The organism is Schinkia azotoformans, from assembly GCF_035811335.1.
In the GTDB taxonomy this organism is placed as follows: domain Bacteria; phylum Bacillota; class Bacilli; order Bacillales; family Bacillaceae_J; genus Schinkia; species Schinkia azotoformans.
On sequence record NZ_JARSMD010000001.1, the window covers coordinates 1 to 115,343 of the forward strand.

Consider the following 115,343-nt stretch of genomic DNA (forward strand, 5'->3'; position numbering starts at 1 on the left):
TCATTCTATCCGCAATACTCATGATTATGGGGGAAGAAAGAGAATTTTCCTTTTTGGGTTTTCATGGTACTGCTGAAAGTTGTGCAATCAGTATTTCCGGAACTCAGGAGTTTACTTATGGTACCCCAAGAAAAGATCATTGGTTGGGAAAAGGGGCTTATTTTTTTAAAGATGATGAACTCCAAGCTGAGTATTGGGCAACTAACAAAGTAAATAATCATGAAAATTTTAAAGGACAAAAGCCATATGTTATAGAAGTATATATAAATGTTAAAGATAAAAACTTTTTAAATCTTGATACTAGAGGTGGACTCGAGCAACTTGATGATTATCTGGATGTTCTTAAAAAAGAGGGTATGTTAATTTCACAAAGTGAAAAAAATACTCCAGATAATATTAGGTGTTACTTGTTATCATTATTGCCTGATTCAATTTGGGTAATACAAAGAACTTTTTATGTTCAATCTAGATATGATAATAAGAGAATGTTCAAGGAAATGGAATTACACCTTCATGGCACTCAAGTTTGCGTTAGGAATAATGAAGCGATATGTCCGGGGAGTATAAAGGTTAAGGAGGTTGATCTAAGGGTTCGAAAACCTGTACGAAAATCTCCAAGACTGTTCTAAAGGAGGGACAAATAATGAATTTTAAAGTTGATAAGCAAAAGGCATTAGAGTTAGCAAAAGAATTAGGATTAGATGTTTCATTTGGTTCAAAAAATCCTGGCGTGATAATGGGTTCAGGGGAACATAAAGATTTTAATGATTTCTTCCCAGAAATAAACTATGAATTCAATCAAGCAAAGTTTATTACAAAGGACTCAGGGGAGTTATCTAACTTGTCGAAGAACATCACTATTAAATCAAGTGATAAAAAGACCCAAATGATTTCAGTAATAAGCATCGATAAGGATTTTGTTACTGACAGTCATGGAAAATGGTCTTGGGCTTCTTAAGGAGTATAGAATATGAAGGCAGTATTACAATTTAGAGATTATCATGTATTAGAAACAACTTATAAAAATAACCCGTACAAAACCGTGGAAGAAGAAAAACCTTTACACCCCAACATCTTTTTTAAACTCGATGTAAATCCCGAAAATATTAGTCAGGCAATTGTGGGACTCGGTATTGAGTTGGGGGATAGTAACCTAAAAGAAACTAGTTTTTATGTAAAGGTACGAATATCTGGCTTGTTTGAGATATTATCTGAAATTGACGTGGTTAATGAAAATCAAATTATTAATTTTTATAAGGTGAATGCAGTAGCAATACTATTCCCTTATTTACGTAGTCTTGTGTCAGACATTACTAGCAAAGGTAGTGAGGCACCTGTAATTTTACCAACATTGAACATAGCCGCTATGATAAATGAAAATGAACTTGAGGAAAATGAAGATGAATTTGCAGAATTAGAATAGGGACCTTAGGCATGCATTGAGATGGTCTATATTCTTATTCTGCTTATTTTTTTGTAATTAACTGAATATTTTGACATTAAATACGACATTTATGGAACATGGGGGCGGTTCGCGTGTTCTAATTTGAGCCGTTTTTTGCTTGTGGCTCTGTTATCAATCTTAAATTATAGAGATATGTGATTACGGTCATAAGAATGTACCACTTCTGCCATGTTTTTTACCAGCGATTGTCATAGGTTTTACCACTTGTTGCTAACATATTTACCAATGGGGTAAGATCAGGAAAACATGGATTATAACTTTAAGGGACCTGAAAGATAAAAAAGTCTAATACCTCCATATTTTTACCGAGGAATTAGACTAATGATCTACAACAATCGCGTCCGATTGTGGAATAGCAAGGAGTTTCTATTAGCTGGTTTAGTGAAATCTAGATTAGATGTGTTCAACATATTCTGCAACTAACCCATCTGGATGCTTAACGATCATATTCTTTCCTGTAGGAACTCGAGAGGGTTCTCTAATTATTGTTGAACCATTGTTTTCTAAGAAATTTTTAAATTCATATACTGAGTCCACTAAAAAAGTAACTTTTGTCTGTTTAAAAGGTTTTAAATCTTCTTCTTTACCGGAAATAAGTAATAAGTCATCAATCGATGCTAATTCTAAATTTTTTAGTGGCATTTCAAATCTCATATCAACGTTATGGTTTGTTAATTTTTCATAAAAAGCAATTGCAGAGTCAAGTTCGTTTACATAAATGCGGACCAGCTTTTTTAAAATCTTCACCACAAATCCTCCTCGTATCTCATTTAATTTGTTTACCACTATTTAACATTATAAAGATCCCTTATTCAACTGAAGGATGGCATATATACAGTATCGGTAAAAAAACATTGAAATGATGCACCTTTTATCATTGTTTATATGTAACCGTAGAATGGCGTTTAAGGACTTGACTTGGAGCCTCTGTGGGTACGATTTGTCTTGAAAGGCTGAAGCAGTTGTTTCATCAGGCAAACGAGCCTATCATACCCACCTCTCCAAGTAAAGTCCTATCGTTGTTTACGTTGTAAACTATAATTATTTACTGAATAAGTAAACAAAGATAGAAAAGGGCTGATTTTGTTTCGTTATTTACGATGATTACGGTCAAAAATCATACTGTATATATATTTGTCTTTAGATTAATAACTACAATGACAATTGGAACATCCCATCGGTTCTTCAATTATGACACCTAAATCAAAAAGAACGCACCCTCGGAATAAAGAAATGCGCCCAATTGTTGAAGAAGATACTGGTATTTATCATATTTATTCAGATAACGTTCAAACTATTAGTTTTAGGTGCCTTATTATTGTAATTGTAAAATGAAAAACGCAAAGAGGAAAGTTTTGTTTTTGTTCTTAAAAGGAAGCCGATTGGAAGCGCCTTTTCCCCCAAGCCTACATCTTCTGAGAGGATTTATTGGCTAGATGATGTATTTCTACTTTGAACTCTCCCTTGTTTCCTATTTTGTTCAAACAATTGGAACAATAGAAGAAAGGGCATTTTTCAGCCATAGAATCATATAGGCATTTTGTTAAGTGAAATAGTTTTTTCTTCTCTTCTAAGTTCTATTCACCCTGAAAAAGCCCCTTCTCAATTATTTAAGTTGGGGCTCGATACTTCTTAATTAATCTTTTCAGGCATACCTAGATAGTATCCTTGAGCCATACGTACACCTATATCTCGTGCAGTATTTAGACTTTCTTCATTCTCTATTCCTTCCAGTACTAAATTTACATTTGTATTGTCACAGTACGAAAGTACAGATTTAATCATGTCTTGCTTATTTACAGATTTCTCAAGGTTTTTAGAAAAATATCGATCTAGTTTTATATAATTTGGTTCAAATTCAATTATTGATTGCATGGAAGGCCAGCCTTTACCAACATCGTCAAGGGCAATTGAAAATCCATACTCTTTTAATAATTTTACCCTTTCAAACAATAAATTTAAGTCGAAAGTATCAGTTTCATTAATCTCAAAGATTATGTGTTGACAGGACTCCTTGAATTTTGTAAAAATATCATTTAGAAATGCAGGAAAAGTTTTATTTATAAGAGTCGATGGGAAGACGTTTATAAATAACTTTAATTCTTTTTTCATAAACCTTCTATTTATGAAATGGGAACTCGTTAGGGCTTTATGGATAGACTTGGTGTCTAGATCATAGAGCCTATTTGTTTTTTTTGCCTCACTAAATATAAAATCAGGAGAGCCCATATTTGTTCTTAACAGGAATTCACCACCAATTGATGAATTATCATTCAGGTTATATATGGGTTGAAAGTAATGTTCAAATTGATTTTGATCAATTAAATTATTTAATAAACTTTTAGTCTTCAAAAATCTCTATCCTCCTTTCAATGGCAAAATAAAAATCCACCAAAAAGGTGGATTAGAAAAGTTTTTACATAACCATCTCTTTGGTAACCCGGCTACCATAGTTGTAATAACGTTAGGCCCGTGGCTTTGCGTCCCTATTTTTCAATAGGTTTGCCATTTAACTTTCGGTATGATATTTAATTTAGAATAAATTATATATCATATTGGTTGGAATTACCACTTGTTTTTTGGATAAAAGCACAGTATTGACAGATCCAAGAGAAACTTCGCTTCCCTCCAATATAGGTCCGCAGCCTCTTATCAAGGGTGCTATAAATATTGTATTGTTTCTGTATAACACGTAGATTATACGAAATGGCAAAGCCATTGAAAAATGGTGGCGCAAAGCTATAGGGACTAATGTTGTTTTACAACTATGTCAGCCAGTTTCCGAATACAACAAGTTTTATTCCGTCGATTTGTGTGGATTAAGGGGAGGAATCCATGTGTTGAAAATTTTTATGAAGGTCGGTTATTATTTACACCGTTATTTACAAGGATACAATGAAGTACTGTCAAATGACGCCTTATGTGAAGAACTTAAATCTAAGTTCAGATCTAAAGCAATATACCATGGGCATAAAGCTAAGAGTTTATTATCAAGATTTTAATGGAATGCCGGGACAGTTCTTGTGTTCCAATTTAATAATGGAATACAAGAACCGTCCCTATGTTCCTGGGATAATTAAAACCCGATAATGCACATGGCTGTTCGCTGCATTTGTTTTTCTAATATATATTGGGATTCTTGTAAAGAGATGCGTTGTCCATTTTTAAATGTGACCACTGATTGAACGCTTAGTTGGTCGGGAGATTTATATGTTGATATGTATTTGACATGATGATAGAAAATCCAGTTACATTCAAACGATTTTGGTGAGTGGGTTGGAAATGCAAAAATTTCGTCTTTTGGATTAATTGGAATGGGAACCTTTTGCTGTGAACCGGTCCTATAACTTACAGCTCTACGTCTTCCATCATAGGTAGAACCGCCTTCTAGACAGGCATCCTTGACAATTTGAATAGGTGTTTTTCGAACATAGAATTGTTGGTTTTCTTCAAGTACAAGTGTGGAGTATTCCGTATGAGCAACCGATAATAAAGCCATCGTATTTTGATTTACCTCATAATGATTGATGATTTGTTTCATAATGACACTCTCCTATTTTAGAATATTTTGATGATAGTTTAACAACTTAAACAATCGACATTTTCTTTTCTAATAGAAATAATATCCACTTATGAAAACGTTTGCAAATCATTGAAAAATAAGTACATGCAATATTTATTTAGGGAATTTTACCTTTTTTCTAGCTTTACTAGCATTTCGAATTGCGGTTTCATATCGTTAAAAAGCTGATCAATGCTAATGCCACGACCGACAAATATTTTATACAGAGTTAGAGCATCCGGTAATTTTTCACCTCGTTCAATCTTTCCTATATAGCTGTCGTCAAGATCTGTTTTTGAAACAAATTCTGATAATGTTAACTTTTTCTTACTGCCTTCATAACGTTTTTGTCTTAAAGTTTTACCAAATAAATTTCGAAACAGTTTTCTTCTTAGCATTCAATCAGCTCCTTAATAGGTTTGATTCTATTATCATTTAAAAAATTACATTTTTCCACACCCTATCGGTCACATTTTGTTCAAATTCTAAGATTTTTTTAGTTCATTTTTGAACCATGGGGTCGGGAACTCTGGCCCAAACTCAATCTAGTACTTTTTTAATATAGACTTATCCGCGTATTATCCTGCTTTTTCATCATATTCCAGCAAAAAAGTTTAGATTTTTTACAAATATTCGCATTTTTACTGTACAATAGTCCTATTTGGTGTAAAATTAAAAATAGATTAAGTGATAAAAAATTGAAAAAGGCAAAACTACAGAAATGTAGTGACGCAAAGCTATAGGGACTAATCCGTTATGTATGGAATGTCAGCCAGTTACCGTAATTTTGAAGTAAAAGACTTGTTCCTTTTATTACGGAAGCAAGTCTTTTTTATTTTTTTTAAATGAAAAAGGAGATAGGTATTACAATTTGGAGGTAGGGCAAAATGTTGTGGGATTCTAAAGAAACAGTTCAGAATTTACTTACTGCATTTCAAATGTCGCCATTAGCACTGATTGCACTTGATTCAAACATGACCGTTAAATACTGGAACAAAACGTCTGAAAAAATGTTTGGTTGGAAAGAAGAAGAAGTTTTAGGTCAGGCTTTTCCCATTATTCCTGACTTTGAAGCAGAGAAATTCAAAAAAATGTTTGCTGGTATCATGGCAGGGCATTCAATGCCTAGTACAGAAGCAAAAAGGCTAAGGAAAGACGGCACACTAATCGATGCTATGATTAGCCCGTTGCCATGGTATGATGGCAATCGAAATGTAAAAGGTTATCTTGTCGTTATTAATGACATAACCAATTACAAAAACATAGAAGATGAGCTTAGGAACCAAGAAGAAAAAGCGGAGCATATGGCTTATTTCGATTACTTAACCGGGCTTCCAAATAGAAGGCTTTTTGAAGAAGAACTGAAGCGCAAATTTGAAGAGGCAAAACATAGCCAATCCGTGTTGGCCTTAATGTTTCTAGATCTGGATGGGTTTAAATTTTTGAATGATACGTTGGGGCACAATATTGGTGACAAGCTTTTGAAAGAAGTCGCGTTTCGCTTGAGTAATATTAGAAGAGTAACAGATTTTGTTTCACGGTTAGGGGGAGACGAATTTACTGTTATTTTATCAAACCTTAAAGAATTGGATGAGATTCATGACGTTGCTCAACAAATTTTAAAGCTTTTTGAGTTGCCATTCAGGGTAGAAAATTATGAACTGTTTATTACAACCAGCATTGGTATCAGTTTATATCCTTATGGGAGCAACAACATCCAAGACTTAGTAAAAAATGCGGATCTCGCGATGTACCGGGCGAAGGATGAAGGGAAAAATAAATATCAAATTTTTTCGCCTACTATGAATATCAGCACGTATAAAAAATTCATTCTGCAAAATGATCTTAGAAAAGCTGTACAAGAAAAAGATATTTTTTTACTATACCAACCTAGGGTCGACAGCAAGTCTAATAAAATCGTTGGGGCAGAAGCCTTGGCTCGCTGGAAACATCCTGAATGGGGAATGGTATCCCCTGAGGAATTTATCACATTAGCAGAGGAATCAGGATTAATCAATACGATTGGTGAGCAGTTGTTATACATGGCCTGCGCTCAAAATAAAAAATGGCAGGATCAAGGGTATGACTCGATTAAAATTTCCGTGAACTTTTCAGCGCTGCAATTTTTACAGGTCAACATCGTCGATACAGTTGAAAACATTCTAGCAGCAACTGGACTTGAGCCGAAATGGCTTGAAATTGAGATTACCGAGACCGTTGTTATGGAAAATGAAGCAAATATTGCACTCAAATTGGAACAATTACGTGAAATGGGCATCAGTATTGCCATTGACGATTTTGGAACCGGCTATTCCTCCTTAAGTTATTTGAAAACGCTTAAACCGAGCACAGTCAAAATTGATAGATCATTTATTCAACAAATTCCAATTGATATCGAGAATACCGAAATTGCTACAGCAATCATTAAGCTGTCTGAAAAATTAAAGATAGATGTTGTCGCAGAAGGAGTAGAGACTAGCGAACAATATGCCTATTTACGCAAAATCCATTGCAATGAAATGCAAGGATATTTATTCAGCAAACCCATCGCAAGTGAAGAATTTGAAAGAATACTTAAAATAGGCAAGTGTTTGCCACACACTGGAGTTTTAACGGAAGATTCTTCTTTTGAAAATCGCCGTGAATATTTCAGAATTGAATTGCCAAGACCGTTAGTAGCAGAAATGACGATCACTTCATTAGGTGGAAAGGCAGTACAGTTGGGTATGACGAAGGTGTTAATTGAAGATATAGGTCCTGGAGGTGTCCGGTTCACATCCAATATTAAATTACCACCACGGCCCGATTTAATTTTAAAATTAAAAACATACATCTTGGAACAAACTCTTGAGGTTAGCGGATCGATAGTTTGGACGAATGAAGTAGATAACCTTCAACAGTATGGATTAAAATTTACCATAAAAGACAAACTACGGGATTCATTAACCAGTCTACTTAATCAATTTCAAGTCTTGATTCGGAACAAGACCGTCTCCTCAACTAGCAGCTTCTTAGTGACAAGCAAACAGCAGTTTTTTAGCCCGAAATTGCAGAAGTGAATGCAAGAACCATGGGGTCGGGAACTCTGGCCCAGAAAGTGGACCAGTGGGTCGGAAACCCTGCCCCACCATTCTTGACAATATGTTTATATGTTACATATGGCTTTTGTTGTAGTAGTGATATTTAAAGTTTCATAGTTTCTTACTTAAAGTTTGGTCACCCTAGTTTGCTTCGAATTTTAAATAGGGTGATATGACAGGCTTTTATTGTCCGATTACAGTAATGGTACCGCGGAATACTTAGAAGGTGCGCATTTTCAGAAGGACAATGTCTTGATTTATCAAAACAAATCAATAGAGGAAGTCTTGCTTCAATTTGAACCGATGGTAAAAAAACAGATTCTTTCATTACAAGTTTTCAAGGGTCAAGAGGAATTTTATCAGATTGGGCTAATAGGGCTTTGGGAAGCTTATCAACGCTTTGACCCCGAAAAAGGACCCTTCCCAGCCTTTGCGCAGAAAACGGTAAGGGGGAGAATGTTGCAACACATGAAGGAACTGGCTCGATTTGAGCAGAGGTATACTGCTGTAAGTGATGAAGTGCTAGAGTTTATCGAGGATACGGGTAGTGGAGTGCCATTGGAACGAGAGATCATTTTGTCATATTGCGATGGACTATCAGAAAGACAATTGGCGTGGGTGAATCATGCGATAATCGAAAATAAAAAGCTTCGTGAAATTTCGAAAATAGAGGGGGTACCAGCCAACCACATCAAAAGTTGGAGAAGGGAAGCATTAAGGAAAATGCTGAAGAATTATCAGGAGATTCATAGGAGTTAAATTGGGACACGGGGTCGGGAACTCTGGCCTGGGGAACTCTGGCTTGGTATAAAAAAATTACTTAGATTCCTAAATTCACCTGTTTTGTAAGACTTTTGTAAGAATTTTGTAAGACGCCTTCTATATAATCTATTTTGTAGTTCAAATAGAATAGGAGGAGAGTAGCAGTGGGAAATCGGAGAAGGTTTCAAAGATTTTTACCAGTTGTAATGGTTCTAGCTATGATTTTATCATTTTTTGGAACCAACGTTTTTTCTTCAGGGTCAGACATAAAGGGGCACTGGGCTGAAGAGGAGATTAGTGAGTGGGTAGAGAAGGGTTTGATTGGTGGTTATAAGGATGGTAGTTTTAAACCTGATGCCTCGATTTCTAGGGCTGAATTTATTGCGTTAGTGAATCGTGCATTCGAATTCACTGAGTCTAGTGAAACTGGTTTTAATGATGTTTCGACGAAAGATTGGTATTACAGTGAAGTGCTGAAAGCAAAGGCCGCGGGTTATATTGGCGGATACCAGGACGGAACAATTAAGCCGAAGAACAATATCAATCGCCAAGAAGTAGCGGCTATTCTGTCACGTCTATTGAAAGTAGAAAACGCTGCAGATAGTGTCGAGCAATTTAAGGACAAGGGGAGTATTCCACAGTGGAGCAAAGGCGTTGTCGGTGGTATTGTGGCACAAGGACTTATGAAAGGCTTTAACGATGGTACTTTTAAGCCGTTAAACAATACAACAAGAGCCGAGGCGGTTGTTATTTTAAGCCGTGCCCTGAATGGCGTCGGCCAGACTGTGTCAGAAAAAGTGTATGACACTGCTGGTACTTACGGCCCGGCAGCTGGATTAGAAACAGTGAAGGGTAATGTTGTAGTAACTGCTCCCGATATAACTTTAAAAAATATGATAATCGAAGGTAATTTAACCATTGCTAAGGAAGTTGGCAACGGGGAAGTTTATCTAAAAGGCGTAACCGTTAAAGGGAAAACGTATGTTAACGGCGGCGGAGAGAATAGTATTTATTTTGAAGATACTGTTCTTTTAACAGTTATCGTTAATAAAGCAGATGGTACGGTGCGGATCGTTGCAACTGGAAGTACGACAGTTCAAGAGGTAACACTACAATCAAATGCGAAGGTGGAGCAGGTTGGCACAGAAGGAGTGGCATTCCAGGCGATTACTCTTGCTGAAACATTACCTGCAAATTCCAAAGTAACTCTCATCGGTAATTTTGAAACGGTTGATATTCAGGCAACCACAGTTGCAGTTGAGATTCCTCGAGGATCTATTCAAAATCTGAATGTAGATAAAAAAGCAAAGGATACAACTATCAATTTAGCTAAAGATGCGAAGATCATTTCTTTGGTGCTTGAAGCTGCTGTAAAGGTGTTGGGCGATGGAACGATTGACAAAGCTTCCGGTTCAAAAGCAAATGAATCTTCATATAAAAATAAACCAATTAACATGACTAGAAATACCGGTGGCGGTGGGGGAGGCGGTAGTTCCTCTGGAAATGGTGGCTCAACCGGGAGTGGGGATACGACACCACCAACCATTATATCCCTATCCCCGGAAAACGGTGCTAAAAATGTATCGTTATTACGTGATTGGGTAATTACTTTTGATGAAGATGTAACAGCCGTTGAAGAAAAGTTTATTACTATTAAACCTGTTGATGAAGATATTGTAGTTACTGCGGCTTCCGAAGACACTGAAAACTCAGAGGGAAAGATTGATATACCAGTCTTAAGTGATTATGTAATTGTATCAGGAAAGGTTGTTACAATTAAACTTTGGAATTACCTAATGGAACATGTATATGTTGATGAGGATGAATATGAAACATTTTCAAGTGAAACAGAATTTGAAATGATGACAGAGTCTGACGATCCTTATAGTTCGAAAGTATATGTTACAATTCAAAAAGGCGCCTTTAAAGATAAGGCCGGAAATGAATTTGCTGGAATAAATGACAAATCCACTTGGAGTTTCTCAGTTTCATATGATCCGCTCACACCGATTGAAATAACAACAGCGTTTGAGAATGAAGGAAATATTGATGAAAAATATAGCATGGATGGAGGAAATGTTAGTTTACCAGTTGAATGGACAAAAGTTGAAGATGCCCAGTCCTATATAATTCTTTTAACAGACTTGGATACGGATCATTTCGTTCACTGGATTGTTAAGGATATTCCAAAGAATATTAACAGTATAGGTGAAGGAGTTTCACGAACAGATGAAATGGTAGGTGTTGAGTTAAAAAACAGTTACCCACCATTCTATGCACCTAACGACAAAGGTTATGGTGGACCACAACCAAATATTAAACATGAATATTTATTAGAGGTTTTTGCTTTAAATGTTGAAAAATTTGACCTAGCTGAAGATGCAAGCCCAGAGGATAGTCTTGATGCTATAGGGGCTGCAATGCATGAGGGGAAAGTAATTGGTTATGGAGAAATTTCGGGTACTTTTGGTCCGGAGGTTGATGGAACTAAGAGTATTATAAGTTCTACAATGTCAGATACTATATCAATTGATACCGAGTTTACATTTGATGTGAAGGTAGTGGATACTAAAGGGAAACCAATTAGGGGATTAGTATATAGCGACGAAATAGGACAATACGATTTTGACTTTAAGTTAGAGGAGTATGTTTATCTAGATGTAATTAGTGTCGTAGAAAGTGATGAGACACCTGGCCTGTATACTGTGATCGCAACACATGGGGCAGAAGAAGAAATTGAGATTACGGGCTATGTACTTGGTATTCCTATCACATCAGGAAACTTATCATTTAAAGTAATTGGCAATCCCCCTTCAGTTAATAAGATTGTCCTAACATCGAAAGATAATATAATTGATATTGATGGAACTGATGATCTTGTTATTGAATTTAGCAAGGAGCTTTCCGATGAATCTAAGCATGCTATCCTACAGTATTTAACTGAACAAGGGATTGGAATAGAAGCAGAAAATAAGTGGGATACATGGTATTCAAAACAATTATGGATAAAAAACACAGTAGAATCAGATGCTCAATTTACAATACCAAAAAATCTGGTTTATGATGGTTCAGGAAATAGTCCGGCGGAAGATATAGTTATTAAAATCCCAAATAAAACTTTATCATTAAACGGGATTAGCATTTCTTCCTTTACTGATACAAATCCAACAGCTGGTTTGATATCTGGTATAATTGAGTTTACTAAAGCTGAAGATGAATCAATAGTTACTGATTACACTATCTATATTTCTGACAGAGATACAGAAGGAAAGTGGATTAAAGATTTAGCAAAATACAATGTTAAAGCAAATAATAATCCGAATTATAGTGTAACTATTGATAATTTAGATGTTTCTGATGCTACAACTATTAGGATAGAGGTACAACCAAATAGTGGAGAAATTTATAATTGGCATAAATTTTCAGAAATAACAGACAACTCGATCGGTGGGGATGAGGGTGAACCTGATATAACCGCACCAAAAGCTACATCAATAACCGTAGATGAAACAGGTTTGAAAATTCTAATTGTTTTTGATGAACCAATTGTTTTGCACGATTCATTAAGTAAAGACATGTTTACTGTAAAAGTGGACAAGGACGAAGAGTTTTATATAATTCCGGTAATAGATTATAAGGAAACTGAGAATCAAAACGAACTGGAGTTAACTCTTGAAGAGCCAATAAAAGTAGGATTTGATGTGAATATTGGATTCAATGGCGAAGGTAGTTTAAGCGACACTACGACACCACCCAATTTTGTTGAAACAACTTTAGGTTTAGGATATGTTACTAATAACTCGAATGTTGGAGTACTAACGGATCAAAATTAAACTATTTGAGGTAGCGTTAACGGCGACGTTTTTCCTGTTTTCTAACGTAAATAACAATATTTCCATAAGCAACAAACAGCCAGCGCCTTTCGGACGCTGGCTGTTGATTTTTTCTATAAAATTAATCTATCTCTACATCGCCGCCATCGCTACCATCCGCATAGAATGTATCTAATTTTTTACCATTATCTGCATTCTTAACAGTTCCATCTATTTCAGCCTTTTTAAATTCATATAGGATGTCGTCAACGATATCTTGTAGGAATCTAAGTTTATTTTTTTTACTAAGATCGTTCCAATCATCGGCGTTAACTTCAATTGTTAGATCAATTTCATCCTCATCACCATCTAATGAAATGTCAATATCATCGATTCCATTATAATCATAGTAATCATCATTTAATTCGTCCTCTAAATCATCAAGGTCTGTATTTGTAGCGGTAAGTCTTACTTTATCTGATGAATCGATGTTAAAACTAGCTAATTGCTTACTGCTATTATCAGCATCTTTTATTGTTCCTTTAATATCGGCATCCTTAAATTCTTTCAAAATGTCATTAATGATAGCTTGAAGGAATTTTGTTTTCTCGCTGCTAGTGAGAGAATTCCAGTCCTTTCCGTCTACATCAATACGGACATCAATTTTATTTTTGTCTCCACTTAACATAATATCAACATCATCGAGGTCATTGTAATAATCATAATAGTCATCATTTAGTTGTTTTTCTAAAGCATTAAGGTTCCCTGTTTTTTGGGATTCTTTTAATTTATTAATCTCAGCTTGTAGCTGGGCAATTTGTAAATCTTTTGCTTTAATTTGTGCAGTAAGCGAATCGACTGTTGCTTGGCTGATAGGTGTTGTAATATCCTTGATCGTAATCGTATTTGATTCACCATTCCACTGCACGTTTTTGTTATATAATTCTCCCATCATTCTAAGAGGTATGTACGTTACCCCATTCAAGAGAAATGGTTCAGTCTTTGGATCAATTGTAACTTCCTGGCTGTTATTGATGATTTTAATATTTTTATAATGGGCATCAACTTTTTTAAGAGCTGAAGAAGCGTCCACGCTAGTTGTGAACAATACCCCACTCAGAAGCGCTGTTGCGGATAAAACGCTAAACGGTTTTTTCCAATTTTTCATAATAATAAATCCTCCTCTAGTAGATTAATAGTCTTCCCCTCTTATTTTAGACGAAATTCTACATAAAATGGTTTCAAATTCCAAAGAATTTTTATTTTTTTTCCATGTTGAGCTGTGGGGTCGGGTGCTATGCCATGCCATGGGGTCCCATGGGGTCGGGAACTGTGTCCCGTATTATTAAGCAATAGAAGAGAAATAGGGACAAAGGCTGTCCCTATTTCAGCCCTTTATGTATTTAAAATAAAATGCTTATTTACAATAGCTACCAAATTATGAAAATGAGGTTTTACAACGAAATCTATTGCTCCGATTTTAATTGCCTCTTTAATAATGATTTGTTGTCCTCCTAATGACGAACAAATAATTACCTTGGCTTGGGGATCAATATTAATTATTTCTTTTAAAGCATCCATACCATTAAGCACAGGCATCGTAATATCCATTAATACAATCTCAGGTGAGTAAATCTTGTATTTATGGATTGCATCCATTCCATTTTCCGCTTCTATAATCTCCCGATAGTTTGATTCAATTAAAATATTTCTTAAATGACGTCTCATAAAAAGAGAATCGTCAACAATTAGTATTCCCTTCAATAGAAACATCCTTTCGCAAAATAGGACTATTTTACAATCATTTAATCCCAATATTATCATGTACAATTGCTATAATTAACCGGGAAAAAACGGTAAAAACTTTGGGCCAGAGGGTCGGGAACTTCGGCTCACTTTTAGATACCTCGTTGTAAGATCTTTGTAAGATTTTTGTAAGATTCCATCTGTATAATATTTTGTAGTTCAAATGGATTAGGAGGGAGGCTTATTCTTATTCACAAAGATTCTTACTTGTTGGCTGTAACATAAAGGTAGGTTCAAAAGTATTTATAAAAATATCGTTTAGAAAGGGGAATGTAATGTCATGAAAAAGAAATTAGGAATCATCGGTTTGTCAGCTTTACTTTCCATTAGTACAGTGCAAGCGACATCTGCTGCAGGGCTTTGGTCAGAGGATCTTTGGGGGGATGAAAATCCAACAACACCAACAACTCCTGGATCCACCACTACAGATTGGTCAACAAATCTAGACTGGGGTCAGTCAAACGTGCAGAATAATGACCAGGGATCTCCCTATACGGATTTATGGTCAGAAGGTCTTTGGAAGGAGCCTGAGAAAAAAGAGACGGAGTCAAAGCCTAATCAATCTAATCCATCGACAAAACAAGATATATGGACCAATCCAAGTTACGTTGAGCAATGGTCAGAACCAGAATATGTTGAAGTATGGACGAATGTCGTTACAACGGATCAATGGGCTAATTTGGTGAAAACATCTGAGTGGTCAAAAGCTGTGGAAACTGGACAATGGGCAGATGTCGTTAAAACAAAGGAAATGCAAGCCTTGCAACAAACTAAGTCATGGGACAGTCTGCTAGACGTGCAACCAATAGCTTGGATGGATTTAGAATCTATTTTGGAAATGCCGCCAGGAGAGGTTTCATTTGACACGCCACCGATAGTGGAAGATGGTCGAACTTTCGTACCTCTTCGAACAATTCTGGATTTAACAGGAGCCGAAATGGATTGGAACAATAGTACTCAAACAGTAACTGCGAAGAAAGGGGATATTACTATTGCCTTAACGATCGGCTCGAAAACGGCCTACGTTAACAATAAACCCGTTACCTTAGATGCGCCTGCAAAAAATAAAGATGGCCGTACCCTAGTGCCATTGAGATTTGTTTCTGAACAATTAGGGTACAAAGTGAATTATGATGCTGCTGCAAGTAAGGTTACAATCAATGATAAGTGGCATTTTAGTACAGATCCAAAGACATATGCGAATAAAAAAACAACACCTAAAACAAATGGATCAAACTCAAATTCAAACTCAAACGATTTGATCTATGGAGGATTAAACGATGCCCAATGGAATGCCATGAAAATTTTTGAAAAGTATGGTGCTAGTGGCGGTTTTGGATTAAATTATTGGGGACAAAGTGGATTTTAGATGCAACAAAGGGTAGGAAGATAACTTCTCTATCCTTTTTTTGTGGGATGGGACGCGGGGCTGGGCGAGCCACAGGACCGGGAACTGTGTCCCATAAAAATAAAATTCGACAAAAAATGACAAAATGTGATTTATCTCACTTTTTTTTATTTTTATAAGTGATATAACAAAAATTGTTGTAGGATGAAAATAATGGTATATATAGTATAAGTATAATACAAATTCTTTCCTTATTTTAAATACAATTTGATACAATCTATTGGAAGAGAATGGGAAGTGAAGTGTTACTACGTTCCAATCTAGGAACTCCAGATATATGATCCTCAAGTATTGCGTCCCTACAATTTTCAAAAAAGTGCTTCCATATCAAACCTATTGCTTATTAACATATTCCCATCTACGATTTTACACCCAGAATTCCCTAACCTTATTAAAACAGCATCACTTCAATTTTCAATATAAGTAAAAGTTTTTGTAGCAAGTAAATAGGTAATTTTAAAACCATCAATAATTAAGAACAGAGGGATAGCGTGAAAGTAGGAGTTACAGGGAAAATCGTTGGTATTGTTATTATCCTTTTTACAATTTGTTTTGTCATGATTTCATTTGTTTTTTATTTTACTGTCTCAAAACAGGTAAAGGAGTCTGCTGGACTAGAATTGATAGGCTGTGCCAATATTACGACTGGTGTTATTGACCCTCATTTACTTGAAAGTGTTGCTAGTGGAAGTCAAAATGACTTACTAAAACTTGAAGATCAAATTGGTTGGATAATTGAAAAGAAGCCTATATTTTTAGATGCTTACATTTTAGACTTTGAAGGTAAAATTATTGCAGCAGATAAATCCTTAAAATCACAGGGAATTATCGCGGGAGATTCGGTTGATCTAGAACCGGAAGTCATTGAGAAAATTAGAGAAATGAAGCATTCAACCTACTCTGATATATATTCATATGGAGGAATCAAACGCGTTACTGGATACGCTCCAATTTTTAAAGATAATGATTCTTCTAAAGAGGTAGTAGCAATTAATGCAATCGACTTTGATGCGGGGATCATTAATAAGAGGGTATGGGAGACTCTAGCATTTCCAATAGCTTTGGGAGTCGTGCTATCGGGTATTTTGGCTATTATTACAATTCTGTTTGTTAGAAAAATTATAGCTCCGATTAAGGTTATTACAGCCCATGTAAATGAGCTTTCAGAAGGAAATCTACAAGTAAAACCGCTTGAAATACATACAAACGATGAACTGGGTATGTTGACAGAAGATTTTAATGAAATGGCCTATAATTTTAGGCAAGTTATTAGGCAGATTGAAAGTAGTGCTGAACAGGTAACAGCATCGTCTCAAGAATTACAAGCTACTAGTGAACAGGCCACTAATGCAACAAAACAAATTTCTGCTGCTATTCAAGAGGTTGCTAGTGGGGCTGAAATCCAAGTTACCAGATCGGAGCAAAGCGCAATGGCAATGGAGGAAGTATCGAATGGCATTCACCGGATTGCCAAGTTTTCAATGACTGTGAAGGATTCCGCAGAGGATGCAGAAACCTTGTCAGAACAAGGATATCTCTCTATTCAAGAAGCCATCCATCAGATGGAAACCATTGAGGCTGGCACACAAAACACTACGGCAGCCATGAGAAAGTTGAGTGAACAATCGCAGGAAATCGGAAAAATTATTGATGTCATATCCAATATAGCAGAACAAACGAATTTACTCGCACTAAATGCAGCGATTGAAGCAGCACGGGCAGGGGAACATGGTAGAGGTTTTACAGTTGTTGCTGATGAGGTAAGAAAGTTAGCAGATCAATCACGTGCATCTGCCACCCAAATTGTGCAGTTAATTCAAGGGATTCAAAAAAATACGGAAGTTGCTACTAGTGAAATAGAGCATAATATTCATGAAGTTGATGCAGGAAAGGCAGTCATCGGCAAAACAGGTGAGGTATTCCAACAAGTATTGATAGCAGTTGAACATGTTTATGGTCAAATTCAGGAAGTATCAGTTACTTCGGAACAAATTTCTTCCAATACGGAGGAAGCCACAGCGTCAGTTGAGCATTTAGCCGAAATCGCCAGAGAAGCTTCTGGACAATCGCAAAGTGTAGCAGCAGCCTCCGAAGAACAATTAGTTTCTATGGAGGAAATCAATGCCTCAAGTGAAGCCTTGAGTAAATTAGCACTGCAATTACAAGAATTAGTGACTAAATTTAAAGTATGATGAATGGGACAAATAGTCGGGGTGGGACGCAGGGTCGGGAACTGTGTCCCGTATTAGCTAAACTGGGCTAGAAAATCAGACACTAGGCCAGAAAATCCGCCCCCACGTCCCAAACTTTTTCTTTGTAATTTTAGCTAAACTTGGTATAATACTTAATTATTCGAATACGAAATATTTCACATTATTACATGATTAAAAGGAGGATGAGGGACTGAGAACGGGGAGTTGGAACAGGAGAGTCATCCTCGAATTCCAGGGTTATGAAAATACATACGAACAGCATTAGAAAACAAATTGGAAATATTAATAAATCTTACTATGATCTTATTACACACGAAATTGGGGATACGAATTTAACAGTGCCGCAAGTGTTGGTTTGTCGCTGTATTAAGGATGAGCCACAGATGGTATCTTCGATTAGTGAAACGGTTAAGCTTGCCAATAGTACGGTTTCAAGTATTATTGACCGTTTGGAGAAAAATGGCTATGTTACTAGAATTCGAGATTCAAAAGATCGTAGAATTGTTTGGGTAGCGGGGACAGAAAAGCTGACGCAATTACGGAAAAAAATGCCGGTACTTGAAGAGAGCTTTTTTGAAATTTTATTTGAAGATTTAGATGAAGAAAGTGTGGAGCAGATTTATCGTTCGTTGGAACTATTGGCCAATCATATGATGAAAAAGGTTGCAGAGTATAAAAAGGAATAATATTTCGTGTTCGAAATAAAATGTTGGTTTTGGAACAGGCGAACCGTCCCCGTGTTCCATAAAAATAAAATAGACAGGGTGGGAGTATGGAACGTAAGAAATCTTTAATCTTGATACTTATTATAATAATTGGTGCCGGTATTGGAATTGGTTATTATTATTGGTATCAAAGTGCGCATTATGTGAAAACAGAGGATGCTAGGTTTGCAGGGGAATTGTATAAGGCTACACCGCAAATTACTGGTGAAATCTCTAATGTTTTTGTAGAAGAGGGTGAGATTGTCCAAGAAAATCAAACCTTGGCCGAGCTCGATACCGCCAATCTTGATGCAAGTTCGATAAATAAAGCAATTGTAAAAGCACCAGTGAGCGGGACCGTTGTCAAGGTATATTCAAAGACAGATGAATTAGCATCACCTTCTCAGCCGATTGCTTTAGTAATGGATTTAAATGATTTATACGTGTCTGCCAATATTGAAGAAACCGATATAGGAAAAATAAAAGCAGGTCAAGAGGTCACCGTTTCCATTGATGCATTAGGTGGGCAAAAGCTGAAAGGGAAAGTAAGTAAAATTGGAAAAGCAACGAATTCAACTTTTTCCTTATTACCAGCAACAAATACGAGCGGTAACTTCAATAAGGTCACGCAAAGAATACCGATTGAGATTACTGTTTTTAAACCAAAGGATTTAGAATTAATTCCAGGGTCGAATGTGGTTATCAAAATTAAGATCAAATAGGGGAGGGCCTAACATTGGGAAATGAGTTAACAGCACAATTACCTCCTCAAGAGCAACAGCAATCCTATTGGTTGCCGTTATTTGCGATTATTATTGGCGCTTTTGTTGCTATTTTAAATAATAGCCTTCTCAATATTGCCATTCCACAGCTCATGAATGTATTCGGGTCAACACAGGATCGAATTCAATGGGTGTTAACTGGCTATATGCTTGCTTCTGGGATCATTATCCCGATATCAGGATATGCCGGAGACCGCTTAGGATATAAAAAATTTTTCCTACTTTCATTGGCGGTGTTTACAGGGGGCGCTTTTCTCTGCGCGATTGCGTGGAGCGATATGACTTTGATTATTGCAAGGGTCATTCAAGGATTGGGCGGCGGTGTCATTATGCCGATCAGTATGGCCTTGATCTATAAGATTGTACCTCGGAACCAAATTGGAATGGCCTTAGGTTTATGGGGGATATCGGCGATGGTGGCGCCGGCCATCGGCCCGACCCTAAGCGGTTATTTAATTGAATGGTTTAATTGGCGTTTTCTATTTATCATCAATATCCCGATCGCACTTTTTGCCCTTTTTATGGTTAGTATTTTATTAAAAGAGACTGAAATTGATAAAACGAAGACATTCGATTTTATGGGCTTTTTCCTAATCGCGACGTCATGTGCAACGATGTTATATGCATTGAGTAACGGAAATAAAGTGGGATGGACGTCCTTTGAGATTGTATTTTTACTATACATAGCCATATCCGCTTTGATTTTATTAATTTGGGTGGAAAAAGGGAAAGAAAACCCGATTATTGAATTAAGTTTATTTAAAAATTTTCCATTTACGCTTAGTCTGGCTATCTCCAGCTTTTTAACTGTGGGGCTTATGGGCGGTATGTTTTTGATACCGATCTATTTTCAAAATATCCAGCATATTTCTGCTGTTGATACAGGGATTTTGTTGATGCCGCAGGCGATTGCGATGGCGTTAATGATGCCAATTGCCGGTAAGCTATTTGATAAATTCGGTGCTATTCCTGTTGGTGTGGTAGGTTTGATACTGTCTGCTGTGCCGAGCTATGAATTATACCGATTAACGGCAGATACATCACATAGTTGGATCAATTTTGTTTTGATCGTACGTGGTCTTGGGCTCGGCTTATGTATGATGCCGATCAATACAGCGGGCATGAATGCTGTTCTTCCAAAACAAGTGGGGAATGCTTCTTCCTTATCGAATTTGATTAGGCAAGTCGCGGGCTCCATATCGATTGCGATCCTCACGATGATCATGCAAAAACGTGCCGCCTTACATGGCAGCTATATGGCGGAATCGATCACACTTGATAATCCAGCCATTTTTCAAGTAAACGGCTCATCACCAATAAGTTTAAGTACACTAGGAAGTCTAATCCAACTTGAATCGACAACAAGAGGGATAGCAGACACATTTTGGATAGCGGCCTTACCATTATTTTTATGCATCCCTTTGGTTTTTTTCTTTAAGAAACCAAAGCAAACCGAGTGATGGGACACAGGACCGGGAACTGTGGTTCATTTTTGTGTAGTTGGGACATGGGGTCGGGAACTCTGGCCCATTTTTAAATGAAGTTAACGAAAGGAGCAGTCATTTGCGAATGAAAAATAAAACACTATTTGCCGCTATAAGTCTTTTATTAGTGGCCACACCAGGTCTAACTGGCTGCAGTTCTAATGTGATTGAAGTTTCAAGCCAAGAGCTTTCTGTAAATGTAAAAACAGCGACGGCTTATGAAGGATTTTTAAACAACGGACCGATTTTTACTGGGACTGTTCAAGCGAATGAAGAAGTGACGGTTGTTCCAAAGCTTTCAGGCCGAATTGCAAGTATACCTGTAGAGGTAGGAATGACGGTTAAAAAAGGAGATCTTTTGTTTTCTTTAGAAGATCAGGATTTAAAAAATCAATCACTCCAATCTGAGGCAGCATTGGGAGTTGCAAAGTCTGGGATTGAAGCGGCAAAATCAAGCTATAAAAATGGGGTGATTGCAGCGGAGAACGGGCTGAATCAGGCGGCCTCAACGGTGAGCCAATTAAAAAATAGCTTGGAAGAAATTAATGCTTCAGAGAAAAAGATTACTAAAAATCTTGCTGACGCCCAGGCTAATTTGAATCGTACAAAAGAACTGTTTGCGGCAGGCGCGGTGTCGAAGTCACAGTTGGAGCAGGCTGAGACTGCATTTGTGACAGCAGAATCTGCTATGAAGTCCGTAGAGGTTAGTAGAAAAACTACTCAGGATAAACTTGCGACAGCCCAGGTTGCTTACAATAACGCAAAAACACAGCTGCAACTTGCAAAAGAAAATCCACAGGTAACGGTCAGTGAAGAACAGTTGAAACAAGCCGAAGCAGCTGCCCAAATTGTAAATCATAATCTTGGAGAAGCATCAATCGTTTCGCCTATTGCAGGGACAATAAGTTCTGTTAATAGTGCAGTAGGGGAAATAGTAGGGCCGCAAACCGCGACTGTAGTAGTTTCGGATATTAGTAATGTGCGGGCTCTAGTATATGTACCAGCTGAAAAAATCAATACGATCAGCGTAGGTGACGCTGTTCAAGTAAAAATAGCCGCTGCTGACACTAGTTCTATTGGTAAAGTCAGCAATGTTAGTCCAGTGAGCGTAAATGGTAAGGGTTATCCGGTCGAAATTACAGTGGGGAATTCCGAACTAAAATTGAAGCCAGGAATGGTAAGTGAAGTGATGTTCATTGATGATGAACAATCAAAAGGCACAATTATTCCAGCTAAAGCATTAGTGGAAAAAGACGGAAAGATATTTGTATACGTGGTTGAAGACGGTCATGCCAAACTAACAGAAGTAGAAGTGGGCCAAATAACTGATTCCCAAGTCTCAGTGAAGAGTGGCTTGAACGCAAATGACAAAGTGGTAACAACAAAAGTAGAAGTATTAGAGGATGGAATGAATATAATAGAAGACTAACCGGGCGGAACACAAGCCCAGTTGTTGGGACACAGGGTCGGGAACTGTGTCCCATTTTTGTGTGAGGAGTGGGACGCGGGGCCGGGAACTATGTCCCAGTTACAGATGTGGGTCAGAGAACTCGACCCTGTGTCCCACACCGATTCCCAGTTTTATGGTATTATAAAAGTGATACAATGGTTCCACAAAAGGAAGGGGAGGTTTACATGGTATTTCAAATAAAACTGAAAAGACCAATGCGAATCTTAACATCAGCAATGGTCGCAGCAGGTGCTTTAACTCCATTCGTATTCCCTTTAGATGTAAGTGCAAACAGCAAGAACATAGTAGATAGAATCTTAGCTGTTCCGGATAATTATGAGAGTGACCTAAATGGGAATGCATTATCCAATCTTATTATTAAGGAAGAGGATGTTGGATTTACATCGGGTGATACATTTCGCTTAACTTTATCCCCTGGTGTCAAATGGCTTACAAGTCAGTATCCATCAGGAAAAATGTTTAAGGGTACAAATGGAGCCAGTTTTACAGTCGCGCAAGCAACCGCTCAAAATATTGAATTGGAAATTTCGGGTTCATGGGAAGGTGGCGATAAATCCGTTAACATTCCGCTTTACTTTAAAGTAGAGGATGCGTTAGGAGATTTAAAAGTAACAGTTGATCCTAGAGGTTCAACCTTATCATATGGTCAATATACATTTGCAACTGTTCCAGCTGTAATTACAAAAATAAATACTGAAGAAGCCCCCATATTAATCCCGGGACAAAACAATGAAGATTTGCAAAAGCTCGAAACGGCAGCCCTTACTATTAAAGAAGGATCAGCTAATTCATGGTTATCTAGAAATAATGTCGTTATTGAATTTCCCGAATGGACCAAAGTTGTTGGCTACAAATTAATAGAAGCAAATGGAATTTCGGATCGTTCTCGTCAGGAGCTTGAAAATACGTTAAATACCAAAATTACTGGTGAAAAAAATACAATTGAATTTATAATGCCAACATCAACATCTTCCCAAACAGAACGTAGCTTTAAGATGAAATTTTATATTTCTTCTCAAGTAGATTCCGAAGGAGCTGTAACTGTAAAAATCTCTGGAAGTGCCCTAGTTAGAGGAGAGGCAATCGTAGCAAAAGTAGTTCCACCTCAAACGATTGAAGAGGACTCATCTCCCTATGATGTTGTCTTTAAAATTGGTAATACAACGTATAGTAAGGCTGGGGTTGATAATTTAATGGACGTTGCCCCCTTCATTGAAGCAGGGCGTACCTACCTGCCCATACGTTATGTGGCAGAGGCGTTGGGGGTAAACCGTGATAATATCCTTTGGGACGAAGCAAGAGGCCAAGTTACCATCAACAAAGATGATCTCTCAATCCAATTAACAGTAGGCAGTAATGTACTAAAGGTTAATGGTAAGGAGACCATTATGGATGTACCGGTCAAAAATGTAAAAAGTCGAACAGTACTACCTCTAAACTTTGTATCTCAAGCACTGGGAGCACAAGTCAACTGGAATGAAACCAATCAAACAATTACATTAAAAGTAAAAGAGTAGCCCACGGGCTACTCTTTTATTGTGAGCCACAGGTTCGCTGGACCACGGGGTCGGGAACTGCGGCTCATGTAATGTACTCTGACACAATGTCAAAGTTGCTATTAAGCTGAACTACAACTAATTCGTGCTTATCTTTTTTATAAAAAAATTTAAAATTTGATTTAGGTCAATTACGAATGAGAATCATTATCATAAAATCAACCTATAAGTATAGACATCAACTCAAAAGAGGTGTTTGTAATGGTTGATGATATGGAAAGTTTAGAAAAACAAATACAAATGCTGAAAAAGGAATTAATTTTTACGGCAAAAGCCTTTGGTATAAATAGCAACGAGACTATATGTTGTAGCCAGAAACTAGATCAGCTTATAATAATCCACCAAAAACATGGGGTGAGGGCGAAATGAATCATATAACGTTGTATGTATTGGGAATATCTTGTTTTAAATGTGTCACTAAGATTGAAAAGGAAGTTGAAGCTTTATGTGGTATTTTTTCTTTCAAAGGTAAATTACCGAAAGGAAAGATTACCATTGAGTTTAATCCAAGCCTAGTTAGCACCAATAAAATAATAGAAAAAATTGAAAAGCAGGGGTTTTCGGTGGCTAAGATTATACAAAAAGAAGAAAGAATTGTGATGTTTGATTGAAAACTTGACCGTGGGGTCGGTCAGGGGACATGGGGCTGAGTCGGGGTTGGGGCGAACCGACACGAGGGCGGGTTTGAACCATGGAGCGAGCCATGGAGGTCGGGTTCAGTGTCCCATATTAGAAGTGTCTGCCCCCACGGCTCCCCCCATGACCTGAACCACTGTCTACATGGTTTATTTCCCCAGGATCTATAATAATGTGGCGTTCGTTTATTTCCGCCAAACCTAGGAATAAGGGAAAAAGAATAATAAAAAAGATGACGAAGTACCTTGCCACCGGTAGTGCTTCTTTTTTTATGGAAAAGAGAAGGGGTAGTAGCATACCGGTGCTTACTCCTAGTATGTTGGCTACAGCATCCCAAAGCTCTGCAGTCCTGTCTGGCAAAAGAAATTGACGATATTCTTCTACTACTCCGATTAAAACAAGTATAAACCAAATAAATGAAAGTCCTCTTAAACGATGTGTTCTGGATGTTACGGATATAAGGACTATTCCAATGCAAAGTGCAATTACAGCATATGTACTGAAATGAGCAATTTTATCGGCTCCAAACAACACCCTAGTATTAAATTCAAGCAAACTATTTCAACCTCACCAATTTTTTTCTCTTATATCTGTATTGACAAAAAACGAATAAATATTCAACCATCTCAACTAGCAATGTATCTTTTTTGAAAGATATTATGGTAAAATCTACTTCATACTACTAATAAGGGGACAATAAGTGATGAACATATTAGTAACTGGTGGCGCTGGGTATATTGGCTCACATACTTGTGTTGCTTTACTAGAAGCTGGACATTCAGTCATTATTGCAGATAATCTTTGTAATAGTAGGCGTGAGACTGTTGAGAAAATAATGGACATTACAGGTAAAGAAATTGCCTTTTATAAGATTGATGTAACGGATGTAGAAGCTGTTGAAATTATTTTTAGGAATTATAAGATTGATGGTGTTATTCACATTGCTGGTCTTAAAGCGGTTGCTGAGTCTGTAGAAAAGCCCCAAGATTATTATTATAACAATATTGTTAGTACACTTGTCCTTGCAAAGACTTGTCATAAATATGGTGTAAATCGGTTTGTCTTTAGCTCATCGGCTACAGTGTACGGTGAAAACAGAGTACCTTTTGTAGAAAGTATGGAACTTTTACCTACGACGAATCCCTATGGTGAAACAAAAGCAATGAGTGAGAGGATTTTAATTGATATAGCAAAAGCAAATCCTACTTTCTACTTGTCAATCCTTCGATATTTTAATCCGGTAGGTGCCCATGAAAGTGGATTGATCGGCGAAGCCCCAAATGGAATCCCAAATAATCTCATGCCGTTTGTAACACAAGTAGCTAAGGGGAAATTAGAGAAGTTGAAAATCTTCGGAAAAGACTATCCAACTGTGGACGGGACAGGAGTTCGTGATTATATTCATGTTGTGGACCTTGCTGAAGGCCATGTCGCCGCATTAGAAAATTTAACGGAAGGGGTCCATATCTATAATTTAGGAACCGGAAAAGGTACTAGTGTACTGGAGTTGGTTAAAGCTTTTGAAGAAGCTAACGATATTGAAATACCTTATGAAATCGTAAATCGCCGACCCGGAGATATTGCTGAGTGTTACGCTGATACTTCAAAAGCAAATCGAAAACTTGGTTGGACAGCCAAACGCAATATTGTTGCTATGTGCCGAGATGCCTGGCGATTTGAAAAAAATTATATAGAATAGTTAAGATTGTGGTACAAAAGGTGAGAGCTTAGTCCCGTATATAACGTAAAAAGAGCAACCAGTATGGTTGCTCTTTTTAATAGCCTTTCTTCCATTAATCGGAAATTACCATTTTAATAGTGTAAGGTGTTTCGCCATTATCGTTATATAGTCTAGCTCCAACTGTTAACGTATTGTCGTCTTCACCATCAAATTTCTCCAAGATATCGAATAGATCTTTTGTGAAGCCTTGAGATTTTCCAGTTGCTGCAAAGATTGCTGGTAGATTAATAACATCTCCATTAAAGATCTCGCTACGTACAGAAGAATTACCTAAGATCTCAAACACTTTATTTAAATCAACTGTAGCGAAGACATCATGGACTGCATCTTCATCAAGTGCAGCAAGAAGTTGTTCGACATGCAATGCTCTAAATACATCTCTTACTGATTCCTTACCGTACTTCGAATCGTTTAGCATTGTATTAAATATTTGATTAAAATCAATTAATGCATATAAATCACTATAGATTTCTGCCTTTTTATCACTGGCATTAATTGTTTCAATGATTTTCTTTGGATTGCTTAAGTCGCTAAATTTAAGTTCACCAAATTCTTCGTACTTAGTTAAAATATTGAATACAGCCACTTTATCAACAAAGTCAGTGAATTCAACTACATCATTAATTGCTGCAAAATCAACGATGTTGTAGATATCGCTAGCAGTACCAGTACCTTTAACAGCATCAAAAATCTTATTAATATCAACATTAGCTAATAATGCTTGCAATGTGTCTGAATCTTTATCGCTCACGATTGTGAAGATTTCCCCAAATTTAATTGCATCATACAAGGCAGCTTTATTCACATCTGGATTTGCTAGTAAAACGTTAAGAAGTTCAGTAAAGTTTACTTCTTCAAAGTTAATATTATTAGCATTCACCTTTGAGAAGTCTACATTATCAATAGTATTATCAACTCCTTCAGTTAATCCAAAGTCGCCAATCGTACCAAGGTTTTCTATAGAAAGCTGTAGGTTACTAGTTTGTGTTACTTTCACCGTTGCTGAAAATACGGTGTTGCTTGTTACTTTTCTTAAGTCAGCCTCAAATGTGTTGTCTCCGTCAATTTTCGTAATCACATCGCCGAAGGAAATGCTTGAGATTTTTGGACCTTGACCAACAGCATAAGTTTTAAACGACAATGCCTTTGGTGTAGCTCCAATATTTCCTAGTTCATCTTCAGCAGCGACATAGATTGTATAGGCTGTTCCAGGTTCTAAATTGGTAACTTCAAACGTTGTATCTTCATTCGCAGTAACAGCAACCGATTTTCCGTCTTCTCCTGTTATCTCGTCAATAGTTGGTGCAACGGTGCCCTCTTTAACAAGGTAATAAAGCTTACCAGTTTCGTTTGAAGATGCTTTGAATTTCGCGCTTGTTTCATGTTTTTCGATATGCTGAATTTCGCCAACAACTGGTGCTACTGTATCAAGATTAATGATATATTGTTTTGTTAATTTATAATCCCCTTTTGATAATGTAGCTGTTAATGTAATCGGGCCTTCATAGCCATCTTTTGTAATTTTACCAGTAGTTGTATCGATAGCATCAGATTCCCACTTGACGTTAACACCGTCAAAGCCATCAATTGTTGGGATTAAGTTTAATGATTTTTTGTTACCGATTTTTTCAGTTAATGCACCATTATCTCCTTTGATATCATTCCAAGTAAGAGCGTTTAGGGCATTAAACACAAGGAGTAGATCTTTTTTCTCCTCTGGTATTTGGCTTTCGTCGACAGCCACTTGATAGTCGCCAATGACTTCAATTTTATCAAGGATATCGGCAACACCTGAACCGCCAAGTTTTAAATCAGCTGCTTCAACTTTAAGATGGCCAATAGAAGCGCCAGTTGGAATTGTAAGTTCGACGCCTGCTGCTTGAATAGCAATATTTGAAAGGGTAGCCCCTTCAGCAAGGCTTAGATTCACAGCTTTATTAACTGTTATATTCCCTTTGAACGTTCCTTTAAGCTGGATTGTTCCACCACCGGAAATATCAACGTTTGCATTACTAGCTGCACCATTAAGTTCAATTACGGCATCATCGTCTTGTACATCAATAGCCCCAGTATGGGTTGCTTCACTTGAGAAAGTACCAAATTTAACATCTTTTAAATCCGTTTTGCTTACTGTTACACTATCCGCTAATTTAACAGTTCCTTTTGGTATATTTACTGTTAAAGTGCCTTTAACAATGATGTTGCGAAGAGTAATAATCTCCTCTGCATCACCTTTGATTGTTAAATCCCCTGTAATCGTTGTTGTGCCGGATGCAGGCCCAAAAGTCAAAGCAGATTCTTTATCAATATCAATTGTGTAGTTACCATTAATCGTTTTACCACTATTAATATCATCCGGTGTAGTGACTGAACCGCCGCCACCACCGCCGCCACCGCCACCTGTTGTAGCATCAGGGTTATTCTTGCCATTAATTTTTGCGATGTCTTTTTTTACATCGTTATAGTTTTTAATAATGTCTTTTGCTGCTACATCAGCAGGGAGAATAAGATTTTCAACTTTTGTCCCTTTTACAAGTGTTATTTTCGTGGATTTCACTAATTCTAGTGTTCCAATTTTCTTACCGTATAGTGACATTTCTTTTGTTGTGTCAACGACTGCGTTATCGACCTTCACTTTAAGGTCAAGTTTTTCAACACCATCATTTACTGTTACTTTCGAAATGACAGCACTATCATCTCCAGTGATCGTTGCATTCTTAGTTACAACAACTTCTTTAATCGTTGTTTTGCCTTTTGCTGCAACATTGACATCTTGTTTATTCACTTCAACAGCATTTAATGCAGCGTCAGTAAATACAACAGTGTTGTTGTCGCCACCATTGATAGTAGTTTTTCCTGAAACGCTAATATTTTCTGAGTAAAAATCGTTTTGCAGCTCTTTCCCAATCTCGAAATCTCCGGCAATTTTTACATTTTTAACAGAAACATAGTTTCCTGCAACTTTTACATTGCCATCAATCGTATTATTGCCTCCGTCTAAAACAACGTTCTTGCTGAATTCTACTTCATCAGCACCTACAGCTTGTCCGCTAGCTGTTAGTTCTAAAGAAGTAATCTTTGTAATCGTTTGGTTTGAAGATACAAAGCTGATTTTGCCATCTTTTAAGATGCTACTATTTGCTGTATTAAAAATCCCTTTAAGATTATCTGCAATTTTGTATGATACACCGCCAATTGTCACAGCTTCATTTGTTACGGCATTGATACTAGCTGAAGCCAACGCAGGGAGGAGCCCTTGACTATCTGCACGGTGTAAGAATACTGTTGCTTCGGCACGAGTTGCATGATCATTTGGTGCAAATGTTGTGTTAGTTTTTCCACTCACTAATTTAGATTGATAAAGGGCAGTAACTACTTCCTTGTACCATGAATTAGCAGGGACATCAGCGAATGGTAATGTAGCTTGACCATCTGCTGAAAGATTGCACACCCTTGTAAGTAGTGCTGCAATTTCAGCACGGGTAATCTGTTTATTTGGCTGGAAAGTGCCATCTTCATAACCGCCAACTAACCCTTGGTTTGCTAGGGCAGCAACAGCGTTGTAGTACCAAGCATTTGTATGTACGTCTTTGAAGTTTGGATTATTAACAGAATCTGTATTCAAATCTAGAATTTTTGTTAAAAGTGCTGAAAATTCAGCGCGTGTAACAGCATTATTCGGCTTGAATGTACCATCCGGATAACCGTCAATAACGCCTTTTTCTACTAAGTCTTGGACTGCTTTATAGTAATAAGCATCCTTGGATACATCTTTGAAAGACTTTACAGCTGCATCTGCAGTAAAGCTTCCACTAAGTGGAGAAATTACAACTGCTGCAGAAACGGTTGAAGCAATGAGTTTCTGAGAATTTAACCTTCTAGTAGCTTTCTTTTTCATATCAAATAACCACTCCTTCTATATTTTTGTTTGTTACACTGGTTACTAAACTATTGTACTAGTATAAATTTACTTCTTTTGGAATTATAACATAGTTTTCTTTTAAAATAATAGAGCATTCAACATGTTTTCCCATTTTAGTAGTTATTTAGTAAAGGTCATGACAGTTTTGATGATTGTCATGACCTCTTCTTGTTGTTAAATCTAGAATTTTAGTTTAGAAATTTGGTGTATTCAGAGTACTTTCCTAGCAAATTATTAAATTCCTCTTGGAAGTAATCTGCTTTACTTTCGGAATAACCATTTTGTGCTAATTCGTTTTTCGCATTTTCATATTTGGCATTGAACTCACCCTCATAGTACTTATATAAAGATTCTCCTTGGTTGAGTGCTTCTGAAAAGCTAAGTTGATCATTTAAAAAATCCGATTTCAGTTTGCTAAACTCAGCTTCTGCTTGTGTTTTTAAACTGCTCAATTGATTCTCATATTTAGATAGAATGCTTTCGGCAGTTGGAGTTGGTGTTGGTGTTGGATTCGTAACGGGACCGCCACCTCCACCGCCGCTAGCTGGTGTACCTGGTGTTTCTATTGTCGTAGAACTGCCTTCACTCGGTTTTTCAGTATTGTTAACGTTTGTCGTTTCAGTGTTTCCAGTTGTTTGATCTTTAGCTTGGCTGCTTTTTCCATCATTTACTTTTTGGATAAAAGCAGCAATTTCACCGCGGGTGACTGGATCATTTGGTGCAAATTGACTTGCTGATCTTCCTGAAGTGATGTTGTTACCATATAATGTTTGTACAGCTTTTGCATACCAACTAGCTGGATTTACATCGGTAAATTGGGCTTTTTGCGCATCGGGCTTTTCTTCTATTGAAAAGGCCTTAACGAGCATGCTAGCCATTTCGGCTCTCGTAATCGTTTTGTTTGGCTTGAATGTTCCGTCTTCGTAACCACTAATCCCACCTGCTTGCGTAAGTGCAGTTACTGGCTCATAGAACCAGTCCTCTTTTTTGACATCAGAAAAATTTGCTGATGTTCCAACCGGTTTTCCAAGACCTAAATCAAACGCTATCATTTTCGCTGCTTCTGCTCTCGTAACTGCTTTGTCCGGCTTGAATGTACCATCGCTATAACCACCAATGACACCTTTATCAGAAAGAGAATATACCGCTTTTTCATAGAAAACGCCAGTCGAGATGTCTTTAAATGCAGTAGCGGCATGGGAGTGTTCTGCGGTGATTGGTGTTACTGCGGCTGTTATTAAGAATGCAGAGGAAATGGCTGTGAGCAATTCCTTTTTAAAATTCTTTTTATACAATTGAATACCTCCTAGAATGATAGTTTATTAATTTGATAGGTGCAATCCGAAATGACTAATTCTTTTTACATCTTTTTCAATTTTAGCAGAATGTTTGCTATATGCAAATATAATTTGTGTTGGTGTGTTGCTTCTATTAATAATTATCATAAACTAGAAGTAGTGAAAATCCTCCTGGTTATATTGTAGATCATGGATATCCAATATATTGGTTCTCGTAAAGAACGCTTATGAAGAAAGGAAGAAAATTTATGTCTATAGTAACAAACAGTAAAATCATAATGATAATTATTTCATGGGCAGCAGTTTTGTTTTGGATGCTGCTCATTTTTTATTTATCTTCTCAAGAAGCGGAGCAATCAAACAATCTAAGCAAAGGGGTAACAAAGGTTATCGTTGAGACCGTCGAAAAAGTTACTCCAGAAAAAGACTTTAATATGGATACCATAAACCATTTTGTCCGTAAAAACGCTCATTTTTTTGCATATTTAACGCTTGGCATATTAGTGCTGAATGCAATAAGAAGAAGTAGGGTGAACGGAAGTACAATAAGTGGGGTTGCTACATTGGCCATGGCATTTGGGATTTGTGTTCTTTACGCTATTGGTGATGAAGTTCATCAGTTGTTTGTACCTGGCAGAGGGGGACAGGTGAAGGATATTCTAATAGATAGTTCAGGAGCAATTGTTGGTATAGGGTTATATATGATTATTGCTAAAATGAGGGAGGGGAAAACTTGGACATGGGGACAGGTTTAGCCCGCTGTCCTATCCAAGAAACGAGCCAACGAACCCGCCCCTATGTCATGGTCCAAGGGGTCGGCCTGGACCGCGGGGTCGGGAACTGTGTCCCAGTACCTGCATCCCAATTTTTAATTAAACGTTCATTTAATTTGTAAATTTGGTCCACGATTTTTTGTGATTGTTTTATAATGAGAATGATTGAGTACTAGTGGAAGTGAGTGTTATTAGATGGCAATTTTAAAAAATGATTGGGCTCCATTGCTTGAAGGGGAATTCGCAAAGCCTTATTATCAACGACTGCGAACAATTTTGCGGGAAGAATACCAGACGCAGGTGATTTACCCTGATCAATATGATATTTACAATGCTTTGCACTTTACCTCTTTTGAAGATACAAAAGTCGTGATCATAGGCCAGGATCCGTATCACGGACCTGGGCAGGCTCATGGATTAAGCTTTTCGGTGAAACCGGGAGTGAAAATTCCACCGTCGTTGCAAAACATCTATAAAGAGCTGCAGAGTGATGTAGGGTGTTATATTCCTAACCATGGCTATTTAGTGGATTGGACGAAGCAGGGGGTGTTGTTGCTAAACGCCGTTTTAACCGTACGGGCAGGTATTCCAAATTCGCATAAGGCTCTAGGCTGGGAAATGTTCACTGACAAAGTTATAGAAACCTTAAATCAACGTGGGAAACCAGTTGTATTTATTTTGTGGGGTGCCTATGCACAACAAAAGCAGCAGCTGATTACTTCATCAAGGCATTTTATAATAAAATCGCCGCATCCAAGTCCATTTTCGGCAAATCGCGGATTCTTCGGTAGCCGCCCGTTTTCACGTGCCAATGCTTTTCTGCGAGAGATCGGAAGCGGAGAAATAGATTGGCAGATTAGAAACCTGTCTTAATTAAACGTTTATTTAAATCCTATGATGAGCCACAGGGTCGGGTTCTCTGTCCCAGTTAAGCCGGAGTTCCCGCCCCCATGTCCCAAACCGCTCTATATCCCCAAAAATTATATAAAATTGAAGATTTCCTCAAAACTCCTACCCAAATTTCAATTTTCTCTAGTGAATTTTAAAAATTTCAGCCCAAACTACCTTGAAAATTGAAAATCTCGAGTTTGCTCCGAATTTAATTTTGTGCCAAACTGGGTTTATTAAATGTAGAAGGGGGTTAGTGTTAGTAAAGTGGAAAAAATATAGGAATGGCTTCATACACAAGTTCGCGGATGCAAAATTTTTTTATTTGATTCCTTAAACGTTACTTCTAGTGGATGCTTCTAGTAAATAACTTCAAAAGATACAGCCTCGTTTATTTTATTTTTCTACGACTTTTAAATTTTTTCATAACAAAGACAAAAACAGTATATAGGCTTTTGGGGGGTAAAGGACAGGTTACTAATTCCAAGAGGTGATTTTAACATGGCAAAAAAACCAAGGACAAAAAGCAATACTGGAACTTATCATGTGATGTTGCGCGGAATTAATAAACAAATTATTTTTGAGGGAGATGCTGATAAGCGTAAGTTTATAGAGGTGCTAAAAAAAATTAAAGAAATTAGTAACTTTCAACTTTTCAGTTATTGTTTGATGGATAATCATGTGCATTTACTTTTGAAGGAAACTGAAGAGGGGATTTCAGATATTGTAAAAAGAATCAGTGCTAGTTATGCCCTATGGTTTAATTTCAAATATCAGCGTTGTGGTTCTCTTTTCCAGGGACGGTTTAGGAGCGAAAATGTAGAAACGAATGACTATTTCATGAGGGTCATTAGGTATATACATCAAAACCCGCTAAAGGCAGGAATAGCAAGCAATGTTTTTGAAAATAAGTGGACAAGCATCCATGAGTTTTTCAGCACCGGGGACATGATAGATACCGAAACTGTGCTGAAACAATTTTCTAAAGAAAAAACCGATACAGTCCAAAAGTTCAAAGATTTTATGGAAGAAACAAATGAGGATGAATTTCTGGATGATTTTGACATAGTTAAAAAAACGGATAGTGAAGTAATCAATATCCTAAATCAAATGGGAATTGAAAATATAGCTATGATCCAGCAAATGGACAAAAAGGAGCGAAACGATGTTTTGTTGGTATTGAAAAAAATGGAGGGAATTACAGTAAGGCAGCTATCAAGAATTACAGGTATTTCAAGAAGTGTGATAGCCCGCATTCAGTAATAAGGCTTTGGTGCGCTTGAACTGGGACACGGGGGCGGGAACTGTGGCTCAACTGGGACAGAGAACCCGCCTCCGTGTCCCCAACCGTGGTCAGATCCCATGCCCCAGCCAAACTCAATCCTTCAAAATACCCTCAAACACCTGCATCGCACTGATCACTTTCGGAAAACCAACGTACGGGATACAATGCAGGATCACATTTTTTATTTCTTCATTTGTTAATCCGATGTTTCGGGCAGAGTGGAGGTGTACCTTTAGCGCTCCCACGTCACCCTGCGTTATGATGGAGGAGAGTGTAATGAGCACTTTGTCCCTTTTTGTTAGTGCCGGCAATGAATAGATATCGCCAAAGGCGAATTCGGTGATAAAGTCAGACAACTCCGGAGAGGTCCCTCTTAATTTTTCGACTGCTTCAACTCCGACCTTCCCTGAAATCCCTTGCAAGTTTTCCAATCCAATTTCTTTACGTTTGGACATTTTTTTCTCCTCCTAGCAACCTAATAATTTTTACTATGTAGTTATTATTTTTGTAAAAAATTCGATAGTGGCTGCTCACTGATTTGTCTTTTTTTTCAATAATATAGTGCAGCCATTTATTCATCTCGTTTTAAAGTAGGCGGGATTTCATCAGGGTCAACCATAATCTCAATGATAGTTGGTACCTTACTTTGTAATCCCCTTTGAATTGCATTTGCAATATCCTCTTCGTTCAAACATCTGAAGCCTTCGCAACCTAATGCTTTTGCAAAATAAACAAAATCTATTGGGTTGTTGTAGACAACATGGCCGGGGCAGTTTTGCCAATGCTTCATGCCAGTTTCCACCATGTCCAATCCACTATTATTAAAAACAAAGAAAAGAATCGGAGCGCGATGTTCGACTGCAGTTGCTATTTCTGTACCGTGCATGAGCATGCAGCCGTCCCCTGTAATACAAGCGATAGGCTGATTATGATTGTGAGAGCCTTCCGCGATTTTTGCCCCAATCGCATAGCCAATCCCGTTTCCCATCGCTATAAAGCGGTCATCAAAGAAAAAAGTATTTGGCTGGTACACATCAAAGTGTTTAACAGCGTAATAAGCATGACTACCAACATCTGCAAAAACTTTTGAAAATTCAGGTAAATTCCGACGGATTTCATGGACCGCTGACACCGACGAGATATAAGGCTGGGACATGGAGGCTTCAGCCCTTTGTTGAGCCATGGGGTTGGGTTTTCCGTCCTGTTGCTGTGCCATGGGGTCGGGAACTCCGGCCCAGTCTTCGCGTGTTGCTGCTACATGTTTTGAGACGGTCTCCAGTTCTTCAAATATCTTTTGGAAGGAAGACATGTCTTCATTAGTAGCCCCAATTTGCTCGGCTGCAATAAATAAATCTCCGTAGGTTTCTTTTAACCGTTTTAGGATAGTAGGTATATTTTCTGGTGAAACATTTTCTAGTTCTGGGTTGATTGGGTTTGAGTCATGTTGACCAGGAAAATGTGAGCCAGAGAACCCGCCCCTATAATCCAGATCCCTATGTCCCGGATTATCCGCATGGTCTGGGTTTCCCCAGCCCCAGCTTTGTCCCCACGAATGGCCCAGGCTACTGTCATCGCTTTCATTCCAAAGATCAGTGACTTCAAATTCCAATGTCAGGTATAGGATCTTTTTCAAATTTTCCTTCAAATCTCCCGGAACAAATAGGGTCGGTCTTGGGATTGTTTTGCCGACAAATGTTGGATCAAGGTCAAACTGAATGATTTTTTCCGGATAAAAGTCCGGGCGGAATCCTGCCAAAGCCATATCATTAAGTGATGAACCGGCGACAATCATGACATCAATGCCAGATTGTAAAAATTGATCGGCTTCTTCGGTTCCTCCTAAGCCATACACTCCTAATGAAAGCGGGTGGTTGGTTGGAAATGTTCCTTTTCCTCCGCCTGTCGTTATGACCGGAATACTTAACCTCGATGCGATTTCAAAAATTTCTTCGTAACTATCGGATGAGCGGATTCCTTTTCCTAAAAAGAAAACCGGATTTTTGGCTTCTTTTATCAAATTGAATGCTTCTTCAATATTTGCTGCGATTGTCTGGGGTGCTTGAGGTAGGTCTATGTCAAAAGATGTGATTTTTTCCTGTAAAACATCAAGTGGCATCGAAAGGTGGACAGGCCCTTTCACGCCCGTAAAGGCACGTTCAATCGCATGTCTAAAATGGTTTTCGAACGAATCTCCTCGATCTACTCTAGCACTGTATTTTGTAACAGGCTCGAGCATTTTAACTAAATCTGTTCCAAATGAAGAGGAGTCCTGACTATACGATTTACCGATTTTGCCCGCAGAAATTTGCCCTGTTAAAAATAGTACGGGTACATTGTGCGCCATTGCTTGTCCGGCAGACGTAATCATGTTTGTTCCACCAGGCCCCGCTGTGGCGAATGCAACTCCTAACGTTTTCTTTTGTAAGGCAAAGCCTCCAGCAGCATAACCCGCACCAGTTTCATGGCGTGCCAAAACAAAGGTGATGTCGTGCTTAACCATTTCTGTAATGAGCGGCACTACAGGGCGGCCAGGTATTCCAAAAATATGTGTTACATTCCATTTTTTCAAATGCTTCATTAGTACGTTTAAAACAGTTGTCATTTTAATCGCCTCATTTAATTTTTTGGGACGAAGAGTCGGGTTCTGTGTCCCTGTTGAGCCGGAGTTCCCGACCCCATGGCCCAAAAACTTGGCCAGAGAACCCGCCCCTGTGTCCCACGCTATGCCTGGGCCCGTGTCCCATTAATAGGTAATTTGATTTTGAATGTTGTCCCTTTGTTTTTTATTGTTTCAACATCAATTTCACCATTGTGGTTTTTGATAATCCGATGGCAAACCGATAATCCTAGGCCTGTCCCACTTGGTTTTGTTGTTAAAAATGGTGTGAATAGATTGTTCAGTACTTCTTGGTCAATACCGGAGCCTTGGTCGATCACAGAAATTTCCACCCGATTTGTAGAAGTATCCTTATTTAAAACGATATTAATTTCCCCACCTGCATGCATCTCCTCAATAGCATTTTGGATCAGATTAATCAAGACTTGCTTAATTTGATTTTTATCGATATAAATACTTAAGTCGTCTTCATTTACTTTATCTGTAAATTTAATAGAGACATTATGCAGATTGGCCTGAGTTTCCATAAATTGAATAGTATTTTGAAGTAATTTTGGGATGTTTACTTCTTTTTTAAATGGTGCTTCAGGTTTTGAAACGATAACGAAATTATTGATTAGTTCTTTCATTCGTTCCAGTTCATCATTGATGATTTTAAAATATTCTGGTGACTTTGAGCTATCAAAGTTGTTTTCTAATAAATGAAGAAATCCGCTAATTGGCGTTAAAGGATTCCTAATTTCATGTGCTAAACTGGCACTCATTTTACCGATAATGGAAAGCTTTTCGTTGGCAATGACCTGCTGCTCTAATTCAAAGCGGTCTGTGATATCTCTGAATTGGCAGAAGGCACCGATAAATTGGTCGCCATCGTAAATCGGTAAAGCATCGAACAAACAAACTTTCGTAAATTTATTATTGTAAAAATGTATCTCAATATTTTCGAACTTCTCATGGTCTTTTAAAACTTTTTCAATATAATGAGAAAAACCCTTAAATTCATCTTCATAGGTTTCAATGCTGTAGCCGATGACGTCCTGCCTCTTAAATCCTGTGTAGCTTTCAGCTGCTTCATTAAAGTCCGTTATAATCCCATTTTGGTCCGTGATAATAATTCCATTTTTTGTTGAATTAATAATAATTTGGTTGAACAGGTTTAATTGTTTATTTTTTTTATTCAATTCTATTTCTCTTTCAATTGAATCAACAGCGGATGAAACGAGCCCCAAATGAAAAGAGGAGGACTTGTCCACTGTTGTCATCAGAGTAATCGTACCTGTTAGCCCGTTATTCAATGAAAATTTACAGCTAGAACAAGAAATATTATGAAGTGCATCATGAAAATGCTCGCTGCCCTTAACCTGAATTGGTTGGTTATGGTTCAAACAAAGGAAAATAGAATTTGTTCCAGCATATTTTTCTACAAAACTAATCCCCTCATTAATCCCAATTTTCTTCTTAAGGTCTTCATTCCCCATTACCTTAAGGACATTACAGCTATCATCTGTAATAATGATCATCGCTGGGACCTCGCTTAAAAAGAAAAACAATTTTTTTACAAAAAACTTAGTAAGGTGGATCAACTCAGCGTATATTTGTTTTTTTTCTTCAAGTTCCTCTGGAGTTATTATTTGAAACAGCTTTGGTATGGCATGGGGATCCATCCCATAGATATGTTCGCAATTATATTTAGAATTCAAAGTATACCAAGATTCTGTTCGCATCATTATCTTCATATACCTCCTTTATGTCACTGTGGATAGGAAACGTGTTCCAATTCGATACTATCATTAAGTATATTCTCTTTTAGAATAATTGTTAAATAAAAAAGATTGTGTCGAATTATGGATTATACAAAAAAATAGTAAAAAAGTTGTGGTTTTTAGGGCGTAGTGGGCGAGGAGCATGTGCTGGGTTGATGGGTCGGATCGCAGGGTCAGCAGCAGTGGACTGGGACGTGGGGTCGGGACCTATGTCCCACCCAGAGCCCATGGTGTCGAAATTGGGCCGGAGAACCCGCCCCCGTGACCTATCCAGAGAACCTCCCAATGTGTTCCACCATTTCCTTTCATATTCCCAGCTTTGTCCTAATATACTGTGATAGTGAAGCAAGGGGGATAAGGGGGTATCGAAAATGGTTGAAAGTATAGTAACAATATTAACAATAATCGGGATTGATATTATTTTGGGTGGGGATAATGCAGTGGTTATTGCCATGGCAAGTAAAAACCTCCCGAAAGCCCAGCGGAATAAGGCGATGATATGGGGAGCCACGCTTGCCGTTATTTTAAGAACAATTTTAACGATTTTTGCGATGCTTTTATTGGAAATTCCATATCTAACATTGGTTGGAGGAATATTGTTAATAGGGGTTGCCGTTGGCTTAGTGTTAGGGGACAAAAGTGAAAAGGTATCTGTAAGAGCAGGTGCCAGTTTATCCAGTGCGATCTCCACGATTGTTTTTGCAGATATTATTATGGGATTGGATAATGTCTTAGCTGTAGCGGGAGCAGCAGGTGGGCACTTCCTTTACGTGTTATTTGGACTTATTTTTTCAATCCCAATCATTATAAGTGGAAGTAAGTTAATGCTTTTCTTAATAGATAGGGTGCCTTTTTTTATGTATTTTGGCGCAGGGATTTTAGCTCTAACAGCTGGGAAAATGATCGCTCATGATGAGGCTATTGCAAATTTTACCCACGGAATGACTAATTTTATACCAATCCTAACCGTGATTCTAGTATTGTGTTGGTGCATTTTGGCTAAAACATTCAATAATTCATTTGCAAGAAAGTAAAGTTCAAAAGGGTGAATGCCTTTCTGGGAGGCGCAGTTCCGGGAACTGTGGCCCATTGAGCCACGGGGTCGGGAACTGCGTCCCATTTTAATGGCTTTTTTTAAAAAGTTAGCAATCAATGAGCTCCTCTTTCATACAATATGGCAGTATCGTCGATAGAAAGGGGTAAAAAATGAGTGATCTATTTGCTTTATTGTTATTAGCGTTAGCTGTAAGTCTGGACAGCTTCACTGTTGGATTGACATACGGTCTTCGGAAGGTATCAATCCCGTTGAAATCAATCCTTGTTATTTCATCATGTACCTTTTTCGTTTTGCTGTTGGCAATGGGAATAGGTTCCGTTATCGAAATGTATATTTCATACCATGCAGCTGAAAGAATCGGGGGCATCATCTTAATTGGCATCGGGATTTGGGTTTTGATTCAATTTTTTACTTCAAATTCCGATGAAGCAAACCCGGGCAAGCCCAAAATGGTTGAGTTTGAAATCAAATCTCTAGGATTAATCGTAAAAATATTAAAAAAGCCGATGGAAGCAGATTTGGACAAATCTGGAACGATCAGCGTTGTAGAAGCCTTTATCCTTGGTATAGCGTTATCATTGGATTCCTTTGGTGCAGGAATCGGAGCAGCCCTGATTGACTTGCCACCGATTTTGTTTGCTTTAATAGTCACGTTTTCAAGTGCTTTTTTTGTAATAGCAGGAATCAACATCGGTCGGATATTCGGAGATTTAAGGTGGTTTAATAAGTTCTCCTTATTGTCGGGGGTTGCTCTGATTTTAATTGGGATTTTTAGAATGTGAGTGGATCACAGGGCGGTGGGGACGGGTCCGGTGAACCAGATGGACCGGAGAACCCGACCCCGCATCCCACCAACAGACCCTCTATCCCACTTATGCCTCCAGCCAATTTTGTGACCAATTTTCTACCTCTCTCATTAACTGCTCCAGTCCTAGACCTTTATTGGTTAGTGAATACTCGATTCGAACTGGAGTTTCCGGAAAACCCTCCCGCCTTATAATTCCTTCGTTTTCCAAATCCTTTAACCTTTCTGACAGGACCCTGCCACTTATACCTACTTTAGCTTCTATAGTACAAAAACGCTGTGGGCCAGATAAAAGCTGATAAACAATCAATCCGGTCCACCTTTGGCTTAATAATCATTATGAAAAATAAGTAAAATAATATTGGTGGTGTAAAGGATGGGACTTTTAGACAAAATATTTGGGAAACCAACCAAGGAGGAAGAAGCTATGACTACAGAAAAATTAAATATTGGAATCATTTTAGGAAGTACACGTCAAGGGCGTGTAAGTCCGCAAGTTGGGGAATGGGTGATGGGAATTGCTGACAAACGTGGAGATGCCAATTTTGAAATCGTAGATATTGCTGACTATAATCTTCCATTTCTAGGAACAACTGATGGAACGGAGCCAGGAATTGCGGCTTGGAATGAGCAATTGGCAAGCTTAGATGGATTTGTATTTATCGTTCAAGAATACAATCACAGTATTACTGGTGCGTTAAAAAATGCCATCGACTTTGCCCGTGAAGCTTGGTATAACAAAGCAGCTGGTATCGTAAGTTATGGTTCAACTGGCGGTGCTCGTGCAGCTGAACATTTACGTGGTATTCTTGCAGAACAAAAAGTTGCGGATGTTCGCACGCATCCAACTTTAAGCTTATTTACAGACTTTGTTAACGGCACAGAGTTTAAACCACAAGAATTACATCAAAATAATGTAAATACAATGCTTGATGAAGTGATTGCTTGGAGCGGAGCATTGAAAACATTCCGATAAAAACAAAAGGCAGAGGATCAGATTCCTCTGCTTTTTCGTTGTTTAGGGATAAAAGAACAATGGGGTCGGGAACTGTGTCCCAGTTTGAGTGTGGTTGTAGCTCAGAGACGTCGCCCCCGCATCCCAAATGGGCAAGAGCAACAGGGCAAAATGCCCCGACCCTATGTCCTCAAAATTAAAACAAAAGTCACCAAATAATAAATTAGAATAAACCACAATCTAGGACGCTAAGTGTCCGTATCCCAATACCATTCATTAATTTGCATTGATTGGTCTACGACGCTAAACAAAACCTCTTTTAAAAATGAATTTTTGTTCATTTAATATAGTTGAAATAACCTTGGGCAATTTGAAGTTCCTCTTGATAAAATATATACCTTGTTTGATACAAGAAAACTCAAAGACGTTATTTTTAATTTCCTTGAATCCAAATCTTATCAATGTTTTTCTTCCAGCAATTGAAACAGCAAAAGCCAGGATCTTGTTTACAAAAAATCCTTGCTTTCTTAACTTGTGTAAATGTTTTTCTAAAAAATCAAATAAATACTTACCAGAATAATAAGGATATTTTTCTTTGTCTATGACAATGGAAGACAAATATAAATTGTAGAATCCCATTTTGTCATAAGGCAGAGTGTGTTGTTCAATCTCTTCCTCTGTAACGGAATGCTCGATAATTCCTTTGTAAGTATCATCGTCAACCGGGCAAACCGTTAAATATCCAACCAAATCGTCATTGTTGACAACTGTTAAATCCGTTAATGGATTTATGTCCAATCGATGTAAGGTTGTTTCCTTATTAACCTGGTACTCAGAGTTATACACCTTCTTATCTAAATCTAACAACTCATCAACGTAGTCCTTCTCTAGATAAGTAAATATGAAGGTAAACACGACCTTTCTAAAACTTCAATTGTAAATACTTTCTAAAAATAATACTGCACCTGCATTTTCAATTGATGTTATGTATTAATTATACCACAGTTTCCAAGAAATTTACAGCGTTTTGAGTCAAGGGATCGGTTTGGACCGCAGGATCGTGAACTGTGTACCAGGGTTAGATCCAGAGTTCCCGACCCTATGGCTCAGAGAACCCAACCCCGCGATCCGCCTTGGGACAATGAACCCGCCTCAGTGTCCCGCCACGTCTCCACATCCTAAAATATTTTAATAAGTTAAAGGGTAAAATAGGAAAACCGTAATTTGTAAAGGGGATTATTTATGAAAGCGACCGATTTACTTGTGCAGTGCCTAGAAAATGAGGGTGTTGAGTATGTGTTTGGCATCATGGGGAAGGAAACCCTTGACCTGATTGATTCATTGTCTAAGTCCAAACAAATTCAGTTCGTAAATGTTCGACATGAACAAGGGGCCGCTTTTATGGCTGATGTTTATGGCAGATTAACGAAAAAAGTTGGCGTTTGCTTAGCGACTTTGGGACCCGGTGCCACCAATCTATTAACCGGAATAGCAAGTGCAAATCTGGACCACTCTCCGGTTGTAGCCATTACCGGACAAGCGGGACTTGAAAGGCAGCATCAAGAATCCCATCAATATTTAGATATAGTAAAAATATTTGAACCTGCAACAAAATGGAGCGTTCAAATTAAAGATTCACAGACCATCGCAAAAATCATTCGGGAGGCTTTTAGAGTAGCACAAATGGAAAAGCCGGGTGTAGTTTTAATTGAATTACCGGAGAACTTAGCTTCGCAAATGATTCCAACCAAGCCATTAGTAGTAACACCTATTCCGAAAAGCACACCTATTTCACAAGCTATAGAGGATGCTCGTACTTTGATAGGTCACAGCCAAAGACCGCTAATCATAGTAGGGAACGGGGTGATAAGGCAGGAAGCTGAGGCGGAGCTCTGCACATTTGTTGAAAACCTAAAATCACCCGTTATCCATAGCTTTATGGCGAAAGGGATTTTGCCTAAAAACGATCCGCTTAATTATTTTACATTTGGTTTTAAAAAGAATGACGAAGTATTACCAATGATAGGGCAATCTGATTTATTAATTGTCGTTGGTTTTGATTTTGTAGAAAGTGCCCCTAAGGATTGGAATAAAAAGATGCTCCCTGTTTTGCATATTGATCCTCTGCCAGCTGAAATTGATGAGCACTATCCTGTGAAGGGGGAGTTAGTTGGTGATTTAAAAGAGACATTACAGGCGCTTAATAAGCTGGATATGCACTCTAAACCATGGGCTCCAATGGGAAATCTAAAGGAACAAATTAGGACAGCTTATCAAATTGATCAAGATAATTTGGATCTAAAAGGAAATCAATTACGAACGACCGAGAATATTTTGACCGTTGTTGAAAAAAATTCAACGGAAAAAACCACCATAATTTCTGATGTAGGAGCCCACAAGATGTCCATTGCTCGTACATATCAACCCGTAAAGGCTGGTCGGCTTATCATCTCAAATGGATTAGCCTCAATGGGAATTGCCATACCTGGTTCCATTGGTGCCAAATTAGCTTGTCCGGACGAACCTGTTATTTGTATAACCGGTGATGGTGGAGCATTAATGAATATTTCCGAATTAGAGACCGCCCAACGATTAGGTCTATCGTTTATTGTCATTGTTTTAAATAATGGTTCGTTAAAATTAGAGGAACAAATGATGGTGGAGAAATTCGGTCATAGCTACGGTGCTTCCTTTGGTAACCCTGACTTTGTTCAGCTTGCTGAAAGCTTTGGCGTAAAAGGGGTAAGACCTACCCAGTTGGATGAGTTTGAACAAGTATTGAAGGATGCTCTATCTCGAGACGGTGAAATTACGCTGATCGATGTTCAAATGTGAAAAGGGATCGGAATGACGGGGCTGGGTTCGTCTCGGGGTCTGATTGAGCCACAGGGTCGGGAACTTTGGTCCAGATCTGAGCCAGAGTTCCCGACCCCGCGTCCCATATTCTATTTATTCTTCGATTAACTCTTTAATTTGAGTTTTAGCTTCGTCTAGGATGTCCTGGGCTTTAGCTTTAGTAGCATCGTCTAGATTCGTAAACAGATCTATAGGTTTACCAGCGCGAGCAGGGGGTTCTACACCAAGTTCAGATAACTGCTTTTGAGCGTCTTTGTGTGAAAGGGTTCCATTTTTCACCTTGTCCATGATCGCCTGTACTTTTTCTTTAGTAGCATCATCTAGGTTAGCGAAAGGAGAGCCATGCATGCCGCCACGACCAAATGGAAGGTCCACTCCAAGTTCAGATAACTGCTTTTGGGCGTCTTCGTGTGAAAGGGTTCCGTCTTTCACTTTGTCCATAATTGCCTGTGCTTTTTCTTTAGTAGCATCATCTAAATTCGCAAATCGGTCGACTTTTTCAAATTTTTCTGGAAGTGTGACACCGAGTTCAGCCAATTTTGCTTTTGCATCCTCCATGATGCTTTGAACTTTTTCCTTCGTTGCATCGTCAAGGTTTTGGTGCATTTTTACCTTCAACCCTTGAAATCCATCAGATGGTGCGGTTGTTGAATTTGTGGCTGCAAACGCAGGACTGTGAGCGGCTCCGATAACACCCAACGATATCGCACCAGTTAATAAATAAGTTTTGAATAATTTATTATTTCTTCTCATTAAAATACCTCCAGTTTTCTTATGTATCAAGGCTGCGCATCCCTCTCTACACATATAACTATAGGCCGTTTTTATGTCCACAGTATGTCCGGGCGGAAAAAGATTCATCGAAAATAGAAAGAAATGTGGATATATAGTTGACACAAAATAGTGGACCACAGGGGATTATGGGCCAGTGGGGCGGGAACTTTGTCCCAAAATTGATATAAATTTGGCCAACAAAGATTTTTGTTTAATTTTGTCGTACTATTATTTGGCTACATTTGATAAAATAGGAAAGATAGCAATTTTGTGGCGCCACTTACATTTTGGTGGATAATGCAATAAACTCATTGATAGAAATCCGTAAATCTTATAAAATTAAAGACGTTAGAAAAAAAATAGTAGTTTTGCCGTCTTGTTTTGTTTTGAAAGGGGACTATTTTTCTATGCATAATATTAAAAGAAATGACCCGTGTTATTGTGGTAGCGGGAAAAAATATAAGAAATGCTGCGAAGCAAAGAGTAACAATGACTCGATGCAGGCAATTCTTGAACGGGAAGTAGTTGGGGTGCAGTCTGAAATTCTTCGTGACGCCTTTACTCATTCGGAGTTCTCGACTACTGTGCAAAAAAGCATGAGTGAATTTAATCCTCCGGAAAAAATGAGAGATTCTTTTTATTTCTTTGTAGGTGTTTGGGCTTTATTTGCCAGCAAGGTTTTAAGTGGAAAAACAGCACTTGAGCAATTTTGCGATTCCAATATAGTAAATTTACGTCCAAAGGTTCAAGAAATTGTAGGCGCGTGGGTTGGGAAAACTCCGTCTGTAGTGAGAGTTGAAAATATTGATGGACGTAATGTTGTTGTAAAAGATATTTTTTCAAAAGAATTAAAAAATGTAAAAATAATAGATGAATTGACAGAGGTTCCAAATCAAGGCGCACTGTTACTTGGATATATTGTTCCGTTTACTAATGAGGCTTTGATCTTTTTCACATCAGCTTTATCGTTTGAAGAAGAGATGGCTGAAAATGTTGAGCAGTTCTTATGTCAAAAGTTTGTATCTGTTTCTGAAGGTGCGGGTTTTGATACGATGGCATTTTTACAAGACCACTTCTTAGAGCTTGTAGATTTATTCATGTCTGACCGCGATCTTGATGCGTTTGAATTAGAGGTTGCCGCAGCGGTTGAGGAACATGTAGAGGAAGAGCCTGACATGAAAAATGTACGCTCAGCCTTAACAGCTGTTGAAAAAGTGGGCGAGCAGGACCAGGCTGCTGCGGTCGTTAACCTTTTAGAAGAAAAGGTTCAAAGTGAGGACATGCCTGAATCCGTAATTGAAGCGGGCAGCACTTTATGGCAGACGTATTATCATAAAAAGCAGCCACAAATCAAAAATGAAAAAATTTATGCTGCGGCACTTCACTATTTACTAGTGGATAAAGTGTTCCCAGTATATCGTCGCACACAAAAAGCAACAGCTGAACTTTACCAAGCATCTATCGGAAGTGTCAGCACGCGCTCACGTGAAATGGCCTGTGTACTTGAAGAAGAGCTTAAGGAAATGTGCGTGAAATAATTGTAAAAAATGAAGAGTGGTAGAAATGCTTTAGTTGAGCATCTCTATCACTCTTTTTGGGTTGTGCGGCGGGGGACTAACCACAGTAGGGGGACAGTCACCGGTTCTCCAAAAAATCCTTTATTACCATATAAGCTAGAGCTCGGTCAACAGCTGGTTGATTTTGGAGATGATCAACAGTTGCTGCTGTTAAGGAATTAGGTGCCGCACTATTGGCATTCAAAAATTCCGTTAAATCGTCCTTACCTAAAACTTCGTCATCCTTTGAAAAAGGAAAGGCAGTCGTGAATGGTGCCTCGGAATACTGGTTAACTCGGCGAACAAGATCAATAAATTCAGTTTTGGTAATTGTTTCGTCCATTCTATATTCGTTATCGTAACCAGCTGCGATGAGTCCGAAGCTACGTAAAAATTTTACGCCATCATATGCCCAATGATTCATGATCGAATTGTCATAAGTAGGGATTGGGTATAGATTCGCACCGTTTTGATTTAATATGGATTGAATGCTCTTCATATGACGAAGTCCTGATTCACCGATGAAAGACTGGAAACTAATATTTTTTTTATTAGCATAGGCGGATGCAATTCCAGCGGCCTGGCCTACGGTCATACCAACTGGAACGGTTCGTGCGCTGCCATGGGCTAGAGCATCGTATCCGGTACTGCGGCCAGCGACGAGAAGGTTGTCAAATCCTTTGGGTACAATGCTTCTAAAAGGAACGGCATACATATCTGGTTTTCCGATAATGAGGTCACCTTCATCGATGACCGTGGCTTGCATGTCGATCGGGTAGCTGCCAAACGCAATCCGGTCATCAAAGTCTCGATTTTCAAGGACATCATCCACTGTCAATTTATACTCGGCATCTAAGTGGCGTGTTTCTCTAACGTAAAATTCATCGGCAGTTCCAACGAGTTCTACGTTTTTAAATCCAACTAAATTTTCCCGAAGAAATTCAGTGATTTTCGGTAACTCCTCATTTGCAATCCCCCAGGCAGTCTGTAGTTCACCAGGATTCAAACCGTTGACTCCAAGGATTTGGAAGGCGTTGATCAGCACATGTCCGCTATCCTGTCTACCAATATTCAAAGCACGAATTCGGACATTTTCCTGACTAGGCTTATATCGTGCCATTTCCTTCCCATAACCCCAGGCTGAAAATTGGTCAGCTCCTGTGTAAACTTCATCATCATTATTAAGGTAATTTTGAACCTTTGCCCAATCAACCCCGGACAGCTCGAACACGAGTGTAACGGCCATCATTCTTGCTTCGTTCCGAAAGTCTTCTTGACCGATTGTAAAATTAGCACCAGCAAGCTGGGCAAAATCAGCGTCAGGAGTGGAATCGATGTATTGCTTCCCAATGATTTTTTTTACAATCCCATTCGCATCCTTATATAGCAGTGCTTCAACATGATTTTGATTCATGATAGGGAGGAAGCTTTGAGCCCCAAGCTGCACCGTTATTTTTTTTTCATCGGCAAGCATGTTTTCAAAAACTCGTTTTGCTTGCTTCACATCAAAGGATGTGCGGTTATTTATTTTTTCGTAGAATTCAAGAAAAAGCCCTTTATTGACGCTCTCATGGGTGGGTGACCAGTTTATATCGATCATGTTCAGCATCCCAAGCGTATAAAGACCGCCAATGATCAGCTTTTTATCTAGTAAAAGCGTTTTTTGACCCTCACGCGCAGCAGCAATTGCGGCTGAAATTCCTTCAGGCTCGCTTCCAACAACAACAACATCGTAGGACTCGCCGTCGAGATTCCCGTAATTCAGCATCGCCCAGTTTGCCAATGTGCCAAGGAGGATTTCTTCTTTCACTTTGACAGGTTCAAGTGAGCGAAGCCTGGGAACATCGTTCGTTTCGAGGGCTACTGATGTTTGATTAGCTGTAGGACCGCAGGAGGTAAGCAGCAAAACTATAATTATGGTGAAAATAAAATGGAACTTCATAACACGCATCCTAACTAGTGAGTATGTATATAAGAATCTTAACATGAACTTATAATTATTAGTATTGCCACGGTTTTGGTTTGTAGACGTTTTCTGTTCTGGGACATGGGACCGGGAACTCTGGCGCAGGTGGGTGTGAGATGGGAGGGACACAGGGTCGGGAACTCCGGCTCGTGTTGGAAAATGTGGGTCCATATGGTCGGGAACTTTGGCTTTAGTGTACCTTTAACAATGTGTCCAATTCTTCATCGGTTACGATTTTCAATTTTATATCTTTAGACCAATCTTCATCAAATACTTCGAGAAGCTTATCGATTTCGTCATAAGTCAGCTTTATAGGTCGTTGATTCATGAAAAATTCACCTCATCTTTTTACTAAAATGATTCGGAGGTGTTCATCCGTTAATGGGGGTCAAGCGGGTTCCTTTAACAAAAAAGCACTTGGATTCCCAAGTGCTGTCAATAGGTAATGGCCCATATTATTTTTTTATGAAGATTGTAAACACAGTTCAAGTTCCTGTTGGTCAAACAAACTAAGAAATGCATCTACAACCTCAGGGTCGAACTGGCCCCCTTTATTTTTCCAAATTTCATGTAAGGTGTAGTCTAAATTAAGTTCATCTCTGTATACACGCTTCGTGGTCATGGCGTCAAATGTATCTGCAACAGCCACTATTCGAGCGTATAAAGGAATTTGATTTCCTTTTAACCCAGTTGGGTAACCTTTGCCATCAAATCTTTCATGATGATATAAAACAATATCTAAAATTCCGTTATTGTGGAAATTGCCAACATGTTTAATCATTTCGTATCCAATCATCGGATGGGATTGAATGATTTTATATTCTTCGTTGGTTAATCTTCCGTGTTTCTGTAAAATATGTTCCGGGATTCCGATTTTTCCGATATCATGCAACAATGCACCTTTGTGAATAATGTCGCAAGACTCTTTGGACAGATTCATTTTTTTCGCAATTTGAAGTGAATATTTTGCTACATTCTCGGAATGGCACATCGTATAAGTGTCTCTCGAATCCAAAGCATTGGCAAGTGCCGTTATCAGCTCCAAATCATCTCTTTTGACTTTTTGTACATACCTCATCAAACTAGCCGAAAGAAGTGTAATTAAAAGGTAGGTTAGCAAATGTATTAGAAAAACGCCTAAATTGGATTCGGGGTCAGGAATAAAAAAGTACCTACAAACTACAACGATTAAAGTTAGCAGGGTTAGAAGCCACAGAGGCTTGTTGTAAAAACCGAAACCTAGAAAAAGAACGGAAAAAATATATAGTATATATAATGGATTTTCCTGGAGTAAAAAGCTGTTCAAAATAACACTGAAAATCAAAAGGCCAAAAAAACCATTACGAGAGTATGCAGGGTTATTAAACAATCGAATTAATAAGGGGTGGTTCATAAGGGTTCATTAGCCCTCCTGTTTGGATATATTTTTGTAATATAGTTTTAATTTTATCACGGAATTAGGTGTAAAGACCCATATTCAGAAAACTGAGTTTAGTTTATTTTTGGTAAATTTTCCTGTTTTAGGAGCGGGACACAGGGTCGGGAACTCCGGCTTAATTACTTGAGAAATGTATAGTATAATATGCTATACTCCCCAATTGAAATTGGGATCTTTCAGCATAAGGGCTTTCACCTATTGATTTCGGGTCTGTATTTTTAAACATTCTAGATTGTAAGGGGAATTGGCAGGTGTAATAAGGTGGGGGAATGGTATAGTATGGATAATAAAGATAACAATAAATATGTAAGACTTAAACGAAGAATATATCTTGTCATATTCCCATTACTTTTTATTACAAATGCAACATATTGGTTATTTTCACCCTATGTTGATCGTTTTATGGGATCAGTTCTTCCTTTTTTATGCTTGTTTTTTGCGATAGTTTGGGTGCTCATCTATTATAATCGTTTGATGCGTACCTGTGAGATTATAAGTTTAGGTGTATTTGGCATTTATCATTTGTTTAGAGTGTATTCCTTGACTGGCCAACTTGAAGAAGGGATTATTAATGTCTATGTGTTATGGTCTCCTATTTACTTCGTTTATATCTTTATGGTTCTTGAGAGGAAAAAGGCACTTGGATATTCGCTCTTTATTATCTTAATCACAGTAGCAATGGGGATCATTCACTTCGATAATCCGAGAGCCAATGACACTCTTATTCAATTTTATATCAGCACCATTTTATATACCTTAATCCTATTTTATTTTCAAAGAATTGTTTCCGCTTATATAGAATCAGATATACTTAGAAAAAATGCATATTATGACTCTTTAACTGATATTGGAAATCGTAGGTCGGTGGATACATGGTTAGAAAATGAGATTAATCGCTGTCATGAGTGTAATAGTGTTTTTTCTATTATTTACTTTGATATTGATCATTTTAAGAAAATTAACGATGAATATGGTCACGATGTTGGAGACCACGTACTTAAGGAATTTTCCTCCTTAGTGAAAAGTTATATTCGGTCTAGCGACTTCTTTGGACGTTGGGGAGGAGAGGAGTTTATTATCTCAACAAACCAGTCCTTAGCTGAGGCAACACAGTTTGCAGAAAGACTTCGGGGAATTATCGAAAATCATTCTTTTTGTTATGTCGACCATGTAACTGCCAGTTTTGGAATTGCTTGCTTTCAGCCAACCGATGTTTCTAAGACCTTAATAAAGCGTGCCGATCAAGCACTATATAGTGCTAAGAACAACGGGAGAAATATGGTAAAAGCCTTTTGATTGCTCTCTTTATGATAAAGGAATTTTATTGTATAGGGCTGTCTAAAAAAGTTCATTGAAATATGACTTTTGAAGGCAGTTCTCTTTCTGTATATGGCCTTCTTTTCCAGTACTTCCAATTATATCGAAACCTAATATAGAGGAATTATTGTGAAAAACTGAATCTACTTATGGTAGGCTTCACTGCTATTAACACTAACACTAAAACCAGTTCTTTAAAACATGAAAATACCCACAATTATAATCCCACTAAAAAATCACCATGAGCTTATCATTTGAAACTACGAAAGATTTATATTAGTATATTTAAGTAACTAAAAAGTATAGAAACTTAAAACGAATTTAAACAATGGGGGAGAACATCTTGTCAAAAGTATTATTTATCATAGCAAACGATCGTCCAGCTGAGCAAGCAATCAGCTCTAAAATGTATGAAACATTCTTGAACACATACAAGGAAGCAAATCCAGCAGATAAAATTACTGAGTTGAACCTTTTCAATGCAGACCTACCCGATTACGGAAATACCGCTATCATGGGAGTATACAAACGTAACCAGGGACTCGAGTTGACTACCGAGGAGGCAAAAGCAGCTGACTTAGTTGAGCAATATTTGAACCAATTTTTATCAGTAGATAAAATCGTTTTAGCTTTCCCGTTATGGAATAGCATGGTTCCAGCACCACTTGTAAATTATATTTCTTACCTGGCTCAAGCAGGTAGAACTTTCAAATACACTGCCGAGGGACCAGTCGGTCTAGTCACTGATAAAAAAGTAGTTTTGCTTAATGCACGTGGTGGAGATTATTCTTCAGAAGCAATGGCCCCATTTGAAATGGCTATTAAATATGTCCAAACTAACCTTGGATTTTGGGGAATCACAGATATAGAAACAATCGTAATTGAGGGTCACAATCAATACCCTGACCGTGCTCAAGATATTATTGCAGACGGTTTAGAAGCAGTTGCGAAGACGGCTGGGAAGTTTTAAGTTTAAAATGAATATAAAATAAATGCAGAGGATCCTTCCCCTGCATTTTTGTATGGAATGGAATGGGACAGAGTTCCCGACCCTCTGTCTCACTTCAAATTCACTCCAAAATCAAATTCAATCTCAAAAAGACGATTCCATGGCATGTCAATTTTTTGAATGGAAAAATTCTCGATTTCCGCAGTACTTCCTGTTTTTTTGCTTAATAATACTTTAGAGCCCTTGACCTTTGCATGAAGCAAATCAAATTCTTTATTAAATTGCTCATTTGTAAAAAATAAAACTGATTTCTTCATCGGTCCAATGTCCCAAGCATTGCCGCCAATATAACGGACATACCACTCGGTTTTAGGTGCCACTTTATTGCGGTAGATATGATCGGATGAAATTGAATTTAATAAAAATTCAATATGACCTTTGGCAGCACGTTCGTCGATGTCAGGCGTTTGTGGCCCTTTTTCTAAATATAAAAATCTTGAATTTGCATGACCAATGGCTGTTCCAATTGCATTTCCTGCCGTGTTAAAGGCACTGTACGATAATAAATTTGTTATGCCAATATCATTAATGACGGCATCCCCGTACGCTTGGTTAGCCTGATTTACTTTTTCAACATCTATAAAAACAACATGTTTCCCGTTTGCAATCTGACGTTTGATCTCAGCAACAGCTTGTGATACCTCATCGTTTATTGATACTGTTGCCTCATCATTTTTTTCAATGTTGGTAGATAAAAGATTCTGCATTGCGTCGTTGTTTTTTGCAAGAGTATTAGGTGTGTTCACATATACCTCAATGTTAGCCTGCTGAGAAGGGGAAGCAATGATTCCGCCTGCAGCAATCACGTGTTTGGCAATATTTGTTTGCAGCGTATAATGGTCAAAAGGTGAAATCCACTCCGTACCACTTACCCCTAGATAGTGGATTTTAAAACTAGTTTGATAGTTTTTAAGAGTAGAAAGAAAACGTGATACTAGAATAACATCAACTTCGTCTGCCCCATCAAATACGCTCACCTTGTGTTGGATGTTGGAAGAATTGATTTTTTGAATCAAATTCTCATGTTCCTCACGGTGGAGGCCGGTTTGGTTGGCATCATCTTGCCCCAGAACAAGGTAGTCGATGTAACCCTGCTTCGTCCAATCAATTAGTGTTGCATTTATGGTGTTATTTCGGGCACGAATCTGCTTATACTCATCAATTAAGTTGCTGCCAATTTTCGTTTCCAGCTGAATCAACTTGGTTGTCTGGCCGGTTTTATTTAAATTTTTTACCTCGTCATAAGTAATCGCCCAGTCGCGGATAAGATTGTATTTCTCAAGATTCCCATCCTTCAGAACCGTAGGCGCCAAACGTTGAATCGTATCATATACATACAGTGGCTTGGTTGGGTATTTTTCCTTCAGTGCTTTAATAATTTGAAGTTGCTGAAGGGCACCATCGGTCGTTTGCTTACTTGTCCGCGAATCAACTAGCCCGCCATCAGTAAGCATATCCGCAGAAATAATAAAGCCATCCACATTATCGCTATTTTCTAAAATCCAAGCTGAAAGCTGATCAAGCGTATCAGACGCAGTTTGATGATTAATCAGGCTTTGTGGTGGAAGAATAACCTCAACGCCACCGGCTTGCCCAACTTTCTTGGGATAATATGTATTTGCCGGACGATTGTCTAACGGGACCACGAGCAGGCGCGGTTGTGGTTTTGTTTCCGTTTGGTTTTGTGCCTGTGCATTGTCTTGTTTTTGTGCTTTTGCGTTATCTGAGGTTGCATTCGTCTCAGCATAACCAACCTGCGTTTGGAATTGCAAACCCAATAACACTATTAAATTAATTAATATAAAATTTACGAGACTAGCAATATGATTAATTTTCATTAAATCATCCTTATATCCTTCTTTACTTTTTGTAGTAATGTAAACCAGAGTCAACTTCGTACTGGATTGATGAAATCCAAGGCCGTACAGTCCGAACTTGTGCCGCCTTCGGACAGTGTTCGTGAAAATAAAGGCCATAGAGTCCGAACCCGGGCCGCCTTCAGACAGCATTGATGAAAACCAAGGCTATCGAGTCCGAACTATAGTGGGACGAGCCCCCACCCACCAGTTGGTGCCATTCCACACCCTACTCCTGTGGCGGATAAGCTCTCCACTGCGATAAATCAATCTCACTTGGATCCTTCGTCAATAGCGAAGTAGGGAAGACGAAATTCCACGGCTTGCTTGTGTTCGCCTTAATCTCAAGGTCCTCCAATACAAACCCGCCCTGCGCCACTACTTCACCGCTTGCATCCTCAACCACCAACGGCAGTTGCTGTAACTTAATATTTTGCTGCGAGCCATTCTGAATCAAAATCGAAACCTGTAATTTTCCATTATCCATAAATTTCGACTGGATGCCGACCAACTGAATTTCGCCTGGCTTTGGCGGAGTGATGGACCCAAGCATATTTCTCAGCTTCTCTTTGTCCTCATCGGCCAACGTCTTTTCCCAACTCTCCGCAAGATCTAATGTATGATCCTGGTTCTCACTCTGCAACTGGAAAGCCAGCCCCCAAATCTCCGTTTCAATGGCTGAAATCGGCTTATAAAGATCCTTCTGCTCAAACACAAACTGAAATGGACGGCTGCTGCGCGGCGGAATATGCCCCACCTTCGTCAAATCAAACTCCTTGCGCCCGTAAACCTCATTCTCTCCAATCAACAACAGGGTTGTCGTCCCAATCTCAATCGTTTGATTAATACTGCTGCGAACGAACGCCGAACAAACCACTTGCCGTTCATTCTTCACAATCTCAATCCCACTCAAGGAAATCTCATCAGCTTTTAGCGGACTTAACTCATTATTCAAAAAGCGAAAAACATACTCCTGCTCCTGCGGAATATTCCAGTCCGGGTGAATCGAAAGCTCCGTATAAACCTCTTCCTCCGGGTCGCCCTCTGACTCCACGCCTTCCAAATTCAATAAATCTTTCGCTGACACAGCATTCTCGCTACCCGTACTTTTTATATCCTCATCATTTGTTTTTTTTCTTTTAAAAAACGATAACATGGTAAAAATCCTCCCGTTTCAGTTTTTTCTAATTTAAAAGTGGCTATCCCATCTGTTTTTTCCCGAAGCCTCTAACATTCCTACATCGTGCAAAAAGGGCATTCGTCGTTCCGAAAACAAAAGTTTGCCACTCGTTCACCACACGAACGTTCCCAAAACCCAGTGCAAGCCAGCCACTCGGTTACGATCGCCAGTTGAACGTTCCCGAAACCCCGCACCCACTCTAAACCAATTTTCGAGCAAGCTAATAACTTTTTGTTACCATAAATTCAACCCTACTCAGCATCTAGCTCTTCCTCGCCTTTTCCATCCTGCTCAGCTGCTTCCTCTTCTGCAAGCTGTTCAAGTAATGGGGCTGCGATGCGAGCCAGCTGGACACTTGAATCATGGTCGATTAAAGAGAATGTGTGGTGGAAAACTTCAAGACCTTCATTTTGGTAAAGGCGAAGTGGGTCTTCTTGCTGGTAATGGCGCAACCCAATGCCTTCTTTAATCCGTGTCATGCTCTCTAAATGATTAACCCAATGTTTATCGATGACCGCTACAAGGACACGTCTTAAAACCTGTTGAAGATTCGTATTGTCCTTCAATTTTTCAAGATTTTCTAAATACGGTTCAATCGCTTGAGCGACTGCACCATGAACCTCATCTACTTCATTGACTTCTACTGGAAGCTGAATTTTTTGCCCAACAATCAGTTGATTTAATTCATTAACAAGTCGATCTAATGGCCATTCTTCAGGTTCAAGCTCTTTCGAACAATATTTGTCAACAAGGTAGTGGCTGTATCGTGGGATCATTTCCAAAATAAGTGATAGAACATCTTCATTAATAAGAGCATTGTCACGCAGGTTGTAGATAGCCTTACGTTGGTCGTTGACGATGTCATCCAGTTTTAAGTTGTATTCACGTATGGCGTAGTTACTACCTTCACAAATACGTTGGGTGCGTTCAACTAATTCATGAATATTTTTATTTAAAATAAGCCCTGTTTCGTCCGTTTGCAGCTTTTGCTGTAATTTTTCAATTTCCTCATGAGAAAAGCGACGGAATAATTCATCCTCAATCGAGATGAAAAATTGCGAAGACCCTGGGTCACCTTGACGTCCAGCACGACCGCGCAGCTGGTTATCAATGCGGCGGCTTTCATGTTTTTCCGTACCAAGAATGTGTAAGCCTCCAAGTTCTGCAACGCCTTCACCCAACAGGATATCAGTACCACGACCGGCCATATTTGTGGCAATCGTAATGTGGCCTTTTTGACCGGCTAGGGAAATAATACTCACCTCTTGCTCAACTGTTTTTGCATTTAGAATCTCACAAGGCAAGTTTTCTTTTTTTAGGTATTCTCCAATTTTTTCTGATTGGATAATGGATGTTGTTCCAACCAGGATCGGCTGTCCTTTTTCATGACGCTCTTTAATTTCATTTGCCATCGCTACATATTTGTCATGCTTAGTTGCGTATACACGCTCTAACATGTCAACACGTTGAATAGGTTTATTCGTTGGAATAGGAACAACTTCCATATTGTACGTGTTGCTGAATTCTTTTTCCTCCGTTTTCGCCGTACCTGTCATTCCCGAAAGGATTGGGTACATCCGAAAATAGTTTTGAATTGTAACAGAGGCTTGAGATTTATTTTCCTCCGTGATTTCAAGACCTTCTTTTGCCTCAATCGCCTGATGTAAGCCATCGCTAAGGGTACGACCTTCCATGATCCGGCCTGTGAACATATCAACAAGCATAACCTTACCGTCTTGAACAATATAATCAACGTCACGTTTGAACATAACATGTGCCCTGAGTGCTTGGATGGCATAGTGATATAATGTTTGATGTTCCAAATCATATAGATTATCAACACCAAAAGCACGTTCAACCTTATTAATACCTTCCTCAGTCAGGCTTGTTGCTTTTGTTTCATCATCAAAAGTGTAATCAACATCACGTTCAAACCGCTTTGCTAGACGTGCACAAATTTGATGAAGATTGGCCGCAGCCTCCATTTTTCCGGCGATAATCAGCGGCGTTTTTGCTTCGTCAATAAGAACGCTGTCAATTTCGTCAATAATCGCATAATGATACGGACGTTGAACGCGCTGGCTTACATCCTGCACCATATTGTCACGCAAAAAGTCAAATCCAAATTCAGTCCCAATACCGTAGGTTATATCCGCTTCGTAAGCCGCTTTCTTTTGCTCTGGCTCCATCATTGGAACATTCAGGCCAACTGTGAGCCCAAGGAACTCATGAATTTTTCCGATTAGATCACGGTCACGTTTCGCTAAGTAATCATTAACCGTAATAATATGTACACCTTTTCCTTCAAGAGCACGCAGGTAGGCAGGTAGCGAACCAACCAATGTTTTCCCTTCACCAGTAGCCATCTCGGCAATGTTGCCGCCAGTAAGAACAAGCCCGCCAATCAACTGAACATCAAAATGGCGCATCCCAAGAACACGCTTTGCCGCTTCCCGGACCACTGCAAACGCCTCAGCTTGAATGTCAAAAACCGTCTTCCCATTCGCAAGCTCTTCCTTAAATTGTGCAGTTTTTCCCTTTAACTCCTCATCAGAAAGCTTCTCAATCTCGGGCTCTAAACTGTTGATTTCATCAACAATCTTATAGTACCTTTTTAACTTACGTTGTTGATCATCACCGATGATTTTTTTGATTGCATTCAGCATGCCGTTCTCTCCTTTTACAATTAAAAGCGTCGTATGTATTCATTATGACAAAAACTGCCTGAATTTATGAATAAATTGGTTATGTAAAAACTTTGCGGATTTTCATTTTGTAAATTTTACAGTAAAAATCCTACCCTATAGTATAACAAAGAACAACAAGAAAAACATCTTTGTACCATTTAATGTCGATTCATGGTGCCTGTCCCCCTATCGCACCGGCCGTTGGGTCGGGAACTGACAGGGCCACAGGGTCGGGAACTCTGTCCCACATATGTTCCCCAACACCACAATAAGCCTCCAACATTCTATGTAATCCTTGCGCCATAATATGCAAGTATTGTAAGCTAAAGTTGGAAAACCCTACATTTTCTTGAAACTTATTCCTAGCATTCAACGACAATAATAATGAAAAAATAATCGAATTTAAACAGGGCTTCCACCTAAAATGCAAATTATCCAACAATAATACATCTAGAATCAACCACATCCAGACTAACCAAAAATAATTATTATGGAGGTTTACATATGAAGAAATCTCGTAAACTATTACCTAGTACGATTGCGGTTGCTGTCGTTGCGAGCGCAAGTGTGCCCACAATCACTCAGGCTGAAACCGTTCAATTTAAAGACGTTAGCACGAATGCTTATTATTATAATGATGTTCAATGGCTTGTGCAGGAGGGGATTATAACTGGGTATTCGGATGGGACTTATCAACCGAACAAATCGCTTAGTCGCGAAGAGGCTGCGGCGATGTTTGTTCGTGCCCTTAAGCTCGATAAGCCGACCAACAGCACTAGTATTCTAGAAAAATATAAAGATATTAACCAATCAAGCTGGAGTGCTGCTGACCTTGCTGCCTTTATAAATGAGGGAATTAACGATGATGATACATCCTATTTTTACCCATCAGCCCCGCTTACACGTGAGGTTATGGCGAGCTGGCTAGTGAATGCTTTTCAATTTAAGGAAAAAAATAGCACGAGTGTACCGTTCACGGACATTGACAAAATTGCAACTGAACATCTTTCCAATGTAAAAACCTTGTACCAAAACGAAATTGTTCAAGGTAATACAGATGGTTCATACGCTCCGAAAAGTGGGGTAACACGCGCCCAGTTTGCCATTTTTATGAAGCGTGCGATGACCAGTCCGAGCAGAACAGACGAGGTGGAAAAAACAACGCCGCTAAAGTTTGAAGAAGCAAAAGCCATTAACTTAAAGCAAGTCAAAATCACAGCAAACCACGCAGGCTATAATACACAGCAGGTTACAAATCAGGAACTTTATAAAATAGAAGATAGCAACGGCAACAAGATTAAAGTTGCTAACATTCAGCTGAACCAAAAAGAAATTACACTAACGCTTGAAAAAGCTCTAAAGGACGGAAGTGCAAAGCTTGTTGTTGACTCTGCCATCACTGGAGAAGTGGAGAACTTCCGCCTCAACTTTAGTGACAGAGAAAAGCCGACCGTCACAAGCATTAAGCCTACTGGCAAAAACTCTTATGTGATTTATTTTTCCGAGCCGTTAGATTTTGGGGTTGAAAATGGCAAGACCCTTACCAAAAAAGATATCGAAAAAACGCTTGAACTCAATGATTACAGATACTCTATTGAAAAGGCGACGGTCGAGGAATTTGGACAGGCCCTTCATATTGAGCTCGAATCCAATCTTCGTGAAGGTGAGTTTGAACTTGAGTTTTTGGATACAGACTGGCTCCATGATTATGCAGGCAACGAGCTAAGAACTTCAAGCTTTGATTTTACAATGAAGTATGAAAAGACGGCTCCGCAGCTTATTGAGGTCAAAAACGTACAGCCGAATCAGGCCACTCTTGTTTTTGATAGATATATAAAATTGCGTTACCGCGGCTACTTGTATCACACATCGAGTGCACATTACCCAAGCAAGGCAGTTGTCCAAAATGGGAATGAGCTTGTACTGACGTTCGATTCTAATCACATGATTACTAAATCAACCGATATTATTTTAGAAAATGGAGCAGTTGAAGACCTGTGGGGCAATCAAAATACGAAAGCAACAAAGGCCATCCAAGTTGCCGAAGACAAAACGCCTCCAACTATTGAAAGTGTGGAGTTTGTTGACAGCACCGTCGCTGACAGTAAAAATATCAAAATGAAGGTGACATTCTCTGAATCTGTGAAAAAGGATATTGCCGACGATATTGACAACTACAAGCTTAAGGACGGCAAGGGTACAACAATCAAAATAAAAGATATCAGATTTGAAAACAGTTCGACAAATGATAAAATCGCAACATTTACAATTGATCGATATTACGGGGAACTTCCGAAGCAACAGTTCACACTTCAGGCTGATAAAATAAAAGACTTAGTTGGCAACGTGTCCGATGAGTTTGAGTACAGCTTTACAACAAGCAGCGAAAAGCCGCCAGGCGATTTTACCGCAAAAATGATTACGAATGATGATGAAGAATCTGTGCGAATAATCATAGATTACGGAAAGAAAATGTCCACATCCGGCAGCTATTCTATTAATCAATTGGATCTTTATGAGCTAAAAGTAAACAAAACAATAGCTTTATTAGATGATTTGCATAGGATAGATGGTTTTAACGTAACATTTAAGGCCTTTGATAATGGAAAAAAAGCAGAAATTTTGATTGAAAAAACTGGCAAGCTTGCAGGAGTTTGGGATGACTTTTTCTGGGACCTAGTGGAGGCCGTTGACGATGATGATTTGGATGATGTTGAGCTCGTTGTAGGCCGTCTTGCTGATGAGGATGACAATCGCACTCAAAGCATCGTTAACAAAATTAAGCTTAGTGTTCAGGGGGAATTCAGCACGAATCAGGTGACCGCAAAAGCTATCGATGACAAAATAATTAAGCTAACATTTGATGAAGAACTAACCAATTTTGATGATGACGACTTTATCGTTTTCTGGGATCGAGATAGTGATGGCAAGTTCGACTCGAACGAGAAATTGGATTCCAAGATGTCAATGAATACGGTTGGCGGAAAATCCGTGATTACCATTAAACTTGATGATAAATTAGATGCTGACGGAAGATATGACAAAAAATACGTGTATGTGGTAACGGACAGCAACGTTAAAACGAAAACGCGCTACGGTCAAACGATCAAGATCAATAACCTTCGAGTTCAAGACGGCATTGCACCAAAAATTGATACGTATCGTGGAACAGAGCTCGTTTATGTTCAACCGGTGACAAACGACTCATCAAGAGCAATCGTCAGTCTCGAATTTACCGACGATATCGATAAAAACACGTTAACAAGGCTGTCATTTGTAATTGGCGACGGCAAAGATTATGAAGTAGAGTCAGCTGTTGTCGAAAACAATGACAAAATTTCTTTAGTTGTAAAATTAAACGGAAACCGTGCTCGAGACCTAGTTGGCGAATACGTCAAACAAAAAGCAGCGATCTCTGATGATAACGACAATATCATCAATAACATCAACGTCCGTATTAATGAAGAAAAAAGCAGCAGGTCAAAACCGTAAAATGTGGGACACAGGGTCGGGAACTCCGTCTCAAAAACAAAAGGGTCAAGTTCTTTGGTGAACTTGACCCTTTATCATTTTCTGGGTCGCGGGGTCGGGAACTCTGTCCCAAACTCTGTCCCATAAAATTTTTTTAGCTGACTCCCAGGATTTTTATCGGTTGACAACTTCCCTTTTGGCCTACCTTTCATAGGTTATTAGTATCTTTGGTGTTGAATTTGTTATTTATGGGTTTTAAAGGCGAAAAAATCAGAGCTGGAGGTTTAAGATGATTACTCAGTCTACATCCAACAAATGGACGATATCACCTCATGGTGGTGAATTGATCAACAGAGTAGTGACTGGTGAACATAGGAAGGAGCTTTTGGCGAGGGCTGTGAAAATGCCTTCCTTAACCATTTCGGATTGGAGCATCTCCGATCTTGAATTAATTGCGATTGGGGGATTCAGCCCGTTAAACGGGTTCCTTGGAAAGCGGGATTATGAAAGTGTTTTGGAAAAAATGAGGCTGGCGAACGGACTCGTTTGGAGTATTCCGATTACACTGCCGGTTTCAGAAAAGGAGGCTATGCGTTTTGACGTTGGGGCAAATATTGCTCTAAAAGGAAACGACGGTGTGGTTTACGGTGTTTTACAGCTGAAGGAAAAGTTTTTGTACGATAAGGAACTTGAGGCATCGTATGTATATGGAACAACGGATGATGCTCATCCTGGTGTGAATAAGATTTTTGAAAAAGGCGATGTTTATTTGGCAGGTCCAATCGTTTTATTAAATCGACCAACCCATGAGCCTTTTGAAAAATTTTATATGGACCCAGCGGAAACAAGGCGGCTATTCCGTGAATTAGGCTGGAAGACGGTCGTGGGCTTTCAAACGAGAAATCCGGTACATCGCGCCCACGAATATATTCAAAAAAGTGCCTTGGAGATCGTCGATGGCTTGCTTCTGAATCCGCTTGTAGGTGAAACGAAAAGTGATGATATTTCCGCTGAGATCCGGATGGAAAGCTATCAAGTTATTTTAGAAAAATATTATCCGAAAGATCGTACATGTATGGTCATTTATCCGGCAGCCATGCGTTATGCAGGTCCACGGGAAGCAATTTTGCATGCTTTAGTTCGGAAAAATTATGGATGCACGCATTTCATAGTGGGCCGGGACCATGCTGGGGTAGGCGACTATTATGGAACCTATGACGCCCAGCGCATTTTTGATCAATTTACAAAAGCGGAGATTGGCATTGAAATTCTAAAATTTGAACATAGTTTTTTCTGTAAAAAATGTGGCAACATGGGCACAACGAAAACGTGCCCGCACGGGAAAGAAGACCATGTGCACCTTAGTGGCACTAGGGTCAGAGAAATGCTGCGAAACGGAGAAAAGCCACCAGCAGAATTTTCCCGTCCAGAAGTTGCCGAAGTGTTGATACGGGGGATGCAGGGAGAAACGGAACAACAGTGAGAGACGGGGGTGCTGCGAGGTAGGGTGTGTGGGCCACGAGGGTGTGGGCTGGGCCATGGGGTCAGATGCCTGTCCCCATGTTGCGGTCGGCATGGCAGTAGTGCTATCGGCGGTGCCTGTCCCCGTTGCTTCGCGCGTCCCAAATGAAAATGAAAGGATGACGGTGTGTGAAATCCAAGAATATTGTTTGGCACAAAGCACAAATTACGAAACGCGATCGCCGCCGCTTAAATGGACATAAAAGTGCTATCCTTTGGTTTACTGGGTTTTCTGGCGCAGGGAAATCGTCGTTATCAGTAGCTGTTGAGAAGGAATTACACAAACGCGGAATTCGGACCTACGTTTTGGATGGTGACAATGTGCGCCATGGTTTGAACAACAATTTAGGCTTCTCTCCAGAGGATCGGACGGAAAACATTCGCCGCATTGGTGAGGTGTCGAAGTTGTTTGTTGATGCTGGTGTGATGACGTTGACGGCCTTTATTTCACCGTATCGTGAAGACCGTAACATGGTCCGTGAGATGGTTGATGACGGGGAGTTTCTCGAAATTTATGTAAAATGCTCCCTGGAAGAATGCGAGAAGCGGGATCCAAAGGGGCTTTATAAAAAGGCTAGAAATGGTGAAATCAAAGGTTTTACAGGAATCGATGCCCCTTATGAAGCACCGGCGGATCCTGAACTAGTGGTGGAAACAGACAAAGAAACGCTAAGGGAATCTGTAGCAGCGGTTTTGAATTTTCTGCAAGAAAAAGGATATATTCAAGAGTAGGTTGGCAGTTATTCTCATCAAACGAGGTCAAAGAGCAATTTGGTGAGGATAAAAACAAGATATCTACTATCAAATGAGTACGCAGTGCAATTTGATGAGGATAAAACCAAGTAATCTACCATCAAACGAGTTCGGAGGCCGAATTGGTGAGGATAAAAGCAAGTTATGTATCATCAAACGCGTTCAAGGCCCCATTTGGTGAGGATAAAATCCAGTTATCTATCATCAACCGAGCACAGAATTCGGTTTGGTGCTGATAAAATCAGGATTATCCAGATAACGGTAATTACTTTTAAAAAGTATTCTGAGAAAGATGGCACCCAACCACAATTTGCTGCCATCTTTCTTTTATTTTAAAAATAAAAATCGGCTCTTTATTAACCGACAATCCACCAAAAAGATGCACCAAAATAATACGCAAATTTGGGAATGTTTTTACAGAGTTTGAAAGGGTTTAGTGGTAATATAATAGAACAGTAATAGATAATGTCATAATTTGAGAGGAAGTACTTTTATGCAAGGTTTGGTTTTTTTAAAAAAGAAGAGATTATGGGCTTCATTATTATTTTCTATTATATTGGCCTGCCAATCCGTGGTTTTTGCGGATGATATTGATGAAATTCGTGAGATTATCAAAGACGGGTATTATGTGCCAGTTAGTCAGGAGATTTTGGACAAGCCGACGATTGATGAAATTCTTGAGGAGCTTGATCCGTATACGGAGTTTTTTACAAAGCAAGAGTTTGATGAATTTATAAAATCCATTGATATGAATTATGTGGGTATCGGGATTATCGGCGAGCAGCATGACCAAGGGGTTAAGGTTGTGTATCTGTTTGAAACAGGTGCTGCGATTAAGACTGCGCTGCAATTGGATGATATTATTATTGAAGTAAATGGGACGAGTTTGACTGGTAAAACGATTGATGAGGCACAGGAATACTTGCTTGGGAGCCCGGGTTCGACGGCCCATTTGAAGGTATTTCGTCCTGAAACGAAAGAAACGCTAGCGATTGATGTGAACCGGGCTAAGACTGAAATTGCGCCGACGGTGGAGTCCGCTTGGCTTGGTGGAAATATTGGGTATTTGCGATTGAACAGCTTTAATGAGGAATCTGTTTCTGAGCTGCAAAAGGCTATGAAAAATGTGGGCCAGGTTGAGGGCTGGATTGTTGACATCCGTGATAATGGCGGCGGTTATTTGGATGCGGCTCAGGATGTGGCGGGTTTATTTCCTGGCGTTGAGGTCGCTTTGATCGTAGAGGGTCAGGAACATGATGCCAATTCTTTTACGAGCAATAAACAAAATCCGCAGCTGACTGGTCCAATTTTTTTACTGATTAATGCTGACAGTGCCAGTGCGTCTGAAATTTTGGCTGGGGCTGTTCAAGATCAAAAAGCTGCACGGCTTTACGGCCAGACCACTTTCGGCAAAGGTGTGGCACAAACCGTGTTTGAGCTGTCTAGTGGGAATTTTTTTAAAATGACAGTTGCCCAGTTTTATACGCCCGATGGATATGTAATTGATGGAACTGGAATTAAACCGGATGTGGAAACGGAAATTGGCGAGGAGCTGAAGGTTGCTCACCGGGATATGCTGCTTTTAGATGAGGAAACGGCAACGTTATCAGGCCAGAAATTTGGTGGAGCTGTGCCGGTTAATGTGGAAATCGCAGTCCATTTGAATGGAGTTTTTTCAGCAGATACATTGAAGGAAAAAGTTTCTTTAATTGAGTTAGGTGGAAAAAATGTTGAAATCAATGTAGAACCGACCTCATTGGAAGGATTTAAAATAACACCTGCAAAACTTTTAAAACCGGAATCTAGTTATCTTTTAAAAATTGATTCAGGCATAAAAGATTATGTTCTATCATTCAAGACGTCTGATAAAATAGAGAAAAAGGAACCAACTCAGGTAAAATTTTTAGATGTAAAAGCAACGGACTTTTTCGCGAATTCCGCAATAGTTTTATATAATGAAGGGCTTTTAAAAGGAATTGGGGAAAGAAAGTTTGGACCCGAAATCCAGCTTACTCGGGAGCAGGCAGCTGTATTTTTTGCTAGGATACTAGGATTAGATACAGAGGGCGTTGTGAATCCAGGTTTTTCGGATGTAAAAGCTAGCGAGTATTATTATTCGTCAGTAGCGGCTGTTAAAAAGGCTGGAATTATGAACGGAAAATCGCAGAATCACTTTGGAACAGGTGATGTGTTAACTAGAGGCGAAATGGCGGCTTTACTAGTTCGGGCGTTTCAATTGCAGGCTAAAGGTGCTGCTGCTGAATTAGGGGTTGGAGCCGCAACCCCATTTAACGATGTTGCGAAATCATCATTCGCTAATGATATTTTAAAACTCTATCAATCTGGCTTAGCAGGCGGCACAACCAAAACAACATATTCTCCAGAAAAAGCTGTCACAAGAGGGGAATTTGTTACTTTTCTATATCGTGCATTGGTGAGTCAAGGAAATAGTGAAGATTTTGCGGTGGTATCAGTAGAGTAGAAGCAAGTCCGGAGTAGAATGGGTGTGGCCTGGTCGCATGAAATCTTTGCGGTGCCAGGTCAACCATTCATCTGGTATACATATGAATTTTTACTTTAAGTGCTTGAAAAAAATCTGAGTGCCAATACGCCAAGGTGAAATTGATTTAATAGAGGAGGCGGCATCCATGAAAAACAAAAAATTAATAACGGCATTAACAGCAATTATGCTTACAACGACAAGTGTCCAGGCCATATCGGTTTCAGCGAATGACGATATCACCGGACATTATTTTGAAAGAGAAATGCGTTCTCTTGAATCCTTGCAAATTATGAATGGTGATGGGAAGGGGAATTTTTTTCCTAACCAACTTGTTACTAGAGCGCAATTTGCAGCCTTTTTAAACAGATCTTTAAAACTACCAACTGCAAGTACTAAAACTTTTACTGATACCATGAACCATCCATTGAAAGCGGAAGTTCATAATGCCGCGGCTGCAGGCTACATTAATGGCGTTGGTGATGGGAAGTTTTTGCCTAACCGAACTTTAACACGTGAAGAAATCGCGCTGATGGTTAGTCGAGTTTTAACATCAAATGGTTTGAATGAAAGTCCTGCACAAACTTCTAGTTTTAAAGATGCTAAAGATATAAAATACGCAGAAGCAATTCAACCTGTTTTTGCATATGAAATCATGGGTGGTTATGACGACAACACCTTCCGTCCTAAAGAAGGGGTTACCCGCGCACAGACCGCTGCTGTAATCTATAAGATGTATAATCTTCTTGAAAAACAAGAGCAAGAAAAGCAAAAAGCAGAGCTAGAAAAACAGAAGCAGGAAGCTGAAAAAGAAAAACAAGAAGAACAATCAAAAGAACAAGCGGGAAATAAAGTTGGAGCTGATAAGGAAAAAATAGATACAAGCAAAGACAATATTGTTATTGCAACAAAGCTTTTGAACGTTTATGAAGATGGAATGAAGCGGGTCCGCACATATGTTAACGTCGGCACTGAAATGAAATTCCTTGAATTGATTGGCAACAAGGTGGAAGTGGAATTAGCAGGCGTAGTCGGCTATGTAAATAAAGCCGATGTAAAAATTGTTCCCGAGGACGAAGTAGAAAGTAGAACCTATTATAAAGTTTCATCGGGTTACCTACGTCATTACATTACGGAAAATGGTGTGCTAGGAAGCTATATTTTTGGACCAGCTCCTAAATTTTTGAAAGAAGGGGAAAAAGACTATAGCTTTGATGGTAAAACTTTTACGGAAGGTACATACCTTCAATATTTTAACTATCTACCATTGCTTTCAGAAACAAACTATTCTGCTGAGGACCTTGATGATTATGTACGATCCCAAAAACCAACTTCACCGCTTATCGGTTTGGGAAAGGTTTTTAAACAGGCTGAAGAAGAAACAGGTGTCAATGCGTTATACTTGCTGGCCCATGCGATTCACGAAAGTGCTTGGGGCACAAGTAAAATAGCAACGGACAAATTTAATTTATATGGCATTAAGGCAATCGATGCAGATGCCTATAACAATGCAATGCAATTTAATAGTTTTGAAGAATGTATTTTATATGCAGCAAAATATGTAAAGCAAAATTACTTAACACCTGGAGAACGCAGTTTCTACAACGGTTCATTCCTAGGACATAAAGGTGTCGGCGTCAATTTATTTTATGCATCAGACCCATACTGGGGCCAAAAAGTTGCCGGCCGCATGTATGTCATTGATGAGTATTTAGGAAAAGATGATTGGAATAGTTACAAAATCGCACTTAGCAAGGTGCCATCATTAAACGTAAGAAGCGGCCCAAGCACAAGCGACAAACTACTATATGAACATCGATATGCCGGTGTTGGAATGATAGTACTCGAAGAGATAAAAAGAAACGACGGTACATGGTATAAAATTAAATCAGACCATCCTGACTACGAAGAAGGTTACATTTACGCAAGCGGGGAAAGAGGCAATTTAGCAGAGATCATTAATTAATATTAATGGTCTTTTTTTATAACAATAAATTAAAATAATATTATAAAGAGTCAAATAATTATGTTTACATTTCGACAAAATCCAACTATACTAGTAAATAAAAATAAACCATTTTTATTTTACATCATTCCACAACCTCAAAATCCTTTCATTATTTTTACCGCTTATTTTTCTTAATTTATCATATCAATTCCTATCAAAATAATCTCATAAGAGAGGTGTCAAATGTAATGGCATCAACGATTTACAGCTTTAATATTTCAGGTGTTGATGGCTATGTTGTTGAGGTCGAAACAGACCTTATTCATGGACTGCCCTCAGTTTCCATTGTCGGGTTGGGAGATGCTGCGGTTAAGGAGGCAAAAGAAAGATTAGTTTCTGCTATCACTGCTGCAGGCTATGATTTCCCATTGTTCAAGCTCGTTATAAACCTTGCTCCATCAGATATGAAAAAACGAGGTACCCACTTTGATCTGGCGATGGCGATTGGGATTCTAACCAGAACAGATCAAATCAATGTCACTCAAGATTGTCTGAAATTATTTGGTTTTATTGGTGAGTTATCACTTAACTCAGAAATCCGTCCATCATCTGGTGTTTTGCCAATGGTTATCAAGGCGAAGAGTGAAGGAATTCGCCACCTGATTGTACCTAAAGAAAATGTGCAAGAAGCCCTTTTGGTTGAAGGGATAAACATCTATTCTGCTAAGGATTTACAGGAAGTGGCAGACTTACTTGAAGGAAACCGCTCACTTCAGTCTGAAAAAAAATCCCGGCAATCGCAACAAACTACTTCAAATATAAACCTTGACTTTTCCGACGTAAAAGGGCATGAACAGCTTTTAAAATATATTACTGTAGCGGCTGCGGGCAATCATAATCTTTTACTTTCAGGTCCTCCGGGCTGTGGTAAATCTATGATTGCAAAAAGAATTCCATCCGTTCTTCCCAAAATGACGGAAGCAGAAGCCCTTGAGGTTACGAAAATTTATAGTGTTGCTAATCTATTAAAAAACAAAGGAAATCTGATCGTTGACCGCCCGTTTCGTTCCCCACACCATAGCATTTCCCAACATGCCCTTATCGGAGGAAGTCAGCATGCAACACCGGGAGAGGTTTCGCTTTCGCATAATGGGGTTTTATTTCTTGATGAAATAGCTGAATTTAATCGGAAGACCCTAGATTCTTTACGACAGCCACTTGAAGACCGTGAAGTAACTATAACTAGAGTTAGCAATACAAACACATATCCCTCTAATTTTATGTTAGTTGCTGCAATGAACCCATGTCCGTGCGGTTATCATGGCACGGATAAATGCCGATGCACCGATTATGAAATTCATCGCTATCGTCAAAAACTATCTGGTCCGATACTTGATCGTATCGATATTCAAAAGCATGTCACCTCAGTAAACTTCTTTGAAGAAAATTATAGTAAAATAAGTTCTTCGCAAATAAGAGAAAAAGTAGAAAATGCAAGAGAATTCCAACAAAAACGATATAAAGGTTATCCTAATATAATCTCTAATGCTGACCTACCCCCTGCTCTTATAAAAAGATATTGTGAACTAGATAGTGAAAATGAACAGCTGATTAAAGAAGCATATAATCGCTTTCGTTATAGTGCAAGAACTTTACATAGGTTTTTAAAAGTTGCAAGAACATTTGCAGACTTAGATAGTTCAGACAACATTCGCAGGATCGATTTAGTCAACAGCTTAATGTCACGGGATATCGATAAAGAACAACGGGATTTTTTAGTAGTTTAAAAATCGCTGCTCGTATGAAATATGAGAATTAGCGAACGGTAAATTATTATTTTAAAAAACTATAAAATGTTGGTGATAGCATGGAAGAAATATATTGGTTGTGGCTTTCCTTAATCCCTCATATCGGGCCTGTTTTGCAAAAAAGATTACTGGAATATTATGGAACACCTGAAAAGGTCTATGCGGCAAGTGATGAAGACCTGCAGAAAAATATTAAAGGTCTAAGTACCCGTGCCATCCAGTCTTTCATCTCCAATCATTCTCTTGATAGAGCAAAATACATGAAAGACAAATGTGAGAAGCAAAAAATAAATATTTTAACAATAGATAGTCAAAATTATTCTGGAATTGCAAAAGGTTGTCCAGAATCCCCAATAGTCCTATATGTTAAAGGAGAGATTAGACCGCCGAGAAATTCAATTGCAATTGTCGGTTCCAGAAGATGTACAGATTATGGTAAAAAAGTAACCGAACAAATTGCGGCTGAAACTTCAAAACAGAACATCACAATTGTAAGTGGAATGGCAAAGGGCATAGACAGTTATGCCCATACAACAGCGCTCAAAAATAATGGGTATACCCTGGCCTTTCTCGCAAATGGTGTGGATATATGTTATCCATCCGAACACCGCTCGCTTTACGAGCAAATTATTGAAAATGGAGCCATTTTGTCGGAATATCCACCGGGCACAAATGCTCATCCTAAATATTTTTTAAAAAGAAATGCCTTAATCGGTGCTTGGTCAGACAAGGTAATCGTTGTTGAAGCAGGTGAAAAAAGTGGGGCGCTAACAACAGTGGACTTTGCGAAAAAGTATAGTAGAGAAATATTTGCTGTTCCAAACCGTATAGACGAACCTAATGGAAGGGGAACAAATTTACTTTTACAATCGATTGCTAAGCCTTATCTTGGAATAATGTCACTCAACCTAAAGGAACATTCAAAAACCGAAGGAAAATGGGTCTATCCTACAAAAAAGTCTATCAAACTACAATTACTAGAAGCAGAGAATCTCAATCCAATTGAAAGGAAACTATTAAAAATACTTGAAGAAAACCCAAAACAAGTATCAGAGATCCAAAATATCCTTAAAATTTCAACTAGCAATCTGGAAGAATTGCTCTTTAATCTGGAATTAAAGGGAAAAATAAAAATCCATGGGGAGAATATTTTCCGTAATAAATAAAAAAATTTCAAAAAACTATTTACTAACTTTTAGTTTCTGTGATATACTTACAACATAATTTTCGACACAACTTATAAAAAAACGCTACCATTTGACGAGAGGTGTCATATTTGGCTACTATTTTATTTGTTGAACACAGTAAATACACAATTGTAAAATCCTCATCCGGGTTCTTCCTGTCAAATGATCTTCTCTCAAAACAAATTTCAACTCTATTTCCTGTCTATTATTCTACTTTTCGGTCCAATCCATTATGTCGCTAGTTTTATGTAACTTTGCTTTTATAATCTAATCCCAAAGTCCTGGCTTAGAGCATCCTTTCTTGCAAGATGGGTCTTTTTAGTCACGTTAGTATAGAGGTGATAAGCAGTAATAAATTGAAAACGCATTCAGTCAATTTTTTATCCTCCTCCAAGGTATTGCTTATCGTGCTCTTTACATAATATAGGAAGCATTACTTCATAAAATGCCCCGCTTTATTAGGTAATGCCTCGCACCACCCTGGAGTACCGAGCTGGAATCCTCTGGTAGACCGCTGGGTGAGCCTTCATCCAGCGGATTTTTTTGAAAAAGGAAGGGAGAGAAAAAGAAAATGCAAAAGATAAAATTAAAGGCTAAAAAAGTAACGTTTTTTGTAGATCCGAAAGAAACAAAACCAGAATTGAATAGGTTAAACCGTACTTCCTCGAAGGTTCTAATTGATCGTGTTTTAGAGATGTTATACAAGCTCCAAAAAGATTGTGAAAAACAATATCCGATATATCTGCCAAAATCCACCTACGAAAGCCTTCAAATTGCTTTAGCATTCAGTTTTTCAAAAACAATGAACAAAAACACCAATACCATAAAAGAAGTTATATCTATTTTGGATCAAAAAGAGGAGGTACTGCCACAAAATCAAATAGCGGCAATTTTAAATTCATTTGTAGAGTTTATAAAACAAGGAAGAGAGAATTATGAAGACATGGATGAAGTGCATTATTTAGTCTCCAATTTATCACCATTACTTTATCAAGCCAAAAGTAATGAAAGTTGAGGTATTATTCTATGAATGAAAAAGGTCATAAACAACATTCACAGATAAATGAAAAAGGCTTTAAAATACATGCAAAAAGAAACTACATTAGCAAGGACCGCTATTTAATTGTTTTATTAAAAGATAAAAATGACTCACCTCCAGAAGCTGGGGCATCTTGCCCAATTAAATGTAAATAGGGTGAAATAGAAAAAGCTTGTCTTTTTGCGGACAAGCTTTTTTGTGTTCTTAAAAATAATTTTTTTCTTTCATTTCTTTTATATCGTTCTCAACCAACTTGCGGAATTCTACACCGCGCTCTTTTTTGATTCGTTTAAAATCTTTTAACAAATTTTCCCCTGAAATCCCTCTATCAATTAAATCCTTCAAAATAATTTCGGAAAATGTATCTTTGCGAGTTAATCTTTTTGCCTCTAGAAGAAGTTGAAGATGGTCGTTAATGAGTTTAATAATTCTTACTTTTGCCACAAAAGACGCAGGAGGGTTATCTTTGCTGGTGATCGCTGCTTCCACTAGCATCGTTTCATTTTTCTCTTTTAAGCTATTGAAAAATTGAAAAAGGCCTTTTTCTATTAGGCCCTCAATAAGCCAGTGGTCGTTTGGGTTTTCTTTATTAATAATTAATCCTTCAAAAAGTGGAATATCATGCTTAGTTGTTTGGTTATTTGCTTCTGTAAATACCGTTAATGAACATAGTCGAAATGACTTCATAGGCAGGCCACCTTCCTTTCAGGTTTCTGTCTCAATCTATATTATACCACGATTGAAGTAATTTTTAACATTTCAGAAATTCCAACTACCACCCCAACCGCGATGTGGGGACAGGCACCACTGACGTACCACTATGAAAAAATTTGCACGAAAATATTGCGATTTTGTTGAATTTTTAATTTTTCAGCTATTTTACCCTTGAGATTTTGAAAATCTCCTAAGGAAATTTTGAAAATTCAAGTATATTTTACCCTCAGATTTTCAAAATTAGCGATTTGCATGAAAACGCTTTTGTTAGTATTTTATATAGTAAGAAAGGAGGGCAAGCAAATGAAGCTGGAGGAATATGATGTGTCTTTTGTCATAAAAAGGCCGGATCGGCCACCGCTTTTATTAGTGACATATGTAGCTTTATCGGAGGAGCATTTCAAGAAAAATCCAAGGTTAAGCAGGAAGGAGTTGATTGTAAAGAATAGCGTTTTTTTATTAATGGATCATTATAAGTTGGAACAAAAACCTGGAATTGAAATCAAAGTATTTAAAGTTAAGCCAGTCAAGAGGCTGTGCTTTAGCTGTAAGGGGATTTTAAAACCACTGAGGAGCGTTCATTAGAGCAACTTTACACAATTTTTCCTCATCATGCTGCACTTTAAGTCAATCATTCACCCCATGAAAATGCAATCATTTGTAATCCAGCAATCTACTTACTTAGAAATCCCCTGCATGGTCTTTCTTTCTCTTTCTGACGAAATGTTTTATCCTCGCCAAAAGAATCAATGCCTGCGATTCTTCATTTTGCTAAGGTTGAGGTAAAAAGAAAGAGCATCCCCACTTCAATTTTCGCGAAATAGGAGGTGTTGATTTTTTCATTCTATCAATATATTAACTTAATTCAGCAAATGTCTCCCACTTCCATAAGTGGAGGGTTCAAGGCGCATTTGATAAGGAGTGTGATGATTAATGATAAATCAGGTTACTTTAGTTGGTAGAATTACAAAAGACCCGGAGCTTCGATATACTGGTGACGGGGTTGCAGTTTCCAATTTTACAATTGCCTTAAATCGTAACTTTAAAAATGCGAATGGCGGGTATGATACCGATTTTGTGAATTGCAATATTTGGCGTAAACCAGCGGAAACAGTAGCGAACTTTTGCCTAAAAGGGTCCCTGATCGGAATAACTGGAAGGCTCCAATCAAGGCATTATGAAAATAGCGAAGGTAAACGCGTTTACGTAACTGAGGTTGTGGCAGAGGATATCAAGTTTATTTCTTTGAAAAATAATAAAAATTCGAGCCAGAGCCATAGTAATAATGCAGTGACAAACAATAATAATACTGCCAATCATAACACCGAAGCTGTTCTTATTAGAGAGGGACAGCCGGAAATGCAAAAGGAAATAGCCCGATCAGTCATCCAATAGACAATCCACCCTACTTAGATTTTTCACCATAAAAAAAGAAAAATCAGGTGGAACGTATCACTACTTCACCTGATTTTTCTATACATATAGGCTATGCAATCTTTTAATCTACTAGAAATATTGTAGAATTAGTGGCTCATTGTTGCTGAACCGTCATCTGTACCATCTTTTGTAACCTTAATAATGGCTGCTGCACCTTTTTGTACATGGTTAAATTGGTGTGTAACGATGGAGTAGCTGCCTTCTTCAACCACTGTAAATTCTACAACTGCACCGCCGCTGGCAGGTAACATTACTGTTTGCATTCCTTTGTAATGATTAGCAGGGTTGCCGTCAATATAAACATCATCAAATACTGTACCAACAACGTGGAATGAGCTTACTTCGTTTGGACCAACGTTATTAACATAAATTCTGATGCGGTCACCAACTTTAGCTAAAAGCGGTTTTTCTTTTAATGAGTAAGTGTCGCCATTTGTATTTGGTTGGCCTTCTTTTAAAGCTTTAGTAGAGAATACAACTTGGCTTGGTACGCCGTTTGTCATATCGTCTAAATCGTTATATTTGTACCATTCGTTTTGAACAATTACAAACTCTTTATCGATTTGATTGTCAGTTGGATATCCATTTTTCGGTTTTACAATAATGACGCCATGCATACCGTTAGCGATATGTGCTAACACAGGCTTCGTTCCACAGTGATACATAAATACACCTGGGTTGCTTGCTTTATAAGTGAATGTTCCAGATTCATTTGGCATTACATCAATAAAAGATTTAGATGGTGATGCGTGTACTGCGTGAAAGTCCATGCTGTGTGGTATAGAAGGGTCCATATTTTTAAGTGTAAAATTAATGGTATCTCCTTCATTCACAACTACTAGTGGACCTGGCGCTTCGCCGTTAAATGTCCAAGCTTTATATGATTTTCCTTTATCTATTTCAATATCAGTAATCTGAGCTGTCATTTCAACATTTACTTCATGTTCACCCACACGTTCCATTTTTAATGGTACTGGTGCTTGGTTTAAGTCTTTATGTGGTGCGATTACTTCAGTTTGAGCTGCTACTTCTTTTGGTTGTTCTGGAGGTGGAGCGACATCTTGCTTAACTGCATTTGAACCACAAGCTGCTAAGAATAATGATGCACTTACTAAAACAGGCAATGCTAATTTTTTACCTTTTAACATATTAATCACCTCATATTAGTTTTTAAACAATTTTATATTTTAATAATGAAATATTGAATATGTGAAGAATTTCACAAAGATACATAAAAATTTTTAGGTGCTTTATTCCTAATGAAATTCACATTTTGAATACTGATTTGCACCACATCCTTCATTGTTAAGGTTTTTATTGTTGTTATAGTAATATTACTCTTTACACTTTTATTGTAACATCGCAATCAAAAATTAAAATAGACACCTGTGTCGAATCTATGGCTAAATTTTGATTAAAATGTGAAGGAAAAAGGGTGAAAACAAGGAAAATTTTTCGATGCGTGATGGATTTACTATACACACAAAAAGTAGGGACTTCAGTAGGGGAATGTAATATGGAAAAGCCCGTAGTCAGAAGTATTAATCCGTATTATAATAACTGTATGGTAGGTGAATAGAATGGAAAAAAGAATTCTTGAGATCTTATTAGAATTACAGAATGATATGAAAACACTACAAGATGATATGAAAACGGTAAAAACTGAGATTTTGCCGGAATTGCAAATAGACATGAAAACAGTAAGCACTGATGTATCGGAATTGCAAATAGACATGAAAACAGTAAGCACTGATGTATCGGAATTACAAAAGGATATGAAACCAGTAAAAGCTAATATACAAGAAATTAAAGAAACGGTAAATAGAATAGAGGTTTCTCAAACAGAAGATGTTATAGGATTGTTGAAGCAGACAAAAAAGAAAACAGATTTTGAGGCGGATTATATCAATAATCGAATAACTGAAATGGACAAGCGATTGTTCCAACTTGAAAAAAGAATTGAAAATTAATCGTTAATGGAAAAGCAGACCAAAACACTATGCGAATTGGCCTGCTAATTCATTTTTTCTAACGTTGTCGTTTTTCTCCATTATCGGAATCCGTGGATGCCCATTTCGGTTATTTTCATTCATTCCAATCTTTCCGGAGTGTGAACAAGTCGCGAAGTTCATCTGTTGAAAGCTCAGTGATCCAATTTTCTCCCGATATGATGTCGTCGCTCAATGATTTCTTTTTCTCAATCATTTCATCAATTTTTTCTTCCAATGTCCCGGTAGTAATAAGTTTGTGAACATGGACAAAGCGTTTTTGTCCGATTCGATAAGCCCGGTCGGTTGCTTGGTTTTCGACAGCTGGATTCCACCAACGGTCATAATGAATAACGTGGTTGGCTGCTGTAAGGTTTAGCCCGGTTCCACCGGCCTTTAACGACAAAACCAGCAGCTTTTGTTGGCCATCCTGGAAAGAATCAATGATGTTATCCCGATCCTGCTTCCTCAAGCTGCCTTGCAGAAAATGAACGGTCTCACCAAAGTGCTCCTGAATAACATGTTGAATCATTTTTCCCATCCCAATATATTGGGTAAAAATAAGACTGCTTTCACCCTGGTTCAAAATATTTTCAAGCAATTCAATTAGTTTTTCCATTTTGTTAGAACGTTCCAGTAAAGAAAGTTCTGAAAAAGCATCCTTTAAATAAAGCGCCGGATGGTTACAAATTTGCTTCAGCTTTGTTAACATCGATAAGATAAGTCCGCGTCGCTCCATTCCTGACAGCTTTTCAATTCTGTCAAACGTATCTTGAATAAGCTGCTCATAAAGCGATGCCTGTTCCACCGTAAGCGGGATGTACTCTTTTTGTTCCTGTTTATCTGGTAGGTTCAAACTTACAATTTCGTCTTTTTTTGTCCGTCTCAATAGAAACGGTTTAACAAGCTGCTGCACTTGTTTGATCTTTTTTTCATCTTTATTTTTCTCAATTGGCGCTACATACCGTCTCGAAAAAGAGTGGAGGCTGCTTAAATATCCTCTGTTTATAAAATCAAAAATAGTCCAAAGCTCGGTGAGTCGGTTTTCAATCGGCGTACCGGTCAAAGCAATATGATGTTGACCGTTGAAGCTCCGTATCGCTTTTGATTGTTTTGTAAAAGCATTTTTTATATTTTGGGCTTCATCAAGACAAATCGTACTCCATGAAATTGCTTTAAGATCTTCCTCATCCATTGCGGATAACCCGTAGGAGGTTAGCACGATATCGTAGTCGGTAACGGTTTGAGCCAACTCTTCACCTTTTTTTCTCGAACTCCCATAATGAAGGTGTACATTTAACATTGGAGAAAACTTTTGTAACTCACGTTGCCAGTTTCCAAGTACAGAAGTTGGGCAAATAATGAGTGCTGGCATTTTAGGTTTTTCAAGTTCTTTTATATATAAAAAATAAGTGATCATTTGGACTGTCTTCCCGAGGCCCATATCATCGGCCAAACATGCACCAAATCCGAACTTTCGTAAAAATACAAGCCATTCTACACCATGCTTTTGATAGGCGCGTAATTCACCGTGCAAGCTATTTGGTATATTAATAGAAGGAATCGATGTTATGTTATGCAATTGAAAAATTAATTTTTCCAAATGAGTGTTGAGACCGATTTGGATTTGCGATAACGGGTTATCAAGTTCGTCATTATCCTGATCACCTGGTGTGCCGGCTGTCATTAATTCCTGTGCAAGAATATCTTGGAAGGAGAGCCCTTCTTTTTTCACACGCACCATGATTTCTTTTACTTGCTTGATAAAAGCTGGGTCAAGCTTCATCCATTTTCCGTTCACTTTGACTAAACGCCGATTTTGCTCTACTAATTGTAAAAATTCATTTTCATCAAGCTCAGCATTTCCGGTTGCAAATTTCCAATCAAAGTCCCCAATCGCTTGTAAGCCTAAAAGTGATTGCTGAGTAGACCCCACTGAAGACCGCAGTTGAATTTTCATCTTCGGGTTCATGGCTCGAATTTCCTGCCACCAGGATGGGAGGAGGATTTCAACCCCGGCTTCAGCAAGCTGAATGCTTGATTCGGATAAAAATGTCCAAGCTTGGTCTTCTCGAAGCGAATGGATGATGCCTTCATCTGGATTGGCAGATTTAAGCCATGGAACGATATGGCCCCAAAGCTCGATGCTTTTCGTTATTTTACTAAGGAAACTATGCCACTCAACTGGAACTGCACTCGCTGTATCGTTGTTTTTCCATTCAATCCAATGATTCGCATTTGTTTTATCTCGTAAAAGAATATCTAGAGTCCAGGAGTTTCCGCTACCCGTTTCCGCTTCTGGGACACCCGATGGCATATTCACCATTGAATCATCCAACGCCTCATCCGTTGATTCATCCACCGGTTCACTTAACCTGAGTTCAACGGTAAACGGTGCCTGGTCCGGAGTCCAGCCAATTTGCTCTAACCAGGTTTCTTCATTAATAAAGACAACGGTCTCGTCTGATCCTTTGTTTTGTTTCAATAAAGCTGGATGTTTTTCCAAGATTTTGGCCCAGCGTGTACCTAGGGCTTCATCCTTCTCGACAAACTCCATAATGGCTTCCGATAACCATTTGCGAATGAACGAAAATGTAAATAAAGAACTTTCTTCCTCTATTTTTAATTCGCTAAAACTATTCATCAGCTTCCAACCGAACTTACCGGCATTCCACTGTGCAAAATCCGGTACAATCCGGCCCTCTACTACTTCGGTAAAAATCACAGGAGCCCATTTCCGAAGCCATTCAACACTCTTATCAAAAGAAAACGAAAAAAGTGAACTTTGATGCGCCGCATCCGAAAAAAACTGCAAAATGTCCCATGAAGATAACTGAACTCCTTCACCGACTTCAGGAAACTTTGTTCCAAAGTAACTTTCGGCATGCCACGAAAAAAGAAGTGGGCGCCAATCTCCCAGCGCGGCTCGTCTCCCGTTTTGCTCTAAATGTTTTGCATAAATAATAAATTGATTAGAATCCAAATAATCGACTTGAATTTCGTACTGAAGTTGTTTAATCATTGATTAATTTTCCTTTCCCTTTTCGCAATTCCTCTTGAAAGGCTCTTAATCGCTTATATTTTGCAGAAAGCATATGAATATAGCTGTTCCAAACGTCCTCTTTTTTCAAAGACTTATAATGCGTGCGGAGCTTCCGCAAATATTTGACGGCCTGTTTGTAGGCATCCCGGCTTTTCTCGGAAATGGCGGCTTCCACCGCATGATGATAGAGCGGCAGGAGGCATGACCGATCTTTTTCCTCAATTTCCTTTAGAAGCCCTTTATCAATATTTTCGATGGCGATTCCAGCAAACAATTGAAGCTCAGTCCACATCCGGAATTCTTTTTGTTCCAATAAATAATCACAGAAATCACCGTAGCTATACGGGAGCCATGTTTGCAATGTATTGATGTAAACGTCTTCTTTGCCTTTTTCGTTTGCATATCCTTTTATATAAAATAAATAAAATGTCGTTAACTCTCGTTTTAATTGCTGCTCCCCATATTGATGGATGTATTCATTCATTCTTTTTTCAATAAAAGAAAGCCAGATTTTAAACCGATCCCAAACTTTATTTTGCGCCAATGATTTAAACCATGTTGTATAATAATACACTTCGTTTGCTGGGCCATCCGAAAGACGTTTAATGGCCACTTTGTCCTTTTCAACGATAAAATCAAGGTGGGCTAAAGCCAATCTACATTCAGATGAGAAATTAACTTTTCCGAGCGCTTTCAATTTCTCTTCTTTTTTGCCCCGTGCAAGAAGCTTGCGTTTGAGGCTGTCTAACTGCTCTTTTGTCAAAATTAAATTGGAACATGCAATTTGAAACAGATATAAGCGATCATATTGAAAATCCCTGGTCATTAATAAAATGTTCACCAACCGCTCGGGTGTTTCGCTAAGGATTTTTTCATCAGCGTTTGTCCGTTCTATAATGCTTTTGCGCACATTGAATGCAAGTTCTGCGATGTCAGCCAGAATTTCACCTAAATATTTGCGGGTATAGTGATTTGAATATGAGGACGAATAAATATCCGCTGCATTCTCTAATATTTTTTCAAAAACTGAAAGCGCTGCGTGGAAATGAAATAAATTTTCACCAATGGGTGATGATGGCATCACCGTATCGAGTAAGGTGGGATAAAAGGTCTCATAAAGATCCTCAGCCAAATTGGTGCTCCGCTGATAATTCCAGTACGTCGACATGCGCGCTTCTCGTTTTTTTGAAAACTGAATATATTTTTCGTTAAAAAAGGTGAGCCAGCTTTCAAGCGAATCCTCTTGATAGGTGCGCTCTTTTTTCTTGGGTTCTTCCAATATTGGTTTTTTCGTAATTGGCGGCATTTTTTCAGTAGCGGTATACTTGAATCCTTCCTTCCACTGATTAAAAAACTCTCCAGGGCTGTCAAATAAGGAAAAAATATAAAAAAGCGTCGCTAATTTATGAACACAAAAAATCTCGTCTTTTAGCTGACAGCTGCAAAAGCTGATCTCCATAAAATCTAGCTCCAGTGTGGTTGTATAGGTGTCGCTCTTATCCTGAACGGCGGCAGTGATCGTATCACCTTCAATAGCCGCATTATAAACAGCACCATTTCTAAACAATGAAAGGGCTTGTTTCAGCATGCTATAATCACGTTCAACCTGAGGGTCAAACATTGTTTCAAGATTTTCAATGCAATATTTAATTTTATCCTTTGGAATTTTGTTCACTAACATGTAAAAGAGACACCACCAATTTTTAGACTGGGCCCGCAGTTTTACGCGTGCAATTGGGACGCAGGGTCGGGAACTGTGGCTCCGCCCGAAGATTCCCCCGAAACTGTGGGACAACGAACCCGCCCCCACATCCCCAACGCGGCAAACCAATCCCAGTTGACTATCCTTTCATTATAATACAAAATTCCATCTTATCGCTATTCTTCGAAAAACGAATTTAATCTCATTCAGTGAAGATCCTCATTTTCAACTATTTTTACAGTAATGTTAAATTTATGAAAATAAGTTAAATTATATGAAACCTTTCGCCTGATCCAACGTACTAATTAAACGGGGCATTTTTCGACTTTATAGTTTTACATGTTGAACAAATGTTATCCATAACACCACCACAAACCGAAACTAGAATTCTGTTAATCTACTTAAACATGGAAGGAGATTTTTTATGAAGCATCCTTTAGAAAGGCATTTAAAACATGGGATGGTTCTCTTGGCAGCTGCCTCGATTGCTTTTGCGGGATCTGGATGTGCTGCAAAACCAGTTGGCCAAGAAACGCAGGAGGAAAAGCAAACTCCCGTCAAGGTTTCCAAAATTACGAACAGCTCTTTAACGGTAGATAAAGAGATTGTTGGGACGATGAAGGCGGATGTAAATGTAACAAAAAATTACCAGAGGGTGTCAAACTCTTCAATGTATTTGATACTTCAACGTTTATCCGAGACTCTATTAAATCGGTAACATCTAATATGATCACTGGTGGTCTTTTGTCTATCTTTGTGCTGTTGTTATTTTTGCGAAGCTTGAGACCGACATTTGTTATTGCGGTATCAATCCCGTTCGCTATCATTTCAACCTTTGCGATGATGTATTTTGCAGGTCAGACGTTAAATATCCTGTCCTTGGGCGGTTTGGCGCTCGGCATTGGGATGATGGTCGATAACTCGATTGTTATTTTAGAAAATATTTTTAGATACCGTCAAAATGGTGCTTCTGTAAAGGAAGCTGCTATTCAAGGAGCATCCGAAATTGGCTCAGCGGTAATCGCGTCTACAACAACAACCTTGGTTGTATTTTTACCGATTGTTTTCGTGGAAGGGATGGCATCAGAATTATTTACACCACTTGCTTTGGCCGTTTCGTTCTCGTTAATCGGCTCGCTTGCAGTGGCAATTACGTTGGTACCGGTTTTAGCATCGAAGCTTTTAACTAAACCAATTGACAAATATGATAAGCAAAAAGGGAAGTTTGCTGGCTTTTTTAGAAAACTAGATCATTTTTATCAAAAATCATTAAAGTGGGTGTTGGGTCATCGAAAAACAACGGTGTTCGCTACTATCGTTTTGATTATTGCAAGTCTTGGGTTAACACCGATGTTAGGTGCGGAAAATATACCGGCATCAGACCAAGGACAGCTTCAGATTAATTTAGAAGCACCAGCGGGCTCGACTCTTGAAGAAACGACTGCCGTTGCAAACGAAATCCAAGAAAAGCTTGAAAAATATAAAGACTTAATTGAAGTGAATTACCTATCAATTGGAACGGACCAAATGACGGGTACACAAAGCAGCACGAACACGGGCTTGTTCCAAATTCAGTTAGTCAAGAAAAATGAACGAGATCTAACGACAAAACAATTTGTTGAAAAATTAAGTGCTGATGTTGCCAACATTCCAGGTGCTGAAATTAAGGTGTCGGCAATGGAGGCAGGGCTTGGTACAGGAAAGCCGGTACAGATCAGTGTTCAAGGACCTGAACAGGAAATTTTATCCGAAATCGGTGATCAAATCACATGGCTTTTGGAGGGGATTAAAGGGATAACGAATATCGAGAACTCTGCGGCAGAAGGCAGACCGGAAATTAGGGTTGTTGTCAATCGTGAAGTGGCTGCACAATATGGTTTATCCTATTCGCAAATCATGTCCGAGGTTGAGGTTGGTTTTAATGGAAAGCTAGCGACACAATATCGTGAGGCCGGAGATGAATTCGATGTCCGTGTCATTCTTCCAGAGGATAAACGGGTAACGATTAACGATTTAGAAAATATGTTTATTCAAACACCATCTGGTACATTATTGCCGCTTTCAGCGGTTGCCGAATTAAAGCAAATTCAAGGACCGGCTCAAATCACCCGTGAAAATCAACAAAGACAAATTAACGTAACGGCTGATTTAAATGGAAAAGATTTAGGTACGGCAACGAAAGAAGTGATGGCGGCTTTAAATACGATGAACTTCCCAGAAGGCTATACGTATAAAGTTGGTGGCCAGGCTGAGGATATGCAGGAAACATTTGGAGACTTAGCGTTGGCGTTGATTTTCTCAATTTTCTTAGTTTATGTTGTTATGGCGGTACAGTTTGAATCATTGGCCCATCCGTTTGTTATCATGTTTGCGATGCCGACAACGGTTATCGGGGTTATCGTTGGGTTGGTTGTGACAGGACAGTCATTCAGCGTACCAGCCTTTATCGGGATCATCATTTTGGCAGGTATCGTAGTTAATAACGCGATCGTACTCGTTGACTACATTAATATTTTAAGAAGTCGTGGAGTAGAGCGCACAGTAGCAATTTTGCAGGCAGGCCCAGCTCGTTTACGTCCCATCTTGATGACAACAATGACTACCGTCCTTGGTATGGTACCATTGGCACTTGGAATTGGAGAAGGGGCGGAAGCGCAAATGCCGCTTGCCGTCGTCGTTATCTTCGGCTTAACATCATCGATGTGCTTTACACTGTTGTTCGTCCCAGTTGTCTACACAATTTTAGAGGACTTCCTCAGCGGAACGAAGCGTAGATTCAAGCGACTGTTTACAAGAAAAGGCAAGAAGAATAGCGTGGAAGAAGAAGCTGGGTTGGAGATGTAAGTAGTGAGTGTTAGTTTAATGGAGTGTTGATTCAATGTAGGAGTGCTTAACCTAATAGGGCGGCACTCTTTTTTGTATAGTAGCAGAGGTAAAACTGCACTGTGGGGACAGGCACCCATTAAATAACAATTATATTACAAAGCTATTAAATTCTCTTTCTGTAAAGACAGTATTTTACAAATATGCTATAATGATACGGACAAAAACTGTGAGACTTTGTCGAAATACATAGTGTTGTGCCGTCATATATGATACTAGAATGAAATATAATTTGAGGGCTGGCAGATTTTTTGACCTAAGTAGAAACAAAGATAAATAGAATTGAAGGTGATATACATAATGAGTAAAACGATTGTAAAAGAACCTGAGAGAAAATTAAATCAAGTGGAGCTTTTGGCGATTCTCCAATCCGCTTATCAAAAAGGTGAAAAATCAATTATTAATAATCCAAAGGAAATGGTACAGGACATTATTTTACAAATGAAATCTGTGGGTACTAAGTAATAATGAGCAAGCTGAAGATCTTTCTAGGGATTTTATTAATTTTAATAATAATAGGTTTTGTTGTAAAAAATCCGTTATTACAATCTGTGGCGGATTTTTTAATTGCCGATGAAACAGCCGAAAAGAGCGATGCGCTCATTGTTCTTGGTGGGGAAATCAAAGGAGAGCGAACTAAAAGAGCGGTAGAACTTTACAACCAAGGATTCGCGGGGACATTGATTTTTTCAGATGGCACAGATCTTTCGTGGCGAACAAAGGCTGTAGATGAAATGATCGTCTTGGCGAGCGAACTTGGGATTCCGGATACGGCGATAAAAAAAGAAACCGACTCTAGAAGCACCTATGAAAATGCAGTTTATTCGAAAAAGTTGATGCTTGATAACGGCTTTAAATCTGCTATCGTCGTGACAACTGATTGGCATTCGAAACGAAGTAAGTTTATTTTCGACAAAGTATTTGCGGGTTCAGATATTAAGCTAACGTATGCCAATGCCCCGGATGACCGAATTGATAGTCTTCGAGATTGGTGGCAGGATTCTGAAAAACAACAAATCGTATTGACAGAGTGGGCAAAGTTTATCATTTATTGGTTGAAATACTAAGGGAACTCAGCAAAAAGAAAGTAAATGAGACACGGAACCCGACCCCGTGTCCCAAAAGGGAGAGATAGTGAATGATACGTATGAAACGCACCAAGATTACTACAATTTTATTGACGTTTTTATTAGTCTTCCAAAGCTTTGGCGCTTCTGCCTTTGCATCCTTTGGAACGTTGCTTAGTGATGTAAGCACACAAGTTTCACCAGGGGTAACTTATACGAAGCAACAATATAATGGCGGTTACCACCGTGCTGTCAATCTATTAAATATTAATTTGAATGATCCGTACACAGCGCTTGAGGTAAGTCTACCTGAGCCGCTAACGGCAGTATCAACAGTATCAAACCGTGCCCTTCAAAATCACTATGAAGGACATTTTGTAATAGGGGCGGCAAACGCAGGATTTTTCGATATGGCTGGAAAAATGCCGGTAAATTTAATCGCAAAAGACAATAAGTTAATTAATATCGGTATTTCCGGTACGAAAACTGCAAAAAGTCCAACAAACGAACCGATTGCCTTCGGTATTAACCGTAACGGTAAAGCAGTGATCGATCGATATAAAATTGAAATGATTACAACTATTGGTGGTCAGACTTTAAATCTTGATAAATTCAATGGCACTCGCGGAGAGAAGGCTATTCACCTATATCAATCGCCAAAACAAACAACAGGCACAAATGAATGGGGCACAGAGATTATCATTTCAGATGTAACACCATCACCATCAAGCCAAATCATTGGACAAACGATGACCGGAACAGTTTCAAAGGTTACTAGATTCGGAGAAGGTGGAAATGCCGCTATTCCTTCGAACGGATTTGTAATTTCTGCTCATGGTCAAGAGTGGAGTGAGAAGCTAAAGAATGTCCAGGTAGGAGACATGGTTGACCTTAGCCTATCTTTAGGTGATGTTTGGCAGGATGCACAGTACGTGATCGGAACTGGTCCGCAGCTTGTGAAAAATGGACAAGTTTCGATTTCAATGGATGAAAATGATTCTTTTGCAAAAAGCCGTCATCCACGTACAGCGATAACTACAAACCAAGCTGGTGACCAAGTTTATTTAGTAACCGTTGATGGACGTCAAAACGGCTATAGTAACGGCGCGACCCTAAGAGAGTTTGCAAACTATTTAATTTCAATTGGTGCCTATAATGCTATCAATCTAGATGGTGGCGGTTCAACAGCTATAGCGGTGCGTGAGCTTGGGACAGCTCAGCCGAAATTAGTGAACAGTCCATCAGAAGGTGTAGAACGCAAGGTTTCTTCTGTTTTTCAAGTTATTAGTACAGCACCAACAAGTGACCCTAAAACTTTGAAACTTACAAAACCTGATGGAAAAATTTTGAAAGGAACAAAGGTTCAGCTAGCCTATAAATATGCGCTTGACCAATATATGAATCTGGTTCAAGTAAATGCGAACGACATCACTTTATCGGTCGATGGAAATGTCGGCTCAACTAGTGGTTTAACTTTTACAGCTGAAAATGCTGGCTCTGGAAAAATAATTGCAAGTTACAACGATGCCACTGGTGAAGTACCAGTAACCGTCGTGGACAAGCTTGATAAAATTGAAATTCAACCAAAATCAGTCGTGATTGGAACGAATGAATCGATTCAATTATCGGCGAATGCGATATACAATGGTGGCGAGCCCATTATTTTTGACAAGTCCGTTATCAAATGGTCAGTTGACGGAAATATCGGCACAATCACACCTGATGGTAAATTTATTGCAGGTCAGGAAAAAGCAGCAGGAAATATTATTGCTCAATTCGAAAATGTTACGGCATCTATTCCTGTAAAAGTCGGTGTTGATCCAGTCATGGTTGACGGCTTTGAATCTTTAGCAAAATGGTCAGCAGATCAAGCAAAAGCAAAGGCAGCTGTTGAACTTGCATCAGGTAGCGGCAATGTTCAAGAGGGCAAAAACTCTTTAAAACTTTCATATGACTTTACAACAGCCGAGGAAGGAATTAAAGTAGCTTACGCTTCTGCAAAAACACCAATCGATTTGAAAGGTTATCCAAAAGAATTAGGTCTTTGGGTAAAAGGTGATAGAGCAGGACATTGGCTTCGTGCCAACATCACGGATGGAACAGGCAAGCAGCATACGATTAATTTTACAGAAGAACACGGATTAACATGGACAGGCTGGAAATATGTTCGTGCCGGGGTTCCGGCAAACTTAACTCTTCCATTGAAGTTCGATCGCATTTATGTGGCGGAAGCTGTAAAAGAAAAGCAAAACAAAGGTGCCATTTATTTTGATGGCTTACAATCTGCTTATGTGAATAATCATCCTGCACCACAGGCGAATCCAAATGAGGGTGCTGGGAATGGTAATGGCAACGGTACAGGCTCTGGACAAGTTCCGGATCCAAATGTTTCTTTTAAAGACATTACAAACAAGCATTGGGCCTACCAATCTGTCGTGTTTTTAAGCAATAGAGGTATTATCAAAGGCTACGAGGACAACACATTCAGACCAAATGCCGAGATTACAAGAGCAATGGCGGCAGCGATGATTGCCCGCGAATTTAAATTAACAGACTCAAAAGATAAGGCACTTCCGTTTAATGATGTAAAAAATACACATTATGCGTACACAGCCATCAAGGCTGTTTCTGAAGCAGGCATCATCAACGGCCAACCAGGTGGAAAATTTGCCCCAGATGCACCGCTTACAAGAGCAGAAATGGCTGTCATCTTAAATCGCGCTTACAAATTGGAAGGCGAAACAACCAAAACATTTACAGATGTAAAAGCAAGCCACTGGGCAGCTAAAGATATCGCTATCCTTGCAGCAAATAATGTCACAGGTGGCTACGAAGATGGAAGCTTCAAACCATCGAAACCAACAACACGCGCAGAATTCTCATCCTTTATGGAGCGTGTCATCAAGATGAATACGAATAAAGAGTAAAAATTTTAATGAAGAAGATGGGAACCCTCCTCAAACTAGTTTTGAGGGGGGATTTTTGTTTTTGAATATGGACCACAGTTCCCGGTCCTGTGTCCCGTTGAGTTTCGTGCAAATACCACTAAATTATTTCTTTTTACCCTTAATTTTGTTATAGTTCAATGTAGAATTAAATCGAAACCTTAATATTTTTAGAAAATTTTACAAGTTGGTGAAACAAATGGAGGATAAATTCGTCTCTATCTTAGGTGTGAATTTTATAAATACAAATATGAAGGATATGGTCGAGCGCTTGAAAGAGCGAATGCAGAGCGGACAAAAGGGATTTGTTGTAACAGCTAATCCGGAAATCGTTATGAAGGCTCTGGAGGATCCGACGTACAAAAAATATGTTGAGAAAGCAGATTATGTGACTGCGGATGGAATCGGGGTTGTGAAAGGGGCACAAATATTAGGCAAGCCTCTGCCAGAGCGGGTGGCAGGTTATGATTTGATGCGCAATTTATTAACGGTTTTAAATGAAAAAAAATTAAAGCTGTACATGCTCGGTGCCCAAGAAGAAACAATTGAAAAAGCGGTACAAACGATAAAAGTCGAATATCCTGACTTGCAGATTGCTGGCTACCATCACGGCTTTTTTAAATGGGAAGATCCTGCAATTATTAATGAGATACAAGAAACTCAGCCGGATCTGATTTTAGTTGCTTTGGGAATGCCAAGGCAGGAAAAATGGATCGCTGAACATATCGATCACGTAGAAAAAGGCGTGTTTATCGGAGTTGGCGGTTCGTTTGACGTTATTGCAGGAACAGTAAAGCGTGCACCAGAGTTTTGGCAAAAATTAAACTTGGAGTGGTTTTACCGTTTGCTAAAACAACCTTCAAGGTGGCGCCGCATGCTCGCTTTACCGCATTTCGCCCTTAAAGTAGTCGGACAAAAAATAAGCGGTCGGAACTAGAATAGGGGAGGATGGGACAGAGGGTCGGGAACTCTGTCCCGGAAGCCCCGAACCAGCCCGGGCCAGAGAACCCGACCCTCTGTCCCACCAACGAGGACCCATGTCCCCAAAATCTATCAAGTAGGAGCTTACAGCATGGCCCAATCTTCATTTTTAAAAGGAACACTAATTATTACAGCAGCAACGATTATTTCGAAATTTATAGGGAGTATTTTTCAAATCCCGTTACAAAATATTGCCGGTGATAAGGTGCTTGGGATTTTTGGACTTGTCTATCCGGTTTATATGATTGCCTTGATTTTATCGGTTGCCGGTATTCCAATTGCGATTTCAAAGTTGATTTCTGAGGCACGTGGAGCGAAGCGAGAGCATGAGATTGGTGATATTTTTCATTCCGCCAGTGTGCTTGCGTTGATATTCGGAGTCGTAAGCTTCACAATTATGTTTGTTTTTTCTAAGCCAATTTCGATTATCCTCGGCGGGGAATATACAAGACCGGCGGTCATTATTGTATCCTTTACGCTTTTAGTCGCCCCTTATATGGCGGTATATCGCGGTTTTTTTCAAGGCTTTGAGGATATGAAGCCGACTGCGGTTTCACAGGTGATCGAACAATTTGTACGCGTCATCCTCATCCTTAGTATTGCTTATTTTTTGGTAAAAAAAGGAGAGCCAAACGAGATTATTACCGGTGGTGTAATGGTGGGCTCATCAGTAGGTGCACTGTTCTCACTAATCTATTTACGCACGCTCTACACCAAGTTCAAGGATCGCCCTGTTGGAATGAAATCTTTTTCAATGAATATATTTAGGCAGTGGGCGAAGCGAATTTTAGCACTTTCAATTCCAATTGCGGTGGGCTCACTAACGATGGCCCTTCTTAATCTTGTTGATTCTGTTACGATTCCGCATGGCCTAACATGGGCGGGTATCCAAACCGAAGAGGTTCAACAACAATTAGGAATTTATCGCAGAGGTTTATCGCTGGTAGGAATTGCATCTGTATTCTCAAGTGCAGTTATTTTGCCTTTAATTCCGACAATTACAAAAGCGATGGCCCAAAACGACATTGAGCTTGCGAATAGTTATATAGTAAGGTCTTTAAAATATGCCCACCTTGTTTCATGGCCGGCTGCGATCGGGCTTTTAGCTTTAACAATACCAGTCAATCGTGCGCTTTTCACGGACTTTCAAGGCAGTGACGTCGTCGCTATCATTAACTTCAGTTCAGTTTTTTCATCACTGACGGTTTTAACAACGGGAATCCTTCAGGGGTTAAACCGATCCAAGCTTGCGGCCTGGGTTATCGTCATTGGTGCTGTTTTAAAAGGGATTTTCAATCTCATCTTTGTGTCCCAATCGGGAATTATGGGGGCGGCTTATGCGACTCTGTTAATTTACGTTCTATTAACGGTCGCAAATATTGTATTTATTTTTCAAACGACAAAGTACAACATTTGGCGAAAAGAAACGCTTGTATTTATAGGGGCAAGTATTATAATGGGATTTGTAGTTTTTGCGCCTATGTTTTATTTTAATGTAACGGATTTCTCAAGAATCCAATCAATGCTCTATTTACTAGTTATCGTACCAATTGGTGCGCTCGTTTATGCAATACTAGTGATAGTTGGAAAAGGCCTAAGCAACAAGGAATTGCAGGCATTTCCATTAATTGGCCGCTATATTCGCAAATTACAACGGCACAATTGAGTTAACCTATACAAATAGAGATTATAATGAACATTTTTAGTAAATGTAAAAACAATGTGCCTTACATATTGTTTTTGAAAAAAATCAATTTATCCTAAAAAAAATACTCTTACTAATTTCAGTTGTGGTATAATTTGTTTTGAATGCTAGAAGAGAATCAAATTTTAGGGAATTAAGGATTTTTTTGCAAAAGTAAATAGATAGATAAAAATTGCGGACAAACCTAGGTTTTGGTTCGATTATAACTAAATTGGCCGCAAAAAAATTAGACGAAAAACGTCTGGGGAGTGCCAAATATGATGTTATTGATTACAGCAATTGTATGCTTTCTTGCATCAGTAGCTCTAACACCGCTCGTTAAAAAATTTGCAATTTATATCGGCGCTGTTGATAAACCAAATCAACGTAAAGTACACCAAAAAGTAATGCCACGATTAGGCGGATTGGCGATATTCATTAGTATGGTTATCGGTTTTGCGATTGCCCAGCCTTTTGACGATGACATTGCAACATGGCCGATTCTTCTTGGAGCAACGATCATTGTAATTACCGGAGTATTTGATGATCGCTTTGAAATTTCTCCGAAGGTAAAGCTGTTAGGACAAATTCTAGCAGCAGGAGTTGTTATTTATGCAGGTGTTCAAGTGCCAATCATCAACCTACCATTCGGAACAACCATTAATTTGGGTATTTTTACAATCCCATTCACATTACTTTGGATTGTTGGTGTAACCAATGCGATTAATTTGATTGATGGATTAGATGGACTGGCTGCCGGTGTTTCTTCCATTGTTTTAATTACTATTTCTGCAATGGCGATGGTTATGGGGAATACATTCGTTGTAGTTATGGGTACAATTTTATTAGCAAGTACATTAGGATTTTTAATATACAACTTCCACCCAGCAAAAATTTTCATGGGTGACACAGGTGCACTTTTATTAGGATTCATGATTTCAGTATTTTCGATACTTGGATTCAAGAGCATCACGGTTTATTCATTAATTTTGCCAATCATTATTCTTGGCGTACCAATTTCTGATACACTGTTTGCGATTATTCGCCGAATCGTGAACAAAAAACCATTATCTGCACCAGACAAATCACACTTGCATCATTGCTTATTACGTTTAGGTTTTTCACACCGTCAAACGGTTTTAATCATCTATGCAATGAGTGCATTCTTTGCAATCGCAGCAGTCATGCTTTCAAACTCAACACTATGGGGAGCAACATTAATCATTGCGGTTGTACTATTAGTGACACAGCTAGTAGCTGAACGAGTTGGATTAGTTTCAGAAAACTACCGTCCAGTTCATAAACTTTTTAGAAAAATTACCGCAAGCGGTAGAAGATCAGCCTAAGTTTTGGAGCGTAATTTCCAACCGGGCATAAGTAAAAAGGGGATAAGGGGGGAGAGCTGGTTTCAGCTTTCCCTTTTAGTTAGGAAAAAATGAGCCAGAGGGTCGGGAACTGCGGCTCAAACTGGGCTGTGTGGGACACAGGGTCGGGTTCTGCGGCTCAAAAACTGATCCAGAGAACCCGCCCCCATGGCTCAACCTAACTAGTAAAAACTTCACCGAAGGGATGTAGAACTTTTGAAAAAAGTATTAATGGCCATCGTTGTAATATCGATATTGATAACAGCACCGCTCATTTATAATCGTGCCAAAATTGAATGGAATAATGATACATATGAAATGATTGTCCCATATGAGGAAATTCGCGAGTTAGCCATTCGTGGACTTGATACGGATACAATCGTAAAAACGTTATATGATAACGGTGTTCGTGGAATTTCTTTTGAACCAACAGGTATACAAGATCTTGTGAAACAAGGACTTGTGATGACGCTGACCAAAAGCGACCTGTTCAGTATGCTCCAAAAAGAGGATGAAAATACACGTGAAAGCATATTGTATTCACGTGAAAATGGTTTGTATGTGTTGCTTCGTAATGATTTAGATGACCGCTGGGAAAATGCGATTGTGAAATCGTTTGGTGATCGAATTGATAAAGTAACGGATCTGCCAATTTTTAAGGGTGAATCAATTTATTTTATAAAAGGTATAAGTAAAGAGGAGCTTACCCGCGGAATGGGTGCGGTAGCGAATCCGATTTTAACAAGACCAATTGGTTTCGACGAGGATTTGATGACTGAATTTGCTTCCTACGGGTTTGAGCCAGTTTTCCGAATTGGCAATAATATTAATGAAAACAATGAATATGTATTAGATCAAATGAAACAGCTCCAAGACAAATTGGGCGGACACAAAATTATTTTTACTGGTAATACAATGCTTGGGGTAGCTCCGCACAAGGATTTAAAGACGGAGGATGCCGAGCAATACGCATTAAGGCTTGTTAATGAAGGCTTTGTCTTGATGCCGATTGAATTTACAAAGCAGGATGGACTAAATATTTACGCAAAACAATTTAATAATAAAATCGTTCGCCTTCACAGTCTCGACTTTTTCGATGGAAGAGGCGGCTACACAGACCGTGCAACCCGTGCTGTAAAAGAACGTAATATTCGTGGATTGTATGTTCATGTCGCTGATATTAAGAAATTAGAGGAAGAAACGATTACCGCTGAACAATCTTTTGAAGTAGCAACTCAAGAACTAGAAGCTATCACAAGCCAAATGGCGGACAAGCACCAACCTGGAATTGCTCAATCCTATGATATTTTACAGGCTTCAAAATGGATGACAATTGCCGGACTGATCGGTGTCGCAGCATTTATTGGACTTGCTGCGTTAATGGTTTCTGAAAAAATTGCATTATTAACGTTTGAAGGAATGCTGTTAGTTGCTGCAGGTTACATTGTGACCGGTGCAACAATGTTTTTACAAGCCGCATCATTAGTAGTATCTATTGTGGCAGCAACTTGGGCAGCCATTTCCGGTGAATATATTAATAGTAAAAAAGATATGGTGTTTAAGTTTTTAAAAGGGGCGGTCCTTGCACTCATCGGTGCCTGGTTTGTCATGTCGCTCCTATACGGGAACCAATTCCTGGTAAAAATCGAAGAATTCAGAGGGGTAAAATTGTTATTCATTTTACCAATCGTATTGACTTTCCTACATGTGATCCGTGATCATGTAAAAGATTTAGCCATGACAGTTGTCCGTAATTATTATCTTGTCATTGTTGCCGTTATTGCCGCTGGATTGATGATTTTAGTCGTCCGCTCCGGAAATGATGCCGCTGAAATGGTTTCTGGCACTGAATTAGTGCTCCGTCAAAAACTGGAGGATTTTTTATTCGTTCGTCCTCGTACGAAAGAATTTTTAATCGGTTACCCACTGCTTGTTTTAGGAATGTACATTATTTATCAAGGCAAAGGCTGGGAGCAGCGTATCGGTAAATATTTATTAGCTGGCGGTGCGATCGGATTTTTATCAACCGTTAATACATTCACACATTTACATATTCCGATTTATCTTTCACTTTTAAGAACAGTTTACGGATTTGTGTTTGGTGCTTTGTTAGGTTTAGTTTTAATCTTCTTGTACAGACTCGCGAAGAAATATTGGCCGATGATTCAGGAGAGGTTGTAGTATGAGGGTTGTATTATCTGGCTACTACGGATTCCATAATGTCGGTGATGAAGCCATTCTGCAGGCTATCATTCATGCGCTGCGTGCTGAAAAAAGTGATATTAAAATAACAGTTTTATCAAATGATCCGGACTATACGAAAAAAACATATGGTGTCGATGCCGTTAATCGTTGGAAGCTGGGCGAGGTTTTTAAGGCGGTACGTTCAGCCGATGGTGTCATTAGCGGTGGCGGCAGCTTGCTTCAGGATAAAACCGGTATGAAAAGCGTTCCGTATTACACAGGGATCATGATGATTGCGCACCGGATACTACGAAAACCATTTTTTGTGTATGCTCAGGGCATTGGTCCGCTCGACCAATCAGTGAGTCAAAAGCTTGTAAAATATGCTCTGTCAAAGGCTGATTTTCTATCAGTTAGGGATCAGGAATCCTTTGATTTATTAAGAAAAATTGGATTGAACGGTGAAATTGAGCTCGTTCCCGATCCAGTGATGGGCATGGAGTATAAGGAACGATTGAATCGTGCTTGGTTGGAGAAGGAAGGATTAACAGAGAAGCCGTTCATCACGGTTGCTATCCGTGATTGGACTTCTCTAGGTTTTGCCGAATTTAAGGAAAAAATAGTTGAGGTACTCGACCGCTGTGCTGATGAGGGAGGGCACCGGATTGTGTTTTTGCCCATGCATGGTGAGCATGACGATGTATTTTCGAGAGAAATCATGGGTGCTATGAAAAATCCGGCTTCCATTTTTCCGTATGATGCTAGTATTGAAGAGAAGGTTTCTTTGATCGGAGATTCTTCACTATTAATCGGAATGAGACTTCATGCCCTGATCTTTGCGGCAATTGCTCACACACCAATGATCGGTATCTCTTACGATCCTAAAATCGATTCATTTATTAACCAAGTCGATCAACCATTAATTGGTCATGTCGATGACGATTGGTCAGCGGATGAGTTGTATGAATTGATCGGAAAGCAAATGAGTCAACATAGCGAGGAAGTAGAGAAATTGAAAGCAAAGGCCATTCCACTTCAACAAAAAGCAAATGAAACAGCGAAGAAAGTGATTGGATTGTTGAATAAGTAGTAAAAAAGTATCCCAAATAATGCCACAGATCTTAAAAGGTCTGTGTTTTTTTATACTTATTTTCAGACAAATATTTCACTCCACATCGACAACATTTCCCGGAAAATAATACAAAAATTTCAGATTAATGACAAAATCGGGTCATTTGTCTCAAATTGTTGTAATTTGGTTAATTTACCTTGATATTCTGCTATTAAACTATTACAGTTGTTATAGTAAAACAAGAATAGAAGGGGGATTTGATAGACTAATGGTAAAAAGGTCACCGATATCTTTCGTTATATGGACCTTTCTCATTTTATTGGCATTTATAGCAATTCCGCATACGCTCGCCAGTGCAAATGAAACAGGGCAAGTAATAATGAAAGATGGCAACTTAAATGTAAGATCAGAGCCTTCGACTAATGGTGACATAGTAGGAAAATTACAAAATGGTGACGAGGTCCAGATTATCAAACGGACCGGTGAGTGGTTGAAGATTTCCTCGAAATCCGTCGAGGGCTATGTGCATAGCGACTATATCAAAGTACAGACGACAACAAATAAAACAAGCACAATTGACAAAGATAAGACTACGGACACCACTAAACCTACTAATGCAACAAAAACACCAAATACATCATCCTCCTCGAAAAAAATCTCAGTCTACGTTAATGGCGAACTATTAAATTTACCAATCGAACCACCAATTATAGATGGAAGAGTGTTAGTACCATTTCGAGGCATCGGGGAGACACTAGGGATTACTGTAAAATGGTTAGAAAAAACAAAGCAGGTTGAAGCAATCGACGCTGAAACAAAAGTTGTATTCACAATTAACAAAACAAAAGTAATGGTGAATGATGAAGCACTTGCGATCAATCCGGCACCAACAATTGTAAAAAATTATACGGTTTTACCGTTGCGTTTCTTTGCAGAAAGCTATGGTGCCAACGTTCAATGGAATGAAAAAGAACGAAAAGTCATAATTGAACAAAAAACGGCAACAGAAGAGCGTGAAGAATCTTCCTCCTCAAATTCAAACAAAGAGGAACCAGTGATTGAAGATGTTGTCAGAACAACAACTACAGCAATCATTGATGATGAAGAAGGCGCAGCAGTTTATAAAGAGCCTTCAACAAACAGCAAACAACTAGGCGAACTTGCACAAGGTGATTCAATCAAAATCTATGATAAACCTGAGGCAAAGAATTTAGACACTAGCATGTGGCTTGAAATCGAGTATAAGAACGATCTAGGCTATATCGAAGCAAAATCAATTCGCTCTCAAAAAGAGGTAATCAAAGGGAAAGTTAACGCAACTTCACTAAATATTCGTGAAAGTGCAGATGCTAATTCACCAATACTTGGCGCTTACTCAAAAGGTCAGGAAATCATCGTCTTTAAGATTGAAGGCCAATGGGCTCAAGTGAAATATAACGGACAATGGGGCTATGTCCATGCCAATTATTTAACAATGCAAGTGAATAAGCAGCCGTTCACTGCACTTGCCCAGCCAGAAATAGAAACTTATGACGGCAATAGAGCTTGGCTGAAATGGTCAAAAGTAGGTTCAGTTACAACGTCAAATAAATTGCTTTCTAACGGTGTAGAGATTACAGCAAGTGCATCACAAATCGAAGAATGGACTGGCAACCACCCAGCTATTAATCGGATTGAATATAGCGGCTCAAAAATCCGCATTTATTTTAATCCGGGCTACCATTTCGTCGTCCGCCACTCAACGAACGATGTAAAAGTTACCTTATTAAATAGTGGCTTAGCCGGAAAGCGAATCGTTGTCGATGCAGGACATGGGGACCATGACCCGGGTGCAAAAGGACCAACAGGCCTTCAAGAAAAAGCCGTAAATCTTGCAGTAGCTTTAAAATTAGCAGATTTATTGCGTGGAGCAGGTGCTGAAGTTACTTTAACCCGATCCAATGATACATTTTTATCGTTGGCTGAACGGGTAAAAGTAGCCCATAACAATGATGCTGATGCTTTTGTAAGCGTCCATTCAGATTCATTTAAAGAAACATCACAGGGATCCACAACATTCTATCATTCTGGAAAAAATCCAAGCTGGCAGCAAAGTAAGCAGCTTTCAGATATTGCAATCAAAAAAATAACATCACAGCTTGGAACGGTGAATCGAGGCTCCCAAGATAAAAGCCTACACGTTATTCGTGAAACCGAAATACCGGCAATCTTAGTAGAAATGGCATTTTTGTCGAATCCAAATGAAGAAGCATTGCTAAAATCAGATGAATTCCGTCAAAAAGCAGCACAAGCCATTTATGATTCATTTGTTGAATTTTATAAATAAACTTTGTTAAAAAAGGCATGGAACGGCGTACAGCCAACGTTCCATGCCTTATAATATGTTAATCACGCTATTCCCCATTATCATCAGTCGATCTCTCTGTCTTACCTCTATCATTCGCATCCGTCCCATCAAACTCTAGATGCTGTTTCATCTTTGTTTTAACTTCATCCAAACTCGTGTCATCTAGCAAATAATAATACAGTCGATTTATCCGTGCCGGTTTCCCTTTTAACGTCAGCATTTCAACATCGATATTTTTCCCGGCATAAGCGTAGTCATGGAAGGCAAGCATTTCATCAAATGTCATATTGGTTGTTAAATTATCACCGATACTCTCAATGACATCGCCGTACTTCGTCATCGACCGGATCGACAATCCCTTTTTTATAATAGCCTTCAAAATTTCTTGCTGCCTTTGACCTCTTTCGACATCACCGTCATACTTTCGGGTTCTAGCATAGGCAAGAGCCTGTTCCCCATTTAATTTTTGCAATCCTTTGTTGATTTTGATTTTATTTTTTTCCCGATGACTATTTTGCTCAACAATATCAAAAGGAACATCAATTTCGATTCCACCTAAGGCATCGATAATTTTAATAAAAGCATCGAAATTTAGCCGAACATAATAATCCACTGGAATCGCAAACAGTTTTTCTACTGTGTTTACCGCCATGTCAAGTCCACCATAGGCATGGGCATGGGTGATTTTATCCATACGGCCTCTGCCAACAAGTTCAACTCTTGAATCCCTAGGGATGCTGACCATTTTTACCGATTTTGATTTTTCGTTAAAAGTGGCCAAAATCATCGCATCTGTTCGGGTTGAATCACTAAAAGTATGCTCACCATCGTCGATTCCCAGAAATAAAATCGAAATATTATCAACCCTTGGGTCAACTTTTTCAAGACGCATTTCGGACTTCTCATCAAATTTTCGACTATCTAATTTATGCTGGGAACTTTCAACTACGGTTTTAGCTGTACTCGCCAAATAAGAAGCGTAAGCAGCAGCACCAACAAATACGACTAACAAAGGTATTAAGATGATCATCAAAATTTTCGTTACTTTCCGCCTTTTTTTGAATCGAGCCATTATTTAAACTCCCTAAATACTCTGATTTGGTATTAATTAGTGTGCCCAGAAAACTAAACATCAGTCTCCAAATATTCTGTTTCACCTTCGAAAATTTCAGCTTGCCCATTTGTCAGTTCCGTCATCCAATCAACGAAGCTTTCTTTCATTTCTTCAGCAACATACGTTTCGACTTCAACCATATCAAGATAGTGAATTTCTTTTAAAATAAAAGAAGGATGGGAGCGTAGTTCATTTTCAATTTTTCCAAGCCATGTGTAATCAATTTTTGTATGAATGACCCTCATCAACCGTCTTTCAACAACGCCGATCGCATTCAGACCTTCCGATACTGCTTTTCCGTAAGCACGAATAAGTCCGCCAGCACCAAGTTTTATGCCGCCAAAATAACGGGTCACCACCACTACAGTATCTTTTAAATCACGTTTTTTCAAAACCTCAAGCATCGGCACACCAGCTGTCCCACTTGGTTCGCCGTCATCATTTGCTTTTTGAATTTGATTATGCTCGCCAATTAAATAAGCCGAGCAATTGTGAGTCGCATCCCAATGCTTTTTTTTAATTTCTTGAATGAAGGCTTGTGCCGCCTCCTCCGTCGTTGCCCGGGTGATTTGTGCGACAAATTTCGACTTTTCGATCACAATTTCATGTTCACCAGCGTTTTTTACGGTATAATATTGTAGTAGCATAGTAATGACCCCCTGATTGCATCCGTGTATGTACAAAACCAATTTTTGAATATATTTACATAAAAAACTTCCATTTGGTAATTGAGGGAAAAAATAGGTTGAAGCTCCAACCCAACACTATAATTATAAAACGACATTCGTATTGCTTCAAATTTACTTTCTTTTTTACAAGGCACCCCCAGAAAACGGACTCGTCTTACGAATGTACATGTAATAAAGAACCTTTCAGCTTTTCTGGAGGATAAGAAAATGTTTAAAATTGATGAAAAAGCACTAGATGTAATTTTAGATAAAATGATTGATACAGTTTCTAATAGTAAAAAAGAAATTGTTGAAATAAGCGAACAATCAAGACAGGAATTTGAAATTTTAACGGCCGAATTACTGAAAACTAGGCTAGAAGTTTCCGAAACTATTAATAAAGGCGAACGTTTGGAAGCAAATGTAAAATTGGCACGAAAACGTCTCGCTGATGTGAGTAAAAATTTTACGAATTATACGGAGGAAGAAGTGCGTTCTGCCTACGAGAAAGCACATGGATTGCAAATGGAACTAGCCTATATCCGGCAAAAGGAAAAAACGCTGATTGAGCGCCGCAACGATTTGGAGTTGCGTTTAAAAAGACTGGAGCAAACCGTCAAACGGGCGGAAAATCTTGTTAGTCAAATTAGTGTCATTCTGAATTATTTAAGCAGTGATCTGCAACAGGTCAACGAAGTGTTGAACGATGCAAGGGAAAAGCAAGAATTTGGTTTGCGGATTATTGAAGCCCAAGAAGATGAAAGAAAGCGACTATCAAGAGAAATTCATGACGGACCGGCGCAAATGCTTGCCAACGTAATGATGCGTTCGGAACTAATCGAGCGAGTGTCCCGTGAGCGAGGAATGGATGAGGCACTTAAGGAAATTAAGGATTTAAGGATTATGGTCCGATCAGCATTGTACGAGGTTCGTAAAATCATTTACGATCTGAGACCCATGGCTCTCGATGATTTGGGTTTGATTCCAACGTTAAAAAGGTATCTGAACACAACTGAAGAATATAATAAAATTCCGATTAAATTCGTGAATCTAGGCGAAGAAATGCGGCTTCCACCACGCTTCGAGGTGGCCTTATTCCGACTTGTACAGGAAGCAGTCCAAAACGCAATCAAACATGCTGATGCCAATGAAATTCAAGTAAAGATAGAGCTGCGAAAAAAGTCCGGAAAGCTAATAATCAAGGATAATGGGAAAGGCTTTGACACGACCGATAAAAAAGATGGTTCATTTGGAATCATGGGAATGAAGGAACGAATTGAGCTTTTAAAGGGAGAAATTACGTTTGACTCAGGCCTCGGTAAAGGAACGATGATTACGATCGATGTGCCTTTGATTGTTGAGGATGATTGACCTATATCCATAGCACGGTTAAGTGTAACATATTTGATATAAAATAAATACGAATCTACTATAAACTACGCTTTTTGATCTTGAGGAGGAATGACAAGTGGATGGAACTACGTCAATATTAGTTATTGATGATCATCAATTGTTTCGTGAAGGTGTAAAACGAATTTTGGATTTTGAAAAAGATTTTGAGGTAGTAGCGGAAGGCGATGATGGCGAGGATGCGGTAGCCCTTGTTGAGCAATACCATCCGGATGTTGTTGTAATGGACATCAATATGCCCCATACGAATGGTGTGGAGGCAACAGCGAATTTAGTTGAAAAGTTTCCAGACGTTAAGGTCTTAATTTTATCAATTCATGATGACGAAAGCTATGTAACACATGCACTTAAAACAGGAGCTAGCGGCTATTTGCTAAAGGAAATGGACGCAGATGCCCTTGTTGAAGCAGTCAAAATTGTTGCAGACGGCGGTTCCTACCTGCATCCAAAGGTGACTCATAATCTCGTAAGAGAATATCGTCGCTTAGCTACAGGAGATGTGGGCCAATCTGTCGGAACATTGAAGGACGTTGAATACCGTAAACCATTACATATCTTGACACGCCGCGAATGCGAAGTCCTTCAAATGCTAGCTGACGGAAAAAGCAATCGTAGCATCGGTGAAACCTTATTTATAAGTGAAAAAACAGTAAAAAACCATGTCAGCAACATTTTGCAAAAAATGAATGTAAACGACCGAACCCAAGCAGTAGTCGTGGCTATTAAAAACGGCTGGGTGCAAGTGAGATAAGTGGTAATTCGGGAATGGTACAGTGTTGGCTAGGTAAACTAAGGATTGTACACTTCCCACTCGGTTGAGGTATCAACCTTGAGCCGGCAACTTTTTGTTAATTGAAAGGCCAACTAGTTTGGTTTAAACTAACTTACTAAAGTACGAGCCCTTTGCCATCGGATATTTGCTGGCAAAGGGCTTTTAACTTTATTCAGCAGAAGTCTCCCACCTCCATAAATGGCGAGATGAATGCGAATTAATACTTTAATTCAGTGGGGGTACAGACCCCTGCTGAATAAAGTTAAAGCCTCCGGCGGATGCCACAGATTTTCAAAGGTAGTTTTTCGAGCTAAGATCAAAGACTAAGAACGCCACGTCCTGTGGCAACGTCTTTGTGACCCACATCCTGTGGGCCTAAAAAATCTGGGCGCAAATACGCCAAGGTGCATTTGATTTTGGCGTCTTCAAGAACAGAAAGTACTATTTACCTACTAATTTGGACTAGTATGAATTACCTCTTTTTTGTTTTTATCTAGCAAATGCGTGGAAATATAAACCAGTTACCGGTATTATAGGGATTATAAGAAAAATAAATAAACAAACATTTAAAAGGGAGAGGTGTGGAGGAATTGAAGAAATTCTTATTTTTACTAGTAGCCTTAATGTTGGTGTTAGTGGGCTGTACAACGACTAATCCATCTTTGAAGGATACTTGGCTCAACGCTGTGAATCAAACATCATCTGAATCAAAATTAACATTATCAGCTGATGTGAATATTGATGGCATGAATTTAACTAATGAACAGAAAAAAATAGCAGAATTATTTGAGGCTGGCTTTGTAATTGAGCAAAAGGCGCAGGATGAGCACAATGCCTATGTGAAAATCACGGCTAACAATGACAAACCGCTTCGTGATTTAGGTGTATGGACTGCCAAAGAAAAGGCAACTGCTGAAATATTGGTAAAAGAAAATGTTATGTATTTTAAAACATCTGCTGACCCATTCTTTTTCAAAGTAGATATGGACGAAATGGATGGCCAAGATTTTAACATGCAATCGCAATATGAAATGCAGCAAAAAGTTATGGAGTTTATGAAAGGCGAATTTAAAAATTACATATCGCAATTCAACTATGAAATTCCTAAGCTTCAAGACTTAGGTTTCAAAACAATCCAAACTCCCGAAGGAAAAGAAGAAGTTTTAAAAGTGAAATTTGAGCTTGGTATCAATGAAATTTTAGATTTTATAGTATACACTATGGATAATCTAGCAAACTATGAAAGACTGGATATATTTGTAAAAGAATTTGCTGGCTTCATGCCTGCTGAAGTTCAGCCAACAGAAGCAGAGTTAACTACTGCTGTTACCGAAGCGAAAACTCAATTAGGTCAATTTAAAGCAATGCTTAGTGGAATGAATGAAGAGAGCCTTGAAGCAATGATTGGTAAAGACATTGACTTTAAAATTACAACTGAGTATGGGATTTCAAAAGAAAAATATATTGCATCAGAAGATACTATAATTAACATCGGGATAAAAGATCCAACGACTGGTGAAAACGGAAGTGCAGTTATTAAGGCAACTTCACTTGTTTGGAATGTCAATGGGGATGTAAAATTACCGGAAGTAAAAGATGCCGTAAATGTGACAGAATATGAGAATGATATCAACAAGGTTAGAACACTACCGGATGACACTCCGCTTAAAAAGCTATTATTGCAAAAATTTAATGCGTCATTTACAATTGGCGAGCCGTATGCAATTCTTGGAAGTGACTTTAAAGAATTAGATGCTGTACCTTACATTAAAGATGGCTCTACAATGGTACCGGTAGCGGTAATTGGAGAATGGCTTGATTCAGAAACAAAATGGGACGGTAATACAAATCAGGTTACTCTTAAAGTAAAAGATACAGAAATCAAATTAACACTTGGCAGCAAGGAAGCATACGTGAATGGAAACAAAGTCATTATGCACACAGCTGCTGAATCCGTAAACGGAAGAACCTTTGTACCGGTTGCCTTTATTGCAAAAGAACTAGGAGCAAAGAGCGAATATAATTCAGAAACACAAGAAGTAAAAATTTACTTTGAATAATAATTAAAAGAAAGCTTCATCGGGGCGGTTCGTCTGTTTCATTTTAAAAAGAAACGGACGGGCCGTTTTTGTGTTTGGCTTGAAATGTTATAGGGATGGGGTGGTTTAAGTTGAATTCATATTAGAATTTTTAAAATTCCTTTCAATTGACACTAACGTCAATTTATTCTATATTTTTAATTGACATAAGCGTCAATTAAAAATAGCATCCGACTTTAATATTAGAACCATTGAATCAATCGATTATAGTAGAGGTGAAGACTATGGCGCCGCGATCATCAGAACAAAATGAAAAAATACGTTCAAATCGAATCGAAGAAATATTAAATGCAACGATTGAGGTGTATTTAGAAAAAGGGGTGAGAGCTACTGAAATTGGTGATATTGCTAAAAAGGCTGGTGTCGCAAGAAGTTTAGTCTATTACTACTATAAAGATAAAATGGAGCTTTTTCGCGATCTTTTTACAAAATATATTCAAGCAGCTGAAACATATATTAAAGCAAGTTTAACTTCAGAAGAGGGAACGCTCATCAAACTGAAAAAGTATGTTCGTTTTTATCTTGAAACTACCCAAAAAAATCCACGATTCATGAAGTTTTACCGCCAGATGGAACAGGATATTGGGTATGTTTTTGAAGGTGTATCTGACGATGTGTTAAAAAGCTATACCTTAAATACGAGGCAACCATTAATTCAGTTATTTGAACAAGGAATTCAAGAAGGGACGTTAAAAGAAAGCAATGTTAGATTAATGGTTCATGTATATTGGGGGGCATTAACTTATTCGATTGATATGTTTGCCAACGGAGAATTTACAGAACAGGAAGCTCAACAGCAAATCGACACTGTTATCGATTTGATTTTCAAAGGAATTCAAAACGACAAATAGACAAATGAAGGGGATAAGTGAAAATGAGTACATTTGTTTTTATACATGGAGCATTTTTAGGCGAATGGTGTTGGGAAAAGGTAACCCCGTTATTACAAGAAGCAGGTCATAAAGTAATTACCTTTGATTTACCAAGTCACGGAAATGATCCTACTCCACCGTCAAATGTTTCCTTAAAAGATTATTGTAATGCAGTTTGTCAAAGAATTGATGAAGAGGAAAATAAGGTGATTTTAGTAGGACACAGTTTTGGTGGCATGGTCATCACCCAGGTGACAGAATATCGTTCCCATAAAATTGAAGCACTTGTTTATTTGTCTGCACTCATCCCAATGAATGGGGAAAGCTTAATGATTTTGAGTGAGAAATACAAAATGCCACCTCTGCCAATCACTTTAAGCGAAGATCAAATGCATATTACGTTGAAACCTTCTTCTGCTAGGAGACTATTCTATAATAATTGTTCAGACGAAATTGTAATAGAAATGGAGAAAAAGCTTAGTCCTCAACCGTTACTACCTTATATAACAAAGATCGAAATAACAGATGAAAACTATGGGAAAATTCCCCGCTATTATATTGAAACGCTCAAGGATAATGCTTTATCTTTTAAAACACAACGAGAAATGTATACGAATGTTCCTTGCCAAGCTGTCTTTACAATTGATACAGATCACTCTCCCTTTTTATCAGTACCAGAAGAATTAACAACACACCTAAATAACATATCTGCCATTTCCGGCAACAATTCTTGACTAAGATCGCACGGGTTTGTTGCTGCCTAATTTGTAGACAGTGCTATTTTAAGGCAAATTCATATTGGATTTGTCTTTCCTTTTTCAACCCGTTCAAAAAAAAAACGCATCTATCCATACACACTCATGCTTCAAATATATCTAAAAGGAAAGTTCCATCTTCTTGCTCGTCAACAGTATCCCAACAATCCAAATACATTGGAGCATTACAATTCATACATTGTTTCTCATTCATTAATGTTACCTCCATTTGTACAATTATTTTATCATGAATGGTAATATGTACCTAAAGGATTAAATTACAGAAAGCCCAGAGGGATTACTGTGCTCAAATAATAAAAGAGGAGATAAGTCTATGGAAACCAAAGAATATATTGTTTTTAACAGGAATGGATTGGACAAATCCATTTATAAAAGGAATAGATGGTTTTGATATTTAAAATATGGATAGCTTTGAATTAGTGAACGGATTTGGAGAGATTAAGCAAGGGGATTATAAGTGTCGCATAATTATTGCAAAATATCCACAAGGGAAAAATGAAGCCAAAATGAATAGGGAGATAAGGGATGTGTTTTTATAGGGGCGCATTTTTGGGCTAATGCGTATTAGATTCCCACTAAAATTTCTAGGATTGGAAAAATGTGAAACCATAGAGGGGGGTAATTCCTGAAATCTAAGGAATATCGGGAAAATGGGAATCAAAGAGAGAGTATGATTCCCAAAGTCTAAGGATGAACAGGAATATGGGAATCACAGAAGACCATTTCTTTTATTCTTCAAAAAAATGCGGCCATGCCCAGGGCGGAACCTGCACTCCCTGTCCACAAAAATGAAAAATGCGGCCATGCCCAGGGCGGAACCCGCACTCCTTGTCCGCAAAAATGAAAAATGCGGTCATGTCAAGGGCAGAACCCACTCTCCCTGTCCGCAAAAATGAAAAATGCGGCCACGCCAAGGGCAGACCCCGCACTCTCTGTCCGCAAAACCGAAAAATGCGGCCACGCCAAGGGCAGACCCCGCACTCCCTGTCCGCAATGTTGGAAAGCCAGTTTCGGTCCTCCTGCTATGCCTACTGCAGATTATCCTTCTATTGTTCAGAACAAAGTAAAAAACTTATGTAAAAAAGGAATACAATTTTAATTTAGTGTAAAACCTCCTATGGAACTAATTATGAAATAATACGAATTAAATTTTGTATAGGGAGTGATTAGCAATGGCGGTCGACCGCGAAAAGGTTCATAAAATGATTGAAGAAGTTAGCCAAGAAAATTTAAAGCGGGTTTTTGATTTCATTATGATGCTTCAAAAGGATGAATCTGAAATTCAGGCTGATAATTCACCACTAATTCCTCAAGAGAAAAATGCGATTGAAAAAGCAGAGAAGGATATTCCGAATGGAGATTTAATTAACTCTGTAGGATATATAACGTGAACTCGGTCTATGAATTCATAACAGGAGTCTACTTAATTTCCTTAGCTAGCTACCACACATGCTGTAACATGCAATCCTCTACTAACAACCAACCCCTAATATAAAATCAGAAGGTACTACCTATCAACCACATTAACAACACCAATTCCCCAACTGGAAACAATCCTCCATTAACATCCCGAACTTTTAACCGATATAAAGACTACAAGCATATTGTACGGGAGTGGAGAAATATGCAGATTAACAATCAGTATTCTGCTAATCAATTACAACCAACAGATCGCCCACTTGAACTAAAGCAAGGGGAACTATATAACGCACAAATTAAAGAACGAGTTTCAGACACAGAAGCAGTTATTCAAATTCGTGGAAAAGAAGTAAAAGCGATATTTGAAGGTAAAATGCCGGCAGAGGATCGGGTTACAGTACAAGTTACGGGACAAAAAGACCAGGCTATAGCTGTGAAAACAGTTTCTACAGATGTTCCAAAAACTAGTTCAACTCAGGTACAGCAGGCTCAAATGCCAAGCGATATCAAGCTGCTTCAAAATGTCGGCATTACTGAAAAAGACACTCTTGAACTAAAGCAAAGTGTCCAAGTTTTATTAAATAAAGGTATTCCTGTTACTAAGGAAGCCGTTCAAGAACTGCGGGATTTTTTTGAAAAAGCACAAGGCAGTACTGCGGCTAAGTTAGATACAGTGAAAGCCTTGGCTAATAAAAAGCTAGAGGTAACGCAGTCCCATTTACGTCCCATTCACGAAGCTTTGCACGGTCGTCCATTGAATGAGGTATTAACGGATTTAGCAAAAGAAATCGACCCAGAGTTTGATTTGGCAAAAAACGAGCAAAAAGATGCATTGCGTCGTCAAACACAGCAGAATGTAGAGAATTTGCAAAAACAAACAGTTGAAACTACATCGAAAGAGGTTAAGGCTGAAGGGACTACAGCACCTGCTACTGCTTCTACAACAAAAGCTGAACAAACCGGTACGCAATCCGTTTCAAAGGACAAGGAGTTAGTTGACCTTTTACAAAAAAATCGTGATTTTGTAGAAAAAGCTCCTGAACTAAAACAGGCTATAGAAAAAGTACGTGCTGAAATTGTCAAAAATCCAGCAGTAGATCGGGAGTTAGCCCAAAAGGTTGAAAAGGCAGCGTATGAAGCTGAAAAATTACAGTCCATTGGAAAAGAGCGCCTAGTCCAAGCGTTAAAAGATGCTGAGGAGCAACTAGTAAAGCGTCACCAACAAAGACAGGAAAATTTACGGGTAACTGTGAATCAAAATAAAGGTGCAGAAGGTTCTGCCTTACGTGAGGCAACACCTAGAGAAATTGTAAAAGCGGTAAAAGAAGATGTATCGAAGACGCCTAGTTTGCAACGTTCGATTGAAACAGTCCAAAAACAAATCGTGGACAACCCAAAAATTCCGGAGGCGGTTGTGACCAAAGTAAAGCAGGCTGTGGAAGAAGCGGGAAGATTACAGCAACAAGGGCGTATTACGGCTGGAAAAGAAACATTAGTAAATATTTTGAATTCAGTTGAAGCGGACTTGGAAGCTTTGGAGTCTATGAACAAAAATCAACAGCAGGTTAAACAGGGTGAATCACAGCCTGCAAAAATAAATCCACAACAGGTGGCCAATAGTGAACATGAACCTCGAACAAGTGAAGTAGTAAAACAAGTAAAAGCCGAGGTTCAGCGTGAACCTAATTTGCAACGGATTGTTGAAAAGGTTCGTGATCAGGTGGTTAACAATCCGAAGGTAGATGTTGAAGTAGCGCGAAAAGTTGAAAAGGCAGTAAACGAATCCCGCCAACTTCAACAAATCCGTCGGGAAGGCATGGGTCGCGAACGCCTTACCCAAGCCCTGACACAAGCGGAAAATGAATTAAAACAAATGGAGTCACGCCAACAGCCTCAACAGGCAAGAGTAGAACAACCACAACCGGATGCAAGACCGAAAGGCCAGGCTCAAACAAATGAGGTCCGTACGAATGATGTAAAAGTAGCCCAAGCACAACAACCGACACAGGCAGTACAAAGAATAAATGAACAACCAGCAAGTGAGATCGTAAAACAGGCAAAAGAGGATGTACAACGGGATCCTAATTTACAGCGAGCGATTGAAAAAGTCCGGGAACAGATCGTTAACAATCCAAAGCTAGACGTTGAAGTAGCGCAAAAAGTAAAAAAGGCCGTGAACGAAGCTCGCCAACTACAACAAATCGGTCGAGAACCGATGGGCAGGGAACGCTTAGTCCAAGCATTAACCCAAGCTGAAAATGAATTAAAACAAATGGAGTTACGCCAACAGTCTCAATCTGCAAGAATAGAACAACCACAACCGGATGCAAGACCGAAAGGCGAGGCTCAAACAAACGAAACTCGTACAAATGATGTAAAAGTAGCCCAAGCACAACAACCAACACAGGCAGTACAAAGAATAAATGAACAACCAGCAAGTGAGATCGTAAAACAGGCAAAAGAAGATGTACAACGGGATCCTAATTTACAGCGAGCGATTGAAAAAGCCCGGGAACAGGTCGTTAATAATCCAAAGCTAGACGTTGAAGTAGCGCAAAAAGTAGAAAAGGCCGTGAACGAAGCTCGCCAACTTCAACAAATCGGTCGGGAAGGCATGGGTCGAGAACGCCTTACCCAAGCCCTGACCCAAGCTGAAAATGAATTAAAACAAATGGAGTTACGCCAACAGTCTCAATCTGCAAGAATAGAACAACCACAACCGGATGCAAGACCGAAAGGCGAGGCTCAAACAAACGAAACTCGTACAAATGATGTAAAAGTAGCCCAAGCACAACAATCGACCCAGGCAGTACAAAGAATAAATGAACAACCAGCAAGTGAGATCGTAAAACAGGCAAAAGAAGATGTACAACGGGATCCGAATCTCCAACGTGCAATCGAAAAAGTCCGTGACCAGGTTGTTAACAATCCAAAGATAGACGTTGAAGTCGCAAAAAAAATAGATAAAGCTGTGAACGAAGCCCACCAACTTCAGCAAATAGGTCGGGAAATAATGGGCCGTGAACATCTATCTCGGGCATTAGCTCAGGCTGAAAGTGAATTAAAGCAAACCGAAACGCGCCAACAGCAGCAACAAAACATCAATCAAAATCAATCCGAACAGCGTACAATCGAAACAATAAAGCAAATCAAAGAAGCAGTTCAAAAAGAACCAAACTTTCAGCGTGCCATTGAAGTTGTCCGTGACCTATTAAAAAACAATAAGGATATCGACCCCAAAATTATTAACACGATTGAAAAAATGACAAATCAAGCAAGCCAGTTAGACCAAGCAGGGCGTGAAAGAATTTCTAATATTTTGGACCAAGCCGTAGATCAAATAAAACAATCAAATACGGCAACAGCCGAAAATACGAAAACCCAGAGCCCTGATTTACCAGATGAAAACTCGACCAAAATCAAGACTGACCAACAACAAAGTCAGCAGAAACAAACTGCACAACAGGAAAACAATCAAAAATTGAGTCAAATACTTGCTAACTTACTAAACCAAGAACAAACAACTGAAAATCAAAAACCAAGCCCAAGTGCTCAGTTAAATGAAGCTCTAAAACAAATCCAAAAAGAGTCAAATCTCGATCAGGCATTTGCTCAAATACGCAAAGAACTATTAAGTAACCCCAATTTAGATCTAAATACAATAGAAAAAATCGAAAAGGCAATGGAGCGTTCCACTCAGCTCTTAGAAAAAGGCCGCGAACTAGGCGCGCGACAGCAAATCACAAATGCATTAAATGAAATAGAACAAGAAATTACAAAAACGGAGCCTAAGCAGCTAAACCAACCAACGGACCAACAAAAAGGAATCCAAGACGAACTTATAAAACAATTCGATCAAAACGAAGAATTCCAAACACTGCCGCTTCAAGCGAAAAATATTTTGGTAACAAAAGTAACCCAGAAACTCGCACAGGCAACCCATGATTTCCGTGAGTTAAAACGTGAGATTACTAAAAATTTGGATACTGTGGAACGTTTAATAGATACGTTTAAGAAGAATGCCTATCCGCAAGCAAAGCAAATGCTTGAAACAACGATTGGCAAACTAGATAATGCCATTTTAAAAAGCGATATGATGCTTTTTACCGATATGAAAACTGAGAAGCAATTAATGCAAGCTAGCTCCCAACTAGCAGATGCTAAAAAACTGCTAGCAAAAGGCAACCATACTGAAGCAGCAAAAATCGTTCATGACATAAAAACATTACTAGATAAAATTAACTTCAAACCATCAGAACAAAAGGTGATGCATTTTGTTTCCAAAGAAACTACAAATCTTGAAAAAATACAAAAGCCACCTACCCAACAGTTATTAAATCAATTTGATGAAACGGCACGTTCCTATGTGAGACAAGAACCGTCTGCTCGCCAGATGTTTGAAATGGTCCGTTCATTAGGACTTAACCATGACAGTGATCTAGCAAAATCTTTAGTATTCCAAAAAGGCGGGGAATCACCCTTCCAGCAAGGTCAACAAGACCAGCAAAACCAGCAACAACAGGAAAACTTAAAAGCAGCCCTGATGAAACTAGCCCAAACTGGTGGAGATGAAGCATCTACAAGGATTGCCCAACAAGCTGAACAAGCCCTTAACAACCTTACAGGCCAGCAGCTTCTAAGTAAATCGGATTCAGGCAACAGTTTACAAAGCATGTTTTTCACCTTACCACTCTTACTAGGAGAAAAACCAGAAAATCTTCAGGTATTTGTGCATTCGAAAAAAGAAGGGCAGCAGGTTGATTGGGAAAACTGTAATCTCTATTTTTTAATCGAAACAAAAAGGTTGGGCGATGTTGGAATTATGCTAACATCAACTGATCGAAATCTATCAATCACGATTAAAAATGATAGGCCTGGTTTCAAACAAAAAATGGAGCCTATCGCGGCAATCACAAAAGAAAAATTACAAGAGGTTGGTTATAGCATAAATAGCATTAATTTTACTAGAATGACATCAATCAATAGCCAAGCTACCCAAAACCAACAAAATGACACAAACAAGCAAGAACACCAGTCACAAATGAGACCAGTCTTTACCGAGAAAGGGATGGACTTCAAAATATGATCGTATCAAAATACTACAATCAGAAAAAGCGAAAAGAAATCAACGGTCCTTCCGCTGCAGTTATTAAATACGATGCGGAATCCGGGAACGCCCCCGTCGTCGTTGCTCACGGTAAAGGCCAAGTTGCTAGAGAAATCATAGAACTAGCGAAAAAAAATAATATTCATATGCAAGAAGACTCCAAGCTAGTTGAAAACCTATTAGACATGGACCTGGGGGACAATATTCCCCCACAACTCTATCAGGTTATGGCGGAAATATTGCTGCTGATTGAAGAGATGGAAAAAAACTATTAATAAAACTATTAAACTCTACAAATTTCGAGCCGATAAATAATACAGATAACCAAAACGGAGGTGCACATTACGTGACCGGCATTTTAACGGAAGAAGCATTATATAAAAAATCACCTCAAGAAATCACAGCGCTATTATATGAAGCGTGCCTAACTAATTTGGAAGAATCAATTGATGATATAAACAATAAAGACTACGTAATTGCGAACAAAAAATTACAAAAGGCCAATGACATCTTACAACGCTTAGGTGCTGGCTTAAACTATGAAGCTGGAATAATTGCTGACCAGCTGGATGTCCTATATAACTATATGGCTGATAAAGTAGTTGAGGCTAATTATAAAAAGGATACACTGCTAATTGAAGAGGTAATAAAAGGAATGGAGCCAATTTCCATCGCATGGAATGAAGCTTTGAAGAAAAAGCCGGCCCAAACCGCAAACGTCTTGAAAAATAAAGCAATGGCCTATGAAAAAAGTGTGTTAATGGAAGATAAATAGAAAAAATTAAATTCTATGAACTCAAAATAAGGAGAGAAATAACATGAAAATTAATCATAATATTCAAGCTCTGAATGCATACAGAAACCTTTATTCAAACCAAGCCGCAACTTCAAAAAACCTGGAAAAACTTTCATCTGGTCTACGTATTAATCGCGCAGCAGATGATGCAGCAGGACTAGCCATCTCTGAAAAAATGCGTTCTCAAATCCGTGGACTTAAACAAGCGGAACGTAACTCCATGGACGGAATCTCTTTAATGCAAACAGCTGAGGGTGCTATGACTGAAGTCCACTCCATGCTACAACGTATGCGTGAGCTATCCGTACAGGCAGCGAATGAAACAAACACGAATACTGACCGTGATGCAATTCAAAAAGAAATTGATCAATTATTAGTTGAGATTGATAGTATTGCGGCAAAAACAGAATTTAATACAAGAAAGCTTCTTGATGGTTCAAGTGCTGTCGATACTCAATTTTCTAATAATAACCCAGCTAATATCACAAAGGTTCCAACAGTTATTGACCCTTCACTTGTAACCGGGGATTACCAAGTAACAGTTGGAGGTACCATTAAAGAGGTTAAAGCGATTACTCAGCCTGGAGCTGGTGTTAATAGCGCAGATGTAATAGCAAGTAGTTTAAGTGATCTGCAAGGTGAAAAGCTAAAATTAGGTGAATATTCTATTGTCGTAACAAATGTTGATACAACTGGGGCAAAGCCAAGTGCCACAATTGAAGTTTTTGATCCAGATGGATTTTCGCTAGGTAAAAAGGCAAGTGAAATTGGAACAGGTGCAACTGGTAGTCCGATTACAATAGGAACTGATGACCAAGAGATAAAAATAGATACAACATTAATCACACAGGCTGGAACTGCGAAAGTAAGATTAGAATATGAAGCAGAGATTTCAGTGAAGAAGAAAAATAATGCAGCGACTCCAGTTTATGAAGATATTACATTTAAAAAGAAAATAACAACAGAAAATGGTCTTATTAAGCATGGTGGACTAGAGCTACAGTTTGGATCAAATATGAAAACTGGTGACTCTCAATTCACTGTTACTAACAAAGCTTTATCATTCCAAATTGGTGCGAACTCTAATCAAGGAGTTAACATCGACATTCCACAGCTAAGTACTGTAAAGTTAGGAATAGACGGAATTCGTGTTAACACATATGAAGCGGCAAGTGATGCCATATTTAGATTGGATAATGCAATTACACAAATTTCAGCGGTACGTTCTAAGCTAGGGGCAACACAAAACCGCTTGGAGCATACAATTAACAACTTGCAAACTACATCTGAAAACTTAACAGCATCTGAGTCACGTATTCGTGACGCTGATATGGCACTTGAAATGACTGAGTTCACAAAGAATAATATTCTTAACCAATCAGCTCAAGCAATGCTTGCTCAAGCAAACCAATTGCCGCAAGGTATTCTTCAGTTATTACAACGCTAATAAAAAAAGAACCAGGTTGTCCAAGTTCGTTTGGGCAGCCTTTTTTAAAAACAAAAAAATTTGATTCAAAATAGCTAGTCCATGTTATAATACCTTCAAAGGAGGGGGAATCGATGGAAGAAAAGGTTTTAAATTTATTAGAAAAAATGTATGTCGAAATGCATGAAATGAAAGTTGAAATGCATGAAATGAAAGCCAACATGGCAACAAAACAAGATTTATCAAAAGTTGAACAAAGGGTTGGAAGGCTAGAGCAAAACCTGGTTGTACTTGAAAACAAAGTAGATACTAATCATAAGGCGCTATTTGATGGGTACAAACAAACATATGAAAAGCTAAACATCCTCGAAGAGAAAATCGATAGAATTGATCAAAAGGTTGAAAAGCATGATGTTGAAATAAGAGTCATTAAGGGAGCTCAATGAAGACGGCTGTTTATGGTAGTCTAAGTCTAAGCGCATACCCCGCCCCATTATTTTTCACTAATGAATAAATTCATCGTAATAGACCTCATCCTTTCATTCCTATAATAAATACAGAAGTTATCTGATATAATAATCACTATATTTGAAGCAAAAAGGCGGGAAAATAATGGACGTTCAAAAAATCGGAAAAACCGGCCTAAATAATATAAAGTCAAAAAAAAGCGGACCTACTGAAAGCATTTCCTTCCAAGAAGTAATGGGAAAAAATCGCCAGGAAATGGTCCATGAAAAATTAACAAAATTAGTTCAAGAAATT

General features: G+C 38.7%; 87 protein-coding genes, 1 pseudogene and 3 riboswitches (1 of these 91 running past the window's edge). Of the genes and pseudogenes, 61 read left to right on the forward strand and 27 right to left on the reverse strand.

Annotated features, from left to right (window positions below):
- The 3 genes from P9E47_RS00005 to P9E47_RS00015 all read left to right on the forward strand — a co-directional run.
- A partial coding sequence (locus tag P9E47_RS00005; RefSeq protein ID WP_326162177.1) for a hypothetical protein occupies positions 1-629 on the forward strand: 629 nt, incomplete at its 5' end.
- A gap of 14 nt (positions 630-643) precedes the next feature.
- Positions 644-958 carry a hypothetical protein gene (locus P9E47_RS00010; protein WP_326162178.1) on the forward strand — a complete coding sequence of 105 codons (315 nt, stop codon included), beginning with the start codon at positions 644-646 and terminating at the stop codon, positions 956-958.
- Positions 959-970: 12 nt separating this feature from the next.
- The gene (locus P9E47_RS00015; protein WP_326162179.1) at positions 971-1,423 is read left to right on the forward strand and encodes a protein-export chaperone SecB; all 453 of its coding nucleotides are present in this window, start codon (positions 971-973) and stop codon (positions 1,421-1,423) included.
- 435 nt (positions 1,424-1,858) lie between these two features.
- On the opposite strand, the gene P9E47_RS00020 is transcribed toward P9E47_RS00015, so the two are convergent.
- From P9E47_RS00020 to P9E47_RS00035, 4 genes are all read right to left on the reverse strand, one after another.
- Positions 1,859-2,212, reverse strand: a complete 354-nt coding sequence (locus P9E47_RS00020) for a VOC family protein (RefSeq protein WP_326162180.1) — start codon at positions 2,210-2,212, stop codon at positions 1,859-1,861.
- Between the two features lie 885 nt (positions 2,213-3,097).
- Positions 3,098-3,817 carry an EAL domain-containing protein gene (locus tag P9E47_RS00025; protein ID WP_003329944.1) on the reverse strand — a complete coding sequence of 240 codons (720 nt, stop codon included), beginning with the start codon at positions 3,815-3,817 and terminating at the stop codon, positions 3,098-3,100.
- Between the two features lie 79 nt (positions 3,818-3,896).
- A riboswitch (cyclic di-GMP riboswitch) is annotated at positions 3,897-3,982 on the reverse strand.
- Positions 3,983-4,163: 181 nt separating this feature from the next.
- A riboswitch (cyclic di-GMP riboswitch) is annotated at positions 4,164-4,251 on the forward strand.
- A 290-nt stretch (positions 4,252-4,541) separates the two neighbouring features.
- Complete coding sequence (locus P9E47_RS00030) at positions 4,542-5,006, reverse strand: competence protein ComK (protein WP_326162182.1); 465 nt, start codon at positions 5,004-5,006, stop codon at positions 4,542-4,544.
- Positions 5,007-5,155: 149 nt separating this feature from the next.
- On the reverse strand, positions 5,156-5,425 hold the full coding sequence (locus P9E47_RS00035) for a helix-turn-helix domain-containing protein (RefSeq protein WP_003329942.1): 270 nt from the start codon (positions 5,423-5,425) through the stop codon (positions 5,156-5,158).
- A 298-nt stretch (positions 5,426-5,723) separates the two neighbouring features.
- Positions 5,724-5,811, forward strand: a riboswitch (cyclic di-GMP riboswitch).
- Between the two features lie 103 nt (positions 5,812-5,914).
- Here P9E47_RS00035 and P9E47_RS00040 point away from each other — a divergent pair.
- The 3 genes from P9E47_RS00040 to P9E47_RS00050 all read left to right on the forward strand — a co-directional run bounded on the left by P9E47_RS00040 (position 5,915) and on the right by P9E47_RS00050 (position 12,702).
- Positions 5,915-8,086, forward strand: a complete 2,172-nt coding sequence (locus P9E47_RS00040) for an EAL domain-containing protein (RefSeq protein ID WP_326162184.1) — start codon at positions 5,915-5,917, stop codon at positions 8,084-8,086.
- A gap of 273 nt (positions 8,087-8,359) precedes the next feature.
- Complete coding sequence (locus tag P9E47_RS00045) at positions 8,360-8,866, forward strand: sigma-70 family RNA polymerase sigma factor (RefSeq protein WP_326157361.1); 507 nt, start codon at positions 8,360-8,362, stop codon at positions 8,864-8,866.
- A 167-nt stretch (positions 8,867-9,033) separates the two neighbouring features.
- Positions 9,034-12,702, forward strand: a complete 3,669-nt coding sequence (locus tag P9E47_RS00050) for a YbhB/YbcL family Raf kinase inhibitor-like protein (RefSeq protein WP_003329939.1) — start codon at positions 9,034-9,036, stop codon at positions 12,700-12,702.
- Between the two features lie 121 nt (positions 12,703-12,823).
- Here the strand turns inward: P9E47_RS00050 and P9E47_RS00055 are convergent, their stop codons facing one another.
- Together P9E47_RS00055 and P9E47_RS00060 are read right to left on the reverse strand one after the other, a co-directional pair.
- Positions 12,824-13,849: a stalk domain-containing protein gene (locus P9E47_RS00055; protein ID WP_326162185.1), complete on the reverse strand. Its 1,026-nt coding sequence runs from the start codon at positions 13,847-13,849 to the stop codon at positions 12,824-12,826.
- A gap of 227 nt (positions 13,850-14,076) precedes the next feature.
- The gene (locus tag P9E47_RS00060; protein WP_407697153.1) at positions 14,077-14,445 is read right to left on the reverse strand and encodes a response regulator; all 369 of its coding nucleotides are present in this window, start codon (positions 14,443-14,445) and stop codon (positions 14,077-14,079) included.
- 322 nt (positions 14,446-14,767) lie between these two features.
- On the opposite strand from P9E47_RS00060, the gene P9E47_RS00065 reads away from it, so the two are divergent.
- The 9 genes from P9E47_RS00065 to P9E47_RS00105 all read left to right on the forward strand — a co-directional run bounded on the left by P9E47_RS00065 (position 14,768) and on the right by P9E47_RS00105 (position 24,716).
- The gene (locus tag P9E47_RS00065; RefSeq protein WP_326162187.1) at positions 14,768-15,856 is read left to right on the forward strand and encodes a copper amine oxidase N-terminal domain-containing protein; all 1,089 of its coding nucleotides are present in this window, start codon (positions 14,768-14,770) and stop codon (positions 15,854-15,856) included.
- Positions 15,857-16,386: 530 nt separating this feature from the next.
- On the forward strand, positions 16,387-18,087 hold the full coding sequence (locus P9E47_RS00070) for a methyl-accepting chemotaxis protein (protein WP_326162188.1): 1,701 nt from the start codon (positions 16,387-16,389) through the stop codon (positions 18,085-18,087).
- A gap of 260 nt (positions 18,088-18,347) precedes the next feature.
- Positions 18,348-18,794, forward strand: a complete 447-nt coding sequence (locus tag P9E47_RS00075) for a MarR family winged helix-turn-helix transcriptional regulator (RefSeq protein WP_003329933.1) — start codon at positions 18,348-18,350, stop codon at positions 18,792-18,794.
- Between the two features lie 86 nt (positions 18,795-18,880).
- Positions 18,881-19,534: an efflux RND transporter periplasmic adaptor subunit gene (locus P9E47_RS00080; RefSeq protein WP_003329932.1), complete on the forward strand. Its 654-nt coding sequence runs from the start codon at positions 18,881-18,883 to the stop codon at positions 19,532-19,534.
- Between the two features lie 14 nt (positions 19,535-19,548).
- Positions 19,549-21,054, forward strand: coding sequence for a DHA2 family efflux MFS transporter permease subunit (locus P9E47_RS00085; RefSeq protein WP_326162189.1), 1,506 nt, complete (start codon positions 19,549-19,551; stop codon positions 21,052-21,054).
- A 109-nt stretch (positions 21,055-21,163) separates the two neighbouring features.
- Complete coding sequence (locus P9E47_RS00090) at positions 21,164-22,507, forward strand: efflux RND transporter periplasmic adaptor subunit (RefSeq protein ID WP_326162190.1); 1,344 nt, start codon at positions 21,164-21,166, stop codon at positions 22,505-22,507.
- Positions 22,508-22,713: 206 nt separating this feature from the next.
- On the forward strand, positions 22,714-24,066 hold the full coding sequence (locus P9E47_RS00095; protein WP_326162191.1) for a copper amine oxidase N-terminal domain-containing protein: 1,353 nt from the start codon (positions 22,714-22,716) through the stop codon (positions 24,064-24,066).
- A 240-nt stretch (positions 24,067-24,306) separates the two neighbouring features.
- A complete protein-coding gene (locus tag P9E47_RS00100; RefSeq protein WP_003329927.1) occupies positions 24,307-24,474 on the forward strand; it encodes an aspartyl-phosphate phosphatase Spo0E family protein in 168 nt (55 codons plus the stop codon).
- Complete coding sequence (locus P9E47_RS00105; RefSeq protein WP_326151878.1) at positions 24,471-24,716, forward strand: heavy-metal-associated domain-containing protein; 246 nt, start codon at positions 24,471-24,473, stop codon at positions 24,714-24,716. The genes P9E47_RS00100 and P9E47_RS00105 overlap by 4 nt, the downstream gene beginning before the upstream one ends.
- Before the next feature lie 118 nt (positions 24,717-24,834).
- Here the strand turns inward: P9E47_RS00105 and P9E47_RS00110 are convergent, their stop codons facing one another.
- Complete coding sequence (locus P9E47_RS00110) at positions 24,835-25,296, reverse strand: VanZ family protein (protein WP_003329925.1); 462 nt, start codon at positions 25,294-25,296, stop codon at positions 24,835-24,837.
- Positions 25,297-25,444: 148 nt separating this feature from the next.
- Between P9E47_RS00110 and galE the strand changes: the two genes are divergently transcribed.
- Positions 25,445-26,440: a UDP-glucose 4-epimerase GalE gene (galE, locus tag P9E47_RS00115; protein ID WP_326162192.1), complete on the forward strand. Its 996-nt coding sequence runs from the start codon at positions 25,445-25,447 to the stop codon at positions 26,438-26,440.
- Between the two features lie 94 nt (positions 26,441-26,534).
- On the opposite strand, the gene P9E47_RS00120 is transcribed toward galE, so the two are convergent.
- Positions 26,535-30,380: an S-layer homology domain-containing protein gene (locus P9E47_RS00120; protein ID WP_326162193.1), complete on the reverse strand. Its 3,846-nt coding sequence runs from the start codon at positions 30,378-30,380 to the stop codon at positions 26,535-26,537.
- A 212-nt stretch (positions 30,381-30,592) separates the two neighbouring features.
- Positions 30,593-31,699, reverse strand: coding sequence for an S-layer homology domain-containing protein (locus tag P9E47_RS00125; RefSeq protein WP_326162194.1), 1,107 nt, complete (start codon positions 31,697-31,699; stop codon positions 30,593-30,595).
- A 251-nt stretch (positions 31,700-31,950) separates the two neighbouring features.
- Between P9E47_RS00125 and P9E47_RS00130 the strand changes: the two genes are divergently transcribed.
- The 3 genes from P9E47_RS00130 (at position 31,951) to P9E47_RS00140 (ending at position 34,626) form a co-directional block, all read left to right on the forward strand.
- On the forward strand, positions 31,951-32,457 hold the full coding sequence (locus tag P9E47_RS00130; RefSeq protein ID WP_326162195.1) for a VanZ family protein: 507 nt from the start codon (positions 31,951-31,953) through the stop codon (positions 32,455-32,457).
- A 213-nt stretch (positions 32,458-32,670) separates the two neighbouring features.
- Complete coding sequence (locus P9E47_RS00135) at positions 32,671-33,348, forward strand: uracil-DNA glycosylase (protein ID WP_003329919.1); 678 nt, start codon at positions 32,671-32,673, stop codon at positions 33,346-33,348.
- Between the two features lie 516 nt (positions 33,349-33,864).
- Positions 33,865-34,626, forward strand: coding sequence for a transposase (locus P9E47_RS00140; RefSeq protein ID WP_326162196.1), 762 nt, complete (start codon positions 33,865-33,867; stop codon positions 34,624-34,626).
- Between the two features lie 114 nt (positions 34,627-34,740).
- On the opposite strand, the gene P9E47_RS00145 is transcribed toward P9E47_RS00140, so the two are convergent.
- The 3 genes from P9E47_RS00145 to P9E47_RS00155 form a co-directional block, all read right to left on the reverse strand.
- Positions 34,741-35,103 (reverse strand): carboxymuconolactone decarboxylase family protein, encoded by a 363-nt coding sequence (locus P9E47_RS00145; protein WP_326162197.1) that lies wholly within the window; start codon positions 35,101-35,103, stop codon positions 34,741-34,743.
- Positions 35,104-35,219: 116 nt separating this feature from the next.
- Positions 35,220-37,250, reverse strand: a complete 2,031-nt coding sequence (locus tag P9E47_RS00150; RefSeq protein WP_326162198.1) for a thiamine pyrophosphate-binding protein — start codon at positions 37,248-37,250, stop codon at positions 35,220-35,222.
- A gap of 119 nt (positions 37,251-37,369) precedes the next feature.
- Positions 37,370-38,992 carry an ATP-binding protein gene (locus tag P9E47_RS00155; protein ID WP_003329915.1) on the reverse strand — a complete coding sequence of 541 codons (1,623 nt, stop codon included), beginning with the start codon at positions 38,990-38,992 and terminating at the stop codon, positions 37,370-37,372.
- A gap of 407 nt (positions 38,993-39,399) precedes the next feature.
- Between P9E47_RS00155 and P9E47_RS00160 the strand changes: the two genes are divergently transcribed.
- Together P9E47_RS00160 and ytaF are read left to right on the forward strand one after the other, a co-directional pair.
- Complete coding sequence (locus P9E47_RS00160) at positions 39,400-40,062, forward strand: TerC family protein (RefSeq protein WP_003329914.1); 663 nt, start codon at positions 39,400-39,402, stop codon at positions 40,060-40,062.
- 172 nt (positions 40,063-40,234) lie between these two features.
- The gene (gene ytaF, locus P9E47_RS00165; RefSeq protein ID WP_003329913.1) at positions 40,235-40,867 is read left to right on the forward strand and encodes a sporulation membrane protein YtaF; all 633 of its coding nucleotides are present in this window, start codon (positions 40,235-40,237) and stop codon (positions 40,865-40,867) included.
- A gap of 90 nt (positions 40,868-40,957) precedes the next feature.
- Here ytaF and P9E47_RS00170 read toward each other — a convergent pair.
- Positions 40,958-41,224, reverse strand: a pseudogene (locus P9E47_RS00170) (winged helix-turn-helix transcriptional regulator); the annotation flags it as partial.
- 42 nt (positions 41,225-41,266) lie between these two features.
- On the opposite strand from P9E47_RS00170, the gene P9E47_RS00175 reads away from it, so the two are divergent.
- Entirely contained in the window at positions 41,267-41,866 is a 600-nt protein-coding gene (locus tag P9E47_RS00175; protein ID WP_003329911.1) for an NADPH-dependent FMN reductase, read from the forward strand.
- A gap of 282 nt (positions 41,867-42,148) precedes the next feature.
- Here P9E47_RS00175 and P9E47_RS00180 read toward each other — a convergent pair whose 3' ends face one another.
- Positions 42,149-42,712 carry an immunoglobulin domain-containing family protein gene (locus P9E47_RS00180; protein ID WP_003329909.1) on the reverse strand — a complete coding sequence of 188 codons (564 nt, stop codon included), beginning with the start codon at positions 42,710-42,712 and terminating at the stop codon, positions 42,149-42,151.
- 375 nt (positions 42,713-43,087) lie between these two features.
- Between P9E47_RS00180 and P9E47_RS00185 the strand changes: the two genes are divergently transcribed.
- Positions 43,088-44,680 (forward strand): acetolactate synthase large subunit, encoded by a 1,593-nt coding sequence (locus P9E47_RS00185; protein ID WP_003329908.1) that lies wholly within the window; start codon positions 43,088-43,090, stop codon positions 44,678-44,680.
- Positions 44,681-44,794: 114 nt separating this feature from the next.
- Here P9E47_RS00185 and P9E47_RS00190 read toward each other — a convergent pair whose 3' ends face one another.
- Positions 44,795-45,454: a hypothetical protein gene (locus P9E47_RS00190; RefSeq protein WP_003329907.1), complete on the reverse strand. Its 660-nt coding sequence runs from the start codon at positions 45,452-45,454 to the stop codon at positions 44,795-44,797.
- A 428-nt stretch (positions 45,455-45,882) separates the two neighbouring features.
- Here P9E47_RS00190 and P9E47_RS00195 point away from each other — a divergent pair, with 428 nt between their 5' ends.
- A complete protein-coding gene (locus P9E47_RS00195) occupies positions 45,883-47,013 on the forward strand; it encodes an SEC-C domain-containing protein (protein ID WP_003329906.1) in 1,131 nt (376 codons plus the stop codon).
- Positions 47,014-47,110: 97 nt separating this feature from the next.
- On the opposite strand, the gene P9E47_RS00200 is transcribed toward P9E47_RS00195, so the two are convergent.
- From P9E47_RS00200 to P9E47_RS00210, 3 genes are all read right to left on the reverse strand, one after another.
- Entirely contained in the window at positions 47,111-48,973 is a 1,863-nt protein-coding gene (locus P9E47_RS00200) for an FAD-dependent oxidoreductase (RefSeq protein ID WP_003329905.1), read from the reverse strand.
- A 214-nt stretch (positions 48,974-49,187) separates the two neighbouring features.
- On the reverse strand, positions 49,188-49,325 hold the full coding sequence (locus P9E47_RS00205; RefSeq protein WP_157382055.1) for a hypothetical protein: 138 nt from the start codon (positions 49,323-49,325) through the stop codon (positions 49,188-49,190).
- 135 nt (positions 49,326-49,460) lie between these two features.
- Positions 49,461-50,042 (reverse strand): HD-GYP domain-containing protein, encoded by a 582-nt coding sequence (locus P9E47_RS00210; RefSeq protein ID WP_235786692.1) that lies wholly within the window; start codon positions 50,040-50,042, stop codon positions 49,461-49,463.
- Positions 50,043-50,714: 672 nt separating this feature from the next.
- Between P9E47_RS00210 and P9E47_RS00215 the strand changes: the two genes are divergently transcribed.
- Both P9E47_RS00215 and P9E47_RS00220 read left to right on the forward strand, forming a co-directional pair.
- Positions 50,715-51,731 (forward strand): GGDEF domain-containing protein, encoded by a 1,017-nt coding sequence (locus tag P9E47_RS00215; protein WP_326162199.1) that lies wholly within the window; start codon positions 50,715-50,717, stop codon positions 51,729-51,731.
- 349 nt (positions 51,732-52,080) lie between these two features.
- Positions 52,081-52,722, forward strand: a complete 642-nt coding sequence (locus P9E47_RS00220) for an FMN-dependent NADH-azoreductase (RefSeq protein WP_051015753.1) — start codon at positions 52,081-52,083, stop codon at positions 52,720-52,722.
- A gap of 89 nt (positions 52,723-52,811) precedes the next feature.
- On the opposite strand, the gene P9E47_RS00225 is transcribed toward P9E47_RS00220, so the two are convergent.
- The 3 genes from P9E47_RS00225 to secA2 all read right to left on the reverse strand — a co-directional run bounded on the left by P9E47_RS00225 (position 52,812) and on the right by secA2 (position 58,463).
- Positions 52,812-54,599, reverse strand: a complete 1,788-nt coding sequence (locus P9E47_RS00225) for a DUF4127 family protein (protein ID WP_039956971.1) — start codon at positions 54,597-54,599, stop codon at positions 52,812-52,814.
- A gap of 247 nt (positions 54,600-54,846) precedes the next feature.
- Positions 54,847-55,773: an accessory Sec system S-layer assembly protein gene (locus P9E47_RS00230; protein WP_003329900.1), complete on the reverse strand. Its 927-nt coding sequence runs from the start codon at positions 55,771-55,773 to the stop codon at positions 54,847-54,849.
- Between the two features lie 275 nt (positions 55,774-56,048).
- Entirely contained in the window at positions 56,049-58,463 is a 2,415-nt protein-coding gene (secA2, locus tag P9E47_RS00235) for an accessory Sec system translocase SecA2 (RefSeq protein WP_003329899.1), read from the reverse strand.
- A 525-nt stretch (positions 58,464-58,988) separates the two neighbouring features.
- Between secA2 and P9E47_RS00240 the strand changes: the two genes are divergently transcribed.
- The 9 genes from P9E47_RS00240 (at position 58,989) to P9E47_RS00280 (ending at position 72,866) form a co-directional block, all read left to right on the forward strand.
- Complete coding sequence (locus P9E47_RS00240) at positions 58,989-61,976, forward strand: S-layer homology domain-containing protein (RefSeq protein WP_003329896.1); 2,988 nt, start codon at positions 58,989-58,991, stop codon at positions 61,974-61,976.
- A 268-nt stretch (positions 61,977-62,244) separates the two neighbouring features.
- Positions 62,245-63,438: a sulfate adenylyltransferase gene (sat, locus tag P9E47_RS00245; protein ID WP_003329895.1), complete on the forward strand. Its 1,194-nt coding sequence runs from the start codon at positions 62,245-62,247 to the stop codon at positions 63,436-63,438.
- A gap of 167 nt (positions 63,439-63,605) precedes the next feature.
- Positions 63,606-64,208, forward strand: coding sequence for an adenylyl-sulfate kinase (cysC, locus tag P9E47_RS00250; protein ID WP_003329894.1), 603 nt, complete (start codon positions 63,606-63,608; stop codon positions 64,206-64,208).
- A gap of 514 nt (positions 64,209-64,722) precedes the next feature.
- The gene (locus tag P9E47_RS00255) at positions 64,723-66,711 is read left to right on the forward strand and encodes a S41 family peptidase (RefSeq protein WP_326162200.1); all 1,989 of its coding nucleotides are present in this window, start codon (positions 64,723-64,725) and stop codon (positions 66,709-66,711) included.
- Between the two features lie 166 nt (positions 66,712-66,877).
- The gene (locus tag P9E47_RS00260; protein WP_326162201.1) at positions 66,878-68,695 is read left to right on the forward strand and encodes an S-layer homology domain-containing protein; all 1,818 of its coding nucleotides are present in this window, start codon (positions 66,878-66,880) and stop codon (positions 68,693-68,695) included.
- A gap of 230 nt (positions 68,696-68,925) precedes the next feature.
- The gene (locus P9E47_RS00265) at positions 68,926-70,464 is read left to right on the forward strand and encodes a YifB family Mg chelatase-like AAA ATPase (RefSeq protein ID WP_003329890.1); all 1,539 of its coding nucleotides are present in this window, start codon (positions 68,926-68,928) and stop codon (positions 70,462-70,464) included.
- An 80-nt stretch (positions 70,465-70,544) separates the two neighbouring features.
- Positions 70,545-71,651 carry a DNA-processing protein DprA gene (gene dprA, locus P9E47_RS00270; protein ID WP_326162202.1) on the forward strand — a complete coding sequence of 369 codons (1,107 nt, stop codon included), beginning with the start codon at positions 70,545-70,547 and terminating at the stop codon, positions 71,649-71,651.
- A gap of 592 nt (positions 71,652-72,243) precedes the next feature.
- Positions 72,244-72,687 (forward strand): hypothetical protein, encoded by a 444-nt coding sequence (locus tag P9E47_RS00275; protein WP_326162204.1) that lies wholly within the window; start codon positions 72,244-72,246, stop codon positions 72,685-72,687.
- Between the two features lie 11 nt (positions 72,688-72,698).
- Positions 72,699-72,866 (forward strand): hypothetical protein, encoded by a 168-nt coding sequence (locus tag P9E47_RS00280; protein ID WP_326162205.1) that lies wholly within the window; start codon positions 72,699-72,701, stop codon positions 72,864-72,866.
- Between the two features lie 49 nt (positions 72,867-72,915).
- Here P9E47_RS00280 and P9E47_RS00285 read toward each other — a convergent pair whose 3' ends face one another.
- A complete protein-coding gene (locus P9E47_RS00285; protein ID WP_003329886.1) occupies positions 72,916-73,398 on the reverse strand; it encodes a YwpF family protein in 483 nt (160 codons plus the stop codon).
- Positions 73,399-73,728: 330 nt separating this feature from the next.
- On the opposite strand from P9E47_RS00285, the gene P9E47_RS00290 reads away from it, so the two are divergent.
- Together P9E47_RS00290 and ssb are read left to right on the forward strand one after the other, a co-directional pair.
- On the forward strand, positions 73,729-74,010 hold the full coding sequence (locus P9E47_RS00290) for a hypothetical protein (protein WP_003329885.1): 282 nt from the start codon (positions 73,729-73,731) through the stop codon (positions 74,008-74,010).
- A 348-nt stretch (positions 74,011-74,358) separates the two neighbouring features.
- Positions 74,359-74,820: a single-stranded DNA-binding protein gene (gene ssb, locus P9E47_RS00295; RefSeq protein ID WP_003329884.1), complete on the forward strand. Its 462-nt coding sequence runs from the start codon at positions 74,359-74,361 to the stop codon at positions 74,818-74,820.
- A 128-nt stretch (positions 74,821-74,948) separates the two neighbouring features.
- Here ssb and P9E47_RS00300 read toward each other — a convergent pair whose 3' ends face one another.
- Positions 74,949-76,010: a multicopper oxidase domain-containing protein gene (locus P9E47_RS00300; protein WP_003329883.1), complete on the reverse strand. Its 1,062-nt coding sequence runs from the start codon at positions 76,008-76,010 to the stop codon at positions 74,949-74,951.
- Positions 76,011-76,442: 432 nt separating this feature from the next.
- Here P9E47_RS00300 and P9E47_RS00305 point away from each other — a divergent pair, with 432 nt between their 5' ends.
- Positions 76,443-76,832, forward strand: coding sequence for a hypothetical protein (locus P9E47_RS00305; protein ID WP_003329882.1), 390 nt, complete (start codon positions 76,443-76,445; stop codon positions 76,830-76,832).
- 115 nt (positions 76,833-76,947) lie between these two features.
- On the opposite strand, the gene P9E47_RS00310 is transcribed toward P9E47_RS00305, so the two are convergent.
- Together P9E47_RS00310 and P9E47_RS00315 are read right to left on the reverse strand one after the other, a co-directional pair.
- Positions 76,948-79,872, reverse strand: a complete 2,925-nt coding sequence (locus P9E47_RS00310; protein ID WP_326162206.1) for a DEAD/DEAH box helicase — start codon at positions 79,870-79,872, stop codon at positions 76,948-76,950.
- Positions 79,865-81,574 (reverse strand): SWIM zinc finger family protein, encoded by a 1,710-nt coding sequence (locus tag P9E47_RS00315; protein ID WP_326162207.1) that lies wholly within the window; start codon positions 81,572-81,574, stop codon positions 79,865-79,867. Before P9E47_RS00315 ends, P9E47_RS00310 begins: the two co-directional genes overlap by 8 nt.
- Positions 81,575-82,019: 445 nt before the next feature.
- On the opposite strand from P9E47_RS00315, the gene P9E47_RS00320 reads away from it, so the two are divergent.
- From P9E47_RS00320 to P9E47_RS00370, 11 genes are all read left to right on the forward strand, one after another.
- Entirely contained in the window at positions 82,020-82,313 is a 294-nt protein-coding gene (locus P9E47_RS00320) for a hypothetical protein (protein ID WP_326162209.1), read from the forward strand.
- Entirely contained in the window at positions 82,289-84,439 is a 2,151-nt protein-coding gene (locus tag P9E47_RS00325; protein WP_326162351.1) for an efflux RND transporter permease subunit, read from the forward strand. Before P9E47_RS00320 ends, P9E47_RS00325 begins: the two co-directional genes overlap by 25 nt.
- Before the next feature lie 339 nt (positions 84,440-84,778).
- Positions 84,779-84,943, forward strand: coding sequence for a hypothetical protein (locus P9E47_RS00330; RefSeq protein WP_157382053.1), 165 nt, complete (start codon positions 84,779-84,781; stop codon positions 84,941-84,943).
- Positions 84,944-84,945: 2 nt separating this feature from the next.
- Positions 84,946-85,545: a YdcF family protein gene (locus P9E47_RS00335; RefSeq protein WP_326151906.1), complete on the forward strand. Its 600-nt coding sequence runs from the start codon at positions 84,946-84,948 to the stop codon at positions 85,543-85,545.
- A gap of 71 nt (positions 85,546-85,616) precedes the next feature.
- Complete coding sequence (locus P9E47_RS00340) at positions 85,617-88,472, forward strand: S-layer homology domain-containing protein (RefSeq protein WP_326162210.1); 2,856 nt, start codon at positions 85,617-85,619, stop codon at positions 88,470-88,472.
- A 217-nt stretch (positions 88,473-88,689) separates the two neighbouring features.
- Complete coding sequence (locus P9E47_RS00345) at positions 88,690-89,427, forward strand: WecB/TagA/CpsF family glycosyltransferase (RefSeq protein ID WP_003329874.1); 738 nt, start codon at positions 88,690-88,692, stop codon at positions 89,425-89,427.
- Between the two features lie 135 nt (positions 89,428-89,562).
- Positions 89,563-91,137, forward strand: coding sequence for a putative polysaccharide biosynthesis protein (locus P9E47_RS00350; protein WP_326162211.1), 1,575 nt, complete (start codon positions 89,563-89,565; stop codon positions 91,135-91,137).
- Positions 91,138-91,436: 299 nt separating this feature from the next.
- Entirely contained in the window at positions 91,437-92,501 is a 1,065-nt protein-coding gene (locus P9E47_RS00355) for a glycosyltransferase family 4 protein (RefSeq protein WP_326162352.1), read from the forward strand.
- Between the two features lie 234 nt (positions 92,502-92,735).
- Positions 92,736-94,700 carry a DUF5693 family protein gene (locus P9E47_RS00360; RefSeq protein ID WP_326162212.1) on the forward strand — a complete coding sequence of 655 codons (1,965 nt, stop codon included), beginning with the start codon at positions 92,736-92,738 and terminating at the stop codon, positions 94,698-94,700.
- Between the two features lies 1 nt (position 94,701).
- Positions 94,702-95,793: a polysaccharide pyruvyl transferase CsaB gene (csaB, locus tag P9E47_RS00365; RefSeq protein WP_326162213.1), complete on the forward strand. Its 1,092-nt coding sequence runs from the start codon at positions 94,702-94,704 to the stop codon at positions 95,791-95,793.
- Positions 95,794-96,043: 250 nt separating this feature from the next.
- Entirely contained in the window at positions 96,044-98,101 is a 2,058-nt protein-coding gene (locus tag P9E47_RS00370; RefSeq protein WP_326162215.1) for an N-acetylmuramoyl-L-alanine amidase, read from the forward strand.
- A 67-nt stretch (positions 98,102-98,168) separates the two neighbouring features.
- Here P9E47_RS00370 and P9E47_RS00375 read toward each other — a convergent pair whose 3' ends face one another.
- Both P9E47_RS00375 and P9E47_RS00380 read right to left on the reverse strand, forming a co-directional pair.
- Entirely contained in the window at positions 98,169-99,194 is a 1,026-nt protein-coding gene (locus P9E47_RS00375) for an LCP family protein (protein ID WP_003329868.1), read from the reverse strand.
- Between the two features lie 53 nt (positions 99,195-99,247).
- A complete protein-coding gene (locus tag P9E47_RS00380; protein ID WP_003329867.1) occupies positions 99,248-99,883 on the reverse strand; it encodes a YigZ family protein in 636 nt (211 codons plus the stop codon).
- Between the two features lie 249 nt (positions 99,884-100,132).
- Between P9E47_RS00380 and P9E47_RS00385 the strand changes: the two genes are divergently transcribed.
- From P9E47_RS00385 to P9E47_RS00440, 12 genes are all read left to right on the forward strand, one after another.
- A complete protein-coding gene (locus P9E47_RS00385; RefSeq protein ID WP_326162216.1) occupies positions 100,133-101,275 on the forward strand; it encodes a sensor histidine kinase in 1,143 nt (380 codons plus the stop codon).
- Positions 101,276-101,372: 97 nt separating this feature from the next.
- Positions 101,373-102,065, forward strand: coding sequence for a response regulator (locus P9E47_RS00390; protein ID WP_003329864.1), 693 nt, complete (start codon positions 101,373-101,375; stop codon positions 102,063-102,065).
- 602 nt (positions 102,066-102,667) lie between these two features.
- Positions 102,668-104,146 (forward strand): copper amine oxidase N-terminal domain-containing protein, encoded by a 1,479-nt coding sequence (locus P9E47_RS00395; protein WP_326162217.1) that lies wholly within the window; start codon positions 102,668-102,670, stop codon positions 104,144-104,146.
- A 263-nt stretch (positions 104,147-104,409) separates the two neighbouring features.
- On the forward strand, positions 104,410-105,036 hold the full coding sequence (locus P9E47_RS00400; RefSeq protein ID WP_326162219.1) for a TetR/AcrR family transcriptional regulator: 627 nt from the start codon (positions 104,410-104,412) through the stop codon (positions 105,034-105,036).
- Positions 105,037-105,059: 23 nt separating this feature from the next.
- The gene (locus P9E47_RS00405; RefSeq protein ID WP_326162220.1) at positions 105,060-105,791 is read left to right on the forward strand and encodes an alpha/beta fold hydrolase; all 732 of its coding nucleotides are present in this window, start codon (positions 105,060-105,062) and stop codon (positions 105,789-105,791) included.
- A 1,214-nt stretch (positions 105,792-107,005) separates the two neighbouring features.
- Positions 107,006-107,224, forward strand: coding sequence for a hypothetical protein (locus P9E47_RS00410; protein ID WP_003330683.1), 219 nt, complete (start codon positions 107,006-107,008; stop codon positions 107,222-107,224).
- Between the two features lie 233 nt (positions 107,225-107,457).
- On the forward strand, positions 107,458-112,338 hold the full coding sequence (locus P9E47_RS00415) for a hypothetical protein (RefSeq protein WP_326162222.1): 4,881 nt from the start codon (positions 107,458-107,460) through the stop codon (positions 112,336-112,338).
- Positions 112,335-112,634, forward strand: a complete 300-nt coding sequence (locus tag P9E47_RS00420) for an EscU/YscU/HrcU family type III secretion system export apparatus switch protein (RefSeq protein ID WP_003330686.1) — start codon at positions 112,335-112,337, stop codon at positions 112,632-112,634. The genes P9E47_RS00415 and P9E47_RS00420 overlap by 4 nt, the downstream gene beginning before the upstream one ends.
- Positions 112,635-112,705: 71 nt before the next feature.
- Entirely contained in the window at positions 112,706-113,134 is a 429-nt protein-coding gene (gene fliS, locus P9E47_RS00425; protein WP_003330687.1) for a flagellar export chaperone FliS, read from the forward strand.
- A gap of 43 nt (positions 113,135-113,177) precedes the next feature.
- On the forward strand, positions 113,178-114,602 hold the full coding sequence (locus tag P9E47_RS00430; RefSeq protein WP_003330688.1) for a flagellin N-terminal helical domain-containing protein: 1,425 nt from the start codon (positions 113,178-113,180) through the stop codon (positions 114,600-114,602).
- 113 nt (positions 114,603-114,715) lie between these two features.
- Positions 114,716-115,027, forward strand: coding sequence for a hypothetical protein (locus tag P9E47_RS00435; protein ID WP_326162224.1), 312 nt, complete (start codon positions 114,716-114,718; stop codon positions 115,025-115,027).
- 166 nt (positions 115,028-115,193) lie between these two features.
- On the forward strand, positions 115,194-115,343 hold the start of the coding sequence (locus P9E47_RS00440) for a YaaR family protein (RefSeq protein WP_003330690.1). The gene runs 288 nt beyond the window's last position; 150 of the gene's 438 nt are visible here — the first part of the coding sequence; it begins with the start codon at positions 115,194-115,196; the stop codon falls past the right edge of the window.

What these genes read in the sequence shown, in the direction of transcription:
- P9E47_RS00010 (WP_326162178.1), top strand. Translation starts at nt 644, where the DNA reads ATGAATTTTAAAGTTGATAAGCAAAAGGCATTAGAGTTAGCAAAAGAA.
- P9E47_RS00015 (WP_326162179.1), top strand. Translation starts at nt 971, where the DNA reads ATGAAGGCAGTATTACAATTTAGAGATTATCATGTATTAGAAACAACT.
- P9E47_RS00030 (WP_326162182.1), bottom strand. Translation starts at nt 5,006, where the DNA reads ATGAAACAAATCATCAATCATTATGAGGTAAATCAAAATACGATGGCT.
- P9E47_RS00035 (WP_003329942.1), bottom strand. Translation starts at nt 5,425, where the DNA reads ATGCTAAGAAGAAAACTGTTTCGAAATTTATTTGGTAAAACTTTAAGA.
- P9E47_RS00040 (WP_326162184.1), top strand. Translation starts at nt 5,915, where the DNA reads ATGTTGTGGGATTCTAAAGAAACAGTTCAGAATTTACTTACTGCATTT.
- P9E47_RS00055 (WP_326162185.1), bottom strand. Translation starts at nt 13,849, where the DNA reads ATGAAAAATTGGAAAAAACCGTTTAGCGTTTTATCCGCAACAGCGCTT.
- P9E47_RS00065 (WP_326162187.1), top strand. Translation starts at nt 14,768, where the DNA reads ATGAAAAAGAAATTAGGAATCATCGGTTTGTCAGCTTTACTTTCCATT.
- P9E47_RS00075 (WP_003329933.1), top strand. Translation starts at nt 18,348, where the DNA reads ATGAAAATACATACGAACAGCATTAGAAAACAAATTGGAAATATTAAT.
- P9E47_RS00080 (WP_003329932.1), top strand. Translation starts at nt 18,881, where the DNA reads ATGGAACGTAAGAAATCTTTAATCTTGATACTTATTATAATAATTGGT.
- P9E47_RS00090 (WP_326162190.1), top strand. Translation starts at nt 21,164, where the DNA reads ATGAAAAATAAAACACTATTTGCCGCTATAAGTCTTTTATTAGTGGCC.
- P9E47_RS00095 (WP_326162191.1), top strand. Translation starts at nt 22,714, where the DNA reads ATGGTATTTCAAATAAAACTGAAAAGACCAATGCGAATCTTAACATCA.
- P9E47_RS00100 (WP_003329927.1), top strand. Translation starts at nt 24,307, where the DNA reads ATGGTTGATGATATGGAAAGTTTAGAAAAACAAATACAAATGCTGAAA.
- P9E47_RS00105 (WP_326151878.1), top strand. Translation starts at nt 24,471, where the DNA reads ATGAATCATATAACGTTGTATGTATTGGGAATATCTTGTTTTAAATGT.
- galE (WP_326162192.1), top strand. Translation starts at nt 25,445, where the DNA reads ATGAACATATTAGTAACTGGTGGCGCTGGGTATATTGGCTCACATACT.
- P9E47_RS00120 (WP_326162193.1), bottom strand. Translation starts at nt 30,380, where the DNA reads ATGAAAAAGAAAGCTACTAGAAGGTTAAATTCTCAGAAACTCATTGCT.
- P9E47_RS00130 (WP_326162195.1), top strand. Translation starts at nt 31,951, where the DNA reads ATGTCTATAGTAACAAACAGTAAAATCATAATGATAATTATTTCATGG.
- P9E47_RS00135 (WP_003329919.1), top strand. Translation starts at nt 32,671, where the DNA reads ATGGCAATTTTAAAAAATGATTGGGCTCCATTGCTTGAAGGGGAATTC.
- P9E47_RS00140 (WP_326162196.1), top strand. Translation starts at nt 33,865, where the DNA reads ATGGCAAAAAAACCAAGGACAAAAAGCAATACTGGAACTTATCATGTG.
- P9E47_RS00145 (WP_326162197.1), bottom strand. Translation starts at nt 35,103, where the DNA reads ATGTCCAAACGTAAAGAAATTGGATTGGAAAACTTGCAAGGGATTTCA.
- P9E47_RS00150 (WP_326162198.1), bottom strand. Translation starts at nt 37,250, where the DNA reads ATGACAACTGTTTTAAACGTACTAATGAAGCATTTGAAAAAATGGAAT.
- P9E47_RS00155 (WP_003329915.1), bottom strand. Translation starts at nt 38,992, where the DNA reads ATGATGCGAACAGAATCTTGGTATACTTTGAATTCTAAATATAATTGC.
- P9E47_RS00160 (WP_003329914.1), top strand. Translation starts at nt 39,400, where the DNA reads ATGGTTGAAAGTATAGTAACAATATTAACAATAATCGGGATTGATATT.
- ytaF (WP_003329913.1), top strand. Translation starts at nt 40,235, where the DNA reads ATGAGTGATCTATTTGCTTTATTGTTATTAGCGTTAGCTGTAAGTCTG.
- P9E47_RS00175 (WP_003329911.1), top strand. Translation starts at nt 41,267, where the DNA reads ATGGGACTTTTAGACAAAATATTTGGGAAACCAACCAAGGAGGAAGAA.
- P9E47_RS00185 (WP_003329908.1), top strand. Translation starts at nt 43,088, where the DNA reads ATGAAAGCGACCGATTTACTTGTGCAGTGCCTAGAAAATGAGGGTGTT.
- P9E47_RS00190 (WP_003329907.1), bottom strand. Translation starts at nt 45,454, where the DNA reads ATGAGAAGAAATAATAAATTATTCAAAACTTATTTATTAACTGGTGCG.
- P9E47_RS00195 (WP_003329906.1), top strand. Translation starts at nt 45,883, where the DNA reads ATGCATAATATTAAAAGAAATGACCCGTGTTATTGTGGTAGCGGGAAA.
- P9E47_RS00200 (WP_003329905.1), bottom strand. Translation starts at nt 48,973, where the DNA reads ATGAAGTTCCATTTTATTTTCACCATAATTATAGTTTTGCTGCTTACC.
- P9E47_RS00205 (WP_157382055.1), bottom strand. Translation starts at nt 49,325, where the DNA reads ATGAATCAACGACCTATAAAGCTGACTTATGACGAAATCGATAAGCTT.
- P9E47_RS00215 (WP_326162199.1), top strand. Translation starts at nt 50,715, where the DNA reads ATGGATAATAAAGATAACAATAAATATGTAAGACTTAAACGAAGAATA.
- P9E47_RS00220 (WP_051015753.1), top strand. Translation starts at nt 52,081, where the DNA reads ATGGGGGAGAACATCTTGTCAAAAGTATTATTTATCATAGCAAACGAT.
- P9E47_RS00225 (WP_039956971.1), bottom strand. Translation starts at nt 54,599, where the DNA reads ATGAAAATTAATCATATTGCTAGTCTCGTAAATTTTATATTAATTAAT.
- P9E47_RS00230 (WP_003329900.1), bottom strand. Translation starts at nt 55,773, where the DNA reads ATGTTATCGTTTTTTAAAAGAAAAAAAACAAATGATGAGGATATAAAA.
- secA2 (WP_003329899.1), bottom strand. Translation starts at nt 58,463, where the DNA reads ATGCTGAATGCAATCAAAAAAATCATCGGTGATGATCAACAACGTAAG.
- P9E47_RS00240 (WP_003329896.1), top strand. Translation starts at nt 58,989, where the DNA reads ATGAAGAAATCTCGTAAACTATTACCTAGTACGATTGCGGTTGCTGTC.
- sat (WP_003329895.1), top strand. Translation starts at nt 62,245, where the DNA reads ATGATTACTCAGTCTACATCCAACAAATGGACGATATCACCTCATGGT.
- P9E47_RS00255 (WP_326162200.1), top strand. Translation starts at nt 64,723, where the DNA reads ATGCAAGGTTTGGTTTTTTTAAAAAAGAAGAGATTATGGGCTTCATTA.
- P9E47_RS00260 (WP_326162201.1), top strand. Translation starts at nt 66,878, where the DNA reads ATGAAAAACAAAAAATTAATAACGGCATTAACAGCAATTATGCTTACA.
- P9E47_RS00265 (WP_003329890.1), top strand. Translation starts at nt 68,926, where the DNA reads ATGGCATCAACGATTTACAGCTTTAATATTTCAGGTGTTGATGGCTAT.
- dprA (WP_326162202.1), top strand. Translation starts at nt 70,545, where the DNA reads ATGGAAGAAATATATTGGTTGTGGCTTTCCTTAATCCCTCATATCGGG.
- P9E47_RS00275 (WP_326162204.1), top strand. Translation starts at nt 72,244, where the DNA reads ATGCAAAAGATAAAATTAAAGGCTAAAAAAGTAACGTTTTTTGTAGAT.
- P9E47_RS00280 (WP_326162205.1), top strand. Translation starts at nt 72,699, where the DNA reads ATGAATGAAAAAGGTCATAAACAACATTCACAGATAAATGAAAAAGGC.
- P9E47_RS00285 (WP_003329886.1), bottom strand. Translation starts at nt 73,398, where the DNA reads ATGAAGTCATTTCGACTATGTTCATTAACGGTATTTACAGAAGCAAAT.
- P9E47_RS00290 (WP_003329885.1), top strand. Translation starts at nt 73,729, where the DNA reads ATGAAGCTGGAGGAATATGATGTGTCTTTTGTCATAAAAAGGCCGGAT.
- ssb (WP_003329884.1), top strand. Translation starts at nt 74,359, where the DNA reads ATGATAAATCAGGTTACTTTAGTTGGTAGAATTACAAAAGACCCGGAG.
- P9E47_RS00300 (WP_003329883.1), bottom strand. Translation starts at nt 76,010, where the DNA reads ATGTTAAAAGGTAAAAAATTAGCATTGCCTGTTTTAGTAAGTGCATCA.
- P9E47_RS00305 (WP_003329882.1), top strand. Translation starts at nt 76,443, where the DNA reads ATGGAAAAAAGAATTCTTGAGATCTTATTAGAATTACAGAATGATATG.
- P9E47_RS00310 (WP_326162206.1), bottom strand. Translation starts at nt 79,872, where the DNA reads ATGATTAAACAACTTCAGTACGAAATTCAAGTCGATTATTTGGATTCT.
- P9E47_RS00315 (WP_326162207.1), bottom strand. Translation starts at nt 81,574, where the DNA reads ATGTTAGTGAACAAAATTCCAAAGGATAAAATTAAATATTGCATTGAA.
- P9E47_RS00320 (WP_326162209.1), top strand. Translation starts at nt 82,020, where the DNA reads ATGAAGCATCCTTTAGAAAGGCATTTAAAACATGGGATGGTTCTCTTG.
- P9E47_RS00330 (WP_157382053.1), top strand. Translation starts at nt 84,779, where the DNA reads ATGAGTAAAACGATTGTAAAAGAACCTGAGAGAAAATTAAATCAAGTG.
- P9E47_RS00335 (WP_326151906.1), top strand. Translation starts at nt 84,946, where the DNA reads ATGAGCAAGCTGAAGATCTTTCTAGGGATTTTATTAATTTTAATAATA.
- P9E47_RS00340 (WP_326162210.1), top strand. Translation starts at nt 85,617, where the DNA reads ATGATACGTATGAAACGCACCAAGATTACTACAATTTTATTGACGTTT.
- P9E47_RS00345 (WP_003329874.1), top strand. Translation starts at nt 88,690, where the DNA reads ATGGAGGATAAATTCGTCTCTATCTTAGGTGTGAATTTTATAAATACA.
- P9E47_RS00350 (WP_326162211.1), top strand. Translation starts at nt 89,563, where the DNA reads ATGGCCCAATCTTCATTTTTAAAAGGAACACTAATTATTACAGCAGCA.
- P9E47_RS00355 (WP_326162352.1), top strand. Translation starts at nt 91,437, where the DNA reads ATGTTATTGATTACAGCAATTGTATGCTTTCTTGCATCAGTAGCTCTA.
- csaB (WP_326162213.1), top strand. Translation starts at nt 94,702, where the DNA reads ATGAGGGTTGTATTATCTGGCTACTACGGATTCCATAATGTCGGTGAT.
- P9E47_RS00370 (WP_326162215.1), top strand. Translation starts at nt 96,044, where the DNA reads ATGGTAAAAAGGTCACCGATATCTTTCGTTATATGGACCTTTCTCATT.
- P9E47_RS00375 (WP_003329868.1), bottom strand. Translation starts at nt 99,194, where the DNA reads ATGGCTCGATTCAAAAAAAGGCGGAAAGTAACGAAAATTTTGATGATC.
- P9E47_RS00380 (WP_003329867.1), bottom strand. Translation starts at nt 99,883, where the DNA reads ATGCTACTACAATATTATACCGTAAAAAACGCTGGTGAACATGAAATT.
- P9E47_RS00385 (WP_326162216.1), top strand. Translation starts at nt 100,133, where the DNA reads ATGTTTAAAATTGATGAAAAAGCACTAGATGTAATTTTAGATAAAATG.
- P9E47_RS00400 (WP_326162219.1), top strand. Translation starts at nt 104,410, where the DNA reads ATGGCGCCGCGATCATCAGAACAAAATGAAAAAATACGTTCAAATCGA.
- P9E47_RS00405 (WP_326162220.1), top strand. Translation starts at nt 105,060, where the DNA reads ATGAGTACATTTGTTTTTATACATGGAGCATTTTTAGGCGAATGGTGT.
- P9E47_RS00410 (WP_003330683.1), top strand. Translation starts at nt 107,006, where the DNA reads ATGGCGGTCGACCGCGAAAAGGTTCATAAAATGATTGAAGAAGTTAGC.
- P9E47_RS00415 (WP_326162222.1), top strand. Translation starts at nt 107,458, where the DNA reads ATGCAGATTAACAATCAGTATTCTGCTAATCAATTACAACCAACAGAT.
- P9E47_RS00420 (WP_003330686.1), top strand. Translation starts at nt 112,335, where the DNA reads ATGATCGTATCAAAATACTACAATCAGAAAAAGCGAAAAGAAATCAAC.
- P9E47_RS00430 (WP_003330688.1), top strand. Translation starts at nt 113,178, where the DNA reads ATGAAAATTAATCATAATATTCAAGCTCTGAATGCATACAGAAACCTT.
- P9E47_RS00435 (WP_326162224.1), top strand. Translation starts at nt 114,716, where the DNA reads ATGGAAGAAAAGGTTTTAAATTTATTAGAAAAAATGTATGTCGAAATG.